Origin of the sequence: Bradyrhizobium sp. 197 (assembly GCF_023073375.1) — a bacterium.
GTDB lineage: Bacteria > Pseudomonadota > Alphaproteobacteria > Rhizobiales > Xanthobacteraceae > Bradyrhizobium.
Genome location: NZ_JADPJJ010000180.1, coordinates 1 through 90,136, shown reverse-complemented (window position 1 = coordinate 90,136; position 90,136 = coordinate 1). Strand labels below are relative to the sequence as shown.

Annotated in this window: 89 protein-coding genes, 1 tRNA gene and 15 pseudogenes; 51 read left to right on the top strand and 54 right to left on the bottom strand. The window is 61.6% G+C overall.

From position 1 onward, the window contains the following. Nucleotides 1–139 precede the first annotated feature (139 nt). A complete protein-coding gene (locus tag IVB27_RS43465; protein ID WP_247447996.1) occupies nucleotides 140–340 on the bottom strand; it encodes a hypothetical protein in 201 nt (66 codons plus the stop codon). A gap of 148 nt (nucleotides 341–488) precedes the next feature. On the opposite strand from IVB27_RS43465, the gene IVB27_RS39805 reads away from it, so the two are divergent. From IVB27_RS39805 to IVB27_RS39795, 3 genes are all read left to right on the top strand, one after another. Then, complete coding sequence (locus IVB27_RS39805; RefSeq protein ID WP_247447995.1) at nucleotides 489–671, top strand: hypothetical protein; 183 nt, start codon at nucleotides 489–491, stop codon at nucleotides 669–671. Nucleotides 672–1,377: 706 nt separating this feature from the next. Continuing rightward, nucleotides 1,378–1,689, top strand: coding sequence for a DUF736 domain-containing protein (locus IVB27_RS39800; protein ID WP_018273795.1), 312 nt, complete (start codon nucleotides 1,378–1,380; stop codon nucleotides 1,687–1,689). Nucleotides 1,690–1,751: 62 nt separating this feature from the next. Beyond that, nucleotides 1,752–1,895 carry a hypothetical protein gene (locus tag IVB27_RS39795; RefSeq protein WP_247447994.1) on the top strand — a complete coding sequence of 48 codons (144 nt, stop codon included), beginning with the start codon at nucleotides 1,752–1,754 and terminating at the stop codon, nucleotides 1,893–1,895. An 18-nt stretch (nucleotides 1,896–1,913) separates the two neighbouring features. Here IVB27_RS39795 and IVB27_RS39790 read toward each other — a convergent pair whose 3' ends face one another. Then, nucleotides 1,914–2,219, bottom strand: coding sequence for an HU family DNA-binding protein (locus tag IVB27_RS39790; protein ID WP_247447993.1), 306 nt, complete (start codon nucleotides 2,217–2,219; stop codon nucleotides 1,914–1,916). A 40-nt stretch (nucleotides 2,220–2,259) separates the two neighbouring features. After that, on the bottom strand, nucleotides 2,260–2,586 hold the full coding sequence (locus tag IVB27_RS39785; RefSeq protein ID WP_524536555.1) for a WGR domain-containing protein: 327 nt from the start codon (nucleotides 2,584–2,586) through the stop codon (nucleotides 2,260–2,262). A 661-nt stretch (nucleotides 2,587–3,247) separates the two neighbouring features. Between IVB27_RS39785 and IVB27_RS39780 the strand changes: the two genes are divergently transcribed. From IVB27_RS39780 to IVB27_RS39765, 4 genes are all read left to right on the top strand, one after another. Continuing rightward, the gene (locus IVB27_RS39780) at nucleotides 3,248–4,009 is read left to right on the top strand and encodes a ParA family protein (RefSeq protein WP_247447992.1); all 762 of its coding nucleotides are present in this window, start codon (nucleotides 3,248–3,250) and stop codon (nucleotides 4,007–4,009) included. Continuing rightward, nucleotides 3,999–4,976 (top strand): ParB/RepB/Spo0J family partition protein, encoded by a 978-nt coding sequence (locus IVB27_RS39775; RefSeq protein WP_247447991.1) that lies wholly within the window; start codon nucleotides 3,999–4,001, stop codon nucleotides 4,974–4,976. Before IVB27_RS39780 ends, IVB27_RS39775 begins: the two co-directional genes overlap by 11 nt. A 424-nt stretch (nucleotides 4,977–5,400) precedes the next feature. After that, entirely contained in the window at nucleotides 5,401–5,919 is a 519-nt protein-coding gene (locus tag IVB27_RS39770; RefSeq protein WP_247447990.1) for a plasmid mobilization protein, read from the top strand. Between the two features lie 188 nt (nucleotides 5,920–6,107). After that, the gene (locus IVB27_RS39765) at nucleotides 6,108–6,992 is read left to right on the top strand and encodes a relaxase/mobilization nuclease domain-containing protein (protein ID WP_247447989.1); all 885 of its coding nucleotides are present in this window, start codon (nucleotides 6,108–6,110) and stop codon (nucleotides 6,990–6,992) included. A 102-nt stretch (nucleotides 6,993–7,094) separates the two neighbouring features. Here the strand turns inward: IVB27_RS39765 and IVB27_RS39760 are convergent. Further along, nucleotides 7,095–7,541: pseudogene (locus tag IVB27_RS39760) on the bottom strand (integrase core domain-containing protein); the annotation flags it as partial. A gap of 28 nt (nucleotides 7,542–7,569) precedes the next feature. Between IVB27_RS39760 and IVB27_RS39755 the strand changes: the two are divergent. Further along, nucleotides 7,570–7,746: pseudogene (locus IVB27_RS39755) on the top strand (IS3 family transposase); the annotation flags it as partial. Between the two features lie 470 nt (nucleotides 7,747–8,216). Here IVB27_RS39755 and IVB27_RS39750 read toward each other — a convergent pair. Next, nucleotides 8,217–8,459, bottom strand: a complete 243-nt coding sequence (locus IVB27_RS39750; RefSeq protein WP_247447988.1) for a hypothetical protein — start codon at nucleotides 8,457–8,459, stop codon at nucleotides 8,217–8,219. 1,342 nt (nucleotides 8,460–9,801) lie between these two features. Here IVB27_RS39750 and IVB27_RS43080 point away from each other — a divergent pair. The 3 genes from IVB27_RS43080 to IVB27_RS43965 all read left to right on the top strand — a co-directional run bounded on the left by IVB27_RS43080 (nucleotide 9,802) and on the right by IVB27_RS43965 (nucleotide 11,065). After that, the gene (locus IVB27_RS43080) at nucleotides 9,802–9,936 is read left to right on the top strand and encodes an Arc family DNA-binding protein (RefSeq protein ID WP_256468501.1); all 135 of its coding nucleotides are present in this window, start codon (nucleotides 9,802–9,804) and stop codon (nucleotides 9,934–9,936) included. A 138-nt stretch (nucleotides 9,937–10,074) separates the two neighbouring features. Further along, entirely contained in the window at nucleotides 10,075–10,974 is a 900-nt protein-coding gene (locus tag IVB27_RS39740) for an IS256 family transposase (protein WP_524536556.1), read from the top strand. Next, a complete protein-coding gene (locus tag IVB27_RS43965) occupies nucleotides 10,901–11,065 on the top strand; it encodes a transposase (protein ID WP_524536554.1) in 165 nt (54 codons plus the stop codon). The genes IVB27_RS39740 and IVB27_RS43965 overlap by 74 nt, the downstream gene beginning before the upstream one ends. A gap of 65 nt (nucleotides 11,066–11,130) precedes the next feature. Here IVB27_RS43965 and IVB27_RS39735 read toward each other — a convergent pair. The 5 genes and pseudogenes from IVB27_RS39735 to IVB27_RS39715 form a co-directional block, all read right to left on the bottom strand. Continuing rightward, nucleotides 11,131–11,346: pseudogene (locus IVB27_RS39735) on the bottom strand (helix-turn-helix domain-containing protein); the annotation flags it as partial. Nucleotides 11,347–11,484: 138 nt separating this feature from the next. Continuing rightward, the gene (locus tag IVB27_RS39730; protein WP_247447986.1) at nucleotides 11,485–12,249 is read right to left on the bottom strand and encodes a hypothetical protein; all 765 of its coding nucleotides are present in this window, start codon (nucleotides 12,247–12,249) and stop codon (nucleotides 11,485–11,487) included. A gap of 11 nt (nucleotides 12,250–12,260) precedes the next feature. Continuing rightward, complete coding sequence (locus IVB27_RS39725) at nucleotides 12,261–12,839, bottom strand: invasion associated locus B family protein (RefSeq protein ID WP_247447985.1); 579 nt, start codon at nucleotides 12,837–12,839, stop codon at nucleotides 12,261–12,263. Beyond that, nucleotides 12,836–17,179 carry a beta strand repeat-containing protein gene (locus IVB27_RS39720; protein WP_247447983.1) on the bottom strand — a complete coding sequence of 1,448 codons (4,344 nt, stop codon included), beginning with the start codon at nucleotides 17,177–17,179 and terminating at the stop codon, nucleotides 12,836–12,838. The genes IVB27_RS39725 and IVB27_RS39720 overlap by 4 nt, the downstream gene beginning before the upstream one ends. A 334-nt stretch (nucleotides 17,180–17,513) precedes the next feature. Continuing rightward, the gene (locus tag IVB27_RS39715; RefSeq protein WP_247447982.1) at nucleotides 17,514–18,563 is read right to left on the bottom strand and encodes a helix-turn-helix domain-containing protein; all 1,050 of its coding nucleotides are present in this window, start codon (nucleotides 18,561–18,563) and stop codon (nucleotides 17,514–17,516) included. A gap of 1,026 nt (nucleotides 18,564–19,589) precedes the next feature. Between IVB27_RS39715 and IVB27_RS39710 the strand changes: the two are divergent. Beyond that, a pseudogene (locus tag IVB27_RS39710) lies at nucleotides 19,590–20,293 on the top strand (aldehyde dehydrogenase family protein); the annotation flags it as partial. Between the two features lie 653 nt (nucleotides 20,294–20,946). Here IVB27_RS39710 and IVB27_RS39705 read toward each other — a convergent pair. Further along, complete coding sequence (locus tag IVB27_RS39705; RefSeq protein ID WP_247447981.1) at nucleotides 20,947–22,245, bottom strand: tetratricopeptide repeat protein; 1,299 nt, start codon at nucleotides 22,243–22,245, stop codon at nucleotides 20,947–20,949. Between the two features lie 319 nt (nucleotides 22,246–22,564). Between IVB27_RS39705 and IVB27_RS39700 the strand changes: the two genes are divergently transcribed. Both IVB27_RS39700 and IVB27_RS39695 read left to right on the top strand, forming a co-directional pair. Then, nucleotides 22,565–22,906, top strand: coding sequence for a hypothetical protein (locus IVB27_RS39700; protein WP_247447980.1), 342 nt, complete (start codon nucleotides 22,565–22,567; stop codon nucleotides 22,904–22,906). A gap of 57 nt (nucleotides 22,907–22,963) precedes the next feature. After that, on the top strand, nucleotides 22,964–23,449 hold the full coding sequence (locus tag IVB27_RS39695) for a hypothetical protein (protein WP_247447979.1): 486 nt from the start codon (nucleotides 22,964–22,966) through the stop codon (nucleotides 23,447–23,449). A 23-nt stretch (nucleotides 23,450–23,472) separates the two neighbouring features. Here the strand turns inward: IVB27_RS39695 and IVB27_RS39690 are convergent, their stop codons facing one another. Together IVB27_RS39690 and IVB27_RS39685 are read right to left on the bottom strand one after the other, a co-directional pair. After that, nucleotides 23,473–23,682, bottom strand: a complete 210-nt coding sequence (locus IVB27_RS39690) for a hypothetical protein (protein WP_247447978.1) — start codon at nucleotides 23,680–23,682, stop codon at nucleotides 23,473–23,475. A 433-nt stretch (nucleotides 23,683–24,115) separates the two neighbouring features. Beyond that, nucleotides 24,116–24,481 (bottom strand): PRC-barrel domain-containing protein, encoded by a 366-nt coding sequence (locus IVB27_RS39685; RefSeq protein ID WP_247447977.1) that lies wholly within the window; start codon nucleotides 24,479–24,481, stop codon nucleotides 24,116–24,118. Nucleotides 24,482–24,570: 89 nt separating this feature from the next. Between IVB27_RS39685 and IVB27_RS39680 the strand changes: the two genes are divergently transcribed. The 5 genes from IVB27_RS39680 to IVB27_RS39660 all read left to right on the top strand — a co-directional run bounded on the left by IVB27_RS39680 (nucleotide 24,571) and on the right by IVB27_RS39660 (nucleotide 27,725). After that, nucleotides 24,571–24,834 (top strand): hypothetical protein, encoded by a 264-nt coding sequence (locus IVB27_RS39680; protein WP_247447976.1) that lies wholly within the window; start codon nucleotides 24,571–24,573, stop codon nucleotides 24,832–24,834. A gap of 456 nt (nucleotides 24,835–25,290) precedes the next feature. Continuing rightward, complete coding sequence (locus IVB27_RS39675; protein WP_247447975.1) at nucleotides 25,291–25,887, top strand: glutathione S-transferase family protein; 597 nt, start codon at nucleotides 25,291–25,293, stop codon at nucleotides 25,885–25,887. Between the two features lie 105 nt (nucleotides 25,888–25,992). Next, nucleotides 25,993–26,346: a hypothetical protein gene (locus tag IVB27_RS39670; protein ID WP_247447974.1), complete on the top strand. Its 354-nt coding sequence runs from the start codon at nucleotides 25,993–25,995 to the stop codon at nucleotides 26,344–26,346. A 215-nt stretch (nucleotides 26,347–26,561) separates the two neighbouring features. After that, nucleotides 26,562–26,720 (top strand): hypothetical protein, encoded by a 159-nt coding sequence (locus tag IVB27_RS39665; protein WP_247447973.1) that lies wholly within the window; start codon nucleotides 26,562–26,564, stop codon nucleotides 26,718–26,720. A 102-nt stretch (nucleotides 26,721–26,822) separates the two neighbouring features. Further along, nucleotides 26,823–27,725: a GNAT family N-acetyltransferase gene (locus IVB27_RS39660; protein WP_247447972.1), complete on the top strand. Its 903-nt coding sequence runs from the start codon at nucleotides 26,823–26,825 to the stop codon at nucleotides 27,723–27,725. Nucleotides 27,726–28,095: 370 nt separating this feature from the next. Here the strand turns inward: IVB27_RS39660 and IVB27_RS39655 are convergent, their stop codons facing one another. Together IVB27_RS39655 and ligD (IVB27_RS43460) are read right to left on the bottom strand one after the other, a co-directional pair. Continuing rightward, the gene (locus IVB27_RS39655) at nucleotides 28,096–29,103 is read right to left on the bottom strand and encodes an MBL fold metallo-hydrolase (protein WP_247447971.1); all 1,008 of its coding nucleotides are present in this window, start codon (nucleotides 29,101–29,103) and stop codon (nucleotides 28,096–28,098) included. 1,430 nt (nucleotides 29,104–30,533) lie between these two features. Then, nucleotides 30,534–30,695, bottom strand: a pseudogene (gene ligD / locus IVB27_RS43460) (non-homologous end-joining DNA ligase LigD); the annotation flags it as partial. A 96-nt stretch (nucleotides 30,696–30,791) separates the two neighbouring features. Between ligD (IVB27_RS43460) and citF the strand changes: the two are divergent. The 4 genes from citF to IVB27_RS39630 all read left to right on the top strand — a co-directional run bounded on the left by citF (nucleotide 30,792) and on the right by IVB27_RS39630 (nucleotide 34,104). Continuing rightward, nucleotides 30,792–32,201 carry a citrate lyase subunit alpha gene (gene citF, locus IVB27_RS39645; RefSeq protein ID WP_247447969.1) on the top strand — a complete coding sequence of 470 codons (1,410 nt, stop codon included), beginning with the start codon at nucleotides 30,792–30,794 and terminating at the stop codon, nucleotides 32,199–32,201. Between the two features lie 2 nt (nucleotides 32,202–32,203). Beyond that, the gene (citX, locus tag IVB27_RS39640) at nucleotides 32,204–32,755 is read left to right on the top strand and encodes a citrate lyase holo-[acyl-carrier protein] synthase (protein ID WP_247347397.1); all 552 of its coding nucleotides are present in this window, start codon (nucleotides 32,204–32,206) and stop codon (nucleotides 32,753–32,755) included. After that, nucleotides 32,727–33,653: a triphosphoribosyl-dephospho-CoA synthase CitG gene (citG, locus tag IVB27_RS39635; RefSeq protein ID WP_247447968.1), complete on the top strand. Its 927-nt coding sequence runs from the start codon at nucleotides 32,727–32,729 to the stop codon at nucleotides 33,651–33,653. The genes citX and citG overlap by 29 nt, the downstream gene beginning before the upstream one ends. 73 nt (nucleotides 33,654–33,726) lie before the next feature. Continuing rightward, entirely contained in the window at nucleotides 33,727–34,104 is a 378-nt protein-coding gene (locus IVB27_RS39630; protein ID WP_247447967.1) for an MBL fold metallo-hydrolase, read from the top strand. 893 nt (nucleotides 34,105–34,997) lie between these two features. On the opposite strand, the gene IVB27_RS39625 is transcribed toward IVB27_RS39630, so the two are convergent. Continuing rightward, nucleotides 34,998–35,315, bottom strand: coding sequence for a hypothetical protein (locus tag IVB27_RS39625; RefSeq protein ID WP_247447966.1), 318 nt, complete (start codon nucleotides 35,313–35,315; stop codon nucleotides 34,998–35,000). A gap of 58 nt (nucleotides 35,316–35,373) precedes the next feature. Here IVB27_RS39625 and IVB27_RS43455 point away from each other — a divergent pair. Both IVB27_RS43455 and IVB27_RS39620 read left to right on the top strand, forming a co-directional pair. Continuing rightward, nucleotides 35,374–35,490, top strand: a pseudogene (locus IVB27_RS43455) (DUF1614 domain-containing protein); the annotation flags it as partial. Nucleotides 35,491–35,973: 483 nt separating this feature from the next. After that, entirely contained in the window at nucleotides 35,974–36,516 is a 543-nt protein-coding gene (locus IVB27_RS39620) for a cytochrome b (RefSeq protein ID WP_247447965.1), read from the top strand. Nucleotides 36,517–36,980: 464 nt separating this feature from the next. Here the strand turns inward: IVB27_RS39620 and IVB27_RS39615 are convergent, their stop codons facing one another. The 6 genes and pseudogenes from IVB27_RS39615 to IVB27_RS39590 form a co-directional block, all read right to left on the bottom strand. Continuing rightward, the gene (locus tag IVB27_RS39615) at nucleotides 36,981–37,685 is read right to left on the bottom strand and encodes an aldo/keto reductase (protein WP_345946994.1); all 705 of its coding nucleotides are present in this window, start codon (nucleotides 37,683–37,685) and stop codon (nucleotides 36,981–36,983) included. Nucleotides 37,686–37,891: 206 nt separating this feature from the next. After that, entirely contained in the window at nucleotides 37,892–38,932 is a 1,041-nt protein-coding gene (locus IVB27_RS39610) for an NAD(P)-dependent oxidoreductase (protein WP_247447964.1), read from the bottom strand. 271 nt (nucleotides 38,933–39,203) lie between these two features. After that, nucleotides 39,204–39,512 carry a hypothetical protein gene (locus tag IVB27_RS39605; RefSeq protein WP_247447963.1) on the bottom strand — a complete coding sequence of 103 codons (309 nt, stop codon included), beginning with the start codon at nucleotides 39,510–39,512 and terminating at the stop codon, nucleotides 39,204–39,206. A 103-nt stretch (nucleotides 39,513–39,615) separates the two neighbouring features. Further along, entirely contained in the window at nucleotides 39,616–39,867 is a 252-nt protein-coding gene (locus IVB27_RS39600; RefSeq protein ID WP_247347373.1) for a DUF3551 domain-containing protein, read from the bottom strand. Nucleotides 39,868–40,058: 191 nt separating this feature from the next. Beyond that, nucleotides 40,059–40,301, bottom strand: a complete 243-nt coding sequence (locus tag IVB27_RS39595) for a hypothetical protein (RefSeq protein WP_247347370.1) — start codon at nucleotides 40,299–40,301, stop codon at nucleotides 40,059–40,061. Nucleotides 40,302–40,436: 135 nt separating this feature from the next. Continuing rightward, a pseudogene (locus IVB27_RS39590) lies at nucleotides 40,437–41,236 on the bottom strand (Mu transposase domain-containing protein); the annotation flags it as partial. A 490-nt stretch (nucleotides 41,237–41,726) separates the two neighbouring features. On the opposite strand from IVB27_RS39590, the pseudogene IVB27_RS39585 reads away from it, so the two are divergent. Next, a pseudogene (locus tag IVB27_RS39585) lies at nucleotides 41,727–41,819 on the top strand (SOS response-associated peptidase); the annotation flags it as partial. An 18-nt stretch (nucleotides 41,820–41,837) separates the two neighbouring features. Here the strand turns inward: IVB27_RS39585 and IVB27_RS39580 are convergent. Continuing rightward, nucleotides 41,838–42,332, bottom strand: a complete 495-nt coding sequence (locus IVB27_RS39580; protein WP_247448000.1) for a hypothetical protein — start codon at nucleotides 42,330–42,332, stop codon at nucleotides 41,838–41,840. A 186-nt stretch (nucleotides 42,333–42,518) separates the two neighbouring features. On the opposite strand from IVB27_RS39580, the gene IVB27_RS39575 reads away from it, so the two are divergent. Beyond that, a complete protein-coding gene (locus tag IVB27_RS39575) occupies nucleotides 42,519–42,788 on the top strand; it encodes a hypothetical protein (RefSeq protein WP_247447962.1) in 270 nt (89 codons plus the stop codon). Here the strand turns inward: IVB27_RS39575 and IVB27_RS39570 are convergent. The 7 genes from IVB27_RS39570 to IVB27_RS39540 form a co-directional block, all read right to left on the bottom strand. Further along, entirely contained in the window at nucleotides 42,785–42,943 is a 159-nt protein-coding gene (locus tag IVB27_RS39570) for a hypothetical protein (protein ID WP_247447961.1), read from the bottom strand. The two genes, IVB27_RS39575 and IVB27_RS39570, sit on opposite strands and share 4 nt — an antisense overlap. Nucleotides 42,944–43,043: 100 nt before the next feature. Then, nucleotides 43,044–43,532, bottom strand: coding sequence for a hypothetical protein (locus IVB27_RS39565; RefSeq protein WP_247447960.1), 489 nt, complete (start codon nucleotides 43,530–43,532; stop codon nucleotides 43,044–43,046). Between the two features lie 82 nt (nucleotides 43,533–43,614). Then, nucleotides 43,615–43,779, bottom strand: a complete 165-nt coding sequence (locus IVB27_RS39560; RefSeq protein ID WP_247447959.1) for a hypothetical protein — start codon at nucleotides 43,777–43,779, stop codon at nucleotides 43,615–43,617. 253 nt (nucleotides 43,780–44,032) lie between these two features. Then, a complete protein-coding gene (locus tag IVB27_RS39555; protein WP_247447958.1) occupies nucleotides 44,033–44,296 on the bottom strand; it encodes a GlsB/YeaQ/YmgE family stress response membrane protein in 264 nt (87 codons plus the stop codon). A 26-nt stretch (nucleotides 44,297–44,322) separates the two neighbouring features. Then, nucleotides 44,323–44,784 carry a YidB family protein gene (locus IVB27_RS39550; RefSeq protein ID WP_247447957.1) on the bottom strand — a complete coding sequence of 154 codons (462 nt, stop codon included), beginning with the start codon at nucleotides 44,782–44,784 and terminating at the stop codon, nucleotides 44,323–44,325. Between the two features lie 63 nt (nucleotides 44,785–44,847). Beyond that, a complete protein-coding gene (locus IVB27_RS39545) occupies nucleotides 44,848–45,468 on the bottom strand; it encodes a general stress protein (RefSeq protein ID WP_247447956.1) in 621 nt (206 codons plus the stop codon). A 37-nt stretch (nucleotides 45,469–45,505) separates the two neighbouring features. Further along, nucleotides 45,506–45,826, bottom strand: a complete 321-nt coding sequence (locus IVB27_RS39540; protein WP_247447955.1) for a PepSY domain-containing protein — start codon at nucleotides 45,824–45,826, stop codon at nucleotides 45,506–45,508. Between the two features lie 55 nt (nucleotides 45,827–45,881). Here IVB27_RS39540 and IVB27_RS39535 point away from each other — a divergent pair. The 5 genes and pseudogenes from IVB27_RS39535 to IVB27_RS39515 all read left to right on the top strand — a co-directional run. Further along, a pseudogene (locus IVB27_RS39535) lies at nucleotides 45,882–46,378 on the top strand (CE1 family esterase); the annotation flags it as partial. 105 nt (nucleotides 46,379–46,483) lie between these two features. Next, entirely contained in the window at nucleotides 46,484–46,624 is a 141-nt protein-coding gene (locus tag IVB27_RS39530; protein WP_247447954.1) for a hypothetical protein, read from the top strand. Between the two features lie 95 nt (nucleotides 46,625–46,719). After that, nucleotides 46,720–47,086 (top strand): annotated as a pseudogene (locus IVB27_RS39525) (response regulator). Nucleotides 47,087–47,267: 181 nt separating this feature from the next. Continuing rightward, nucleotides 47,268–47,726 carry a small heat shock protein HspD gene (gene hspD, locus IVB27_RS39520; protein WP_247447953.1) on the top strand — a complete coding sequence of 153 codons (459 nt, stop codon included), beginning with the start codon at nucleotides 47,268–47,270 and terminating at the stop codon, nucleotides 47,724–47,726. Between the two features lie 69 nt (nucleotides 47,727–47,795). Next, nucleotides 47,796–48,119 carry a hypothetical protein gene (locus IVB27_RS39515; RefSeq protein WP_247447952.1) on the top strand — a complete coding sequence of 108 codons (324 nt, stop codon included), beginning with the start codon at nucleotides 47,796–47,798 and terminating at the stop codon, nucleotides 48,117–48,119. A gap of 261 nt (nucleotides 48,120–48,380) precedes the next feature. Here the strand turns inward: IVB27_RS39515 and IVB27_RS39510 are convergent, their stop codons facing one another. From IVB27_RS39510 to ku, 3 genes are read right to left on the bottom strand one after another with little or no spacing between them, the layout of a single operon-like run. Continuing rightward, entirely contained in the window at nucleotides 48,381–49,043 is a 663-nt protein-coding gene (locus IVB27_RS39510; protein ID WP_256468500.1) for an HAD family hydrolase, read from the bottom strand. Nucleotides 49,044–49,091: 48 nt separating this feature from the next. Further along, on the bottom strand, nucleotides 49,092–49,316 hold the full coding sequence (locus IVB27_RS39505; protein WP_247447950.1) for a hypothetical protein: 225 nt from the start codon (nucleotides 49,314–49,316) through the stop codon (nucleotides 49,092–49,094). Between the two features lie 21 nt (nucleotides 49,317–49,337). Continuing rightward, nucleotides 49,338–50,264: a non-homologous end joining protein Ku gene (gene ku, locus IVB27_RS39500; protein WP_247447949.1), complete on the bottom strand. Its 927-nt coding sequence runs from the start codon at nucleotides 50,262–50,264 to the stop codon at nucleotides 49,338–49,340. A gap of 204 nt (nucleotides 50,265–50,468) precedes the next feature. On the opposite strand from ku, the gene IVB27_RS43960 reads away from it, so the two are divergent. Next, nucleotides 50,469–50,837, top strand: a complete 369-nt coding sequence (locus IVB27_RS43960) for an antitoxin VbhA family protein (RefSeq protein WP_524536553.1) — start codon at nucleotides 50,469–50,471, stop codon at nucleotides 50,835–50,837. Then, the gene (locus tag IVB27_RS39490) at nucleotides 50,830–51,078 is read left to right on the top strand and encodes a hypothetical protein (protein WP_247447948.1); all 249 of its coding nucleotides are present in this window, start codon (nucleotides 50,830–50,832) and stop codon (nucleotides 51,076–51,078) included. Before IVB27_RS43960 ends, IVB27_RS39490 begins: the two co-directional genes overlap by 8 nt. Before the next feature lie 240 nt (nucleotides 51,079–51,318). Here IVB27_RS39490 and IVB27_RS39485 read toward each other — a convergent pair whose 3' ends face one another. The 4 genes from IVB27_RS39485 to IVB27_RS39470 all read right to left on the bottom strand — a co-directional run bounded on the left by IVB27_RS39485 (nucleotide 51,319) and on the right by IVB27_RS39470 (nucleotide 54,470). Then, entirely contained in the window at nucleotides 51,319–51,954 is a 636-nt protein-coding gene (locus IVB27_RS39485) for a trimeric intracellular cation channel family protein (protein ID WP_247447947.1), read from the bottom strand. A 92-nt stretch (nucleotides 51,955–52,046) separates the two neighbouring features. Next, complete coding sequence (locus IVB27_RS39480) at nucleotides 52,047–53,315, bottom strand: M20 family metallopeptidase (protein WP_247447946.1); 1,269 nt, start codon at nucleotides 53,313–53,315, stop codon at nucleotides 52,047–52,049. A gap of 198 nt (nucleotides 53,316–53,513) precedes the next feature. Beyond that, entirely contained in the window at nucleotides 53,514–53,744 is a 231-nt protein-coding gene (locus tag IVB27_RS39475) for a hypothetical protein (protein ID WP_247447945.1), read from the bottom strand. A gap of 279 nt (nucleotides 53,745–54,023) precedes the next feature. Beyond that, nucleotides 54,024–54,470, bottom strand: coding sequence for a hypothetical protein (locus tag IVB27_RS39470; protein ID WP_247447944.1), 447 nt, complete (start codon nucleotides 54,468–54,470; stop codon nucleotides 54,024–54,026). Between the two features lie 255 nt (nucleotides 54,471–54,725). Here IVB27_RS39470 and IVB27_RS39465 point away from each other — a divergent pair. The 3 genes and pseudogenes from IVB27_RS39465 to IVB27_RS39455 all read left to right on the top strand — a co-directional run. Next, nucleotides 54,726–55,178, top strand: a pseudogene (locus tag IVB27_RS39465) (glycosyltransferase); the annotation flags it as partial. A gap of 264 nt (nucleotides 55,179–55,442) precedes the next feature. Next, nucleotides 55,443–55,886, top strand: coding sequence for a low affinity iron permease family protein (locus IVB27_RS39460; protein ID WP_247447943.1), 444 nt, complete (start codon nucleotides 55,443–55,445; stop codon nucleotides 55,884–55,886). A 2-nt stretch (nucleotides 55,887–55,888) separates the two neighbouring features. Further along, entirely contained in the window at nucleotides 55,889–56,404 is a 516-nt protein-coding gene (locus IVB27_RS39455) for a DUF1003 domain-containing protein (RefSeq protein ID WP_247447942.1), read from the top strand. Between the two features lie 119 nt (nucleotides 56,405–56,523). Here IVB27_RS39455 and IVB27_RS43450 read toward each other — a convergent pair. Then, a pseudogene (locus IVB27_RS43450) lies at nucleotides 56,524–57,641 on the bottom strand (carbohydrate porin). Between the two features lie 378 nt (nucleotides 57,642–58,019). Here IVB27_RS43450 and IVB27_RS39440 point away from each other — a divergent pair. Then, the gene (locus tag IVB27_RS39440; protein ID WP_247447940.1) at nucleotides 58,020–58,442 is read left to right on the top strand and encodes a hypothetical protein; all 423 of its coding nucleotides are present in this window, start codon (nucleotides 58,020–58,022) and stop codon (nucleotides 58,440–58,442) included. A 296-nt stretch (nucleotides 58,443–58,738) separates the two neighbouring features. Here IVB27_RS39440 and IVB27_RS39435 read toward each other — a convergent pair. Further along, a pseudogene (locus IVB27_RS39435) lies at nucleotides 58,739–59,503 on the bottom strand (YhjD/YihY/BrkB family envelope integrity protein); the annotation flags it as partial. Between IVB27_RS39435 and IVB27_RS39430 the strand changes: the two are divergent. Then, nucleotides 59,493–59,588: pseudogene (locus tag IVB27_RS39430) on the top strand (3'-5' exonuclease); the annotation flags it as partial. The pseudogenes IVB27_RS39435 and IVB27_RS39430 overlap by 11 nt on opposite strands. Nucleotides 59,589–59,625: 37 nt before the next feature. Here the strand turns inward: IVB27_RS39430 and IVB27_RS39425 are convergent. Next, a complete protein-coding gene (locus IVB27_RS39425) occupies nucleotides 59,626–59,811 on the bottom strand; it encodes a DUF3606 domain-containing protein (protein ID WP_247447997.1) in 186 nt (61 codons plus the stop codon). Between the two features lie 258 nt (nucleotides 59,812–60,069). Here IVB27_RS39425 and IVB27_RS43955 point away from each other — a divergent pair, with 258 nt between their 5' ends. The 6 genes from IVB27_RS43955 to IVB27_RS39400 all read left to right on the top strand — a co-directional run bounded on the left by IVB27_RS43955 (nucleotide 60,070) and on the right by IVB27_RS39400 (nucleotide 64,675). Continuing rightward, nucleotides 60,070–60,627, top strand: coding sequence for an ATP-dependent DNA ligase (locus IVB27_RS43955; RefSeq protein ID WP_524536552.1), 558 nt, complete (start codon nucleotides 60,070–60,072; stop codon nucleotides 60,625–60,627). After that, a complete protein-coding gene (locus IVB27_RS43950; protein WP_524536551.1) occupies nucleotides 60,560–60,817 on the top strand; it encodes an ATP dependent DNA ligase in 258 nt (85 codons plus the stop codon). The genes IVB27_RS43955 and IVB27_RS43950 overlap by 68 nt, the downstream gene beginning before the upstream one ends. Before the next feature lie 119 nt (nucleotides 60,818–60,936). After that, the gene (locus tag IVB27_RS39415) at nucleotides 60,937–61,800 is read left to right on the top strand and encodes a hypothetical protein (RefSeq protein WP_247447939.1); all 864 of its coding nucleotides are present in this window, start codon (nucleotides 60,937–60,939) and stop codon (nucleotides 61,798–61,800) included. A gap of 180 nt (nucleotides 61,801–61,980) precedes the next feature. Then, on the top strand, nucleotides 61,981–62,418 hold the full coding sequence (locus IVB27_RS39410) for a DUF2231 domain-containing protein (RefSeq protein WP_247447938.1): 438 nt from the start codon (nucleotides 61,981–61,983) through the stop codon (nucleotides 62,416–62,418). Beyond that, the gene (locus tag IVB27_RS39405; protein ID WP_247447937.1) at nucleotides 62,415–63,737 is read left to right on the top strand and encodes a PQQ-dependent sugar dehydrogenase; all 1,323 of its coding nucleotides are present in this window, start codon (nucleotides 62,415–62,417) and stop codon (nucleotides 63,735–63,737) included. The genes IVB27_RS39410 and IVB27_RS39405 overlap by 4 nt, the downstream gene beginning before the upstream one ends. Nucleotides 63,738–64,141: 404 nt before the next feature. After that, nucleotides 64,142–64,675, top strand: coding sequence for a cytochrome b (locus IVB27_RS39400; protein ID WP_247447936.1), 534 nt, complete (start codon nucleotides 64,142–64,144; stop codon nucleotides 64,673–64,675). 636 nt (nucleotides 64,676–65,311) lie between these two features. Here the strand turns inward: IVB27_RS39400 and IVB27_RS39390 are convergent. Further along, nucleotides 65,312–65,521: pseudogene (locus tag IVB27_RS39390) on the bottom strand (hypothetical protein); the annotation flags it as partial. A gap of 482 nt (nucleotides 65,522–66,003) precedes the next feature. Here IVB27_RS39390 and IVB27_RS39385 point away from each other — a divergent pair. From IVB27_RS39385 to IVB27_RS39365, 5 genes are all read left to right on the top strand, one after another. Beyond that, complete coding sequence (locus tag IVB27_RS39385) at nucleotides 66,004–66,210, top strand: PF20097 family protein (RefSeq protein ID WP_256468499.1); 207 nt, start codon at nucleotides 66,004–66,006, stop codon at nucleotides 66,208–66,210. Between the two features lie 25 nt (nucleotides 66,211–66,235). Next, nucleotides 66,236–66,538 (top strand): hypothetical protein, encoded by a 303-nt coding sequence (locus IVB27_RS39380; RefSeq protein ID WP_247447934.1) that lies wholly within the window; start codon nucleotides 66,236–66,238, stop codon nucleotides 66,536–66,538. A gap of 124 nt (nucleotides 66,539–66,662) precedes the next feature. Further along, nucleotides 66,663–68,486, top strand: a complete 1,824-nt coding sequence (gene ligD / locus IVB27_RS39375) for a DNA ligase D (RefSeq protein ID WP_247447933.1) — start codon at nucleotides 66,663–66,665, stop codon at nucleotides 68,484–68,486. Beyond that, nucleotides 68,483–68,977, top strand: a complete 495-nt coding sequence (locus IVB27_RS39370; protein ID WP_247447932.1) for a hypothetical protein — start codon at nucleotides 68,483–68,485, stop codon at nucleotides 68,975–68,977. The genes ligD (IVB27_RS39375) and IVB27_RS39370 overlap by 4 nt, the downstream gene beginning before the upstream one ends. A 3-nt stretch (nucleotides 68,978–68,980) precedes the next feature. Then, a complete protein-coding gene (locus tag IVB27_RS39365; RefSeq protein WP_247447931.1) occupies nucleotides 68,981–69,739 on the top strand; it encodes a PIN domain-containing protein in 759 nt (252 codons plus the stop codon). Between the two features lie 59 nt (nucleotides 69,740–69,798). Here the strand turns inward: IVB27_RS39365 and IVB27_RS39360 are convergent, their stop codons facing one another. Further along, on the bottom strand, nucleotides 69,799–69,999 hold the full coding sequence (locus IVB27_RS39360; RefSeq protein WP_247447930.1) for a hypothetical protein: 201 nt from the start codon (nucleotides 69,997–69,999) through the stop codon (nucleotides 69,799–69,801). Nucleotides 70,000–70,573: 574 nt separating this feature from the next. Between IVB27_RS39360 and IVB27_RS39355 the strand changes: the two genes are divergently transcribed. Continuing rightward, nucleotides 70,574–70,783 carry a hypothetical protein gene (locus tag IVB27_RS39355; RefSeq protein WP_247447929.1) on the top strand — a complete coding sequence of 70 codons (210 nt, stop codon included), beginning with the start codon at nucleotides 70,574–70,576 and terminating at the stop codon, nucleotides 70,781–70,783. Between the two features lie 624 nt (nucleotides 70,784–71,407). On the opposite strand, the gene IVB27_RS39350 is transcribed toward IVB27_RS39355, so the two are convergent. From IVB27_RS39350 to IVB27_RS39295, 12 genes are all read right to left on the bottom strand, one after another. Beyond that, the gene (locus tag IVB27_RS39350; RefSeq protein WP_247447928.1) at nucleotides 71,408–72,202 is read right to left on the bottom strand and encodes an ABC transporter permease; all 795 of its coding nucleotides are present in this window, start codon (nucleotides 72,200–72,202) and stop codon (nucleotides 71,408–71,410) included. Further along, on the bottom strand, nucleotides 72,199–72,795 hold the full coding sequence (locus IVB27_RS39345) for an ABC transporter ATP-binding protein (RefSeq protein WP_247447927.1): 597 nt from the start codon (nucleotides 72,793–72,795) through the stop codon (nucleotides 72,199–72,201). The genes IVB27_RS39350 and IVB27_RS39345 overlap by 4 nt, the downstream gene beginning before the upstream one ends. A 3-nt stretch (nucleotides 72,796–72,798) precedes the next feature. Beyond that, a complete protein-coding gene (locus IVB27_RS39340; RefSeq protein ID WP_256468498.1) occupies nucleotides 72,799–73,467 on the bottom strand; it encodes a Cj0069 family protein in 669 nt (222 codons plus the stop codon). A gap of 278 nt (nucleotides 73,468–73,745) precedes the next feature. Then, nucleotides 73,746–74,954 carry a restriction endonuclease gene (locus tag IVB27_RS39335; RefSeq protein WP_247447925.1) on the bottom strand — a complete coding sequence of 403 codons (1,209 nt, stop codon included), beginning with the start codon at nucleotides 74,952–74,954 and terminating at the stop codon, nucleotides 73,746–73,748. Nucleotides 74,955–75,072: 118 nt separating this feature from the next. Then, complete coding sequence (locus tag IVB27_RS39330; protein WP_247447924.1) at nucleotides 75,073–76,149, bottom strand: DNA cytosine methyltransferase; 1,077 nt, start codon at nucleotides 76,147–76,149, stop codon at nucleotides 75,073–75,075. Between the two features lie 107 nt (nucleotides 76,150–76,256). Continuing rightward, the gene (locus tag IVB27_RS39325; RefSeq protein WP_247447923.1) at nucleotides 76,257–76,718 is read right to left on the bottom strand and encodes a hypothetical protein; all 462 of its coding nucleotides are present in this window, start codon (nucleotides 76,716–76,718) and stop codon (nucleotides 76,257–76,259) included. Between the two features lie 145 nt (nucleotides 76,719–76,863). Continuing rightward, nucleotides 76,864–77,256, bottom strand: coding sequence for a very short patch repair endonuclease (locus IVB27_RS39320; protein ID WP_247447922.1), 393 nt, complete (start codon nucleotides 77,254–77,256; stop codon nucleotides 76,864–76,866). 37 nt (nucleotides 77,257–77,293) lie between these two features. Further along, nucleotides 77,294–79,156: an MrfA Zn-binding domain-containing protein gene (drmB, locus tag IVB27_RS39315; RefSeq protein WP_247447921.1), complete on the bottom strand. Its 1,863-nt coding sequence runs from the start codon at nucleotides 79,154–79,156 to the stop codon at nucleotides 77,294–77,296. After that, entirely contained in the window at nucleotides 79,153–82,572 is a 3,420-nt protein-coding gene (locus IVB27_RS39310) for a helicase-related protein (RefSeq protein WP_247447920.1), read from the bottom strand. The genes drmB and IVB27_RS39310 overlap by 4 nt, the downstream gene beginning before the upstream one ends. Next, on the bottom strand, nucleotides 82,569–84,254 hold the full coding sequence (locus tag IVB27_RS39305) for a nuclease-related domain-containing DEAD/DEAH box helicase (protein ID WP_247447919.1): 1,686 nt from the start codon (nucleotides 84,252–84,254) through the stop codon (nucleotides 82,569–82,571). Before IVB27_RS39305 ends, IVB27_RS39310 begins: the two co-directional genes overlap by 4 nt. 58 nt (nucleotides 84,255–84,312) lie before the next feature. Then, the gene (locus IVB27_RS39300) at nucleotides 84,313–89,631 is read right to left on the bottom strand and encodes a DrmE family protein (RefSeq protein ID WP_247447918.1); all 5,319 of its coding nucleotides are present in this window, start codon (nucleotides 89,629–89,631) and stop codon (nucleotides 84,313–84,315) included. 407 nt (nucleotides 89,632–90,038) lie between these two features. Then, nucleotides 90,039–90,114, bottom strand: a tRNA-Ile gene (locus tag IVB27_RS39295). Nucleotides 90,115–90,136 lie beyond the last annotated feature (22 nt).

Below are 90,136 nucleotides of genomic sequence, written 5' to 3'. Positions count from 1 at the left end.
TTCGTTGGCAGATGCGGCTCTATCTGAGCCCACTGCTTGTCGTTGAGCCAGAACAGTCCTTTGCGCATCGAAGTCCCCCGTGCCGAATCAACTTGGCACCAGGGAATCAGAACTCGCTAATCAGGTACAGACCCTAGTCTTAAGCTTCGCCGGAGCCGGAAAACAGCCCCGTCGGTGGCGTCGCGCGCGGCGGCGGGAGGGTCCGACCGCCCGGAGCTCCCGGTCTGCTCTTGAGATCGTATCGCTGGGCTAGGTCGAGTAGCCGCCGCTTGATGAACGGGTCCGCGTTCTCCGCCAGATCGCGCGCCCGCTGCGCGAAGCCCCTGTAAAATTCTTCCACAACGCCACCCCCGCAACATCACTGAAAATCGGATTTCAGTGTGAGACGCGCTCCGCGTCAAGGGGTCTGGTGCATGCGGACGATTTTCGTCGATTGACTTGTGCTCGCGGCGCACGGGGAACTAAGCTGGTCCCGGCAGGCAAAAACCATGACTCCGCTCTACTTCAGCCGGAAACTGTGCCCGAAGTGCGGTAAGCCGATGACGGTCGTGCCCGACGACGTCGCGCCTGGCCGGCCGCGCCACGTCTGCCTGGTCTGCGAGGACGATCCGTTGCGCGATCCCGCCGCCCGGAAGTGGGCGGAAAGCCCACTGCGACCGCCGGCCAAATAACGTTCGAGTTGAAATCGAGCCCGGCAGCCGGATTGCTGAGAGGCTGATTGTGCTCACAACTCTTTCCAACGCTGTGGCGTTGCAACCCGAACGCCCAGCTTCGTTCCATCGCGCGTGCCGGCGGATAGTCCCGGACTCGGAGGCCGAGCATGTCCAGCGACGCTAGCATCTGTTTCACGCCTCGCAGGGCGGTCGGTCGCATGGATGCGGAGGGCGGCGTTTGCATCCACATGGCGAGTACGTCGCCAGCCTCGTTATCGATCTTGCGATGGCAAGTTCGACAGTGCGCCAGCGTTACTGACAGCGACGGTTTCCATTGCGTGTGATGACGCGGCGTTTAGGTGGTCTGCTTAAGGTGAACGACGTTCCGCTGCTACGCCCGTTGCCTTGACATCCGAATGGCCGATAGGGCCGCCTGTCTTCTCCCGTGTGTTTTCGCGACGGGCGCACCCATCTGCGTCCTCGATAGAGGCTGGTCTGACCGAAGGCCGATCCCGCTTCGCGGGCTCTCGATCTTGTCCCCGCAACGTCCGTCCTCGACTTTCTTCCCCTGGCGCTGCGCACCATTCCTCGCGGTCCAAGAAAGTCGCTGCCGGCCGCCCTCCATTTCATTTCGGCCCTTTGGGTGCAGGTCGATCGCCTTCGGTCTCACGACCGCCATCGAGGTCGCGATAGGCGCGGCCCGAGAAACCAAGGGAATGAGACAATGGCTACCATCGGCACCTTCACTTCCACGGGCAATGGCTTCTCCGGCGCAATCAAGACGCTCAACCTCAACGTCAAGGCCAAGCTGATCCGCGTCGAGAATCCTTCCGACAAGGGACCGCACTTCCGCATCTACTCGGGCAACGTCGAGCTGGGTGCTGCCTGGCAGAAGACCGCCAAGGACACCGAGCGCGACTACCTCTCCGTCAAGCTGGACGATCCGAGCTTCCCCGCTCCGATCTACGCCACCCTGACCGAGGTCGAAGGTGCGGAAGGTCTCCAGCTGATCTGGTCCCGGCCAAATCGGGACTGAGGCTCAGCCAGTGGGCTCCGCCGCAAGGCGGGGCCTGCTTGCCTTCGATCGGAGATGCGATCATGACCATCGACACCATCGAAGAATTGCGCGCCGAGTTGCGCGAATGCGTATTCACGCCGGCGGAGCGCAAGGCGCTCGAAGTCGAACTGGCCGAACTCATCCGCCAACGCGACGAAGCTTTCGCAGCCGAGGAGGGGGCATGAGCCCCCTCGTCTTGCGCCTTACGATGCACCGTCGTTAGGGGCCGCTCCTCCGTTCAGAACATCCTTGATAGCTTTGGCAGGCGTAAACTTCAGCTTCTTGGAAGCTGCGATCGCAATCGTTGCGCCGGTTGACGGATTGCGGCCCTCACGAGCGGGGCTATCCTTGACCTTGAACTTGCCGAACCCAGGAAGGCTCGTCTCGGCTCCGCTTACGGCCGCATCAGTGATCGCCTTGAACACGCTATCGACGATGGTTTTCGCCTGAGCCTTTGTCAGCTCGTTCTCGGCTGCAATCTTTTCGGCAATCTCATTGGCAGTCGCCATGGGACGAGCTCCGTCTTGTTTCGATTTTGCTCGTCTGACATCAAGACCGCGGAACAGATAGTGCCGGCATCGCGGGCGGAGCCGTCATCCCCGAGAAATTGCCTGACTGCGACAGCTTTTTGTCGACTCCAGCGCAACCGCGCCTTCGCTTGGCGCGGTCCAGACGTCCGAACGCTTCGATCGCGTCCGCACTGCCATCGAAGGTCTGCACCATCGTCTTGCCGTTCGTGCCGATCCGGCCCCAATTGCGCATCAGCGACATTTCTCCGAACAAGGTCGGCTGCGCGGACAGCACATAAAACCGCCGCATATTGCGCGCGGCATCGATGCGGCGCAGATGAAGCGGTTCTGGTTCGGATTTCGGCACCGCCAGATTCTCGCTTCCGAGGGAAGCGGCATCCAATGAGTTTTATGAATCGACTGGGCAGATCGATTCATACTATCGATGGGTCAATTGCGCCGGAAATTGCCGCTCACCTTACGGGCTAAACCTTTCCTCAACAGTGACTTCGCTGTCGGGACGCGCGCGTCGCAATGCTTGGCTTGTAATTGCGGCCGTCTTTATCGCAACAGGAGGCCTTGAGCCGGCGGCACGACTCTCGCTAGCGATAGGTAGATTGTATTCTCATCGATGCAGATAGCCGTCGCATAGAAGCATTCGTGTCCGGTAGGTCACTCTTGCAGCAGTGAAGGCTTGGGCGAGCCCCTTCGGGGGACGGCTCTACTCGCGCCGGGCTGCGGCGCTCCCGCAGCCCGCAAGCGGTCTCCGCGCTTCGCGTGACGATCCTCTCGCGACCGTGTCGACAGCAGTGGTCCAGCAACCAGCACGATTTCCAGTCTCGCTTCCCGGAATTTGCTCCCCTCGATAGCTATGACCTGACTCTTCTGGCAGGGGATTCGCGGGACGAATTTCGGGATCGTTCCGGGGATCGGATTCGCAATCGTTTGTTGGTTCAAACCAACATCTCCCACGACATGATGGACGAGGATATGAGCTCAACGCCGCTAGACCCATTCCGGATTTTGAGATGAAGACCATTGTCATCAACAATCAAAAGGGCGGGGTCGGCAAGACAACTCTTGCTGTCCATTTGGCTTGGTTCATGGCGGAAGCGAATCTCCGCGTTCTCGTGATCGACGTTGATGCGCAAAGCAATGCGTCGGACACGTTGAGGCACTACGCCGCCTCAACGTTAGCCGCGGATTTGTTCAAGCCGGGGGCGCGGATAGTGCCCAGGGAAGATGAAGGCCTAACGCTCGCGCCGGCCGATAGCTCGCTGACGGATCTCGATCGCAGCAGTGCGACCGCCATAACGACTCTGCAAGAGAACATCGCTGTCGCGTCGGATCAGTTCGACGCTTGCGTGATCGATACCCCGCCATCGCTTGGACTACGCAGTGTCGGTTGTTTGGTTGCGGCGTCGCACGTCCTGGCTCCCATCTATCTGGAAGACTATTCGATCAAGGGCGTCAAAGGTCTGATGCAGACCGTGATCGGCGTGCAGAGGCGTTATGGCCGTCAGGATACGAGGTTCCTCGGGTTGCTGCCCTCGAACTTCAACACGAAATCGCCCCGTCAAAGGACCCATCTTGAGCAACTCTTGCGCGAGGCTGGCAAATATGTGTTCCCGGGCCAGATCGTTGCAAGGGACGGCTACGCCGAGGCTGTTGCGGAACGCCTGCCGGTCTGGAAGCTGAAGCGCCGCTCTGCGCAGGAGGCGGGTCGGGAAATCCGCGATGTTCTCGCCAAGATCGTCGCGCAAATGGACGAGCCGGCGCATGGCGCTTGATCTCAGCTTTAAGCAGCTCATCGACGCCGCGGAAGATGGCGCTGCAAACGGGCAACCGATTTGCATTTCCATCGGCCGTATTGACGAAGATCCGGACCAGCCCCGTCGCAGCTTCGACGAACAGAAGCTCGAGGAGCTTGCGGAATCGGTCCTTCAGCATGGTGTGCTGCAACCGATCGTGCTGCGGCAAGCGAGGGAGGAAGGCCGGTACGTGATCGTCATGGGAGCAAGGCGGTATCGTGCTGCTAAGCGCGCCGGGCTCCGTGACATCCCGGCTTTCATCCATGCCGTTGGTTCTGCGGATCGTTATGTTCAGATGATCGAGAATATCCAGCGCGATGACCTCAATGCCCCCGAAATTGCCGCGTTCATCGCGGATCGTTTGGAGCTAGGCGATAGCCAAGCCGATATCTCTCGCAAGCTCGGCAAGCCCAGGGACTGGGTGTCTCGCTACGCGTCGGTCCAGAGCATGCCGGAGTTCCTCCGGTCGAAGCTTGCCGGCTCCTCAATCCGTGCTGTGTATGAACTCTACCAGGCTTGGCGTGATCAGCCCAACGCCGTCGAGACCATATGCGCAACAGAGGAGAGCTTCACCGACGCGCACGCCCGTCAACTGGCTCGCAAAGTTCGCAGCGAAGCCCGCGGCTCCCCTGCTGATGGCGAAGGGCCCCCTGGAGCTCAACCCGCACGAAGCTCGATCGCACCGCAAGTGGCATTGCGACCCACGAAGAGAGACCGTGTAACGGCGATCGCGGAAAAGCCCCGCAGCTCTTCGGTCGATCGGAACGAGCGAATGAGCTCATTACTGACGATCAGAGTGCGTCACCAAGATCGTACTGGCTGTCTTCTGGTCGATCGACTCGCGTCTCAAGGCTCACGACACGCAGTGCTGTTGGTCGACGGCGCGGAAGAAGCGGAAGAGGTTCCAGCATCGACCATCACAATCGAAGAGATCCTTTTCGCATGAAGCTGGTCTTAGACAGCCTCCTCAGAAACGCTGCCACAGTTGGTGGGCCAGCGGAGCGGATTTCCCATCCGAAGGATGGCGCGTTAGCGCAGCAGCCGGAGGCCGAACGCGCCCCCCACAGCGCTGTAGAGAGGCCGGAGGCTGCTGGAAAGCCGCGGTCCACATATTCGGTGCCAATGTTGCCGATCTGCGCGCACGGCGTTCGTGGAGTACAAGGAGTAGGGGCGGCGGCTGCGTCATTCCAAGAGCAATTCTCCGCATCGATCGCCGGCTGGGTTGGATCTCACCTGCAGCGACTGCCGAGCTTTGAATGCCGAGCCCGTTGGTTTGAACCAACATGGAGGGGATGGATAGAGTCGCTTTTTCTAGTGCAGGATAGGCTTCGCGCCAGCGATGTATTACATCGCGATTGGGATCGGAGTGCATGGCTCTGATCTCGCTTCGCGTTCCCGACGAAGTCGCGGCGCAGTTCTCCGCTTTTGCAGCTACGCAAGGCGGCAAGTCTGCGCTGCTGCGGCGTCTCATTGCTGATGCCCTAGCTGCACCAGCGCCGCACATCTTGGCGTTGCCGGTCGGACGGCCGGAGAAGGTGACTGTGCGGTTTCGCGAGAGCGAGATGCGGCAGCTCGCCGAAGTTTCACATCAGCGCGGCATGACCCGCACCGGCTGGATTGTCGCGCTAGTGCGCTCGCGATTGGCATCGCCCGTGCAGCATTCCCCGAACGAGCATGACGCGCTCCGCGCGATCGTTCGCGAGCTCAACCGGATCGGCGGCAACATCAACCAGATCGCGCGCGCCGCAAACACGAGTGTACTGCAGGGCAGGGCGGTTGAGCCCGATCTGTCCGCAATTCAGGAGGCCAAATTGGTCATTGAAGCAGAGCTCGCGAAACTTCGTAATGCGCTGCACGGCAACGCCGACTATTGGGATGGACGGCGATGACTCGGCGCCATTCGCCGCGGCCGACCGACCTGGCTTCCGAACTTCCGCCGATCTCGTATGTCTGGGAAACTCCCAATCGGCGCCCACGGCGGGCCGAGTGGGATATCCCCGATCCGGCCGCTCCCAGACGCCTTACGCCGGCGATGCGTGCAAAGCTCGAACGCATCGTGCGCCGAGCACCAGAGGTGATGGTCAAGATCACCGGTCGCACCAAGAGCGTGGCGCATCTCAAGTCGCACCTTGCATACATCACGCGAAACGGCGAGCTCGATGCGGAAACAGAGCAGGGCGCGACGCTGGCGGGTCGTTCCGGATTGAAAGACCTGCAGCAACGCTGGCAGGATGATGCCGGTCTCGACGAAAAGCGCCGCCGCGATGGGTCGCTCTCGATCAACATCATTCTGTCGATGCCGGCTGGCACTGATGCCGTCGCCGTCAAGGATTCAGCCCGGGCATTTGCCATCGAGACGTTCGGGGGCAATCACGACTACGTCTTCGTCCAGCATCTCGACGACAAACATCCTCACGTGCACCTGACCGTTCGGTCGCTGGGCCATGACGGCAAGCGCCTCAACCCTCGCAAGGCGGATCTTCAGGCCTGGCGGGAGCGGTTTGCTGGCGAACTCCGGCTTCGCGGGATTGCGGCAGAGGCAACGCCGCGGCGAACACGCGGACGGGTTCGAAAGGCTGATCGCGGGCCGGTGCTCGCTTTGCGCAAGCGAAAGATCACGCCCGATGTCGATCGGTTCGCCCGCACGGATGTGCTTTCGGAGGTGAGGGGCGGCAAGGCTGTGAAACATCCATGGGACGAAAAGATTAAGTCACGTCAGGATGCGATCCGGCAGCGATATCTCGACTATGCCGCCGAGCTACAGCGCTCTGGCGTGGCGGCAGATCACGAGCTAGCGCGCCAGGTTCGCCAATTCGTCAACGACATGCCTGCTGTCGAAACCCGTCGGCATGCGCTGAAGAATGAGCTTTCGGAGCTTGCCAATACCCGCCGCCGCGGCGCGGAGCAGGGCGTCGATGCAGAGGGGCGCCACCAAACAAGAGACAATGACCGGACCAGATGAGCGAGCGTAGGACTCATAATCCTGGGGTCGGGGGTTCGAGTCCCTCTCCCGCTACCAACGTTCCCCTGTGTCCAGCCCGGAGACATCGGTAACAGGTGGTACCTAAGACATGGGTGACAACCTCGTGCCGAACGGGTTGTCGAGGGGTTGCAGGGTTTTCTGCTCCAGGTCGAAGTATCCCAGATCATAGTGCATGAAGCTTGCGAGCCAAATACCGTCGTCAACTTCCTTGATGCCGAGTTTCTGGCCGGCCAGCACGGTAGAGACGTTGATCCGCTTGCGGTGCAGGCAGAGACGCCCGCAGGCGGTGACCAGCAGCTCGCGATCGTGGAACGGATAGGTCGGCTCGGGCAAGCCGACGTAAGAGCGTGGTGAGGCCAGATAGAGTTCGGCGGGGCATTTCATATCGAGTGCCTCATGCGGCCGTTCGGTATTGAACTCGCGGACGAAGACGTCGAAGCGTTCCTGCTGCATCAGGCTGTTGGAGCCCGGCGGACGGGTTGTTTCCTTCTTGAGGGTGAGGTGCATGCGCTCGTGGCGGCCATTTTTGTGAATCGGCGCCGAACCAAGCCACTCGAACGACCAGCTGGCCACCGGCCGCAAACTCCGCGTGCTGACGATTGTCGACATCTTCAGCCGCTTCTCGCCGGGGGTCGATCCGCGGTTCAGCTATCGAGGCGAGGACGTTGTGCTGACTCTGGAGCGCATCTGCAAAACCGTCGGTTACCCGAAGAGCATTCGTGTGGATCAGGGAGGGCTGGGCCGTTAACGTCAAACGGGTCTATCGCCTGTACCGGCCGCCGGCATGAGCTAAACCCCGGAAAATTCCAGCATCAGCTGGCCTAGTTTTGGGGAGCACTTCAACATCCGCTGAGGCTCTAATCGCCACTGGATGAAACTTCGGAGGCAGGTCAGGGGCATTGTAGGCGACTGCCGGCAAATGAAGGTGGATGTAGACAGCTATAACGATGCTCATCCTGACGCGGAACCGATCCAGATTGTATTTGATTTTAGTATGGACTTGGCCGAGCTGGAAGCTGCAGACGAGGCAGCTTAGTCTGACTGCACTCTACTATATGCGTTTTGCCGATGGCGTGTCCGCAATAGCTGGCGGCAAAGCGGACTGTGCTTACAGCGGTGGATTGACACCATTGAGCCTTTGACCCAACCGGTTCAAATCTTCTGCTTTGGAAGGTGGTCGTCGCCGAAGAGTCGCCCTCTTAGCTAGATGGCTCCGATCTTTACGCAGATTGCATGGACGACCATGAATATCGGGAGCGCGATCAGGAACCATACAATGGCGTCTGCGTCGCGATCTGGCGCAAACTCCCGGTTCGCATCTGTCTCACGGGTATGAGGAATTACAGAAAAGACCTGGCTTGATCGGGTGCGCTTGGTCGCGCGCCGCAAGAGCTGTTTGACGGCGGTCTCGTGCTCGATTGTCGGGGCCTCTTCTCGATCGGACATCCGTGCTCCTTCGCCTTCAGCCCGATCTCGACCAGCCGTCACTGCTTCTCTGCGGGGGGCATGTTAGGGGGTGGTGGCGGTGCTGGCTGTGGGGTTTCCGCTGCAGGCTCCGCAGCAATGCAGTCGCCCGCCCAGATCTTGGTACCTCGGACTGTGCCGACGAGTTTGCATCCCAATGGCGCCTGCGGCTTGGCCTGAACGGGCGGCTTTTTAGCGGGTTTCGGGGGAGATTGAGCAAGGGCGGCAGTTGTAAAGAGCAGCACGACGAGTCCGATTAGCGGCTTCATGTTTCTTCCCCTCAGCACTTCATTTCCCCTTCGCCTTTGGCTTAAACCATTTCGTGCATCCTGGACTGGCGCAAGCCCGACGAGGAAATGGATTGGCGCGAGCTTATGGCGCGCCGGTTGTTAGCTGATCTCGTCGGGGCGAGGCGCAATTGTTCCGCGAGATCTACGCCTAGCGCAATGAGCTGATGGGAGGCGAGGCCGGCGCGTCCCTGCGCGATCAGTTCGCTTAAGCGGCCCGCGCCATCGAAGGCCCTTTCGCAGAGGCCCGCCGATTTGCGCTGGCGGGCCTTGTTCTCGTTGCCAGAACGTTCCTATGCTCGGGGACGACCCCTTGGCATAGATCAAGGAATTCAGTCACATCGAACAGGTTGCGAACGCGAACATATTCATAATCGGAACACCTCAACTTGCGTGGAACCCGCTCGGAGGATTTGCAGTTAAATCGCCGGTTCAATCGTCGTGGAGAAGGCCATGGGATCGCGCCTCAGGGTTAGCCAATCTTCCACTCTCGAAGAGCGACTTGCAGAGGAAGCGAAACGCCTCCGTGAACAAGCCAAAAATCTCCCGCATGGAGCACAGCGAGAAGCCTTACTGCGAAGGGCCCAACAAGATGAGATCGGCGCTCATATGACCGCGTGGCTTACGTCTCCGGGGTTGCAGCCGCCGGAGTAAGGCGTAAGATTCAGGTGATTTGCGAAACCAAGGGGGGCAGCGTGACCGCGCCAGACCTCGTTTTCATAATCACCATCGTTGGATTGGGCGCTCTATCCACGATCCTCGCGTATATGCTGGTGCTGGGCGTCTAAGGCGCCCTTAAATCTCCGAATAGACAAAGAGTAAGGCGCCTCAGTTGGCGGCCTCTTATGAGGGTTCACGCTGGCGGGCCTCCGTATTTTCCCGGCGTGCTCATGACTCCGGTGTGATTGCCGCGTTAAATTTTTTCCAATGCCTCAGTGGCCAATCACCGCTATTGTCACGATACCGGCGCGAGTTCGTTGGCGAATGACTTTAATACCGGAGATTAGTCGCATGTCTCAGCTAGAGTTCGAACGACAATGGTTCGGCTGCCCGCGGACGTGAAACAATTCATACGTGAGCAGGCGGCGCACAATTGTAGCAGTCAAAATTCTGAAATTGTGCGCGCTGTTCGCGCCCGGATGGAAGCAGAGCAGGAAAAGGCGGTGCGGTAATGTCCCTCGGCACTGGCGCACTGTCTCCGCGGGCGGCTTCCGCCCCGCGCTTCGCTATGAGGCGGGACGAGGCTGCGGCATCAGTGGCTGGCCCAGCGTAACGGTTACCGCGACCGAATCTGGGAGACCCGTGCCGGCGTGGTGGAACTGCGCATTCCCAAGCTGCGCAAGGGCTCCTACTTCCCGGGTTTCCTGGAGCCGCGCCGGATGGCCGAGAAGGCGCTCACCGCCGTGGTGCAGCAAGCCTACGTGCAGGGCGTCTCGACCCGTTCGGTGGACGATCTGGTGCAGGCGATGGGCATGACCGGCATCTCCAAGAACCAGGTCAGCCGGCTGTGCGGCGAGATCGACGACAAGGTGAAGGCGTTCCTTGGCCGTCCGATCGAGGGCGACTGGCCCTATCTGTGGATCGACGCCACCTATGTGAAGGTGCGCCAGAATGGCCGCATCGTGTCGGTCGCGGTGATCGTCGCGGTCGGCGTCAACAGCGACGGCCGCCGCGAAGTTCTCGGCATGGATATCGGCCCGTCAGAGGCCGAGACGTTCTGGACGGCGTTCCTGCGCAAGCTCGCCCGCCGCGGCCTGCGCGGCGTCAAGCTGGTCGTGTCCGACGCCCACGAGGGCATCAAGGCCACCGTGGCCAAGGTACTCAACGCCAGTTGGCAGCGCTGCCGCGTTCACTTCATGCGTAATGCGCTGGCGCATGCCGGCAAGAGTGGCCGCCGTGTCGTCTCCGCCTTCATCGCCACCGCGTTCGCCCAGGACGATGCGGACGCCGCACGAACGCAATGGCGCAAGGTCTCCGATCAGCTCCGCCCCAAGCTGCCGAAGTTGGCATGCTTCCTCGACGAAGCCGAGACCGACGTCCTCTCCTATATGACCTTCCCGCCGCAGCACCGGACCCAAGCTGCACTCCACCAACCCGATCGAGCGCCTCAATGGCGAGATCAAGCGACGAACCGAGGTGGTCGGCATCTTCCCCAACGAGGATGCCATCGTCCGCCTCATCGGCGCGATCCTCCTCGAGCAAAACGATGAATGGGCGGTCCAACGCGCTCGCTACATGACACTGGAAACCATCGCGCCGTTGAGCGATGATCCGAGCGTCAGCCTCAATATCGCCAGCTGACCGGCCCGGCCCTTGCCGGCGAACGCGGTGATCCACCGCCAGCTACACCACGCCAAGGGACACGATCCATGATCGGCATAGCGGTGCCGCCAAAGGCTGACAATGCGCGGCTGGACTCCCACTTCTTTGGCGATCGAGCGGGTGCTGCGCCCGTCCGCCGCCAACAGAACTATCCGCGCCCGCTTCAAATCGCGCTGCAACGTCACCGGCGAGCGACAACACGCCTCAAGCACCCTGCGATCTTTCCGCGAAAGGTGGACTTCTCTTGCTTCGGGGATCATCCCGATGTTGAATCACGACTCACGCTTTATGAAAAGTGGGTACTAGCGCGCCCTAAAGCATGATCCGGAAAAGGTGTGAAACGGTTTTCTGAGATCATGCTTGAACAAGAAGTTGATCAACCGCGCTGAACGGCGGCGTCAGCCGGCGACCCGCAGCGCGGTTACCGCGACGCAGGCGTTGCCGAACGGAATCAGCACCACCTGTGCGCCGTTCGGCAGGGCTACGGTTGCGAGTTCACCGAGCGCGCCGTTCTGCCCATTGAGCTTGGCGAGTTCGGCCGCAACGGTTGAGCAGCTCTCCGTCCGCGGCGTTACCCGCACCAAATTGCCCTCGCAGGACGATCCAACCGGTGCGGCAAACACGATACCGGCGGCCTGTTGAGCATTGCCCTGCGGGACTTGGCCCGGGCTGGCCTGATTAGGTGCGAGCGCGACCAGCGACTGCACCGAATGCGAGTTGCCGGCCTTGGCGTCCCACTGCGACTGCGCGGTGTAGTTGGAGTTCATCGCCAGACCGCGGCCGAGCGTCCCGAACAAATTGGCGCAGGTCACGATGTTGCCTTGCCGCGCATGCTCGTCGAACACAGTCGGTTGCTGCCCCGCCCGCTGCGGCGGAACGGATGCCGCGGCAGAAGGCGGCGTCTGCGCCTCCGGCGGACGCTTGTGCGGCTGCGGCTTCGCGGCGGCGGCGGGCTTCTTCGCCGGCGCAGGCGTCGCGGGCTGCAGCGGCATCGGCTGCGCCTGGGCAGGCTGCATTTGCTGGGCATAGCCCACCACGCCGGCCGCACTGAGCGCCGCCACGACGACCGCCGCGAAAATCAGGATGGGGGTTTTCAGTCGCATCGGCGTATTCATTTTCTTGTCCTGCACCTCGATGCGGCGCTCCGAATTCCGTGTCCGCATGCCGCTCCCTGTCATTTCAGTTTCGCCAGCACGCCGGACAATCCATCCAGCGGCGCCTCCAGCACGATCGGCCCTGCCTGCGGCAGCTGATAGGACACACGGCACGGCGTTGCCGCGCGGATATGCCGCCTGAGCACATTGCCGATCGCAATCGTGGCGAAGCAGAAATTGGCATCGCAGCGATCGGTCTGCGCGACGATGCGATCCGGGCCGTCACCCATGGCGAGCTCGATCTGCGCACCGACGCCCGCGGCTGCGGGAATGCGCATCGCCATCAGCGGCTTGCCGTCGGCGGTCGCAATCAGCGACCAGTTGAAGGCGACCGCGCCCTGCGCGTTGACGATCGACTGCGTGACGTTGCAGACGCGGCGCTTCGACTTGAGGCTTTCGTCGCAAATCAGGGTCCAGTTCCTGAACGGCTGGATCATCCGCCTGAACTCGCCGAGCGGCTCGCCCTCCGGCACCACGACGTCCGATGGCTTCACGGCGTAAGCGGACGACGGCACGCTCTGCGCAGCCGCGCTCGCCGCCGCGCAGAGCCAGATCGCCAAAGCCAGACACGCCAGCCGCCTCGTCGACGCTAGGGTCAATTGAGCGTGAGGCTCACGCCGGCGCTGACGCCCCAGTCGCTGCCGGCGGTGGTCGCCGCCAGGTTGCTGCGCAGCCGGCTGTTCTCGCTGGTGTAGCCAATGCCGAAGGCGAGTGCGCCCTGGCTGCGCCAGACGCCGCCGCCGGCCGATGCGCTGATCTTGCCGGGCCGATCGTCATAACGCAGCGATGCCGCGGCCATGCCGATCGCCGCCGCACGCCAGGCGTCCTGCCGCACCTCGCCGATCTGGCCGTTGAGCTGCTGGAACGCACTGTTGAGCTGGTTGACGTTGACCGCGTCGGTGCCCGCGACGCCCGCCGCCACGTTGCTGATAGTCACCGGCCCGCTATTGCCGCTGTTCAGCGTCACCTTGTTGGTGGTGTTGCCGGAGGCATCGGTGTCGTAGCGGATCGAGCCGCTCGCAACTGCCTGGAGCTGGCTGACATTGACCGCGTCGGTCGCGGCCGAGCCTGCGGCGACGTTGGTGACGCGTCGCTCGGCGCCGGACGAGCCGACCGAGACTTCGCCGGTGGCGACGCCCGCGACGGTCTTGCCGACCACCGGCGTATAGGCCGCGTCGCTCAGATTGGCCGTGGTGGTCGAGTTCGCGCCGAGCGCCAGCGAGTTGGCCTGCGTCGCCTTGGCGCCTGCGCCGATTGCGACTGAGTTGTCGGCCGACGCGGCGGAGCCGTTGCCCATCGAAATCGCGTTCGCCCCGCTCGCGACCGATTGCGGGCCGATCGCGACGCTCTCCGCGCCGGTGGCGGAGGAATCCGCCGCGGTCGAATTGGCGTGGAAATACTTGATGCCGCCGCTGCCGGTGCTGATGTTGTTGACCGTGGTATAGAGAGCGTCGAGCGAGGTGTTGGTGGCCCAGAGCTGCGAGCCGTTGATCGCGTCCGTCGAGGTCGCGCTGATCTGGCCCGCGGCCAGGTTGGTGAGGGTGCGCTCCGCACCCGCGCTGCCGACGCTGACGGTCGAGGTCGGCGCCGTGCCGGCGAAGTTGTAGGTGGTGCCGCCGATCGAGGTGCTTGTTGTCGCGACCACCGTCGAGGTGGTCGAATTGGCGCCGAGCGCGACGTCTCCGGCCTGCGCCGTGGCCTTGGCATTCGGACCGAGCGCGACACTGGTGGGGTTGCTGGTGACCGCCCCCGCACCAATCGACACCGACTGGATGCCGTTCGCCTGCGAACTGGTTCCGAACGCAATCGCATCCTGGAAGCTGGACAGCGAATTCTGGCCGATCGCGATGCCGCCGGGCGCGGTCTGCTGCACGGTTGCGCCGAACCCCATGCCGATGCCGTTGTCGCCATTGACCACGGTCTGTGGCCCCACCGCGACGGAATTGTTGCCGACTGCCAGCGAGTCGGCGAGCGTCGAGTTGGCGTGGAAGTACATCGAGGTCGTGGTCGCGAACGATTGCAGCGCACCGGTCAGCTGCCGCACGGTGACGGCGTCGCTCGACTCGGTGCCGTCGGCCACGTTGGTGATCTGGCGATAGCTCGTCGCGTTGCCGACCGACACCGCGCCGAGCAGCGCAAGATCGTTGGTGTTGTAGGGAATGATGGTGCCGCCGATGGTGCCCGACGCCGGCGCGATCGCGCGGCTGGATACCGAGCCCGAGCCGATCGCAACGCCGTCGGCGACCGTGGCCTGGGTGTTGAAGCCCAGCGCGGTGGCATTCGTGGCCGTTGCCGACGCGGCAACGCCGGCGGCCATCGAGTTGGTCCCGGTCGCGCCGTTATTGGTGTAGTTGGCCTGCTGGGTGCCGCCGTCGTTGACGCCATAATAATGCGTCAGGCCGTTGCTGACGACGGTCGAAAGGCTGTCGATCGCCGAAGTAGCGGCCCAAAGCTGCGAGCCGTTGATCGCATCGGTCGAACCGTTGCTGATCCGTCCCGCCGCCACATTGGTGATGGTGCGCTCGTTGCCGACCGAGCCGACGCTGACCGTCGAGAGTGGATTGGTGCCGGCGAAGGCGTAGTTGGTGGTGCCGATGGTGATGCCTGATGTGCCGACCGCCGTGGTGGTCTGGCTGCCCGAGCCGAGCGCGATATCGTTGGCGTTGGCAGCGGTCGCGCCGTTGCCGATCGACACCGAGCCGCGGCCGGTCGCGGTCGACACCGGTCCGATCGCAACCGCATCGGTGCCAACCGCGTTGGAATCGGCCAGCGTCGAACTGGCGTGGAAATATTTAATGCCGCCGCCGGTGCTGATGTTGTTGACGGTGGTCGCGAGGCCGTCGACGGCCTGGTTGGTGGCCCAGAGCTGGGAGCCGTTGATCGCATCGGTCGAAGCGTTGCTGATCCGGCCCGCCGCGACATTGGTGATGGTGCGCTCGGCGCCAAGCGCACCGACGCTGACGGTCGAGGTCGGCGTCGTGCCGGCGAAGCTGTAAGTGGTGCCGTTGATCACCGTGTTTGGCGTGCCGACTGCCACAGCCGTGACGCTGCCGGACCCGAGCGCGACGTCGCCGGATTTTGCCGCCGCCGTTGCGCCATCACCCAGCGCGACATTGCCGGCGAGACCGGCCGCGCCCGCGGTGGAGCCGTTGCCCAGCGCCACGGAGCCCTGACCGATCGCCTTGTTGTTGTTGCCGATCGCGACGGCGCCGGCGGCCTGATTGGCGGCGGTGGCGCTTGCAGTGCCGTCGTTGTTGGCGATGTTGTTTGCGCCGCCGGTGAAGGCGCCGGTGCCGCTGGCATAGCTCGGATCGCCGATCGCCACGGCGCCGTTGCCATAGGCGACGTTGTTCGCGCCGATGGAGACCGCCTGGCCGCCGGTCGCCACCGAGTTGGTGCCCAGGGCGACCGCATTGGCGGAACTGGCCGCGGCGTTGTTGCCGACGGCGATGGCGCTGGTGGCGCTGGCAGCCGACTGGAAGCCGACGGCAATGGCGTTGTTCGCCGTCGCCTGGGCGCCGCTGACCGAGGCATTTCCGGAGCCGATGGCGATGGCGTTGGTCGCGCTGGCGTTGGACCCCGTGCCGGTCGCGATGGAATAAGCGCCGTTGGATGCCGCGTTGTTGCCGAGCGCGACACCGCCGGTCGCCGCACTGGCGACGATTGCGCCAGATCCGATTGCGACCGTGCCCCCGGACGCGAGCGCCTGCGCCTGGTTGCCCAGGGCAACGCCGAAATCACCCGATGCCACGGAGGTCGAGCCAATGGCAATCGCGCTTTGTCCCTGCGCCTTCGCGAAGAAACCTTGCGCGATCCCGAATTGGCCCGCCGCCTGAGCCGAGTTACCAAGGGCCATGGAGCTTCCAGCCGACGCGACGGTGTTGACGCCCAGCGCCAGCGTGTTGGTGCCGGAGGCGTTGGCAAGGTATCCCACGGCTGCCGTCCCGACATTGGAAGCGGTCGCCCCGTTGCCAACTGCCGTCGACTGGTTTCCCGTCGCGGCAGCGGACGTGCCGAAGGCGCTGGCGCCCGTGCCGGTCGACCGGCTTGCGCGTCCGATTGCAATGGCGTCGGCCTGAGACGCCGTCACATCCGTGCCGATGGCGATGGCGCTCTGTGCGAGAGCGCCGGTTCCCGCAGCCGTGCGGGAGCCGAGATAGAGAGAGTTCAACGCGGTCGCGTTCGCCTGGAAGCCGACTGCGATGGCGTTCTGCTGGCTGGCGACCGTGCTGGTGCCTTGGGCAACCGCATCCAATCCTGACGCCCCTGCAAACTGTCCAAGCGCAATGCTGCGCAATCCGCTGGCTACGGATCCGTAGCCAGTGGCGAACGCATAATTGTTGCTGGCCGTGGCGCCGGCACCAACTGCGGTGGAGTTTCCACCCGTAGCCTGAGTGTTGGTGCCCAGCGCGCTGGCCCCGGCCCCGGTGGCATTGGACTGAACGCCGAGTGCAACCGTATTGATGTTGTTCGAGATCGCGCCGCCGCCGATCGCCACCGCGCCTCCGGTGCCCGTGGCCTGCGCATCCTGGCCGATTGCCACGCCATATTGTGTCGACGAAGTGGAGCGGGTCCCTATCGCAATGGCGTTGAGCACAGATGCCGCCGCAGTCGTGCCGACGGCGATGGAGCCGGCGGCTGTCGCCGAACCGCCGCCAGCCTGATATTGCGCATGTGCCGGCGCTGAGAGGCCGAGCGCCATGATCGCGGCCAGGCCGCCGATCGCGCTGGCCGAACGCAGCCCGCCGCCGGCCGCCAGCGTCCCGAGCAGCAGCTTCTTGCGGCTGACGCCGAGCACCTGATGGGCCCTGCGCAGGACCGCCATCAGCCGGCGAAGTTGCGAATGGCCGCGTACATCGCCCGACGCGACCCAGTTCCGCACGAAGCCGCTGCGGCCCTGACGCTTCAGCGATGCGGTTGGAATCTGTGCGACAGCCATGGTGTGCCCCCTTTTGTGACATCTTGCCGAGACGTCGGAGGCACCGTGCCGTTGCAGACCGAATGCGGGCCGGCCAAGCACGCACATTGAGAAATCGAGAGGGTGCGATGCGCGCCCGTCTTCCGGTCTTGGTTGATGATCTGTCGAGTTCAACGCGCGCGCCTTGCCACCCAGCGCTCGCCCGACTGCCCGATCACCGTTGCCCCGAGTCGTCATATCAGAACAATAGAGACAAATTCGCCAACGTCACTGAGCAGCCCGTCCAAATAGATGGCAGATCGTCTCACAAGTTGAAGGATTTACCCGACACACGGCGAGATGCTCGCCGCGCGATTCAACCGATAGTTGATTTGCCGCGCACATGGTCGCGCATCTCGCGTGGGCTGACGCCGAATTCGCGGCGAAACGCGCGGGTGAAATCCGACGCCAGCCTGAAGCCGTGGCGATAGGCGATCTCCTGAACCTGCCTGTCGGGACTGCCGACAAGTTCTGCACGCGCCGCGCGCAGCCGCTGGCGCTGGATGTATCCGGCGACCCCGCCGACGCTCTCGAATGCGCGGTAGAGGTTGGAGCGCGAGATCCGCAATTGCTGCGCTATGCGATCCGGCGTCAGGTCGAACTCGCCGAGATGCGTCTCTATATGAAGACGCGCACGCTCGAACAGCACCGATTCGATAGCGCCGCGCGCCTGTTCCAGCCGATCCGGCAGCAGCTGGATACACGCGCCGATCATATTCGCGGTCGCCGCTCCCGCCTGTCGCAGTTCGTCGGAAGACATATGGATCAGGCGCATTTCCAGCCGGTCCAGGTAATCTGCCAGCAGGTCGATCAAGTTGCCGGTGAGCAGGGTGTTGCGGACGCTGTCGAGCCGGTCGGCCACCTCGGCGAATGCGCTGCGCCGCAAGCCCAGCACCAGGCCGTCATAGTCCGTGATCCGGCCATGAAAGGCGTCATCGAGCGAGATCAGGAACATCGCGCCAGGCCGGGCGTGAATTTGCCGCTCGCCCGTCTCGAACCAGGCTTCGCCCGCCCGCACGCGAAACAACCACCAGATATCACGCGTCGAGCGCTGCGGCGACCTGATACGCGCGAACGTTTGCGCGGCAAAACGACCGGATGTGAAGACGACATCGGCCATGTTGCAGGTCAGGTACTCCATCTCGAAGCCCAGCGCAGGGTCGCGGCCCTCCGGCGGCGCGACGTCGATCAGGGAAGCCATCCGCGTCTTCCACACCTCGAACTGCTCCGACGGCGGATAAGGCCGTGTCGAGAAGAGCCGCGGTGGCGAGGGGGCGATATCCCTGATGTTCCGGGGCTCGCGCGGCAGCGGAACATGTTCCAGGAGCTTCGCCACGCGCGCCGGTGTATTGTCGTCTTCTTGCATCTTCTTTCGTCGCCCCGTGTCGCAAACGACGAACGTCGGCTCAACGGGAGGCATTCCCAAGGTTGCGTGGCCAGCCCGCGACGGGCCAACGAATTTCAGACGGACAGCGAAGGGCATTTCAGGAAGCGGATAGTCACTCGCTTACGCCGGCCGCCCCTGATAGGGTCGATTCAGGTTCCTGGGCCAGTCGCGCTTACTCATGGCATTCATCACTGTCGCGTCATTGCCGGATTCGGCTTGGAAGCTCCGTCACGGAACAGCTTGACTGATCTAGAGAACAATCGGTGCAAGAACCAGAGGGGTGGCAACGCGGATCGTGAAGAAAACCAAAATTGCTTGCGTGCGATGCGATCGGGCAACGCATCATCGCAGAGTCTTCAGAAAATTTTCCCGATCTCCGCGAGAATCCCGCCACGGGTTTCTCGGCGGCCGCGGGCAAGGACGCTTGCCTATTCAAGTAGCAATCCGCCACGTGCGAATGCAATCCATGCGAACGGAACCCGCGAGCTGCACGAGCTGCACATATTATCTTGTCGCACGTTGCGGCATTCTCATCCGAACATCGAGATGACGAACGTCATACAGCTCATCGAAGTTGCTCGGCAGACACACCGCACCGCGCCGGCGGCGCGTGCATACACTCCCATCGTCGCGCGATCGATCCTGGCAACTGATCCGCTCCGTCACGGGACGCGTGGATCACTGATTTGCCCGACCGGGTCAGGCCCCTGCGGCACACTTGCACTCTAGGAAAAAATGCGGATGACCGTCGCGCATCGGGTGAGGGTCGTAAGTACATGAAAATGTGCCTGAATTGCGGGCCGGTTTGATTCGACCCCGTTTGTCTGATTTTCCTGCGCCCAACGGGTTCATGAATTGCACAACGAAGGGCCGCGCTTCTCTCACGCGCCATGTCCACTAAGTCCCGCGACTACCTGTTCGATGGTGTACTCAATTATGAGCTTTCGACCCTGCGAAATCGGCCATTGAGTGCACTGTCTTCGCAATCGAAAATTGATTGTCCACGCGGTCGATGCGCTGATGGGCGCCCCTTATGGCTCCGCCGGTAAGCGCTGCATGGCGATCTCGGTTGCCGTACCGGTCGGCGAGGACACGGCGAACAGGCTGGTCTCGGCTCTCGAGCTCAAGGTTCGAGGCCTGAAGGTTGGGCAGGGTACCGATCGCGAAGCGGAGATGGGTCCCCTTGTCACGAAGCAGCATCTTGAAGAGGTCCGAGGCTACATCGATACAGGTGTTGCCGAAGGCGCAAATTGCTCGTCGACGGACGCAAGTTCAAGATGCAGGGCTATGAGAATGGTTTCTTCGTGGATGGAACTCTGTTCGATCATGTCAAGCCGAACATGAAGATCTACAAGGAGGAGATCTTCGGGCCTGTGCTGTCGGTCGTTCGTGCGCCGGACTACCAGACCGCCGCGCGCATGATCAACGACCACGAATTCGGCAATGGTACCTCCATCTTCACACGCGACGGCGATGCTGCCCGTGAATTTGCTCACCAGATCAAGGTCGGCATGGTCGGCATCAACGTGCCCATCCCGGTCCCGATGGCTTTCCATTCGTTTGGCGGTTGGAAAGCGTCTATCTTTGGCGATCACCACATGCACGGTCCGGAAGGCGTTCGCTTCACTATGCGGATGAAAACGGTCACCACTCGCTGGCCGACCGGGATACGAGCTGGCGCTGAATTCGTCATGCCGACGATGTCGTGATCGCCGCGGCCGATCTAGCCTTTTTATTCGATGAGGCCGCCAAATCTACGATTGAATAAAGAGGCCGTGGCCGGATCGAATGTGAAGCAGTAGTTTGCCGTTTCCTGAAGCATGGCTGCGAGCCACGAAGCGAGGCGCTTCTGGTGCGATAACTCGGCGTGGTTCCCTTGCTCGCTTCGCGAGTGTGGGGCCACTTTGAAAACGACTCGGCTATCCCATTGATTTTCCACGACCCCGTGTTTTGAAAACGACTCGATCTTGACTTTGAAAACGACTCGATCACCCCGTTTTTCGCTTTGAAAACGACTCGGCCGGGTAACAGCTTGCATCTGCGCAGTAATTTGGCGCGAATTTTTGCGACATCGAAGCACTGGAGGTGATCGAAGGCGGGTCTCGATAAGGATGATAGGAGGCGGCTGACGGCAGCGCGAATGGCAGGCGCAAAAAACGACCGTAGCGGATGGTGCTATCGTCAACTTCACCTCGGTTTTGCGCAAAGTCCACGTTTTTCGCGATGGCTGGCGAGATCGTATCCGAGTCGTACTGCCGCAGTGCGGGGGCGGGAGGGAGCGTCGTTTATAGATCGGAAAGAGTTCTATTCAGTGCTTCCATTGTACAGAAGTAATTTTCTTCCTTGCTCTTCGGTGGCTCGGTTAGACATCTGTCACCTTCTGACCGTTCGTTTGTCGCGAGGTCAGCAATGAATAAATGGCAGCCGGCGGATCCCATGATCGTGGGCTAAGGCCGAGAATTTCGTTTCCCGATTTCCATCTGATGTGTTTCTCTGCGCGATCCGGAGGTCCAACTCCATAGCGTGTCTGTGCGTCGCTCACCAAGCTTTCGCATGATTGCCCGGGGTAATTGTAGGAAATCTTCCAGATCTTCGGTTCGGGGCCGGCGGAATAGTAAAAGACGAAGCCGGTATTGCCTCCATATCCGAACTCTTTGCTGTAGCCTCGGCACATGAACATCCGAAGCTGCCCTTCGTCGTGGCAATTTTCCCAGCGCTTCTCAAGCTCCTCGAGTGTCATTCCGAGCCGCCATCCTCGGATGTCAAGACGTGGCGTCGCCTTCGAGATGGTCGTCGGTTCGGGCTTCGTGTTACTTACAGCGTCACCAACGTGGTTTTCGGTCCGGACCGCGTCGCGAGGTAAAGCGGGTTCATCCAGATCATCCTTGTGTAGATCGCTTGGAATGTCGTCATCGTCGCTTAATGACGAAATGTCTGAGACCTTTGGGGCCGCAAAGCCCGCTGGGACAACCACGAGGAAGATGCCGATGGCGGCTCTTTGCCACACGATGTTGTATGCCGGTCGGGCAAGGTGATTTTTGCTCTTCCGAGGCGATGCAGGACCACCGACAAAGAAGGCGCCACCAATAGCTAGAAGCGACGCCACGATGAGAATGGATGCTATTGGATGATTCACGGCTCCTTGCGCCATCCCAACTGCGACAGCGACCAGTAGCAAGATTGTCGCGTTCCCGGCGAGCATGTTGAGAAACTCGCTCGCTAGGTTCACGATCATCATGGGGAAGCTCCCCACCACGGGGACCGCCTCGTCGCCGCTACTTGCCTTGTCGCGAACGGCGGCTTCTCGTGCCTGGACGGCTTTTACGTAGTCCGGCTTCAATTTGATGGCCTGGTCAAAGTCGGCGACCGCGCCTTCCGGATCCTTGCTGAGGTGCCGGGCTCGACCGCGCACGTAGTAGGCGACGGCGTCCTTCGGGGCCAACCTGATCGCCTGGTCGAGATCTGCGATGGAGCTGAGGTAGGCGCGTTTCCGAAGGTGAGCTGAGCCGCGCAGCCGGTAGGCCGCTGCCCTGCCGGGCTCGGCTTCGATCACACGGGAGAAGTTCGCGATCGCGGCGTCGACGTCTCCGGATTCAAGCAGGCGCAGCCCTTCCTTCAGTGAGGGGGGGCCATCATTTGAATCGTTGGTCTGCGCGGCCATGGCCGTCCTGTCCTGCGAATGTTGCCTTTTCCACGAATCCATTCCGACGTCACGACGCGGTACAAGCGAAACCGCCGAATTCGCGGGAGCCATCGCCGGAGCTCCGCGGGAGAATTCTGTAGGATCTGAAAAACAGATATCAACCCCCAAGAGCGTCTTCGGGTTCGCTCTACGCAGATTTCTTACGTCGATGGGAAGTTAAGGATTCTTCGCGCGCCTTCTGGTCAACAAATGTTGCCGCAGCGCCTGCGAATGAGACCCATGTGAAACCTTCGCCGGCTACTCCGTCCCCGTACCTTCATCGAACGGAGACATCGCCATGACACCCCGACGTACCGAATTCGCCGCCTTCGTCTTCGACCTCCTGGACTTCATTGAGGAGAAGATCGGCGAGGCTCTCGAGAACGAGACTTCGCGCATCGGCGCCCTCGGCGAGGCCGCCGGCGCAATCCCTGTCCTGCGCGACCGGTTGCGCGAGAACGAACTGGTGCAGGCGCAGTTCATGTTGGTTTTCGACGTGCAGCTTTACGAACCGCAGGCGGCGCGGTGGTGGGGCGAGTTCGCTTGCATGGACCGTCCGGAATTCGAGATCCGCGCCGCCGACCTGAAGGGATTGCTCGGAACGCTGCGCAAGGTCGTCGGGCTCGCCGCCGAATCCTAGCGCGTTTCTAACATCCGGCCGACTCGGTTAGCCTCGCCGCGGGGAGGCGGCGTGGCGATGGTCGCTGCATCGAAGCCAAAGGCAGCCGGAAAGGCCAAGCGCCGGCGCAAACCGCGCGAGCCGGACGTCGCCTACATCGTGGCGATCGAGGACTGGGACTGGGGCTACTCGTTCTCGCTCAACGCGGAGCGGCAGCCCATCGATCCCTATCACGAATTCCGTCACCTCCAGATCAGGGGCCGGCTGCTGCAGCCGGCCGGGCCGAAGTCGGATCAGGCGGAGATTTCGCTGCTGGCTGCGCCCGATCTCATCGAGGAGCGTCGGAAGTCCTTCGAGCCCGTCGCGCTAGGATCCCTCAGCATCCTGACGGATCGGGTCTCCGGCAACATCGGAATTCCTTGGGACGCCCTGACGCCGATCCTGCAGATGCTGATCGCCGGCAAATTCAAGTTCGTCCTGTTGCGCGGTACTCGGTTTCGGCACCGCAGCGCCAGGCTGAACAGCCTGCGGATCGAGACGAAGCTCACCGAAGACGACGTGTAGACGGGGCCGGGCGGGTGGACCGATCAGGCCTCGCCCGGTCCGGAGAAGATCGACGCCGGCGGCGTCGTGCGCGGCACGGGCAGCGGGCGCTCGACCGGTCCGGATCGCGAGGTGCCGCCCTTGGCGTCGTACCGCTTGGCCAGGTCCAGCAGACGACGTCGGGTGAACGGATCGGCCTGCTCGGCGATGGCCCGGACCCGCTGCGCGAGACCCTGATAGAATTCCTGCTCCATGACGCACCCCGCAACATCACTGCCCGGAGTTGAGTAGCCGGCGGTCGCGGAGTCGAGAGGGCGCGCCCGCAGGACAACTTTCCGCGACGGGCTTGAGTCCATGATGCCGGCGGACCTAAAGTGTCATAGCAGGGGAAGTCAGATGTCAGTGCCCTATCCCATCCGGAAGGCGTGCCCGGCATGCGGCAGGCCCATGAAGGTTGTGCCCGACGAATCTCTGGGAGGGCGACTGCGGTACGTTTGCACCAATTGCGACGATGACCCGCTGCACGACCCGACCGCCCGGAAGTGGGCGGACAGCCCGCTACGCCCGCCGGCGAAATGAGCGAATGCCTTCTGCCGCGGGCGCGGCGTACCTGCTTGCGGAGCTCCGTCGCCGTGCCGAGCGGCGGCCGTGCGACCGGCGACCGCCTCGACCTTGGCCCATTCGGGCTCACGGAGCCGGAATGCCCGCGTAGTAATCGTCCACCGAGCGGGCGACCGAAGGGTCTGACCAATTCCAGCTACTCTCGTCGCTGTACTTTGGCGCCCCTCTGAGCTGACTGTCGCTGATGCCCGTCACGTAGCCACCGAGGTTGGTGTCGTATTTCAGGGATTGCCACGGAAGCGGGTAATGGTCGTCTCCGATCCCGAGGAAGCCGCCAAAGCCCAGCACCGCGTAGGCGACTTTGCCGCTGATCTTCTCGATCATCACCCGTTCGATCGAACCGATGCGCTGACTGTCGGCACCATAGACCGCCGTCCCTTCGACCTTGTCGCTGCCGATCAGATTTCCTGTTTCCCGTTCCTCATAGGCCATGCGATGTCTCCTCCCATGAGTGGGATCAACCTGGGGCAGTCTCGCTCGTTCCTGTCTGAAGATGTGGAGGAGGAGCCTGTCCGCGGGTGATGCCGCATGATGCCGGCAGCATCGCCGGCTCACTGGCGCAGCGACCAGGACACTCGCTCTGCGCCTGCCTCCTCGAACGATTTGGCCAGCCGTTCCTCGCCCGGTGCTCCGAATTTCCGGGTGCATTCTGCGAAGTGCCGCAGGAACTGTCCGGCCATCAATGGGATCGCAATTTGGGCGCCTTCGAGATCATCCGCAAAAGCGGCCTTTCATGGCGTATGCGGAGTCGACACTCTGAATCCGCGGCCATGCTTGACGGCTGATCGTCCGGACTCCTCACTATGGCGTTGCTTGTTGTTGCTTGTTTACGTGTCCATGGCGGCACGTGCGCGAGCTGGCAACCAAGTGATTGATCAAAGCGCGCCCGTTGTCCAGGAGGTCTTCGACAACCATCTGGACACTCGCGCAACAGGGCGGGGTGGAACAGGACATCAATCGGAACTTTTCCGGGAGCTCCATCGTTCCGGCTTGCGGAGATGCTGCAGCGGGAAATCCCAGGCGCGGAATATCGGTGCATCAACAAGTTGGTTTCGCGCTGCTCGAATGGGCCGCCGACTGCGGCGCGGTCGCGCTGCAGGATGGCGAGGTTTCCTTGACGGCAAGATGGTCGCGCAGACGATCCGCTACACACTGAGCGTGCACGACAAAGCTCGACAAGGCTCTCGGCCGAAGATCGCGAACGCTTAAGCGTGACGGAAACACAGTTGAGGAGAACGCCAATGCCGACGCTCTATACGATGCCCGAGACCTGTTCGCTTTCCCCGAACATCGCCGTAGCTTGGCTGGGCGCATCGGTGAAGATCCACAATATTGCTTATGGCGACCAGAAGAAGGACGATTACCTCGCCATCAACCCGAAGGGCCAGGTGCCGGCGCTGCGCTTCGACGACGGCGACGTGCTGACCGAGGCGTCAGCGATCCTCGCTTGGCTCGGCGCGGCCCATGGCAAGGAAGGCTACGCCCGCGATACGCGGATCGGCCGCAAGGAAGCCGAGGCGCTGTCCTACATGACCTCGGGAGTGCATGCCACCTATGGCGGTCACTTCAACACCCAGAAATTCGCTGAGAGCGCAGCGGCGCAGGAAGAGGTCAAGCGCAAGACCTACGAGAATCTCGCCGATCACTACCGGCGGATGGATGGCACAGTGAGCCAGAACGGGGGCGAATGGTATCTGGGACGGCGCTCCTTCGCCGATACCTTTCTCTATGTGCTGACGCGCTGGATCGAAAAGACACCGCTGTCGATCGAAGATTACCCGGCATTGAAGGCGCACCGCACGCGCATGGAAGCGGACGAGGGCGCCGTCTTGCCCTGAAGCGCCAGGACATGGAGCCGGTCGGATGAGCGACGAACGGACGATCAGAACGGCTGGCCTGCCATGAGCGATGGAGTGCGCCAGGCCATTCATCGGACGCCGCGGATGCTCGCCCTATACCTCGTCCTCGGCGGATCCTGCCTGGGCCTCCAAAGCCAGGCGTTCGCAGGCTCCCGCTTCGACGGGACGTGGAATCTGGTCTTCGTCACCCAGCGCGGCGCTTGCGATCCGACCTACACTTTTACGGTCGACGTCGTGAACGGCAACGTCAGCCACCCGAACATCCTGACCTTCAGGGGCCGCGTGGCGCCGTCCGGGGCCGTTCGCGCCTCGGTCAGAGTCGGACAGAAGTACGCATCGGGATCGGGCAGGCTGTCCGGAGCGTCTGGCAGAGGCGTCTGGAGCGGTCGCGCGGACGGATCGCGGTGTGCAGGCACTTGGACCGCGCAGAGGAATTGATCCGCCGGCCGGGCCAGCCGGGAGCTCGACGACGAGCGCGTTTTTTAGTTCAAAGCGAACGACAGCCGGCCGCGAGTGCTCCCCCGCCGGGCCGCCGGATCGACCGCACGTCGCAGGTCGCGAAGCCATTTCCTGAACCGCACGAAGTCATTCTGAAACGAACGCCTGCTCTTGTGGTGAGCGTTGGGTCTTGGCCGTCTTCCACGGAGAGCGACATGAACGCTGCGATTGCATGGTTGCTGCCCCGCGCGTCCGCGAAATCGGTCAAGGACATCGACACCGCTCTTTCGGTGGCGATTTTCAGCGGCCTCGGGCTGCTGCTGTCGCTCTCGGTGCTGATCATCGACAAATATACCCCGGGCGAATGGTTCTGAGTCGAACGCTCCGACGTCGGTGTCTGGAGCGCTGTTGAGGCTGATCCGTCGGCAGTAGGTGTCGAGGCCCTTTCGGGATCCTCGCGGTCCTGGAGTTGTTCGATGACGGTGGTTTGCCGGCCCGCCCGCGCGGAAGACCTGGAGCTTGCCGACGCGCTGGTCGTGTCCAGCATCAACGATCTCACGGTCCGCCATGGATTCGGGCAAATGGCCTCCCCAAGCCCGCCGAACTTTCAGTTGTTCTCGCTGGCGGACGATCCCGACGGACTCTGGATCGCGGAAGACGACGGCAGGATCCTCGGCTTCGCCTGGAGCTGGGTCTGCGGCGACATCTGGTTTTTGGCGCAGCTTTTCATATCGCCCGACCGTCAGGGTGGGAGCATCGGCAGAGAGCTGATCGAACGGACCCTGGATCATGCCGCGAAGTCCGGCGCTTCCAACAGGGTTCTGATCACGTTCGCCTTCAACGCCGTGTCGCAGGGGCTCTATATCCGCCACGGGCTGTTCCCGCGATTTCCGATCTACAGCGTCAGCGTGCCCCGGGAGCATTTGATCGGTCGCCTGAATGGGCCGCAATTCGAATGCGCTCCGCTCGACGAAGATGCTTCTACCCTGGCTCGCCTCGTGCAGGCGGACCAGCGGGTGCTTGGGGTGTCCCGCGAGAAGCACCACCGCTATCTCATCAATGACAGCCGGACGAGAGGTTTCAGCCTCTACCACGGAGCTGATTGGGTGGGCTACGCTTACGTCGATGCCGGCGGCCACGTCGGACCGGTCGCGGTGCTGCAGGCCGGCGCCATCGCCTCCGCCTTCAGGACGGCGCTGCGCCTGGCGACCGAGAGTGGCGCCTCGCAGGTATCGGCATTCTTGCCCGGCGCGAGCGAGGCGGCCCTCTCGGTGGCGCTGGAGTACGGCATACGGATCAAATTTCCGATGCTTCTCATGTCGTCACGCGATTTCGGCAGCTGGGCCCAGTATCTGCCTCGCAATCCGGGCTTCATGTGACACCGTGTGACGCTGGGACCTGGCGTCGCGAACTTGCAGAGGCGGGCATGTCTATTTCGGAATGTGCGACGTCGACGGACTGCGAGGGGGCCGTCCGTGTTTAGCCGGCGCGTTCGCCCGCGGGGCGGAGGACGTCCTCACTCCACTCCACCAGGGCGACTGGTCCGCGGCACATGCGTTTAGCCGAAATTGCGGAAGCCGACAAAGAGCGAGCTAATCATCAACAGAACGGTCGCACCTGACCCAGCGACCACCAGCAAATCGGCTATGGGTCAACAGGGCCGGTTTGCCTGGCGCTATCTCGAACTGCAGACCCACATCTGAGGCGACCGAACTTCGCCACGGGCCAACAGCGGCTATCACCCGAGCCTCACCAAGGAGGTTGCGCTGAGTGATGGACGGTCACTGTTTCGCCGATCTCGAAGGAGGTTAGGTCCTCGCCGATCTCGAGTGGTCCACTATAGGTTTCTCGCGTCTGCGCTAACACGTCGTCCAAGGTTGCTTCCGCAACCTTCTCATTGCTGAGGAACACGAGGTGAGTGTAGGCGGCTAGTTTCGGCTTGGCCTGCGCGAACACCCGCCCGGCATCGTGCGGACTGGTGTGGTGCGCAATTATGGCCTGTGCGAATTGATTGGACATTAGTTCCGGCCTTGCAATCGCAACCTCATGAATCAAAAGATCTGCCCCCGTGCCGTATTTGATCACGTTCTGGTTGTAGCGAGTATCGCCCGAGATCACAGCAGCGTGCCCGTTGTATTCGATGCGATAGCCGTAGGCGGGCTTGATGGCGTCGCCATGGTCGACTTCAAACGCGATCACTTTCACGCCGTCCTTTTCGTAAACGACGCCGTCTTTGGCGAACTCCTCAACGTCAACTGCGATGGCCTCATGCGGCAGTTTCTCGTCCACCTCGCGGATGCTGATATCGAGCGCGTACGCCTTTTCCAGATTGCTCATCAAATTCTTAGCACCGGTTGGCCCGATGACGTGAAACGGAGTCTTTCGTCGGGTTGCAGGGCTACCAAGCCAGCCGGTCAACCAAACATCTGGAATGCCGGAGACGTGATCGGAGTGATAGTGCGTGATGAACAGGACGTCGATTTTACCGAGCGGAATTTTGAGCTGACCCATTCGAGTGGGAACGCCCCGACCAGCATCGAACAGTAGGGTCTTTCCCCCGGCCTCCACCAAAGTGCTCGGCCCGAGTCGTGTGGGGCGAACTTGTGGAGACGCCGTTCCAAGGAGCGTGACCTTGAAGCCGCCTTCGGCGGCCCAGGTCACGCTCGATATTGTTGAAAAGAACATGAAACATAAAAAAGCGAACGCTAAACACCGTTTCATAATTTCACTCCCTCCAACCAATTCCTCGAAAAACATGACCCAAAGACCCTATAGTCTAGCCCGTTTGTCTCGGCCCTGGTCATGAAAAATAGGTGTACTGCGACAGAAAATTCCCCATCCGGTTTGGGTCACGAGCCGCCGATCAAGCTCAAGTGGGGTGACTTCCGCTTTGGCCTGTCGAGCCGACGTTTATGAGCACACACCCTTAGCCGACGCTATCCCAGAAGCTGTTGTAGTAGCTTCGCCTCCAAGTGCACCTGATCGACACATCTTTGCACGCGTCCCGGATAGTCTCGCTCGATCCAGGGCTCATCGGCTAAGCGAACCTGCTCGATCTTCGACAACCGAAGGCAGATCCACTTGGCTTGCGCCGGACGCTTCGTGCTCGAACTTACCTCTAGGAGGAGGGCGAATGCGCGCTCCTCCCCGGCGGCGTGTCCCAGCATGTAGGGGCAGACCGTCTGGCGGTCGCCGTCTTGGCTCACGTGAACGGGCCGGCGTTCAAGGAGCGCTTGTCGGAGCGCCACGAAGACCTCGCTGTGGCCTTCGCTAAGGATCTGGAAGGGCCGCTTGCGACCGCGGCGGGGTCGGTACGCTGCGAAGCCCGGGTTGAAGGTCGCTGCTCGCGTGATCCCCATGCGCTCCATCAGGGCAAAACTCGTCCGGTCGACGAAGGAAAACCTCTCGTCCGGGAAGCGCGCCCCTATCTCCGAAGCCGCATCCAGATCGGCGCAGACGATGGGTTCGGTCCGAACTCCGCTGTCGCGCAGCCGCTCCCAGAAGACTTCCGGCCACGCCGCGGCCAAATCGGGCTTTTAAAAGCTGGCACGTCTCGACCAGCACCAAGTCCGTCGTGAGGTATTGGTCGATGCTCTGAAGGATCGACTTGGCGCGCTCATTCTGAGCATCCCGCTTGGCGGCCGCAGCGAACCAGACGGAGCTGTCAACGAATGCATGCCCGTCACTCCTGAACCGGGTACTGCCAAATGTCGCGCTTTGGCTCGTTGTCCTCAAGCCATTTTTGCGCGCGCGCTCTTTCGAGGCAAAGAGCTTGATCCAATCGGGCTCACCGATGGCTCTCGACGCCGGATCGGGCAAGCAGAGCCACACCGATGCCTCGACTGGACCGCCTTCGACTTCGTATTCCCAGGCTACGCCTTCGGGGTCGTTGTCCTGGAGCCAAGCGTCGGCGGCACCGCCAGATGCAAATACCTTCACCCATTCGGGATCGCCCATCGTTCGCGACTCGCCGTTCTCGTAGTCATCAAGGTAGAGCCATGCGGTCCTGCCCTCGCGGCGAGCCGTGTCATGGCTGCGAACCGCCTCGTTTACCCTCTGCCGGTCCGAGCGATCGGCTTCAGGCAGCGACGACACCGCGGCGTAGAGTTCGGCGGGAATGCTGCGCCTGTCGCCGGGAAGCTTGTAGCGCCATTCTACCCATTGATCGAATGCGTCCGACATATGGCTCACCTCCTTGGTTTGGCGCGGAACGGACTGTCGATAGTGAAGGCGTCGGGCGCGATCCCGCTCTCGATGCGCTTCCAGGTCACGGGCGCTGCGATCGGAAATCCCTCTCGGGCTCGCGGGGAATAGGTGCCGATCGCGGTGGTGCCGCGGCCATTGCGCAGCGCTCAAGTTGGTTTTCGCCTGCTCGATGGCGCCCTCATCGGACTTCACCATCGCCGAACGCCGAGACGCCATATCTCGCTGCGGCTGGCACAAAGTTGCACCGCAAACTCTGCGGATCGCTCGAGGAGGCCATCCGGCGATCTGGATTGAAGGACGGGATGACCATCTCGTTTCACCACGCCTTCCGGGAAGGCGACAAGGTGGTCAACAAGGTTGTGAATACCCTGGCCAGGCTTGGCTTCAAGAACCTGACGCTCGCCTCGAGCTCGCTCCTGAACTGCCACGATCCGCTGGTGGAGCACATCAAGAGCGACGTGATTACGCAGATCTACACTTCCGGCATGCGCGGCAGGCTCGCCGAGGCTGTTTCCAACGGATTGATGAAGAAACCGGTGCAGATTCATTCGCACGGCGGCCGGGTACATCTCCTGCAAACCGGAGAGCTCAAGATTGATGTCGCATTCCTCGGAGTCTCATGCTGTGACGAATTCGGCAACGCCAATGGATCGCGCGGCAAGTTGAACTGTGGCTCGCTCGGTTACGCGAAAGTCGATGCTGAATACGCCCGCCAGGTCGTGCTGCTGACCGAGCAGTTGGTGGGGTTTCCGAACTATCCCGCGAGCATTTCGCAGGATCGCGTAGACCTGGTCGTCAAGCTCGATCAGGTCGGTGATCCCTCGCTCATCAGCGTAGGGGCCGCCCGTGTCACAAACAATCCGCGGGAGCTGCAGATCGCACGTCACGCCGCGGATGTTATCGAGCACTCCGGCTATTTCAACGATGGCTTCTCGATCCAGACCGGGTCTGGAGCGGCGGCCACGGCCGCCACCCGTTTCCTTGAACAGCGCATGAATTGCAAAGGTATCAAGGCGAGTTTCGCGCTCGGCGGCATCACAGGGGGCATCGCCGATTTGCACAGTAAGGGCCTGATCAAGGCCATTGTTGATGTGCAGTCGTTCGACAATGATGCCGCGGCATCGCTGCGAACCTCCAACGCGCATATCGAGATCTCGGCCAACGAGTACGCCAATCCGACATCGAAAGCAGCCTATGTCGATCGCGTCAATGTGGTGATCTTGAGCGCGCTGGAGGTCGATCTGGACTTCAACGTCAACGTGATCACCGGCTCCGACGGCGTCATGCGCGGCGCATCCGGTGGACATTGTGATGTCGCGGCCGCTGCGGACTTAACCATCGTTGTTGCTCCATTGGTACGTAGCCGCATTCCGACGGTCGTCCGGCATGTCACGACTCTACTCACCCCTGGCGAGTCGGTCGGTGTCCTGGTGACAGACCACGGGATCGCCGTGAATCCCAAGCGCCCGGAAATCGAGCAGCGACTGCGCGACGCACGTCTGCCTGTTATGACCGTCGAAGAGTTGTACCGGAAGGCGGTGGCGTTGATGGGCGAGCCTGAGCCCCTCGAATTCACCGATCGGTTTGTCGGCATAGTCCGTTACCGCGACGGCAGCGTGATCGATGTCGTGCGGCAGGTGAAGAACTGATCATGTCTGCGCCGGTCCGGACGGCCATTGGGGCCGAAGTCAGTCTTGATCAGATGCTGGCGGCTCGGGAGCAACGGGCCGCGCGTCAAGCCTCCGCCCTGGCGTGCTTTAACAAACCGATCGTGTCCATGACGGTGGTTATGCCCGGCCCGGTGAAGGATGGCTGGTTGTCCCGACGGGTACTGAGCGAGGCGCTCAAGCAGTTGGAGGCCATGTCAGATAAGCGCAGCTGGCGCGTATTGTCGCGCGAGGTCTTGTGGCGGGAGACCGGGCCGGAGGCGCTCTACGTTATTGATGCGGAAGCGCGGATGCTCAAGTCGGCTACCGTCGCTCTGGAAGAAAATCAACCCATAGGACGCCTTTGGGATCTTGATGTCCTCACTCCCGGACGGGGCCTTCTGTCACGTCAGGAGCTCGGCTTTCGCCCGCGGCGCTGCCTCGTTTGTGGGCAACCGGCCCATGCCTGCGGTCGCTCGCGCCTGCATCCGCTCGAAGAACTACTGAGCACGATAGCGAGGATTGTTCATGACCATGTTCCGCGCTCAGTCAATTAGCCCGCTGCCATCCTCGGCGGGGAACGAGGCTCAGGAGAGGATGGCCGGCGCGCTCGCCGCGTATGCGGACCGGGCGTTGCTCACAGAGTTGATGCTCACGCCCAAACCCGGACTGGTGGATCGGCGAAATTGCGGCGCTCACCATGACATGGACATGCACACGTTCCTGGCCAGCGCACGCGCGATTGCGCCCTGGTGGCCGCGTTTTGTGGAGATCGGATTTTCTTCTGCGCCTATCACCGCGGGCGGATCGCTCTCGGCGGTGCGTCCTGTCGGCGTGCTCTGCGAACAAGCGATGCTGCGGGCGACGAAGGGCATCAACACGCACAAGGGCGGCATCTTTTCGCTTGGCTTGCTCTGTTTCGCGGCTGGTCGTCTTTTGGGGCGCGGTATCTCCCTAACGCGCGAGCATCTGTGTGGTGAGGTTGCCAGGATCTGCGTCGGGCTTGTGGATCGGGAGCTCAGGGCCAGGGGAGAGACGCTTACGGCGGGCGAGCGCGTCTTCCGGCGCTATGGGGTCGCCGGCGCAAGGGGCGAGGCCGCTTCGGGATATTCGACGGTGCGCACGGCAGCCCTGCCGGTCTACGACCAATTGCGGTTGAACGGAATCAACGAGGAACTGACGCTGCTCCAAGTGCTGTTGAATCTGCTCGCCGTCAATGATGACACCAATCTTCTGTCACGCGGCGGTCGCGCAGGCCGGGACTATGTCCGAGCTTACGCCAAAACTCTCGTGGGGGAGGGCGGCGTCCTAGCGCCGGACGGGCTACGCAAGATGGCGGCATTCGATGATGCATTGATCGCGCGCCACTTAAGTCCGGGTGGGACGGCAGACTTGCTGGGCATCACCTGGTTCTTAGCGCAGTTTCTTACCCATGAAGCGGTGGAAGCACAATGATACAGAACGAAACAGAAGCCACGTCAAATCACATCGTACAATTTTTAAATTAACACGGAGAGCAGAAGCAGCCATGCGTATTCATGCAATCCAAACCGGCTTCGTTAAAATAAAAAGTGCGCAGGTCGAGGGACACGGACACGGGTTGGCACGACGGCTTGCCATTTTCACCGACCGGAACTGGACCGAGTGGTTGCCGACGTACGCTTGGGCGATCGAGCACAAGGAAGGTGTCATCGTAGTTGACACCGGCCAGGGAGCGCATTTGCTCGAAACCGGGACGTCGTATCATCCCTTTGTCCGATGGGAAGTCGTTTTTCGAATCGAGAGAGAAGAAGAAATCGGTCAGCAATTGCGCGCGCTAGGCATTGGACCGCGCGATGTGAAAAAGGTCGTGCTCACCCATTTGCACATGGATCATGATGGCGGCCTAGCACATTTCCCTATGTGAAATCCTTGTTGCTTCCGGCGAACTTCGCACGGCAAGTGGATGGGCAGGGCGTATACGCGGTTACCTTCCTAATCGCTGGCCCTCCTGGTTCGATCCAACTGCGCTTGAACTCGCAGCGGAACCGTTTGGGCCCTTCGCTCGCAGCCGACGATTGACCGATGCTGGGGACATTGTCGCGGTGGCCACACCAGGTCACACCGCGGATCATGTCTCCCTCCTAGTACAGCAAGAGGACGGCACAATGCATTTTCTTGCTGGCGATACCTCCTACAATGAGCGCATGATGCTCGCCGGCAGGGTGGACGGCGTCAGTGCTGACGAGGGCATTTCCAGCGCAACGTTGGACTCGATCAGAGCCTTCGCCCAAGTCCATCCGACGGTGTATCTGCCGACGCACGACCCTCAATCCGCTGTTCGCCTCGCAAACAGACAGCTGGTAGGCCTATCGTAAGCATCAGGCCGCACGGAACGACTGAACTCGGGGAGAGGCCGCGCAAGATGTTGCGCTGAGCGTGATCAACTCGCGGTCGTTTGTTCTACTGCACGCAACGCCAGCGGATGAAGCCTAACAAATTTCAGCCCAAAAACTCCGGCGCGAAATCGTTCGGGCCGTCGCGCATTTTGGCAGGTGACAGCAGTGACCGGTGATGGGGCAGAAGGGGACATTGCTTCGGCGCGCTTCGGTCGTGCCGAACACGCCAAGGAAAACGCAAGGAAAGCGCAGGGAAAGCGGCTGAATCGGTCGCGACGAACTCGCCACTGTGCTTTCATCTGCGAGTTAGCGCGCTTAAGCAGTTGACGTAGATTTCCTATGCCGAAGTGCCAGAGGGACGACGGATCCCTCAAGCACCGACTTTCGAAACTGCACCGTCAAAGCCGGCTGCACCAGAGGCTCAATCGCAGTAGGGCGGCCGGTAATATGGCGGATACCGGTAGTTGGGATTGTAACAGTCCAGGCTATCGTCAAACAGGCCACCGTAGCCAGGCCAGATACCTCCGAAACGGTGCGTTGCGTAGTGACGGAGGCCTAAGCCGTAGGCCATGCGGTTACCGAGGTTGACGCGGCCCCCACCGAAGCCGCCGATGCGACCACCTCCGAACGCACCAATGTGGGCACGGCCAAAGCTGCCGACGTCGCCGCTGCCACCAAGCGCTTCTGCTGTAGCTGCAAGCAAGCTTGGGGCGAGCATGGTCGTCACCAGCATTGTCATGATTCGTCTCATCGCGACGTTCGCAAGTTCACGGTAATCGATGGTAGGGCTTTAACGCGCGCCGATCGCTTCCATCGGTGGCGCAGGGACATTCGACGGCATATTTCTGACCGGCATTTTGGCGGTGCTGCTCGCAGGCCTTGCCTCGCCGTCGCGGCTGCAGCCGACGCCATAGGCGAACGAGCATGTGAAAATGGCAGCTCAATTCCGACACAGGAGCGCGCCCCTTTTGCAGGTCAGGTCAGCCGGCGCGGGTTCCGAGGCGCGGGACTCAGCCGGCAGTGATGGGATCGTGAACCTCGCCTGAGCGGGATGTGGTGAACTTCCATCGCGGATCGAGCCAGCGCCGGGATCACGTCGACCCGGCGGCCAAAGGGCAAAGACCGTTGACATGCTCGGTCCCGATGTCCGGTAGCGTGGTTTCACGCGCCAGTCACTTCCGGTCTATCCCAGGGAGCAGACATTTTCAGCGGGGCCGGCATGTCTAAAAACGTGCCAGTAGGCGACCAACTGGAGCGCAACAAGCAACTCATTTCTGAACTCAAGTTTAGATTTTGAATTCCTGAATTTAGTCGGTGCATTGGTCCAGGCTGCACACATGGTGTGATCGCGATGGCAGCAGCCGCTACACACCCGCCTGTTAGGAGTTGAGAGAGCCATGACGTCGAAAGACGAGCGCATGCTGGATCCTACCGCGCGTTACGATCCGATCACGATTTGGCTGCACTGGATCACGGCATCACTTGTTCTGGCGCTGTGGGCTATTGGACAGACCGCCGATTGGTTTCCAAGACCGGATCGCGCGGCGATGTGGTCAATACATGTTCTGCTCGGAGCCGTGCTCCTTTGTGTGTTGCCGACGAGAATTGTCTGGCGCATTCGGTTCGGCCGCACCCTGCCGCCGGCTAATGGCGGGCTGGTTCATTTCATAGCCCAACTCACGCATTGGAGCCTTTACCTCCTTGTCTCTGTAGTGTTGTTGTTCGGTATACTCGATGCATCTTATAGGGGCATCACCCTATTCGGGATCTGGTCTGTCCCACAATTCGGCGCGCACCATCCTGCGGTTCTTCGCGCCATCGGTGCCTTGCATGGAGTTGGAGCCAATACGACGATTGCGGTCGCCTCAATGCATGCAGCTGCCGCGCTCCTACATCAGTATGGCTTCCGGGATCGGCTGCTGAGCCGCATGAAGCCCTGACTACTCTCATGCAAAGCGTGGCGGGGCTTGAAGGCAGCCGCCTTCCGCACCGCTGCGTGGGGACCTGCCGGCCCCGAGGAAAGCTGGCTCGCGGGCCTGGGCGCAGTGATGGCCGCACATCTTGTCGCGACCGGCCGCACCATCACGCTGACCGCGCGTTACTTTCATGATGGAAGCGCGAAAACGCCGGAGCAGGCCTGGTCCCTCGCACCACTTGTTACAATCGCTCCGTGCGCTGGCGGCGGGCTGGGGTCTGAGCCCAGGCCCTAAAAAGGCACCTAGCAAAAGCCGGTGCGTCGCGCACGGATCGTGTTATCGCATGTTATCTTGCTTCTCTCCCGCCCGCTTTTGCGCAGCACATTGTTGATGCGACGGAAAGCGGGAGGGTGCGCGTCGATGAAGGTTTGTTCAACTACGCTGCCAAGCTGCGCGCCGGCAGTGCCATAAATTCGGGTCCGATCGGATCACTGATGGCGGCCTCGAGGATGCGATCGACTCAGCCTGCGCTGGCGCGTCGAGCGCCCAGCTGCTGATACCGTCGACCGGTTGAACTGACCCGGGTGGCGGGCGCCCCATAGCGCGGTTGTGATTCCCTGGTCCAGCATCCATCCGATCGCAAGATGAATAACACGCCTTCCGAACCGCTTCTGCGCCAATTCGTCGAGCTGCTTCACGGCCGATAGATAGCGCGCGAAACGCGGCTGCAAGAATTTTGGGCCGGCGCCGCGGAGGTCGTCACCTTTGAACACCGTGTCATTCCGCATGCGGCCCGACAATAGGCCGCGGCACAGCGCACCATAACCGAAGGTCGCGATATCGTTCCGGCGGCAGTAGGGCAGGATGTCGGCCTCGATGCCGCGCTCGAACAGATTGTAAGGCGGCTGCAGTACATGCAACGGCGCAACCGGACGAAAGCGTTCCATCTGCAGGATCGAGAAATTGCTGACGCCATTCGCGCGGATCTTGCCCTGCTGGTGCAAGCTGTGCATCACCTCGGCAGTCTCTTCGATCTCCACCAGGGGATCCGGCCAGTGCACCTGGTAGATGTCGATGTAGTCGGTTCGAAGCCGCCGCAACGAGTCCTCGAACTCCCTCAGGATCCGCGCGCGAGAAGCATTGCGGATAACGCGTCCCTCGCTCCATTCAAGGCCGACTTTGGTCGCGATCACATCCAGCCGCCGATTGCCCATGTACCAAGTGCGACGCGCGATACGTTGATGTCAGTACCGGGAATGTCGGTATGTTCCAGTTCCAATGAATCTGGCATCGCTTGATCGGACATCAATGAGCTCCTGCGTGTAGAACAACCAGGTTGTGCGCTTCCGCTCGAGCGTTTTGCGACGAAATGGTCACCACGACACGTGAACGCCGGCTTTCAAGTAATCGGCCCGGCGGAGGCCGCCGGGGAGCCGTTCAGTTCACGATGCTCATCATGAGTCGCACCCCGCGTTGCACCAGATTTCACGGACTCGATGTTCAGCCCGGCTTCCTCTGAGGCCAGAAGGCCAAGCGCGGACCAATCGAGCTCCGAATATCCACGCGCTATCCCTGTGAGGAAGCGGTCGCGCACGACGCTGAGCGTTGGCATGGGGACTCCGGCCATCTCGCCTTCCTGCAACACCAGCCGCACGTCCTTGAGTGCGAGCGGGAAAACCAGGCCACCAGTCCGGTATTCCTGGTCGGCGATCTTGCCGCCATAGATTCGGTGGAAGCGGCTGCCGAACATTGTTGCGGTCAGAATCGCGAGCAATTCCCTGGTATCGAGCCCGCGCTTTTGTGCGAGCGCACAAATCTCCCCCAGGATTTCAAGATTGGCCGCGATCATGGCATTGCCGACCAGCTTGATCAGATTCGCTGTCGCCGGGGTATCGCCCACCGCAAACGTCTGCTGGCCGAGCGCATCGAAGATCGGCTGGCAACGCTCGAGATCCGGCTGCGGACCAGCTGCGATGACGTACAACTGGTGGGCTTTGGCTGCGTCCGGGTTTCCGAACACCGGTGCTGCGACGTAGCTTTGCCCATTTCGCGCATGTTCGCTGGCCAATTGGGATGCTATGGCAGGGCTGATCGTGCTCATCGAAAGATGGATCGCACCGGGCATCAAGCCCATGAGGAGACCGGCGATGCTGAGATCCTTGCGGCCGAACGTGACCTGTTGAACGGCAGCATCGTCGGGCAGCATGCTGACAACGACCGCGCAGTCGAACAGGTCGCTAAATGTGGTTGTCGGCTTCAATCCGAGCGGCAAGAGTTTTGTTACTTGCTCCGGCCGCCGGACATAGGCGAGCACATCTTTTCCGGCGGCCGCGAGGTTAGCGGCCATCGCTGTCCCCATTCGGCCGAGACCGATAAATCCGATCCGACCTTGCTGCGGCGCGTGCTCGAGATCAGCCTTCGAATTCGCTTTTGAACTCATCGTTATGACCTTCTTGACGGTATTACTGCTGAAAGCCGCATGCCTGGAGGATCGATTGCTCGAGAGCCCAGTTAGTGACGGACGAACGCAAATCCGACTAAAAAAGAATTTAGGCCACGACGCCGGAAGTTCGCGCAGGCGTAAGGCGTTGCCTTGAATTCGACGCTTCCTACTCGGGCATTTGCGTGATGAAACTTGCGGTGCGGAGTGGAGGGACCGCACGGGAGCTGGTCCTTCTGTCCAATTTCGCGGTGCTGCAAAGTTGTCGGTATCAGCCGCAGTAGGGTGGCCAACTATAGGGTCGACGACCGTAGTAGAGATCATAGCAATCCAGGCTGTCGCCCAACAATGTACCGTATCTTGGCCAGACGCCGCCAAAATGGTGCATGGCGTCGTGGTGCAAGCCTGAACGGTAGGCGCCCCCATGGTTGCCAAAACCGATATGGCCGCCGCCAAAGCCTCCCATATGGCCTCCGCCGAAGCCGCTCATGTGACCGCCACCCCCGCGCGCTTCGGCCGTCACCGCAAGCAAGCTGGTGGCGAGCAGGGTCGTTACCAGCGCTGTCATGAGTCGTTTCATCGTCATTTCCTTTCCAATTGGGCGACGTGCCCGGTTGCGGCTTTCAAGCTTAGCGAAACAGGCGGATATCTTTGAATGAGGCGGTCCAGTGTTCGAATCATTACTAGTGAGGGACAAGGGCGCGGTCATGTTCGTCGTCGCGAGCGGTTTTGCCGTAGCACTCGGCGGCAATGCCCGAGGCAGTTTCGAGGCACTCTGCATAGCTTGTGAAGCTGCAATCGGTGCCGCCTTCGTCGTAGGACAAACAATAGCGTCCCGGGGGCACGATGGGCCCGGCCGTCGCGATGTATCCAGAAAGGGCAAGCACAGACAGCGCAGTCGCGTAAGACAGGAACGTTGTCTGCAGCAGTTTCATGGCGATCTCCTACATCAGTTCTCGTTATTGAGATGGGAGCTGATGCAGGCGAAATCGATTATAAAAAACTTCAAGATGTGCTCAGCGCTTGCTATGTCGTAAGCGAAGCAGATTCATCGGCATAAAGAGCGGGCCAGAAACATCGTTTCTGGCCCGTCGCCTTTGTGCTCATCACGCTTCGTCGCGGCGGATCAATAACCCGACGTGGGTTCGCAAGGGGGGCCGTTGGTCCAGGGCTGCGTCGCAAATGCGCCCACAGCCGGCGCCGGGGTGCAGACCCGCCCATCAACATATTGGGCGGTCGGACGTAAGCTCGCGTCGGCGGGGGCAGCGACGTGCCGCGAGGTCGAATGGTACTCGCGAGCCAGGACAGGGGTGACAGTCAGCATGGTCGCAGCGAGCAGCCCGGCCGACAAGAGCTTTACTTTGGTCATTCAGTTTCTCCGTTGGATAGGGGAAGCCAAGGATGTTCGGCTTCTCGATTGAGAGATGCGTATGCCCAAGGATTGGCAAAAGGAATATCTCTTCACGCTGCTTCAACACGGCGAGAGGTTTCGCTCGAATCACGCGAGGCACGCGGCACAGGCCGCCTTGACGGCCGGCAGACCATCGGTCAGAACCGCGTTGAGGATGTCGACCATCTGCCGATTGCCATCGTCGGTGCCCGCGAGCTTGCGCCGTACACGTTCAATAGCCGCCGGCAGTACCCAGTCCTTAAAGGGGGCGCCGTTGCGCAAGGCGCCGGGTTTGCGAGCCAGCACCGGCACGTAATGCCAGGGGTCGTAGGTCGTCTCGCCGCGACCGAATGAGCGTGGATGCTCGGCAACGATGCGTCCGTCCTGGCGGATTACGATGCGGCCGGCATAGGCGTGAACCTCGACCGGCCGCCCGACCGCGCTGGCCGTAACCGAGTATTTGTTGTTGTCGAAGCGCACCAGGCAGGTCTTCGAGACCGATGCCGGCACCGCGTGGAATCCGTCGAACCGGCCGGCATAGGGAACGAGCTTTGGCCGTTCCCCCCTCGAAGACCTCCCAGACCGTCTGTTCGGCCAGTTCCGGGTGGCGATGGGCTTTGGCGTAGGCGATGCACTTGTCCAGCAGCCAGGCGTTCAACTCGTCGAGGGTTTTGAACCGCAGCCGTGGCATGAAGAAGCGCTCCCGGACAAGCCCAACCTGGTTCTCGACCTGCCCAGCCTGATGCCGGCGTGCATGCGACCGGATCGACGAGATAGTGGCTGCACATCTGCATGAAGTGGCGATTGTAGAGACGCCGTTTGCCGACGAAGATCGTCTCCACTGCGGTCTTCATGTTGTCGTAGATGCCGCGCACGCAGGTGCCCTCGAACAGAGCGAATGCCCGGTCGTGGGCGCTTGGAGAACTCGCCGCCCATCGCTTCGCGCGCCGCAGCCCGCAACTGCTCGAGCTCAGGCGACCGGATTCGGATCGCGACACCGGAGCCCAGCAGGAAGGGCGCATCGAGCAGGATGGGTAGGGGAGCGCCTGGGAGGTCGAAATCGTCCAGGCGAGCCGTTTGCGCCGACGACAGGCGGTGAACATCGTGAGGTGCGCAGGCAGCAGGTTGCGCTTGGGCGGGAAATGCGAGACTACCGGGATCCAGTTCAGCCGTCAGGATGCGGGGGCGGTCGGCCTGGTGTGCAAGGGAGTCGTGAGTTGCCATCATTGGCCTCGTAACCTGATGACGCCCAACGCGAATTTCTTTCTCCACATGTAGGAAGCCTCATTTTGAGGGTTTTCGTTGCCCGCGAAGCTTTGGGATCCGATATTTGGATCGGACGGCGTCTCGCACGACGCCCACTCTCGCAGTATCAGACGAATGGCTAAACTCGAACTCGACCCGATGCGCGCTCCCTGGAGCGAGGCTCAAGCGCTGCAGCGTCCGCTTCCGGACGGCGCGCTGAAGATCGTGGCGACCGGGGAGAAGGAAGACCCGCGCTCGCAGCCTGAGCCGTCAGCCTTCGCAGTTCTTCAGCTTCTCCACCACCGCCGAACTGTCGACCACCCTGCCGTCGCGGCTGAGCGGCACGTAGGCGGCCTTCCGCCCCTCGGGGTCAGTCACCTCGATCACCTGCGGCATGGTGTCGGGATGTTCGCCGGCGTGCTCCCTGGTCTCGATCCTGTAGCCTTCGAGGCGAAGGTCGCTTCCTTCCATTCCCGGATCCTGCGGCCGTTTCTCCGGCGGCATCGGCGGCAGGTCGGGCTCCGCGGAGTTCACCGGCGGAGAGCTCCATCGGGGCGCACCTCGCTCGAGAAGGCGCCGGAGCTCGTCGACGGCCTCTCCGCGCGCTTCGAGTTCTTCGACCGCTGCCACCACCTCGTCCCGGTCGAGAACGTCGAGAAGATCGTTGACGGTCCGCTCGCAGTCCCGCTCACCCGGTTCCACATAGCTCGCCAGGATGGCTTGAACCCGCTCAACGGCTTGCAGCACCTGCTTCTCCGCTGTCATCGACAAACTCCACGCAACGCGCACTCACCGATCCAATCGGAGCACGGACGCCTTGTTCCAGGACTAGGACAGCGGGCAAAAGAGGGAAAAGCCAGCCTCCGCAGTTTCGGAATCCCTGCCCTGTGGTAGCAGCGCGGAACGCACGGCGGCCGCGAGGATTCGCTGAGGGCACCAGGAGCGACCGCGATGTTGATGACGAAGGAAAGACGACCGGCGATCCGGACGCTACGCGGCTGGGCCATCGGCGTGCTGCAGGAAGCCGGCGCGATCCGCGAATGCGAGGAGCACGGCTGGGAGCAGGAACGGGCCGACCCACACGCCCGCGAACGCGCTCTCGAACTCGCCCGTCGGGATACACCGCCCGGCATCTCTCCGGATGAAGCCGTCGCCGAAGTCCGCGACGTCCTGGATTCCATCGGCGACAGCTGTCCGGAGTGTCCACAATATCCGGACTAGCTCGACTGCGAGCCCGCCGGCTCCAGCCGCGTCCGTGCGAGTTCTAGCCAGGCCTGCGCGATCCGAAGCCATCGCTGCCGTTCGAAGCCGCCGACGACCACGGCCTCCTGGATCGCCGCTTGCGCCTGCTGCTGAGGATCGAAATCACTGCCCATGACGCGGAATATCGTAGCGGTGGGAAGTAAACGGCAAGTATCCCGCAAGCCCGTAAGAGTCCGGAAGCGGCCACTTGGTGTTACGCGTCCTGAGGCTCGCCTATCGGCCGCGGAGCGACAAGCTGATGCGAGTGACGATGCCGTCCCAATCGTGCTCTTCGCTGGCGGGATAGTTGATCAGCACGCAATGAACTATCCGAGCCGAAAAGTTGCACCGGTCATAGAAGACCTTGTCGCCCTTGTAGCTCGACACCGCGAAAAAGCGGGACGTCACGCGCTTGTACTGGATGCGCGAAGGCGGCTCCTTCTTCGCGAGAAAAACAGCCGGTGAATCGTTGGAGACGTTCGGTACAGCCTGAAGCGTGAAATCGGCTCGGCCGTCGGACGTCCTGAAGCGCTGTCCCCGGCCGTCGGGCAGGCCCGCTTCTTCGGTGAAGATCGAGGCGGGAAAATCGACGGAAGTGCCGGTCGCCGGGATGGTATATTTCGTCCATCTCACCGGCTGTGCCAGCGTGGCCGAGGTCGAGAGCGCGAGAGCGAGAGCCAACGAAACCCGCGCCAGCACCGGCTTGACCGCATCACTGCTCATCTTCGTCGCCTCCGCCAAACTTTTGATGCGGGGAAAAGCGGCAAGACGAATTACGTTCCTGGAGCGTTCGAGTCCCTGGGGATCAATCTGTCCCTTCAACAGGGTCGTTGGGAGAGAGCCACGACAGAGCGGTTTCGACCTTGGCAAGAAGACGCTCTATTTCCTCGCGTTCGTTGGGACCAGGATCCTCCGCAAGCTGGTCCACGAGGTTCTGCTTTTGAGTTAAAAGCTTCGCTATGGTCGACATGGCACGCCTCAAGTCTAGACGGACGTCAGCCGGACTGCAGGACCGGCCATGGCAACACAACCTGCGCCGGCGCGGACGTCTATTGCAGGAAGGTCTGCAGCCGCTTGTCCACTATCGGCCGTCGGCGCTCGTCGCCCACCTCATCCTGAGGCTTCTCGCCTTGAACTTGAGATCGGCCGCCTTTCCGACCAACGCGGCTCCCAACTCTTGAGGCTCTCGACTACGCGCTCACACGGGTTCGTCCGTCGACGTGCTAGATGGCCCGACGGCTGCGACCGGCCACCATACCGTAGACGAACAGCACGATGATGGCGCCCACGACGGCTCCGATCAGTCCGGCACCTTCTCCGGGCCGGTACCAGCCGAGAGCCTGGCCAAGGTAGGTCGCCACGAACGCCCCCACTATTCCGAGAATTGTGGTGAGCATGAACCCGGATGGCTCGTTGTCGCCGGGCATGATGAACTTCGCGATCACCCCTGCGACGAAGCCGATGATGATCGTCCAAATGATTCCCATATCGCTCCTCCAAGCTTGCGCTGCTGCTATCCTGCCGCCGGTGCAGGAAGGCGTCCGTCGGGCGTGTATTTGTCCACGGCTGAAGGAAGCTCGCGAGACAATCTCTCGAGGATCTCCTGCTGCGCCAGCCCGGTTTGCTGCTCAAGTTTTTGCAGGACGTCCGGACCGATCGCCTGCTGAAGTTCGGGCGGGGTGACCTCCCGGTTCGGCCCCTGATTGATCCAGGATTGGGCGGCTTCTCCCTGACCGTTCTGCTTGAAATGCTCGAGCAACTCGCCGATCCCGCCGTTGAGGAGCGAGCCCACGCCGCCGCCACCGACCAGACCGCCCAGATTGCCGAGCATGCCGCTTAGCGAATCCTTAGCGCCGCCCGCCGACTGACCGGAGGTAGCGTTGCGGAACATATCCGCCAACTTGTCCCGGTTTTGGTAACCGGCGAGGGCGAGCATACCCAAGAGGGCAGTCATCGATGGCATTCCGCGGCTCATGTTCGGCTCCTAGCTTGTGTCGCGCGCAAAAAGGCGACCCGCCTGGGCGGGCCGCCGAATGATTTACCTCACGCCGGTGCCATAGAGCTGACGCTCCCTGCGCACCTCGTCCGCGCCGTAAGGCTGGGCGGAGGGATCGTAGCTCTTCCACCCGGCCTTCTGCCAAGCCGCGCTCCGGTCGCGCAGATTGACGGCGGACTGGTTCAGGATCGCTTCGTACCGCGCACGATCAGCATCCGGGACGCGAGCCGAAACCAGCGTGCCGCCGCGCCTGATGCCTTCGGCGTAGAGCGGAGCTTCCTCTTCGGATACACCCGCCTGCGTCAACGCCCCGACGACGCCGCCCGTAGCACCGCCGGCAACGGCACCCAGCGCGGTCGACGCGAGCCAACCGGCCGCAACAACCGGGCCCAAGCCCGGGATCGCCAAGAGGCCGAGGCCGGCGAGCAGCCCGGCGGCGCCGCCGAGGCCCGCGCCGATGCCCGCTCCCGTAGCCGCACCTTCCGCACGATCATCGACCCCATCGCGATCGCGGTCGACCTTCTTGTCGGCGCCGTACCAGTTGTCCGAGTTGTTGGCGACGATGCTCAAATCCGCATGCGGCACGCCGGCCGCCTCCAGGCTTGTCACGGCGCGTTGCGCGTCGGAATAGTTGTCGTAGAGACGTGAAATCGTAACGGTCATGTCGAATCCTTCTCTGTGTTCGGCGCTGCGCGCTCGGTCACCTTGTCGCGTTCACGTTGCCCTGGAAGTCCAGGCTGACCTCGCTTGAGGAGCCGCCTTTGCTGGCCTTACCGCGCCACACGCCCTTGTCGTCCTTCTGCAGGGAGGTGACGTTGGAATAGCCCGCTTCCTCGATCTTCGATTTGGCCTGGCCCTCGGTGAAGCTGTTGGCGCCCGAAACCGGCTTGTCGGAATTGTTCTGGCCGGAGCTGTTGACCGCGTTGTTGTTCGGCCGGTCCGTCGCCGGCGGATTTTGCGCGAAAGACGGTGCGGCCAGAAGCGACGCGGCCGTCAGCATCAGAAGAAATGTCTTGTTCATATCGTCCTCCAATCGTGGCCCATCACAACATGCTTCCGGCGTCGATGTTCCTGTTCAGCGCGGCGGCGGCGAACCCTCACTCATCACCGGCATCACCCGCCAGATCATGCAGGACTATTCGGTCGAGCCTCGGCGCGTCTATGTCGGCGGACTGTCGGCCGGCGCCGCCGCCGCCATCATGGGATCGACCTACGGCGATCTGTAGCCGCGATCGGGGATACATTCCGGACTGGCCTGCGGGGCCGCCACGGACCTTCCCTCCGCGCTGCTCGCCATGAAGCAAGGCGGCGGGCCCGAGGCAGTGCCGAGCGATGGGCCGGCTATTCCGACCAAGGTGCATCGAGGGCGGGTGCAGGACACGCCTATACCCGCACGGTCCATACCGACGCCGCCGGACGCGGAATCCTCGAGCATTGGGAAATCCACGGAGCCGGACACGCATGGTCGGGAGGCAGTCCCGCCGGCTCCTAGACCGATCCGGACGGTCCGGATGCGACGAGGGAGATGCTGCGCTTCTTCCTCGAGCATTCGCTTCCCGACAAGCGAAACTAGAAAGGGTCCGCTTTCCGTCCTGTCGATGGGAAGCGCCCTTCTCGAGATCGCGGGCGAGTTCGACCAGGTCTAGGCGGACTCCCTGCCTCTCGCATCGCTCGACAGGTGCTTCTCCTCGTTTTCGCCTGCGGTACGTTCGTGCTGTTTCTCAGCCGCCGCGAGATCGCCGAGCAGCTTGCGGATCTCCTCGCCGTGTTTGATCCGATCGGCGATACCCGTCCGGAGCGCGGCCGAGTAGGCGACTAGTGGGCGGCCGCACCAAGCTGAATCTGCGCTAATCCTAAGTCCTTAATCCTCCGGAACGAATCCTTCCTAAACCGCTTGGGCCGGTGGAGGATGAAATGGCGCGTTCGGGTCCCGTGATCTTGATTGTCGAAGACGACTTTTTTGTTGCGGATGGACTCCGCCGAGATGCTCGAAAGCGCCGGCTTCGAAGTGATCCAGGCAGCGAATGCCGACGAAGCCATTGCAATCCTCACGGCTCGGTCGGACGTCCATGTCGTCTTCACGGACATCCAGATGCCGGGCTCGATAGACGGCCTGAAGCTCGCCCACTTTGTTCGCCACCGTTGGCCGCCGATCAAGATCGTCGCGACGTCCGGTCATGCGCGGATCGGTGATGACGATTTGCCGGCGGGTAGCGTCTTCCTGCCGAAGCCGTACCGTGGGGCCGAAGTGGTCGCGGCGCTGCGGGGTCTGACCGCCTGATCCGCACTTGATCGGCATCAAAAGTTTTCGCATCCCCCTTGAAACCAAAACCGGGTTTGCTAATTTTTTCGTCGCCACCTGCGGGTGGCTTCCGAAGGTGCCTCCCGGGGCCTCGGAATCGAGACGGGCACCGGTCGTGTCCGGTGCCTCATACCCATCTTGCTCTTTGGAGGATTTGGCTATGCGCACTTACGACTTCTCTCCCCTGTTCCGATCGACCATCGGCTTCGACCGTCTGTTCGACCTTGCCGAGACGGCCCAGCGGGCCGCGGACGAAGGTTATCCGCCCTACAACATCGAACGGCTTAGCGAAGACCGATACCAGATCACGCTGGCGGTCGCCGGTTTCTCGCCCGAAGAAGTCTCGATCACGGCAGAGCAGAACGTCGTCACGATCGAAGGCGGCAAGACCGAAAAGGCCGAGCGCGAGTTCCTCTACCGGGGCATCTCGACCCGGCATTTCAAGCGCCAGTTCAACCTGGCTGACTACGTCCAGGTGAAGGGCGCGACCTTCGACAACGGTCTGCTGAAGATCGAGCTTGTCCGGGAAATCCCGGAGGCCATGAAGCCGCGGCGCATCGCCGTCAACGGCGCAACGCCTTCGGACAACGTCCATCAGATCGAGGCCAAGGCGGCCTAATCGATCCACTGCAGGAAGGCCGCGCGTCCTTCGACGCGCGGCACCGTTCGTCTAAGAATGGAGGAGACCATGCGGCCGACGACCGCTTGCGACGACAACGTTTTCGACCTCAACGCGCTGCTGCACCCCGGGACGGTGTTCGAACATCCCAGGGACGTGCTATCGGACCCTTCTCTGTCGACCTCCGAGAAACGCGCCATTCTAGCGTCCTGGGCATCGGACGCGTCGGCAATCGCGTCCTGCCCGTCGTTGCGGGCGCCGGCCGGATTGAAGGCTCCGGTCACGATCGACGAGATCCTCGAGGCATTGTGCGATCTGGACGGCGGGCCACGCAATCCGCCCGGCGGCAAGCCATTCCGTCTTCGCTCGACGTCTAGAGCTGTGGCCGCTTAGGAGGACGGCACCATGAACGACATCAGTTTGCCTCGGCGCGTCCTGAGCAGGTTCGAACGTCGATGGGAGGCTAGGCTTCCGCAAACCCTCGGCGCCCAATTTCTTCGACATGGCTCGACGATCCGTTCAAATCGCCGCAAGTACGGCGCTTGCTGGAATCTCTAAGGCCGCCGACGCGACGTTGGCGCTTCGGCCTTGCAACAGGCGATGCTATTGACGGCGGCCCTTAAACTTGACGTTCTCTTCGAGAAAGCGCTCGATCTATCTTGCGAGCAAGGTATCCTCGAACTTGGCGAACAGCGCGGCCGGCCCGGGATAGACCTCAGCACACCCGGCCTGGCGGAGCCGATCCTCCGTGAAGCCCCCGCAGAGCACCCCGATGGTTTGGACCTTCGCTCTGCCGGCGGCCTGCGCGTCGTAAGGCGAGTCGCCGACGGCAACCGCGCTGCTTCCGTCGATAGCCAGCTTCTTCAGAACGGCCTCGAATATGTCCGGCGCCGGCTTCGATTCCTCGACGTCGTCGGACGACGTCACCGCGTCGACCAGCTTCGCGATGCGTGCAATATCGAGATACTTTTCGAGCTCGTCCTTCTTGGCAGACGAGGCGATGGCGATCTGGAGGCCCGCGACCCGCGCACGCATGAGGAGGTCGGGCACAGCGGAGAACGGTCGGACCAGCGGTAGATACTTGGCCTTGAAACGTTCGCTCCGCCAGGCAGCGAGCTCCTTGCCATGGTCCCGCTGTGCCTCATCGGACAGAAAGAAGGGAATGAGCTTGTCGCCGCCCTTGCCGATCTGGCTTCGTGCGCGTTCGAAGCTGACATCGTGGCCGAACTTCACCATGGCTTCGTGCCACGCGATTGCGTGCAGGTCCACGGAGTCCAGCAACGTCCCGTCCAGGTCAAAAATCGCAGCGCGTGGCAAATCGAACTTCCTTTCTCTCCGGAAGGAGCGACGTACGTTCCAAATTCCCTAGCGCCGGCGCGCGATCCAAATACCAAGCAAGAACGCGACGAATATCGACTGCAACGGCGCCTTTACCGTCACCTTGCGCAGCTGCTCCGCCCAGCGGATCGCGGCATCTGGCGATGGCGACTGCAGCGGCCGCCGACGCGCACTGGAAGTCTGCTCGATGCCGTCCTGCTCGTTCGTCAGGCCGGAGGCTTCCGTCATGGCCGAGGCTTCTTTCATATCCATGTGGCTCTCCCTACTCCGACGTCAGGCGGACTTCCGCTGCGGCTTGGCCGTGGACTTCTTCGCCGCCGCCTCCTTGGCCGCCTTCTTGCCGGCAATCGGCATCAGCATTTCCTTCTGGCCCGCGGCCGCCTTCTTCGTCTTCTTCGCGGGCTTGGCAGCGGTGGTTTCGGCAGCTGCGCCGCCCACGCTCTTGCGCAACGCGTCCATCAGGTCGACGACGTTCTCGCCGCGCGGGCGCGCCTTCGGCGTGATGGGTTTGCCGGCGCGCTTCTGATTGATGAGGTCGATCAACGCGGTCTCGTACTGATCCTCAAACTTTTCCGGTTCGAACCGCCCGGCCTTCTGGTTCACGATGTGCCTGGCGAGATCCAGCATGTCCTTGGTGACCTTGTCGTCCTGGATCTCGTCGAAATACTCCGCCGGATCGCGGACCTCGTAGGGGTACCGCAGCAGCGTGCCGATCAGCCCCTTGTCGCGCGGCTCGAGGGCGATGATGTGCTCGCGGCTGGTCAGCACCACCCGCCCTATCGCGACCTTGTCCATCTCCCGGATGGTCTCGCGGATCACGGCGAAGGCGTCATGGCCGATCTTGCCGTCCGGACGCAGGTAATAGGGCCGGATCAGGTAGCGGGGGTCGATGTCGGTCCTGTCGACGAACTCGTCGATCTCGATGGTGCGGGTGGACTCGAGCGCGATCTCTTCGAGCTCTGCCTTGCTGACCTCGATGTACTGGCCCTTCTCGAGTTCGTAGCCCTTGACGATGTCCTCGTTGGGCACCTCGTCGCCAGTGTCCGCGTCGACTTTCAGGTATTTGATCCGGTGACCGGTGGCTCGGTTCAGCTGGTTGAAGCTGATCTTCTCGGACTCGGACGTCGCCGGGTAAAGCGCCACCGGGCACGTGACCAGTGACAGCCGAAGGAAGCCTTTCCAGTTGGCGCGGGGGGCCATGATACGCAGAACTCCTGTTCGGGGTGGCTCGGATTCAAGACGAATGGCAGGCGCCGGTTCCGACAGGTCAGCCGCCATCCCCTGAAATCCGTCGGCCTCGGCCGCTGCGCCTTAATCCGGAAAGGTGCCCTTGACTCTTTAGAACGAAGAGGAACATCACCGGATGAACGCGAATCTGAGCAGACCGCCTCCGAGCCCGACGACTTGGATGCCGCTGCCGACCAGGCCATTGCGGCCTGTGGCGGCGACGCCCGGGAGGCGGTGAAGGCGCTGCTCGTGGCCAACGACTTCCTCGAAGCCCGGTTCGAGCAGCTCCGGACGAAGGTATCGACCGGCTGCGCACGAGGAGGCTTTCGCCGGCGCGCCGGCGCAGGGAGCAGGCGGATGAGTGATGACGGTCTCAAGGGTCGCGCCAACGCGGTAAAGAATGCCATCGCGATCACGCGGATGGAGGGCGGCGAGCCATCCGCGTTCGTCCGCGAGCAGCTCGCTCGCTATGTCGCCGGTGACATTTCGCCGGACGAGATGCGCGAGGCCGTGCTCCGACACCACGGAGTGAAGACGCATGTCTGAAGTGACCTACTACGTCGCGCTTCCGTTCGTCATGGCCGATGACGGCCTCGCGCCCGGCGAAGCCGCGGAGTGCACGAGCGCCAACGCCGCCGTCATGCGCGCGGAGGTCCTGTCGCGCAAGCCGGGCTGCGCCGGCGCGCTCGCCTTCAGCCGGACCGGCGACCCTGCCACCGGCGAATTCGGCGATGCCACGGTGATCCGGAAGTTCGGCGACGTGCCCGAGGATCTGAGCACGCTGTGAAATTGCACTGGGTCCACAACGAGATCACCCGCATGCGCGGGCAGATCAGCGCTCAGGAAAGAGAGATCCGGATGCTGCAGCGGGCCGGCCTGGCGACCGCCTCGGCCGAGCTCCTGCTTGCCCGCATGCGAGGGAAGGTCAACGACCTCTGCCGGGAGCGCCAGGCCTTGCGGGCGGTCGCGTCCTCTCCGGATCGGCCCTCCTCGCGTCGCTCTGGATGACCCAGCGGGACGACGAAGGTCATCTGGATGTCTTGTCTTGATCGGAGCCCAGAGCGGCGACCGGCAATCTCCATCCGCGCTGCATCGCCACGACCCGAAGACCGAAGCATAGCGCCGCTCCGACCAGCACGGCCGGGCCGGAAGGCAATTGAAGCCTGTCGGCGATCACGACGATAGCGGCGCCCAGCAGCGCCGCCACGGCATACAAGTCCGCGCGCAGTACGACCGGGATGTCGGCGAGCAGAACATCCCGCGCCATGCCACCACCGATGCCGGTCAGCATGCCGAGCAGAGTTGCCATAACCGGGTTCAGTCCGTGCGCCAGCGCCTTATGCGCGCCGGACACGGCGAACAGAGCCAGCCCCGCCGCATCGAACACCAGCACGGGATTCCAGCGCCGCACCAGGATCGACGGAAACAGGAAGGTGAGTACGCCGGCAGCGAGGGACACGGCCAGATAGCGCCAGTCGTCGATGGCTCCGGGCGGAACGACCCCGATCAGAACGTCGCGCGTGATGCCGCCCGTGTTCGCGGCCACGAACGACAGCACCAGAACTCCGAAAAGATCCAGCTTGCGTTTGACGCCCGCCATCGCACCGCTCAATGCGAAGACGAACGTGCCCGCGAGATCCAGCAGATACGGAAGCGCTTCCAAAACCTCTCCTCCGAGACATCAGCTAGTCCGACCTGGGCGTTGGCCCTGCGGCTGTTGCCTTGGCCGGACAACGTTCGTCAAGCCGGATGGCATCACGCCGCCAACCAGGCCCGCGTTGCGACCACCAGCGTTTCCACGCCCGTGCGCAAGGTCGGGTGGAGAACAGGTGCAAACTTCGGACTGTGGTTGACGGGAAGCTCGTTCAGCCGATTGGCCGCCCTGGCTTTGGCGTACACTTCCGGATCCGTGCCGCCGACGAACCAGAACACCGAGGGCGAATGCCATTCGGTCCCGAACGAGCCGAAGTCCTCGCTCGCCGGCGCCGGCCCCGTCTCGCGCACCCGCTCGCTGCCGAAATGTCTGCGGAAGGCGTCGACGACCCGCTTGCTCGCCTCGCGATCGTTCACGTTCAGCGGATAGTGGTCCAGGGTGGTGATCTCGGGTTTGCGCGGCGCGCCCGAAGCCTCGGCCTCGGCGTTGACGATGCGCTCGATCGCGGCCAGCACGCGCGTACGCACACCTGCGTCGAACGTCCTGACGTTGAGCTTGATGATGGCTTCATCCGGAATGACGTTCTCCTTGGTGCCGGCCTGCAGCGCGCCGATCGTCACGACCGCGGCCTCCGCCGCCGCCACTTCGCGCGAAACGATGGTCTGCAGCCGCATCACCGTCGAGGCCGCCATGATGACGGGATCGATGCTCGCCTGCGGCATGGATCCGTGGGCGCCACGGCCGAAGAGACGGATCTGCAGGCTGTCCGCGGCCGAAGTGATCGCGCCGTGACGTCCCGCGACGGTCCCCGACGGCCCGACCATCACGTGCTGTCCGAGGATCACGTCCGGCTTGGAGAACCTCTTGAACAGGCCATCGTCGATCATGGCCTGCGCCCCTTCCGCCGTCTCTTCCCCGGGCTGGAAAACGGCCATCAAGGTGCCGTGCCAAGTCGATCGCGCCTCGGCCAACAGCCTGGCGGCTCCCGCAAGCCAGGTGACGTGCATGTCGTGACCGCACATGTGGGAGACCGGCACCGTCTCGCCCTCCCGATTGGCTGCCGTCGCCGTGCTCTGATAGGGCAAGCCGGTCGCCTCCTGGATGGGCAGTGCATCCATGTCGGCCCGCAGCATGACTGTCGGCCCGTCGCCGTTGCGCAGGATTCCGACGACCCCGGTCTTGCCGACGCCCGTGGTCACCTCGTAGCCGGCGGCGCGAAGCCGGTCGGCCGCGAGACCTGCCGTGCGGGTCTCCAGCATCGAGAGCTCCGGATGGGAGTGCACGTCCTTGTAGAGGACCTCAAGATCCGGAAGCAGGCCATCGAGGTTTTGCAGGGTTAGATCGGAGCAAATTCCGTCATCGGTACTCATGGGTCGCCATCCCACGCGTCAGAGGACAAAGTCTTCGCCGCTATTGCCGGGTGCGCAAGTAACTTCCGGCAAGTAAAGCTGGGGCACACATGCTAGGGATGCCCGACCGGTCTTCACCACCCTGTTCGGCTTCCCGATCCTAGCTTCGGTGGGACGCGCTCGCGAACGCGGACAAGGCTGCGATCCCCACAGAAACCGTCACTTCTGACCGGACAGCGCCTGGGCGTTCGAATTGTTCGGCTTGTTTTGCTTGTTGGCCTCGTGGTGGCCGATCGCGCAGCCCGCCGCAGCGCCGAGCTTGCCATGACCGGCCATGTGACCGGCGACGCCGCCGACGATGGCGCCCTTGATGCAGCCCTTGGCGTCCGTGCCGGAGGTCGACGCCAGCGCCATCGCTGCCACGCATGCCGCTGTCAGGATCCATTTCATGAGCTTTCTCCAGGGTTCGTTTTCCGGGGGATCAATTCCAACCGGAGGCGGTCGTTCCTGCTGCGAGCACAGTTGGACTGTAGCTCCGCGATCGCTCATCGTCAGCAAAGTCGGCACCAGCCTCGGGATCGGTCTCCAGTCCCTCGGTCCCCTGCCAACTCGCAGCGCTGCCCCGGAGTGCCTCTTGGGTTCCTAAGCGCAACGGCACCTGCACGCGAGCGACGGGGAGGGACATCCAACTGCGGTCGAACGGCGCTCTCGGCGCCGTAGGTCGCGAAGTCAGCGCCGGCCGCGTAGCATCCGCCATGTGCTGGCGATGCCAAACAGCACGATCCGCAACCCGACAACAATCAAGGTGATCTGCAGCCAGATGAACCCGCCGATCTCTCGAAAGACGAATTCAATTCGAGGTCCCCAAGGCGGAGGAATGTTGTCGCCGAGACCTTCGATGCCACGCTGTACCAAGCGCTGGATGCCCGTCAACAATTCAGGCTTTTCGTAGAACGCGGCGACGATGAGCCCCCACGCCAGGAGGACCGTGAAGGCGCGAAATGAATGCACCCTCAAATGATGCCGGATGCCAGTGTAACGATCGTTGCGTGGGGGGACAGCATGGTTTTGACCTCGCCGGGGCCGGAAGCGACCCTCCAAGCGGCCGGACTGAAACTCATCGGGACGCTTACCAAGACTGTGTCGGCGAAGGAAAAGATCGCCGGCCACGATCATGCTGTCAATCGGCTTGCAACGTGGCCAGGCCTCCTCAACGGGCGCTGCCGCTGCTTCGTTTCTGCACGGCCGAACCGACCCCAATAGCCCGGAAAAGGCCGTGAATCGCACGTTTTTCCGATACCTCGTGGCCGGCGCCATCGGTATTGTGCGACGTCACTGGATCACTGATCCTGCAACCGACGAGAGGCGATGTTTCAGGACACGACGGACTTGGCGGCGATGGCCGAAGCCCTCAGCCGCTCGACGGACTACCGGGTGCTGCGCCGCCTAGCCGCCAAGATTCCTCGCGCCGAGACGGCCTACTTCAAGAACAAGCTCGAGCCAAACATCGATGGCCAGACGGTTCAGCTCGTCGGCGAGGTCGACGACGCGAAGAAGCAGCCTTTCCTCGCGAACGCAGCGGGCCTGCTGTTTCCGATCAATTGGCCCGAGCCGTTCGGTCTGGTCATGATCGAGGCGATGGCGTGCGGGACGCCCGTAATCGCCTATCGATCAGGCTCGGTGCCGGAGGTGGTTGAGGACGGAGTGACCGGCTTCATCGTCGATGGTGAGGAACAGGCGATCAGGGCAGTGAAAGAACTGGGCCGGCTGGACAGACGAGTGGTCCGCGCGCGGTTCGAGGAGTGCTTCGCCGCAAGCCGGATGGCGAAGGAGTACGAGGCCCGATATCGCAACCTGATCGCTCGTGGAGGACCCTTCGCGTAAGAGATTTTATCCGCGGCTGACTTATGAGCCGGCAGGAATCGAATCCTTGGCCATCCGTTCCGAGTCAGGGGCAAAGTGGAATTCTAGGGTTGAGGTCGGCTCCAAAGAGGCGCGGCTTGGGACGTACTCCGCGATCGCTCGTAATACCTTCTCTCGGGAGCGCCCGCGAAAAGCATTTCACAGAGTATGCCGCAGACCATGGTTCCTAACGCGGAACTTTTTGCCCCAACACAACATTGGTGGTTGGTGGTAGAGGCTAAGATCATGAGACACGAACCGTCGCCGATTTCAAAATTCTTCGGTGACTTGGCGAACAAGACTTCGGTTGCGGCGGGGCGCGCCTCAACCTTCCTGTTAGCCGCGGGTGTGGTGGTAGGATGGGGCATAAGCGGCCCGCTCTTCCACTTCTCAGACACTTGGCAGTTGGTCATTAATACTGGCACCACAATCGTAACTTTCCTTATGGTATTTCTGATTCAGAATTCGCAAAACCGGGACAGCGCCGCCATTCAGGTAAAGCTGGACGAACTCATTCGCGTGAGCGCAGCGCGCAATAGTCTCGTGGGAATCGAGCACCTCACAGACGATGAGATCGAGGAGCTTCGCTCGAAATGTGAAGCGCGTGCCAAGGCCGAAAAAGCCGGAGATGAGACACTCGACCGGACCCGACAGTCAGCGCGGCGAGCCGCCGAGCAGATCGCCAGCTGACCATGTCAGCGTCGGCATCATCGAAAAGACCGGTAGAAAATATCGACGCCATCCTGCGGCTTGAAAAGCAGGATGAGGAAAAGATCGCTCTTCATCATCGTGTTTTTCATGCAATCGGATCGTTTGCGGGAACTCCGCAGTTCGTTGTGCTGCAGTGCGGGGCGGTGGTGTGTTGGATTGCGTTCGGCGGGGTATTCCCCGATCGCGCGCTTGATCCATTCCCGTTCCCGCTGCTCGGGACATTCCTCGCGCTGGAGGCGGTACTTCTCACCTCCTGTGTCCTCATTCGCCAAAATGCGACCGACCGCATCTTGGAGAAGCGGGATCGTCTAGAACTTCAGATTAATCTGCTCTCTGAACGGGAGGCGACGCGATCTTTGAGAATATTGCAGAAGCTTGCCACGCGGCTGAATGTCGATGACGAGGATTGCCAACAAGACGAATTGGCGCAGGAGACGTCTGTTGATCAACTTGCCCGAGGCTTGCGCGAGCGCGAGCAGGCTGAAAAGGCTCAATGAGATGTTGGCCCCAAGTAAGCCGACATGCCGGTCGCCCTGATGCCATCTGCGCGGTCGTCATCATCTACACGAGCTAAGCCTGAACTTCGTCGAACAGAGTCCGTGCGATGCGCACGGTGCTAGAATTTGAGCGTAGTCCGGAGCCCGAACACCGAGGTGTTTTTGAGGACCTTTCCGGCGGATGACGTCGCCGGCCCCGTGGCGCCGCCGCCCGGATGGATGATGTATTGGAAGTTTGGCTGCAACGACCAGCCGTCCTTTATCTGGTATTGGTAGACCGTCGTCAGCAACCCCTCGAAGTTTCGCAAGGGCCAATTTGGATTCACCAACGTGCGGTAGTCGGCGTCGAGCGCCTGCGCCCGTTTGGACACATGGGCGTAGCCCGCGGCGATCCCGAACTTGTCATCTGGCCGATCATCACGAAGCCCGATGAACTCGACGCCGGCATCAGCGTAGAGATCAATCAGGTTGCGATCAGCGGGCGCGCCGGCGGCCCTTGCGAACACACCGATCCCGCGATCGTCGCTGTGAGGCACGCGGTAAATCTGTTGCTCGAAGACCGCCCAACCACCGATGTCTCCTGCCAGCAACAAGGGCTGGCCGGTGCTACCGGAAGCGGCGAGCGAGCTGCCGTTCGACGCGAGCTGTTGATCCGCGAAAGAGCCAAAGTGCCGCCAGCCGCCGAACTTGATCTGGCCGGTCAGGTTGGGATCGCCCTTCTTGTTGTTCCAGGCGTACTGGATCTGCCCAGTAACAACGGCGGATCGTTGACGCGGAAATTGACGCCGTAGCGGTTGCGCTCCTGCGGATCGCCCGGTCCGGGCCCGGCTTGGTCGCCGTCGAAGATCCCACCCAGAACGGAAAGCTGGTCGGTCACGTTGACCAGTAGCCTTGCGCCCATGGCCGCCAAAGGTGGCGAAGGTCCCCCGCTGGGCAGATTGAGCGACGTGATCGCGGGCCAACCCATTGAGGCGTTGGTGAACACGTCTGTATATTTGGTGTTGAAGAATTCGCTGTCGGCGGCAAGCTGACCCACCTTGAGCGAGATCCTCTTCGCGCCCCACTGCTTCTCGAAATAGGCTTCGTAGAGACGCGTTGAGGGCAAAGCCTCGATTCCGCTGACGACAAAGAAGTTCTGAAGATTGCTCCGGGACAGGCCGTCGCCATGGATCTGGAACATGTTGGCGTGAAAAGTGAGCTTGTCGATGCCGACGAGTTTCTGCAGATCGACATCCACCGCAAGGTTGAGACGGCCTTCGTAGATAGCGCCCTGCTTCAGGCCGCCGGAAGCGTTACGGGTCAGACCAGCTGGATTGGCCGTCGCGATCGAAACTTTGTTGGGTCGCGCCGTGCGAATGTTGGCTATAGTGGGACTTTCGCTTTCTGGGGACCATTGATGTTCGATGCGGCGACCACCGCGCAATCGAGCGCTGTATTAGACGAGGTCTGCGAGAGCGTTTCGCAGCGCGAGATCGGACCGCGTAGCCATGTCGCCTCAAAGATACTGGAGGCGGTGACTAGAGGCGAGGTATCGCAGGACGAACTCACGCAGGCCGGCCGTGACGGCCTTTGGCGGGCGCCCGCGATGATGTGGCGCTGATCGGTCGAGGCGGGCGTGAATTTCCAGGTCACGGTGATGAAGATCCTGGTGAGCTATCCGGACGGCTTCGCCGTCATGGATGACCTCAAGCACGACATGGCCATTCTGGCGACCAGCGGCCGCGATTGGACGGACCGGACCAAGCACCTCGCTGCGCAGGTCCCCGACCTCGACATCTTTTCTCAAGGCTTAGTCGAACGCTTCAGCGGGGGCTGGAAGATCACGGCAAAGCGTCGGGTAGTGCTTGAATTGATGGAAGTCCGCCCGGAGGCATCCGAGCCGGCCCAACAGGCCGCAGCCGATGAGGCTCCCAAATTGCTATCCGAGACAGCGCCGGTTCCTCCGCTGCGGCAACCTGCCGACCGTGCCAAGCGGCGGCGCGAACGCCGCCAACGTCGTCGCGAAGCGCGCGAACGCTCGAGGTTGAACGCCTCTTGAGGCGAGATCGAGGACGAGAAAGAAGCTCCCGACAAGGTCCGGCGACTTAGATTCGCGCCGATGAGTCCCGAGCCCGAAGCGTACCTAACGCGATGGCGCCTGAGCTCTAAGCCGCGCCTGAAGTGGCAGATGGGCCAACAACACCCAATTCATTGAAGGCGCCTAACGTCCTTTACGTTTCGCCGAAGTTAGAAAGCGCGAAGGCGGCAAGCAAGCCGAGAACCACGAGCACGCCGGCCAGCTTCTGTTCGCCTTAGGGCGACAGGCTGCTTCTTCCAGGTGCTCACGGCGGCGCGTTAGCTGCGCGCCGGGCCGACCGTGTCGGCCATTCTGGCGCCTCGCGCCCCCATCGGCTTCGGCGAGCCGGTCGTGGTATCGTGGGCGGTCTGATGCTCCATCTCCGCATCCAGTTCGGCGCCGATCAGAATGACGATTGCCGAGATCCAGAGCCAGGTCATGAAGCCGATCACCGCGCCGAGCGAGCCATAGGTCTCGTTGAATTTCCCGAAACTGGCCGCATACCAGGAGAACAGCGCGGACGCTCCGAGCCAGAGCACCGCGGCCACGGCGCTGCCCCAGGTGATCCAGCGCCAGCGCGGCGCCTCGCGGCTCGGCCCGTAGCGGTAGATCAGCGCCAGCGCGAGCGCGACCGCGACGAACATCGCCGGCCACCGGGCGATGCGCAGCATGAGATCGGCGAAATTCGACAATCCTCGCTTCTCCCGCTCGCCGTAGACGATGTTCAGGGTATCGAACAGCGACTTCATCGCGGCGTTGGCGCTCCAAAGGGAAATCCCGAAACCGATGACGAAGGTCGCGCCGAGCGTCCCGCCGCCCTTCGAGGCGACCCTCGTGAGCTGGTCACTGGCGACGTCCACCGCGCCGCCGGGCAGGAATCCGGAGAGCTGGTCCAGATGTCGGGCGATGGCTGTCGGATCGGAGAACAGGCCGTAGATCGCGACCAGGGCGGCGAGCGCGGGAAAGATCGCCAGCAGGCTGTAGAAGGTTAAGCCCGCGGCCGGTGCCAGCACGCGGTGCTCGGAGATCGACGAGATCGCTTTTCTGCGGGCGGAAATCTACCTGCGCGACATCGAACCTCGCCTGCAGACGCTGACCGCCTTCACACGTTTCTCCTGCAGGATTTGACGGTACCAGCGGCCGGGCGGGGTGCGCCGGCAAGCAGTCAGCGGCCGAGACGCTTCTCGACCCGCTTGCGGGAGTTGCCGACCTTCTTGACCGCCTTCTTGACGGCGGAAGCCGAGCGGCCGGTCTTCTTGGCTTCGTAGCCGACTTCGTACTTCTGCCCGCCGGCGACGCGCGCCCGGTACTGCTTGCGTCCTCGGGCGGTCTTCTTTTTTGCTGCAGCTATGGCTGAATCCTCTTCGATAGAAAAAATGACGTTGAAGCAACGTCGCAAGGATTCGCCGGTTCCGGAACGAATCCTCCTGTGCCAGTTTGAGTCACCTGTTGCGTGGAGTTCGTTCGTGGCGTTTGAGCGTAGGAGCCGGCCGATATCGGCGTCAAGGCGCCGTTCCCGGAATTCGCGGAGCCGGCCCTGGCATCCTCGATCGATAGGGTGCCGTCCGGATCCCGATGGATTCACGAAATCAAATTCGACGGCTATCGGGTGCAGGTCCATCTCCACAACGAGGCTGTCAAGATCTTCACCCGGCGCGGTCACGACTGGACCAACCGATTCAAGAAGGCCGCTCACGACGCCTGGCACATCAAGGCGAGCTCCGCGGTCGTCGACGGCGAAATCGTCGTGCCCGCCGCCGACGGCACTACCGACTTCTCCGTGCTGCAGAACGAGTTGAGGGGGAGTTCGAAGCGCATCGTGCTGGTCGCATTCGACCTGCTCTACCTGAATGGCCGCGACCTTAGGAAGCTTCCGCTTTACCAGCGGAAGGCGGAGCTCAAGAAGATCATCGTCGGCACAGACGTGCAGTTCAGCGACGGCTTCGAGATCGAGGGGCGCGAGATGTTCGCCCACGCCTGCAAGGTCGGCCTGGAAGGCGTGGTCTCGAAGGTTCGCGACAGCGTGTACGCCAGTGGCCGGGGCAACAACTGGGTCAAGAAGACCTGCGCGCAGCGAGAGACGATGACTATAGCCGGCTTTGCTCTGGACGGCGCGAAGTGGGACGGCCTCTACGTCGGTCGCCGCAAAGGCGACGATCTCGTCTAGGCGGGCAAGGTCGACCACGGCTTCGACAAGGCCTCTACCGCGGAACTCCGGAGACGGCTGGAGCCGCTCGTCCGGAAACGAGGGCGTCTGGGTCGAGCCAAAGCTGCTGGCCGAGATCGAGTACCGGGCGAAGTCTGCCGCGGGGCAAGTCCGGCACCCGTTCTTCAAGGGGCTGCGCAAGGACCTCTGATTGTGCGGCGGGCTCGACCCGATCGGGGGAAATACAGCCCGCTCCCAAGTTTCATTCTAGGAACTTACCGACGACCTGCGCATTTCTTGGGCAGAACGAGGAGCAAACTGGAGATCGCGATGGCTGAAGGATTGGAACGTGCTCCGGCCGAGGATGTCGAGCCGACGGTAGTCGGTGTTTCTTGGGCGGCGGTGCTGGCGGGCGCGGCAGCCTCCATGGCCTTGACCCTCGTTCTGCTGTCCTTCGGCGCCGGCATGGGCTTCACGGTCGTGTCGCCGTGGGGCAATTCCGGCGTTTCGGCGACGACATTCAAGATCGGTACGGGGCTTTACTTCATCGTGATGGCGATGCTGTCCTCCTCGATCGGCGGCTATCTCGGCGGGCGTCTCCGGACGAAGTGGGTCGGCGTCCACACGACCGAGGTTCAGTTCCGGGACACGGCCCACGGCTTCCTGGCCTGGGCTGTCGCGTCCGTGCTCGGAGCGGTGCTGTTGGCCTCGCCCGCCAGCACACTTCTCGGCCACGCCCTCGGCGGCGCCACTCAGGGCGCGGCAAGCGCGGCGAACTCCGGGCCTATGGCGGGTTACGTCGACACGCTGCTGCGTCCCAACGATCCGTCCGCACAGGCACAGGGCCAATCTGATCCGCGGCCAGAGATGGTTCGTCTGCTGACCACCGACTTCCGTGCCGGAAGCGATGTGAACGCGAACGACAAGGCCTACATCGCCAAGGTGGTGGCCGCGCGCACCGGCCTCAGCCAGGCCGATGCCGAGAAGCGCGTGAACGACGTCGTCACTCAGGCCAAGTCGGATTTGGATGCCGCTCGAAAGGCAGCGATGCAGTTGGCAATCTGGCTGGCGCTGTCGCTGTTCATCGGGGCGTTCTCCGCGACCCTGGCCGCCATGGAAGGCGGCGGAGTTCGGGACGGGACATGGGGCAAGAAGCGCTACGCAACCGTTCAATCATCACTGGCAAGAAACTAAGGAGATATAACCATGCCCATTCTGCTTTGGCTCGTCGGAATTCCGATCCCGCTCATCATCCTGATCATGCTTCTGCGCTGAACGGGATTCGCCACGGGGTCTTCAGCACGTGGCGACCACCTGTTCCGAGGAGCGCCGCACGTCGCTCGGCGCGAGCCGTCAATCCAATTCGGAGGGTACATGGCAAGACCGGGGCCCGAAGCCTGTCCGAGATCACTGCTGCACCCAAGCTTCATCGGCGCCGGGGCAACGCTGCTGATCGCCGGGCTGGCCACCGATATCATGTACTGGGACACATCGAATTGGCAGTGGGCCAACTCGTCAGCGTGGCTGATTGCTGCCGGTCTGGTTCTGGCTTTCATCGCCACGATGGCGCTGATCATCGATTTACTGACGGGCCGGGCGAAACGCATCAATTGGATCTCCTTCTTACTCGTCGCGGCGGCTGCCCTTCTCTCTCTTCTGAACGTTTTCATCCATAGCCGCGACGCCTGGACCTCGGTCGTGCCGCAGGGGATCTTGCTCTCCGTGATCGTGACGATTCTGCTGCTTATGGCCGCCGTCCGCGGTTGGAAGGTGACCGCGGTTCGTACCTTCGCGACCGGAGACAGGCCGTGACTCATGCATTGCTCAGAGCCTTGCCGGCCCTTTGCGCCTTGGTCGCGCTGACCGCCTGCGGCGATCAAGGCGGTGATCCCATGCGGCAGTACGGGGCAGATCCCTATCTCCCTGAGCCTCAGAACTATCTGTTGCCGCCCATGAGCGTTCCCAAGGAGGTGGGCTGGAAGCCAGGGGAGACGCCGACCGTCTCCGGTGGATTGAAAATTCAGGCGATGGCAACAGGGCTGTTGCATCCCCGCATCGTCTACCCTCTGCCGAACGGTGATATCCTGGTCGTCGAAGGTAACAGTCCCGGCACCACACCTTTCCGGCCCAAGGACTTCATCCAAGGCAAAGTGAAGGCGAGAGCCGGAACTGCCGGCAAGGGCGGCAATCGCATCACCCTGCTTCGCGATGCCGACGGCGACGGAAAGCCGGAGGAGCAAACGATTCTCGTCGACCACCTTCACTCACCTTACGGCGTGACTTACGTGGACGGTACCCTCTACGTCGCCAACACGGACGCGATCATCGCGTTCAAATACTCGCTGGGGCAGACTCAGATCAAGGAGCCAGGTATTAAGCTTGCTGACCTTCCGGCGGGACCGATCGACCACCACTGGACCAAATCGATGGTCGCCAGCGCGGATGGATCCAAACTCTATGTCGGCGTCGGATCCAACAGCAACATTACCGAAAACGGCCTCGACGTCGAAGAAGGTCGGGCTGCGATCTACGAGGTCGACCGCCTGACCGGTGCCAAGCGCGTTTATGCCTCGGGCACGCGTAACCCAACCAATCTCGCAATCGATCCGGAGACAGGCCGGCTGTTCGCGGTCGTGAACGAGCGGGACGAGATCGGCCCCGACCTGGTCCCGGACTACCTTACCATGGTGCAGGAGGGAGCCTTCTATGGCTGGCCTTACAGCTACTGGGCCGAGAACGTTGATGTCAGAGTCCATCCGCAGAGGCCCGACCTGGTGGCCAAAGCGGTCAAGCCCGACTACGGCCTGAGTTCGCATGTGGCTGCGCTTGGCCTTGTGTTCAGCCAGGGCGAGAAGCTCTCCCCCAAATTCAGCAACGGTATCTTCGTCGGGGAGCACGGCAGCTGGGATCGCAGCCCGGTCAACGGCTATCAGGTCATTTTCGTGCCCTTGGTGAACGGTCGACCTGAAGGCAAACCCGTCCCGGTCGTCACCGGATTTCTCGGCGACGACAACGGAACGGTGCGAGGGCGACCCGTGGGCGTAGGGCTTGACCGCACGGGCGCACTGTTGGTCGCCGACGATACTGGCAACGCGGTGTGGCGCATCAGTTCGGAGAAGTCGGCGCAGTAGCCAGCGGAGTCTCTCATGCAGCGAGATCCGCGTGGCGACGCTAAGGGATCTTTTTCGCCGATTGATCTTCTTTCGCGCCGTAACCTAACCCTTCAAGACCGCGTCGTTGACACCTCGTTGTTACGACGGCGTTGGTGAAGGTTTCGCCTTCCTGCAATGTGATCGAAGTGCAGGTTGACGAGCGACAACCCCAAGACGGTGTCGATGGCCATGGCCACGAACCGTGCATCGATCGCTTCGCGCGAGAATGAGCGCCGGAATGAATAGTTGATCGTGCGGCCGCGCGCGCCATCATGGCTATTGGGAACGACAGATGGCGGTATCTGTTGTGCCGGGCGCCGTACCGTCCTACGTCCTGGAGAGACAGCACGCAGCGCGGCTTCCAGATATCGAGATAGGGCCTTATGACTGATCGGCTGCGCTACGGTACCCCGGCCAAAGTGCTCCATTGGCTCGTCGTGGCCCTGCTGGCCGTTCAGTTTTCGCTTGGTTGGCTTATGCCGGACGTTCATGCGGGTCCGCCGGGCAGGGCCATGACGCTCCATATCTCATTGGGTCTGACCATCCTCGCGTTGATCTTGTTACGGCTTGTCTGGCGTATCACCCATCCGGTGGCGCCGGAGAGTTCACTTCCGCCGTGGCAGCGAGTGTCCTCAGAGGCAGTGCATTGGCTGCTTTATGTCCTGGTTCTCGCTGCAACCATGACAGGGTGGCTGTTCGCATCGTTCCGGGGCTGGTCGGTCTCCTATTTCAATCTCATCCCGCTGCCGATGCTGGCCGGGAAAAACCCGGTCGCGATCCATCAGATCGACGGCTGGCATCAAATTGCGGAGTGGGCGTTGCTGATCGCAATCGGCGTTCATGTGGCCGCAGCCTTCGCCCACATTTTCATTTACCGAGACGGCGTCATGCAACGAATGCTGCCAAGTCGTCGGTGACCTCTCTTGTTGGCCCTTGGCTGACCTCAGCCGGGCGCGTTGCGAGGTCTCCTTTCGAGAGGTGAGCTGACACCGTCGTGCTGGTTATTGGGCAGCTCTCGACCCAAACGCGCCCCGCTTCCGCTGCCCAGGTCCGACGTCGCAACCGCCTCAGCCGAGCTGCTGCTCTCGAGGATGCGGGCGGGTGGACGATCTTTGCCGAGAGCGGGACGTGCTCCGGGTAGCGTCGACCGCGTGACCGACGCCGCGCTCGGGGCATCTTCCGGCGCCTTGACTCGCCGGCGCCGGACGTACTCAATTCCTGTGATCGGTGATGTTGCTGGGGTGCGTCATGGAGCAACAATTCTATCCGGGTCTCGCCCATCGGGTCTTGACCCTCGCCGAGAAGGCCGACTCGTTCACCATGCGGCGCCTGCTGGAGCTCGAAACGGTACGATGACAAGGGTCCCTCTGGATCCGGAGCGACCGACCGACCGCTGCCTGCGCCACGCACGCCGCCGCCATCGACCTTCTCCCGACCAGGCGAGAGATGCGACCCGAGCTGGTCGTGGATAGTGCCGCCGGTAGGCTCGCGCTCGCCGAGGGCCGAAGGAGCCCCGGCGGCAACCTGGATAGATTACTTCTGCCGGACGGAGCTTGCGCGTTCGAGTTGTTCGGGTTGTTGCCGTTCTGCTTGTTAGCCTCATGATGGCCCACCGCGCAGCCCGCCACCGCGCCGAGCTTGCCATGGCCCGCCATGTGGCCGGCAACACCACCGACGATCGCGCCCTTGATGCACCCCTTCGCTTGCACCGGCGAGGCCAACACCAGTGACAGCAGGCAGACAGCCGCAAATATGGTCTTCATGATCTCTCCTCCGAAAATTCGACGCTCGCGATGGTGAAGTCGCGAAGTGAATGGCCGTTCCGCGGCCATTGTTCGTGTAGATCCATTTTGCTGCTGGTCTCACGTCACCCGCTCGGCTGGGCCTGATGAGCTCGGACGCCGTAAACGCCCGAGCTCATGCTGAGCGCACCGCGAGCATCTGAACTGGAGCTCGACACCGGGTGAAAGGTTTTTCGGCAGGTTTGCGGCCATCGGCCAGGCGCCGCAGTTCGGGCACTTAACCAGCAAGGTATCGGTTTCAAGCATCGTCACCGTTCTCGGCCGCCCGCTTGGCAAGCGCGCCAAATCGGAGACGTTCCTGCGTGCTGCCAGATCTAGGAAAAGCTGCCGCGAAGAGCACGGAGCGATGTTGCCCCGGCTCACTGAACGGTGGCGGCGTTCAGACGAGAGGAGCGCGCTCCTCAGGACCTTGTAACGTTCGGTAGTCCGTCTACGATCCCGAAATGACAGAGCAGAAAGCTTGCCCGAAATGCGAGAGGACCATGGAGCAGGGCTTCATTCCCAGCCTGGGGCGTGGGCAGTTGCTCTGGTTTGCGGGAGTGCCGCCCGCCACGTACCGCGAGTCGTTCATGTTCGGCAGGAAGGCGCTTACCATGACGACCTATCGGTGCTCGGCATGCGGCTATCTGGAATCGTATGCGGAGGGATGATCGCCCGACGCTAAGAGAGTGCTTCATGGAAACGTTTGGTGGATCTACCGCCCTTGTGCTGGCGATGCTCATGGCGCTGGCGTTCTATTTTCGCTTGAAAGTAGCAGTCCTGCAGCGGCGACTGGTCTCGCTGGAAAGAGTTGAAGCAAAGCTCGATTTGCTGCTGAAGCATGGGGGTCTGAGCTATGAGCCGCTGGGTGGTTCGACGGAAATAGAGGACGCGCTCGAAGCCGGCGAGAAGGTCCGCGCAGTTTCACTTTTCCGTGCCGCGAACGGCTGCACCTTGGCAGAAGCAAAGGCAGCGATTGAAAGGGCGCAGCGGCCGTAGCCAGCGTCCCGTCATCTGCCTCTGAAGCGCTTCGGCGCGCAGCGCCGAGACCGGAACTGCACTTCGCGCCCGCGGTAGCGGACTCCGTGGACGGAACGAATCAGCGTGGCGACGTTGAATCGGCATGTGTGCCGTGGCGTTGCGTCAGTCTCGTTCGGGAGTATCGCGTGTCCACGGCGCCGTCAAAGCCGCTATTCCTGGTTACATCGAGCCGTGTGATCCTACGCTGCGCGAGAAGCCGCCGCGCGGCGAAGACTGGGTCTACGAGATCAAGGCCGACGGCTACCGCGCGCAGCTGCACCTGCGAGACGGGGACGCCAAGGTCTATTCACGCACAGGCCTGGACTGGACCGAACAATTCTCCTCGATCGCGGCGAGCGCCGACAAGCTCAAGGCAAACAGTGCGATCATCGACGGTGAGGCCGTGGTGGACGGCAGTGGCGGCCTGCCGGACTTCCAGCAGCTCAGGCGGGAGCTCGGCCCCAAGCGCAGCGAGCGTGTGCGCTACCACGCGTTCGATCTCCTGTATCTCGACGGCTATGACTTGCGTCACGCGGCGTATGAGGATCGCAAGCGCCTGCTGCAGCGGCTTCTGAAGGACGCGCCAGAAACCTTCATCTATGTCGAGGCGCTTGCGGCCGACGGCAACGAGGTCTTCGAGAAAGGGTGTAAGCTGGGGCTAGAAGGCTTGGTCGCCAAGCGGCTGGGCCAGCCGTACCGCTCGGGTCGGCAGGAGAGCTGGATCAAGCTCAAGTGCAAGAAGAGCGAGACCTTTCCGATCGTCGCCTTCGTGGAGAAGCTTGGGGCGCGCCCGCGCAAGGTCGCCTCGCTCTACGTCGGCCGACGCCAGAATGGCAAGCTGCTCTACGCCGGCAAGGTGCGTACCGGTTACACCGAGACGACCGCGCGCGAATTGCGCGAGCGGCTGGATCCGTTGATCCGCAACACTTCTCCGCTCGATACGGCGGTCAAAAAGCCGAAGGCGACCTGGGTCGAGCCGACCCTTGCAATCGAAGTCCAATATGGCGCGCTGACCGATGATGGCCTGCTGCGCGAAGCTGTGTTCAAGGGCTTTCGGGACGATCTCGCGGTGCGCAAGGTCAAGGCGCCGCGGCTGGTGCCATCCGTGACGGGCCGGTCGAAGCTGGGCGTTCCCCGAGAGAACATCCTGCAGCTTCTGCCCGAAGCCGTTGCTCCGTCCAAAGAAGAGCTCGCCGACTATTGGACGCGGGTCTGGAAGAAGGCGCTGCCGCACCTCGGGCATCGTCCGCTGAAGCTCGTGCGTCACGTGCACGGCACGACCTTCTATCACAAGGGGCCGCTGCCGAAGGACATTCCGGCCGCCGTGCACCAGCTTCGTATTCAGAAGCGCGAGGGCGGCGAGGGAACGCGCCTGTGGGTCGACAGCCTGGATGGTTTCCTTGGGCTCGTGGAGATCGGGGCTGTCGAGCTGCACCCGTGGAATGCGACCGTCGAGGACTTCGAACATGCCGACCGCATCGTGATCGATCTCGATCCCGGAGAGGGCGTCGACTGGGATGCCGTCGTGGAGACCGCGCTCGATCTGCGCGCGCTGATGAAACGCGAAGGCTTCGAGACCTGGCCCAAGCTCACCGGCGGCAAAGGAATTCATCTGATGGCGCCACTGGATCAGCCGGTGCTGCACGACAAGGCGCATCGGGTCGCGCATCAGCTGGTCTCCGCCCTCGCAGCGGGCCATCCAGACCGCTATCTCCTGTCTGCCCAGGCAACGCGTCGCGATCGCATCTTCCTCGACTATCTGCGCAATGGGCGCGGCACAACCGCGATTGGCACCTATTCCCCACGAGCACGCGAGCGATTTCCGATCGCAGCGCCCGTGACGTGGAAGCGCATCGAGAGCGGTATCCGTCCGGATGCATTCACCATCGAGAACCCGTTTCGGGTGAAGAGGAGACAGCCGTCATGAACGACGCATTCGACCAGTGGAGCGAATGGATCCACAAGCCGCCGGGCGACCGGACCGGGCTTTCGTCCGACGTGCACGCGAGCGTGATGCTCCTGCCGGAAGAGGACCGCACCGACCGACAAAAGGTCAACGCTGCGGTTTCGCATTGGGCCAAGTTACGCAGGACGGGACGGACTGTCTGGATCTATCTTGACGACTTCAATGAGGGAGAGCGGCGGAACGTCGGCGATCCCGAGTGGCTGAAAGTGTTCGCATCCGCGGATGCCGCCGACAGATGGTTCGACAAGCACGATCCCGAAGGGGTTGCCTGGGAGTACGAAATCGAAGGCGGTCCGCGGCAACAGTCCGCCTGGATTCTGGTGGCGGACGAGGACTCCAGAGCGATCGGAGACCCCGGGATCATGCTGTTCGCTTCCAAGCGGGCCGCGGAGCAATGGCTTGAGCAGAATGCCCAGAATGGCAAGATCGCGGAATATCCGATCGAGGAATGAGACGTGAGCACATTCGTCGACAGCACCGTCTGGTTCGCGGCAGCAGCGCAGCGCGACTGCAACAACGAGCTCGCCAAGTCAATCCTCTCAAGCACCGAGGGCTGGGTCCTCACCGATCAGGTGCTGGCGGAAATCTGGCAATTGCTCAGAGCGCACTTCGGCGCGAAGGTTGCCGACAAATTCTGGGACGGACTGCGCGACACGGGCGCTCGCGTTGCAACCCTCACGGCAGATGACCTCAAGGCCGCTTGGCAGATCGGAACCAGCCAAGAGCTTTCCTTTGTCGATCGCACCAGCATCGCCTTCATGGAGCGAAGCAAGATCACCCGCGCCGCAACTTCAATCCGAAGTTCGCCGGAACATCGATACGGGCGCGATCTCAAGAATGGATTTCACATCATTCGGACAGGTCACAGCCCAGCCTTCCGCACGTTGAGGGAAGCGGTACTGCAGCGCAGACCGGTTCGATTGAGCTACGGCGGAAGGCAGCAAACCGTCTGTCCCTCTATCCTGGGCCACGCCGGCGGCGAGGAGCGAGCATTTGCGCTGGCACTGGATGGCGCTCGGCAGCGAAGCAAATCCGAACAGCGCGGATGGATCTGCCTGCGAGTCGCCGATGTGCAGGAGATCGAAATCCTGGATCAGCCGTGGACGGAGCAAGCCTACCCTGGGCGTGTTCAACGATGCGTGGACCAAGGTCCACCTGGACGCGACGCGCCTCCCGGGTGTGTACTCATAACATCGTTTGCCCGAGTTCATTGACGATGATGCCGAGGGCAAGCGCCTGCTGCTTCGGCAGATCCGCAATCTCGCAATCGACCTCAATTCCGCAGGATCGGCGCCTCGCTGAGGGCTCTCCGGCCGACCTGCTTCAGCCCGTCTACCGAGGTCTCGCCGTTGCTGGCGGCCTCAAGGATCATGGAGGCGACGTGCGTGCGTGCCGAGGTCTCGTACCGAGATACGGCTTCGCACACCTCATCGAGGACAGCGCGCAAGAGCGCGGTGGTCTGAGCATCGAACATTGGAGGTTTCCCAGCTACGGCGCCATTCTGCCTGAACCCACTCAATCTGGGATTCACGCAAGTTACGCAGGATGAAAAATTCTGCGGAATGGCGGCAAGGAAGGAGCGTGGCCCCGCCTTTTTGGGGCTGGGGGGTTTGAGGGCGGAGCCACGCAGGCCGTGCATTTGCGCGCGGTTCACCAGGTCAACCTGATCCGGCCGCGCCCGTTCCATGCTCGGGAGGCGGCCACTGCCGGCGCGAAAGACCTAAGGCTCCGGGGGGCTTCAGCGGGCTGTCTGCCCACTTGCGTGCCGTTGGGTCGCGCAGCGGGTCGTCGCCGCAAGCGGTACAAACGTAGCGCAACGGCCGCTCGTCGTCCGCGCCCGGCACGACCACCATCGGCTTGCCGCAACCCGGGCACGCCTTCCGGATGGAAAAACGCACTGCCAGGGATCTCCCCCGCAGCCGCAACTCTAATTCCGTCGAGAGAGCGGACTCAAGCGGATGCGAGAAATTTTTCCGGGCGGCACCGCGTCTTGACTGCCGGGGTGAGGACGTACTCAACTCTGGGCAGTGATGTGGTGGGAGTGCGTCATGGAGCAGGAGTTTTATCGGGGTCTCGCCCAGAGGGTCCGGGCCCTCGCCGACAAGGCCGACCCGTTCACCCGGCGTCGTCTGCTGGACCTAGCCAAGCGGTACGACGCCAAGAGCGGCACCTCGCGACCCGGAGCCGCCGAGCGTCCGCTGCCGGTGCCGCGCACGACGCCGCCTGCATCGAGCTTCTCCGAATCCGGCGAGGCCTGACGCCCACGCCCCTGGTCGTTCTTGGCGCAGCGCCCCCCCCCGATCGAGCGTGGCCGGCTTCCCGCAGTGCGCCAAGAGAGCCGCCGACGGACGCCTCCCGAGGACCAAGCTCGCCTACCCAGCCGGTGGTTCTGGCCTCACCAGCGAGGATTTGAGGTCGTAAGCGGGTGCCGCATCGCATTTCGCCCGAACGCGATCCTAGCGGCTTGGAACGGGGTTGGGGGAGGCGCTGCGCCTTGCACCGGTGACGAGCTGCCGCGTAGGCCAGCCTTCCGGCACGTTGTGCTCGGCAGCCCAGCGTAGACGAGTGAGTTCCGACCATGCCAGCGCGGCGGAGATCCATCTCTGCCGCTCTGGCCCATCGGCTTCGGCGGCACCAAGCAGCTAACGCGCTTAGCTTGCCATCTTTTCCGAAAGGGACTCGAGGATCGATTTTTTGGTCGAAACGCACCATTTCCCACCTTTTTAGTTAAGGGGTCTAGGGCCACCTCGGCAGGCCGACCCCAGGATAGTCTGCAGCCTGCTACGACGCTTGCGTGCACCCCGATCGGCCCGTCCGACTGTTTTCGCCGATCATCATGCATCAAATTGGCTTTGAGCCAGAGCGGAGTCATGACGGACTTGTCAGCGGGAAATCCGATCGAGGCGTAGTCGGTGTCGATGATCGGTCAGCAGGCGTGCGCCGCCGAGCACGGCGGCCAAGGTTCCGAGCCCGGTCCCGCCCGCGATCAGGAACATGATCAGCAGTTGATATTTTACTGCATCGACCGGCTCGACGCCCGCGAGGATCTGGCCAGTCATCATCCCGGGCAGCGAAACGAGGCCGATCGCCGCCATGCTGTTCATGATCGGCATGAAGCCGCTTCTCAAGGCGTCCCGGATGATTGGCAGCAGCGCTTCGTGCCGGGTGCCGCCGAGCGCAAGACAAGCTTCCACGGCGGCTCGTTCGCGCACCACGCTGTTTGTCAACACGTCCAGGCCCAAGCCTATCCCGGTCATGGTGTTGCCCAGGATCATGCCCAGCAAAGGCAGCGCATAGCGCGGGTGATACCAAGGATCGGGGCGTAGCTCCGTCAGGAGCGCGAACATTGTGATGGTACCGGCGGCGAGCAGTGTGCATGCCGCCCCTAGGCCGTACCGCCAAACTCCCGTCAGGCGCCGCTTCTGCCGCGCGACGATTTCTCGCGAGGCGAAGAGAACCATGATGAAGGCAGCGAGCGCGGTCCAAAGCGGCGATACTGCGGCAAACAGGTACGTCAGCACGTATCCAACGAGGACGAGCTGAACCACCATGCGCACAGTCGCGATGGCCAGTTGCCTTTCGAGCTTGAGGCGGAGAACAAGCGAGAGAAGGCCATCCATAACGACAAGGAGCGCGGGCAGGGCAAGATCACTGTACGAAAGCTGGATGTAGATCACGGCCGCCTTTCCTCGATGCCACCATTGGTGCCTATCAGGAATATCCTCGATCCGACACGGCGGGCTTGAGCGTTGTCGTGGGTACTCCAGATGACGCTCGTTCCATTCGCGATGCGCTCGGCGATCAGGGATTCGACGGCGGCGGCGGATGCCGAGTCGAGCGCCGAGGTTGGTTCGTCCAGCAGCAGCACGCGCGACCGCAGCATGAGCGCCCGCACAAGCCCCAATCGTTGTCTCTCGCCCGTGGAGAGTCTCTGAATCGGCCAAGGTCCACAGTCGGTCGGAAGCCCCAGGCGCTCGACGAGCGGCAAGGCATCATCCCAGTTCGTGAAGTGCTCTTGCACGATGTCGGACCACCAGCCGGGCTCGGCGGCGAGATAGGTGACCCGCTTTCGCCAGGCGGGGGCCGGCATCGCCTCCCTAAGCGTTCCGTCAAGCTTGACCGTTCCTTCGTTGGGGTCGAGGTCCGCGATGGAGCGAAGCAGCAAGGTCTTCCCGACACCGGACGGCCCCTGCAGGGCGACGCATTCGCCGTCCTGCAAGTCGAATGACACGGAGAGGTGCAAGCGCTTGAGCCGGCTGACGGTCAGCATGCGTCAACGCTTGAGCTGCAGCCGATCGGCAACCCATCGGGCAATCTTCACCGGCGCCTCGGCTGGGTACGGATGCACCGAGCTGACGTTGATCTCGCCGAGCACGTAGCTGTCGCTCCCGTCGGCCTGGACGCGTCCCAGCATGAAGTCGGCGTCCCAGATCGCGGGCAGGTCGCCTCGCGCGATATCCAGCAACGAGGTTAGCTGCGGCGTCCACTCGTCTTCCATCAACCGACGCAGCCGCTGGAAGCACGGGTCGGCGTTGGACGTGTAGAGCCGCGGTCCAGCCTCGGCTCTTTCGGCCGGCGAGTCGACCAGGGCCTTGACCTTGTGGTGGCCGAAGCCGGCGCAGCGGTCGCCTGCCATATAGCAACGCAACACGCCCTCGCTCAGGCGAGGCTGGAATGCCTGGTCGATCACGCTGCCGTTCTCGAAATACTCCGCACAGAGACGGAGAAAATCATCCAGCGTCAGTTCCTCGGGGGTGTCCTTGGTCGCGTCCAGCACCCTGATCAACGGGGAAGTCGGCAACCTTTCGACCTTCCAGACGCCCTGGCCACCGTTACCGCGGTTGCGCTTGATCACGCGCGGTCCGGCGGCGAGCCGCGTCGGCAACTCGGCGCGCATCGCTGCGGCGGTTTGATACAGCGCTGTGTCGCTTCCCCACGCCATCGAGTGTACATCGGCGGGATGGAATGACCCCGCCTAGATCAACGGTGTCAATGACTTGTCGTGCCGATCGGCTCGGGACCCCACGCCGATTCACAGACGAGCACCAGCCCTCTGGGCTGCTCGCGATTGGCTGATGCGGCGCAAGGCGAAGCGCGGCGTCCCAAGGGGATCACTGAAAGACGACGGGGTCAGCCGATCTAAGCCATCACAGTGAGGCGAGCGTCATCCCCGAGAGCATCCGACGAAGTTAACGGTTCGCCGCTGTCCTGATCCAAGACCTAAAGAGTTGGCAGCACGCTCGTTAAGGCTGCGCGTGAGAATTCGAGGTTCAACCAGATCTCGACGGCTGATGGACCCGCATGTCCGTGCGAGCGCAGAATTCCAACGATATCCGCTGCGGAGATCACCACAATCGGATGTTGGTCCTCCTTGATTTCCCGATAGGCTTGGCTGTCGACGTAGCTAGTGGTGACTAGCACCCCAAATTGGCGATGTCTTAGCCTAGAGATCAACCTAGACATCTCACGGACGCCCACCGAATTCCCGTCGCCGTAGCATTTTGCTTCAAGGGCAAAGTCGACGAGGACCGCGCTCGGGCCGCGGCCGATGTTCAGCTTTCCAATTCCGTCGCGTCCGCCGTCGCGGGATGGGCGGGTGAGATCCATGGTCACGATGTCCGGCAGCATCATTCTCGCCAACGCCGCCGCACATCGCTCGAAATCGTGGGGTCGGTCCGCGAAGAACGCATGAATTCTCGAGATCATCGCGCGATCTTCGACACCTACCGGCAATTGCTCTGCCTTGGACCGATGTTCGATGGATCGAACGGATTTCAGGGCCCGATACCTTCCCTTTTCCTGCCACTCCACCCACGGTGCCGGTGCTAGGTCGTGGGATTTGGTGCCCGCTGCGAGGCTATCAAGCCAGGCGCGCGAAACGCGCGGAACGTCGAGTACCGTGAACCGGGCCCTGTAATTCTGAAAGCGCAAACCCTTGCTAGTCCGCCATATCGCCACGAGGTCGTCGTAGTTCTCGATATCGGCGCCGCCTGGCACCGCGAGCCCTATGAAGCGCACGTCCCGCCATTCGCCGGTCTTGGCGAACACGAAGATCGGAGGAACCTTATTTCGGTCGGTGGACTCCGAATGAGCATGTTCGAAGAACCGGCGCAGCAGTTCGTTCCCGAACCGCAGCGTCTCATGCAGGCCGCGGCCGGGACGCTTGTTGTCGCCAAAATAGATGAACGTGCCAGACTCGCGATCGATCGTGTCTGGCCAATCCGGATCGTTCAGCGAGGAAACGAGGGCTACGAGGTCAAGCGAGCCGAGGCTACCGCGGTACCTGAACCCGCCTTGATTGGACACCTTGACGATGTGGGATATCGGATCGTCGCTATGGTTGCCTTTGCGGCCACTCTGATAGACGGCATCGACCACCAGATCTGCGCTTGAAAGCTCGTCGAAAGGAACGACTTTGCCGGACGACATGGATTTCTTCCATAGACAGGAAAATATCTCCCGCGAGGCGGTGAGACTGCCTCGATTCGCGATGTCCCGGAAACCTTTTCGGAGGCAGGAAGCTTAAGCCGCCTGCCGGCGGGCAGCTTCAGTACGACAGGGTACGCGCCGCGCTGATCTGGTTACCGGCGCGACGTCCGGCAAGCGGGGAGCGGAGCCGCGCAGCAACCAGTTCCTCGTCAAGGACGTCGCGGCTGCCGGCACCCAACAGAGAGCCAACGACGGCCCTCATCACCGGGGCGCAAACGCCGTTGCCGAGCACCTTGACCTTGTCCCTGCGGGTGCCCTGGTTAAGCATGAACTGCACACCGTCGCCGTGTTCATCCTTCAGGTGGGTGAGGCCCATTGCGCGCTTGAGCTCCGGCACCTGCAGCATCCGGAGCGTAGGTTGGCCATCGATCCACTGCACAAGCCCGAAGCGATCCAAGGTCGTGAGCGTCCGGAGCGGACGATCGAGGCGTTGCCAGCCACCCGCCTTGTCGGAACCATAGTAGACGATCAGGAAGTCCTTGCCGCGTCCCAATTCGGCGATGCCACGTTCGACCCGTGCGATGGTCGACGCAGCGCGCTTCCCGTTATAGACGGGCTCGGCAGCGTACTTGCCTTTGGGCTCAAGGATGCATGTTGCATTGCGTGTCGCCTTAAGGCCTGGCAGCGAAATGGTCGGGGTCACCAACTGGTCACCGACGATAAACAGGCGACGGCGACTCTGGGGAGTGCCGAAGTCGGAGGCATCTAGAGGCCCGATCCGGAGCTTGTAGGTCTTCTTCAGCGATATGATCAGGTCATCGAAGCCCGGCCAATTCCGCATCGGCGTTACGTTCTCGAGGACGATCCAGCGCGGATCAAGCTCCTTGATGAATTTCATGACGTACCAGCCGGACCGCTGACTCTCCTGATCGACCGGCCTGTTACCGCGTGCGATTGAGTGGTGGGTACATTCCGGAGAGGCTATCATCATATCGACCTTGCCGATGCGGCCGAAGATCTCGGGGCCGCTCCGGTCGGTCAGCTTCGTGTTGATCACATTGGCGGTGGGGAAGTTGTCGCGATAGGTGTCCGCGGCGATATCCCATGCATCGACGGCGCCAACCATTGTCAGGCCAGCGTGGCGGGCGCCGGCGCTTCCACAGCCGCCGCCAGAGAACAAGTCGATGCCCTTCATTGATCCCTCAGTCCCAATTGCGAACCTCAAGCGGTGCCAGGGCTCGAGCCTGGCGTCGACAGCTGTCGCCCGTTAACCTTAAAATTGCATCCGGCGCTGACCGGCGCTTACGGAACATCGACAGGTCCATTGAGCGCTTCCCGCAGCGGTTTGGGCAGCAACTCGTCGGTCGCGAGGTTCATCTTGAGGTGCATCGCGCTGATGTTGAAATCTTCTGCGACGTCACAGATTTCACCGAGGGCCCTGGCACGGGCCATGGCAAAAGTCGTGTCGAGAAAGAATTGCTTGGCCAACTCGTCAGCAGTTACGTCGGAATCGACGTTCGGCGCCTTGCAACACAGAATGACGTCGGCGAATTCGTGCCCCTTCTGAACAGCCGCTTTCTTGGCAATCAGCATCTGTCCATCGAGGTGTTCGGCCACTTCGGCCTCTAGGAGAGGCTGCCCGTCTGCCGTCCTCAGGGTCGAAAACGAGGCTTGATCGCAAACGTCGATGCCGTCATCGAGAAGGGACCACGTCCACTCCACGTAGTTCCGTCCGTCGGGCTCCAGGTTCTCCGGAACATCCATGATCGGCTCCCACCCCGCGGCAGATGCATTTGTTTCCGGTGTTGAGTGTGTCTGCATTCGCCTTACTCTCTCCCTTACGTCTGGCACGCTTGGGTCCAGTCGAGGTAGTCTCACCATGCCAGGCTTGCCCGCAAGAGACCAGGCCCTACCTGCGCTTTACTGAAAGAATTCGAGCGAGGCAGCCGGCGGGGTTTTTCTTGACCTGGTGCTCCCAGAGACGGATCACCTTCCATCCAGCGCGGCGGAGGGTCCGGAAGTTCCGGACGTCACGATCCCTGTTGGCCTGGATCTTCTGTTCCCACTTCTCTGAAAGCTTCAAACGCCACGCCGGGAATCGCCAACCGTGCCAGAAATCGCCATCGACAAAAATCGCGACCCGGCGATCGCGCAACACGAAGTCAGGTCGGCCGGGGAGATCCCTTGCGTGCTCTTCCCAGTTCAGTCCGGCCTCCGCGAGCAGGCCAGCGACAACCAATTCTGGTTTGGTGCCTTTGCCGCGGATGCGCGACATCAGGGCACTGCGTTTCTCGACGCTCATGATATCGCCGCGGTGGAGTCTGACCTCAAGCCGTCGGTCAGATGATCGGCGCGCCATCGAAAAATCCCAATGCGGGGTCCGCGATTGATCCGACAATAAGCCCACGATCCAGAAGCCTGTTTCCTTCCTCGCAGCTTGTCTCAGGTAAAAGGGCGCAACCATGACACGCGGCGAGATTGAATGTGGACGCCCCGTCACCCGGACTTTCCATGCATACCGGATCGTTTGAGCACCAGCGTGCGCGGCGGAGGGCCTCCTCGAAGAGGCGCTCGAAACGGCCGGGCTCTGCCTGGGCGACCAGTCCACCAAGTGTGCCCTCGGAGTCTCCGGAGGCGGTGTAGATGAGAAGGCCGTTCATGGGCTGGTTGACGCTCTTGATGTTGCAATAGAGCCGTTCCCGAAGCGAGGCCGATCCATATCCGCACGAAAAGGTCAACTCCTTGATCAGGGTGTGCGCGAGCGTATGGATCATCATGAAGCGCGCGTCGACGTTTCGCTCCGGGATTTTCCTGGCTGTTCGCTGGGAATTGTAGCCGCGGAGAAGATTGGTGATTCGGCCCGGCGAGTTCGTCCGCTCCAGCCAATCCTGCACGGCGACTATATCGAATTCGATGAAAATCCCTTCTCCGCGAACTTCCAGGCCAGGAAGCCATCGAATGGTCTTGTCGATTGCAAGTTGTTGGACAGCCGGATCGCTCAGGTCGGATTTCGGCATGAGCCGGGAGAAACCCGTAAGAACCCGCGTCTCGCGAAGCTTCCGGACGAGCCCCACCTGCCGAACGTACTTTCCAAGCCAGGCGTATTTGCTCCCGCTGATCCTCTCGACGAAGAGTTCGTCCGACGGATTGCTCGCTCCGGAGCAGAGGACGTCGTATTCCTGGCGCCTGAAGTCTTCCTCGGACACGGCGACGTTCGGAACGCCGGAATTATCGATCCTCGACTGGGCGGCAGCGATCAAGGCCGCGGGGTCGACATCGGCCATCGAGGCGATCGTTTGTCCAGCCACCGGGTGTATTTTCCCGTCCACCAAACCGGAGGAAATTATCTTCCAATACCTTGGCTCGTCGAGCACACGCCGAATGTCGTCCGTCTCGGAGTTCTGGGCAGGCGGTATGTAGATCGAGCTCTGGACTGCTGGAAAATAGATGTTTGAGCTTCCGCGTTGGACGGTCTGCAGCAGGGCGGGGCACGACTGATTCCCGGTTTCGCGTCCCAGCCAGGGCTGCGCACCGGAGCAGGGCACATTCATCGAAGCCAGGGCGCCTTCCTCGAAGGCTCCCGCTAATGATCGTTTCTGATCGCATTTGGCGCATTCGATCTTGATGCCGGCAAGACTCGCAGCACTGCGCCCCGCCTTGAAGAACATCTCGCAGTCGTCGTTGCTGGCGCACTTGCAGCCAATCCATTGCCGGAACGGGAAATCCTCGATGTGCCCGTTCTCGCAGACAGTGACGATACGAACCGGAATCATCCTGCGGCCGAATTTCGATTTGGAGCAGGTCGGCTCCATGCACTTCGGCTGCCCACCGAACAGCGTCGTCTTCTTCATTCGGAAGCAACGGGCACAGTAGTGCCAGAGTGGAAATCTAAGATGCGGAATCTTGTACTTCGGGCCACTTTCAGAATCCGAGTATTCCGGAGGTTTTACGAAAAAATCCCGATTGAGGCGGGCGGCAAGTCTTTCCTCCTGGATCTGCAGCGAGACTTCAGGGGGGCTACGAAACCAGTCGTCGAGCCCCGCGCACATCAATGCTTCGTCGTTCCGGAAGTCGTTCATTGAGCCGACGCCGAAGGGGGCGATGAGCTGGGTTCGTCTGATGGGACGGTTCTTGAAGGTTGCCTTGGCGCGGCCGCCGCCCGCCTTTTTCTTCGAGCTCCACTGTTTCTTGCCCGGTTTCATGGCGAGCCCTCCGAGCCATAGGTGGGAGCGGGCACCGCCTCGCACTCGGCGTCCACGTTCCGCATCGAGGAAGGTGTTTGTTTGAGCACGTTTCGGAGAAACGCGATTTCCGGCCGGATCGGCTTTCCAGCGGGCCACATTAGTGGATCGTCCTGCTGCCCTCCCATATCTCCGTAGAACTGCGGTCGCCGCCTTTCCCAGTCGTCAAGAAACGTGTTCAGAATGGTTGTTGCGCGCTGGATCTCGTCAGGTGCGATCAATGTCACTCGATCGGTGATGATCTTGACCACAGCGGCTCGCCTGTTCGCGATGCCGCGGCTGGGACTATTCCTGAGTTCGTCAAACAGGAACCGGGCAACCGAAACGGCGAGTGCATGGATAGCCCGCTCGCACACAGGAATCGAGAAAGGTGTCACGCTGGTAGGTTCCACGTGCCGATACGCGTTCTCGTGGAAAGACCGGAAGCTCTCGAAGTGTGACCGGTCCCGCGGCTTGAACGGATTGTAGTTCGTGATGACAAGTCCCGGTTTTCCCGCGCCTCGGCCGACTCGGCTCGACGCCTGGATATACTCGGAGGCGCCTTTTGGTTGTCCCACTATTGTCATGAGGCTTAGCCTTGGAACGTCCAGTCCCACCTGGATCATGTTGGTGGCGTAGCAGAGATCGACCGCGTCTCTTGAGGGTTTTTCGGTGAAAAGCTTTTGAAGAACGGCGGGGATGTCCGAGCTTCGCAGTCGACTTGTGAGTTCGTCGAAATTGTTGATGAAGCGGCGCATCGTCTTTGCCTGGCCCGGAAGTATGCCCTCCATCAATCCGATGCGGTCCCAAAGCGAATTCAGGTATTCCCTGATGTCCGCCTGCACGAGCGTGGACGCCCGCCCAAGCTCCCGAAGACTGTTGAAGTAGACCATGAGCGTCCAGTAGGGGTCCACGGAGGCGTCGGCGCCATCGGCTAGTGCGACGGACTGCAGCAGTGTGGCGAGCACGACCTTCTGAGCCGTGACGTGCGATGAGAGCGCCGTGGCAAGGACGCCGACATAGGTTCGGCCCGCGGTTTCCTTTCCTTCTCGCGCAAAGAACGATTCACCCGCTACCAGCCCTTGAGGGGGAAAAAGTATCGATGAGCGTGCATAGACGTTCTGAATCTGCTCGGCAGCTCGCGCGATTGTAGCTGTCGATGCGACAATCTTGGCCGGCACTCGCGTTGCCCGGTTCGTGGAAAATTCATCGACAATAGTCTCATAGTGTCCGACCATCGAACCGAGCGGGCCCGATATCAGGTGAAGTTCGTCCTGAATTATGAGTGAGGGCGGCTCTTTGGCTTCGGGATTGTCAATGCCGAACAGGAAGCGGGATCTCGGCTCCCAGGGCATCATGGCGAACTTGTCGACCGTCCCGATGATCAGGGTAGGCGGTCTTTCATAGATCCCGTCGTCAACGACCTCCAAAGGTAGCCCGTCGCTTGTGGAAAATTCACAGTCGGGATCCTCGCACCGGAACTGGATGCAATCGTCGGCGCCGTCTCGCTTATCGAGCTTGTAGCCGAAGACGCGTGAGTTGTTGCCGTATGCGCGAGGGCCCATTGCAACGCCGCACCATGGGCAGGCAAGAACAATGAAGGGATTTGCCCCGCCTTCCCGACCGAGCCGGCTGTATTCCTGAATGGCCTCCGAGTGTCGGTTCGGCGTCACGGCTCCGCCAACCCACAGGCCGATCGAGACCGGGACTGACCCGAACCTGCCTGGATCGTTGCGACGGATGCATTCGAGGGCACAGATGAGTGAGGCTGCCCGCTGAAACTGCTGCGTGGTGAGCAGGCGCAGCGTGTATCGCATCAGCACGGTTGCACCGGCATTTTCGGTGTCACTCAAGCGCCGGAGCAATATGACGAACGCCGCCAGTCCCAGGTATGCTTCCGTCTTGCCGCCGCCTGTCGGGAACCATATGACGTCGACCGTCTTGCGATCTGCGTGCTTCGGGTCAACGAACGCGCAGATATTCATAAGAATGAATGCCAACTGGAACGGCCGCCATTTTGTGTCTGAATAGACCGGCGCCACATAAGGTCGTTCGGGCACATGGGAACCTGAGGGGCCTTCCATCCAGCCTCGATCGCCTACCGAAAGGGCATAGTGGTCGCGTTGCTGAACCATCGCTCGATTCATCAGGCGAAAAGCCTCCATCGCATCCGCGTTGGTCTGCAGAATACCGGCACCTTGCTCGATGCGACCAAGGCACTCTCGACAGGACTGCATGTGACCGTCGGCGGCTTCCTTGAGCTCGGCCCCCAGCGAGGAATCTGATGAGGCCTCCTTCTCCCGCTCTTCGATCCAGGTCCGGTAAGCCGCGGCAAGCGCCTTGCATGCGTCGATGACCTCGGACTCCGGGCGCTCCGAAAGCATCTTCATGGAAAGCTGCACTCCCTCGATAGTCTCGCGAGGAAGAATTGGCCCCTGTTCGAAGACTGGCAGGACTTCCGTTCTGACCTGCTTGACGAAGCCGTCCTCAATCGTCCAGTCCGCCGAACAGCCATGGCCGACGGCGTAGTTCGGCCGGTGCCTGTACAGGAGTGAAAGCGAGCGTTCTTCAGGATCCTGCAACGACTCCGGACGACCTGGGTAGGGATCGATGCGTGATCCGATCTCGGGGCACACGGCGAAACTGCATTGGAAAAAACACTTCTCGTTGATCGGCTTGGACTTCTCGCTTAGGTTCATGAGCGTGATCGTGACGAGCCGCTTTCCGCCCCATGCCCGGCTGACGATGTCGAGAGACAGGACGCTATTCGAGCCGGAGGCGGTAAGTTCTTTTCGCCATCTGGGCGTTTCAAGCTCCTTGCGCGTCAGCGTGAGCGAAGCCTTCCCCGGCGAGCGGAACCAGGGTTCTGCTTTCCATTGTTTCTTGGAGGAATCCTGTTGGCCCAGAAGGCCTGGGTAGCCGTCGATTTCCCGCTTCTGGTATGTGCCCCAAGATACCTCGATCCGGAGGCCGCCGGAGACGTCGGCAAGAAAGCTGATCCCCATCGTGCTCGGAACGAACATCGAGGTTGCGTCGGGTTCGGTATCGATGTCGGGCGTCGAATCCGCTGATGCGTCGGTCACCGAAATGTCTTCATCGCTAGTATCGATCGGTTCGTCGGTTTCGCCAAGCTCCACATTTGAAGACACGGCGTCGGCGGCGTCTATTCCTGCCTCATCTTCTTTCGCATCCAGGGATCCGGAGTAGGTGACGCCACGGGGGAAAAGGATGCCACAAGCATAACGATAGCGTGGCGGATCTTGCGGCCTCAGGATCTCCTCGCCGTTCAACTGCACGAAAGGATAACCAGGCGATGGTCCGACGAGTTCAGTACGAAGCGACTCGATCATGTGATCCCGGACTTCGGCCGGGCTCTTTACTTTCTGTCCGATGATCATGAAGGACCTGCCATTGCTAGTATGCCGTCCATCATGCGTTGCTCGATGGTGGAGCGTGCTTCTTCGGGACAAACCACGAATAGCCTAAGGCGAGCCCTGGTCATCGCAACGTAAAGCAGGGAGTCCGTCTCATCCGAGTTGCCAGACGCTGCGTCGACGACGATCACGACGGGTCGTTCAAGCCCCTTGAACGAGTGAATGGTCGAATAGGAAAGATCGTCCGTATCGGCGTGAAACATGTCCTTGATACGCCATCCGCCGATCATGCTCGTATTGCCCAGGATAGAATATTCGCGCCGCCGAGGTCCGAGTATCACCACGTCGGCTGGGCGAAAGCCGGCACCGCGCAGGGCCGTGATGATCTGTGCCAGTCTGGCAAGCACGTCTGCTTGTTTGGCCGCGAAGAACACCTCGACAGGGTCGCCCTCGGCCTGCTTTTCGCTTACCTTGGTTCCTGTGAATCCGCACATGAGGTCAGTCTGGGTCGCGATACGCTTGGTGTTGCGGCAATTGACACTGAGATTGAAGACGGCGGCACCAGGAAATGCAGTGCGTACCTCCGGGTGCTCGCGGCCGGTCGTTCCGTAAAGAGCCTGTCGTGTGAAATCTCCGAAGAGGATCGTCTTCGGATCGCTGGCTCCCAGCGTCCACGCCTGCACCACGTCCGATAGCCGCGGAGCCTCGAAGTCCTGTGTCTCGTCGATGATTATTGCGTCGAAACGCTCGTCGAGCTCTTCGATGGCCAGCGCGCCCAGAGCGAAATACAGGCGGCCATATAAATCGTCGCTTTCTACCTCGCCGTCTCTCGGGAGATCGCCGGCCAGTGAGGAGCGCGAGATCCGTTCCCGCAGCAGTCCGTGGACGTGACCTGCAACGACGGTCGTCAGTCCCTGGTCGTCCAGGCTTTTACGCAACCACGCCCCTAACTGTCTATTGAAGCAGGCGAGCAGCACACGCTTTCCAGACAGCGAAAGCCTCCGTGCAGCCTCGATAGCGATGTTAGTCTTGCCGGTGCCCGCCGGGCCTTTTACCAGGCAGACAGCGTTTTCGGCCACCGCATCCAGGACATCATATTGTTCCTCAGTCAGCGATTTGATGCGTCGCTCCGCGTCCCAAGTCGATGCCGAAGCCATCTCGACCCGGTCGAAATCCGGTCGGAGGAAGTTGAGAATTCGCTTGCATGTACCGATCGTGGGTGCACAGAGGTCGCTTCGGCCCGCCAATTGAACAAGTGACGGTGCCTTCTGAACTCGAGCGGAAACATTATGCTGCATGTCGGCTTGATCGATAACCTCCGGTCTTGTGAACTCCGTTGTTACGGGAGGGCAATCGACGTCAGGAAGAACCGCAATCCAGCCGATCGGGCACTTTGCTTCGAAGGATCCGTGCCCGAACTTGGTGGCAAGCGCACTCTTAAGCTTCCACATTCCTCCCTGCGCCTGGAGAAACGGACTTCGTTTTAACCGGTCCGGCTCCGCCGCGCCGTGCCTCCGCGTGTACCAGGTGCCGTTCTTGTGGCTGACCGTTCCCCCTTTGACCTCGACGCACACAATGCCGAGGCGTGGAATTATGACGACAAAGTCGATCTCGCCGAACCCACCCGTGTATGCGCTTGAAATTCCCAACGAGTGAAGGATCGTCCAGTCGTCTGTGGTTGCTCCGGATTTGAGAGCCTCAAACACGCGTCGCTCCGAACCTGGAGTGTCCGACGAGACAATGGGCGGAATCATGGTTGCCATTCTATGCGGCCATGATCTTCAAGCGCTCGCCGTATCGGCGGGCCTGCCAGGCGTTATTCAGCCACTGGAGCCGGTTGATAAGGCCGCTCGGGGCGCTGCGTGTCGCGGGTTCGACGTCCGCGACCTCGAGAATCCAGACGGTGCCAAGCTGAAATTCGACTGCCGTTTCGGTTTCCGTGGGTTCAAGCAGCATTCGTCCGCAGCGCGTGACGAGATGGTCGGCAAGTCTGGTCCCGGCTGAAAGGTGCAGGCCACGCAACTCGCTGATGGCCTCGCAGCAACCCTTCCAATCCGCCGAGGATTGTCCTTCGATCGGAAATGCCTTGGCGATAGCAAGAACGTCGTCGTCTGATCGCGGCCCGATCAGGGAAGGGTTTGTCACCCATGAACGCAAGGTGACAATATGACGGCGTACACCGCTGTCTTGCAGCCGCCTCGCCACGCGGGAAGGGTCGGAATCCCCGGATTTTAGAGCATCGCGCCAGAGAGAGGCACGTTTCCAGAGACGATCGTATTTCTCATCGCCGCAGATGTCCTGCGCGACAGCCTTGATGACATCCTTCTCGCCGCCCTCACGAACGATGATCCGCATTCCGGGCCGCAAATCCGAAATTTCGATATGCTCGACTCCGGATTTCCGTCCTTCAGATCCACCCTGGACCAGGCAGACCGGGCGATAGTCGACCGCCATTGGCATCCAGGACTGACCGACGAAACGCACGATGTGTGCATCTTCGGTCTGCTCGTTCGAAGATACGTCGATGCGGATTGGTCGAGGTGCATCCGACTTGCCCAGCCGTGAGAACTGCTCGAACGGTTCTGACTGCTGGTCGAGAATTGCATCAGGAAGAAGGTCTGCGTCGGTGGCCGGTGTGGGAGAGCCAAAGGAGGTGGCTGGCAACGACGTCAATGAGGTTCGAACGTCCGGATTGAGTTCTAGGCGTTTCTTCTGGGAACCGCGCGCGCGAAGGCGTCGTTTGTACAGCTCGACTTCGAAGTCGTACCCGGCCAGGACGATTTCCTTGGACGGCCACGGATCGATGAACTTCTCGAACATGTCTCGCCGCAGGATCGAGAATGAAATGGCGCTGAGAAATTCGTCGCCATCGGTAAGCTCAGTTGCCAACTTGCACTGGAGGTCGATATTGTTTGTGGCGAGGAATGCGTCCGCCTCTTCGCGGCTTTGCCTCGATCCGGTGACAAGAACCTGTTTCAGCGTTGGGTTCAGCGCGGCGTTTCTGGCAAGCTCCAGCAGCGCATCACCCTTTGGAGTGATGCCGCCCCTTCGTGGGGATGTCACGAAGCTCTCGATGGCATCGGCAAACGCTCCTACTGCCGATCCCGCATCCGGGCCGAGATATCGTGCCACGTAGGTCTGCTCTCCGCGGAGATGTTGCAGTGATGCCGAGCATTCAGCCAACTGGGCGGACGGTGGCACGGAGAGCCAATTCGCTACGCTGAAGAAGATCTCCCGCACGGTTTCCATGCTCGCCTGCATCCGCAAGTCATCGACCGCAGATTCTGCGCCGAGAATCTCGCCTAGTTTACCGAGCAATTCGTAGGCGGACGAGAGAGCGCGCGCGCTTTTGGGCAGATAGGCAAGGCTCGGACGTCTTTCCGCGGAAGCGCTGTGCTGGATTCGGTCGAAACCGAGCAGGCCAGTCTTCGTCGGATCCGCCACTTCCACGGGGGAGAGGAGCTCCCAAGGCTGTGGTTCCCAAACCTTCCAACCATTTTTCCGTAGGTTCAACGCGTCGGCCCGTTTCCGGCCGTCGGCGAAGAGGATGAGACGCTGGCGTTCACCCACTCGGTTGGCGAGATCAAGGTTCTTCAAGACGTGCTCAAGGCGGTCCGTGAGAACTATTTGTGAGCCAGCTTCGACGTCCGCATGGAGGCTCGCCCGTTCCAATTCGGCGAGATCGCGAGCAATGGCGACGAGGGGAGCGCCGCCGGATCCCTCGGGGTAGAGCGCGAACGGCTGCCCGTTCTCGTCGAAATTGCCCCAAGCAAATTTATCGGCGAGGGGTTTACGGACCTGGTTCGGATCCTGGGAAACAAGCGAAAGACCGTCCAGGACTCTTCCAAATTCCTTTTGCGATCCGACAAGAATGATCCGATTCTTGTTGAGGCCGCTATTTCCGAAGGTTCGCACGCCGGCAAGCTCGTCAACCTTTGTACGTTCCGGATCGTTGAACTTAATGGACCGCTTGCTTTTTGGAAGTTGCCTGGTTGTCGGTTCGTAACGAAAGAGTTCCCCGTTTGACGTTAACCGTCGCCCGTCACCAATTAGAGTTTCTTTTTCCGTGAACCCAAGGAATATGCCGTCTATCCCCAGTCCGGTACTCTTTTCACCGACCACGAATACGTTTCCATCGGGCAATATCCGGACGCTTGAGCCGGGTTTGAAATAACGGTCTACGAAATGTTTCTGGTTGTCAGAGAAGTCTGATGCCAGGCACTGCAGAGATGTCAATATGGCGGTGAACTGTGCAACATGCTCCGTGGATGGCAGAATAATACAGATTGGATCGGTGGCCTTTGTCTGTAGTGCAGTGGAAACAACGAGCCTTGCGATATGCGGTATGGGTAGGTGCTGGCCACCATTCTCAATGAATACGCTGTCCAGTAATGTCGGATCGATCCGGAGCTTGGTGTGTTTGCCTGCATCACCTCGCATAGCAACAGCGGGAGCGATTGCGGTCTCGTTGTCCGCGTGCAGAAGTGTCTGAGCTATTGGTCCAACGTAAGGTAACAGGGTCGTGCGATCGTTGGCCGCGAGACGCGGGACGAGGGGAACGATCTCCGCTGTCGGAGCAACGCGGCGGTCATCATCCGGGTTCTTGTTCGTCGCCTGAGCTTCGTTAGACGTGCGCAGCGCACTGTCGCCGGACAAACGTTGTGGCAAGCCTGGGTCAGATGTGGCTTCACGCACTGGCAGTGTCGTGATGGGCGGAACTGGACCTGCGGTCGGTGCGCTGTGAACGTCGGCACTGCTCCCTGGGGTGGAGTTGATGTCACCTCCTGGTGGAATCGGGGATCTCAGGTCAAATGTCTCAGCGATCGTTTGGTACCGACGATTAACGGCGACAGCCCTGTCATTCAGTAACTTGCCGAACTCCTCGGATGTTCGCGGTGACGCTCGCCAAGATACGATTGGCTGCCACCCAATTGCACCAAGTCGCTGAGCTACGTCTGCAACGGTTTCATCTCGCCCGTCCATCGCGATGGTCTCGTTGACCAATACGGCTGCGCGCCCGCCTTTTTCAAGGAGTGCGCCGTCGGCAGTCTCCACGACAAGCTTCCATCCCAGTGATTGCGCGAGCAGGACGTCCGGTGAATGTGCCGACGCTACGGTTGTTTTGGCCGAGCGTCGATCGGATCTGCAAAGAATTGCGAGACCTTTGCGCGCGCGTGCTGCGATTGCCGCCAGATCCGCGTCGTGCAGTTCATCCAGGTTGGCTACGATGAAATCTGCTGCGGTATCCGAGTTTGCAAAATCAGCGTTGCAGCCGGCGTTCTTAAGCTTCGTCAGCAATCGGCCAGCGGCGGAAAGTAGCTGCTCGCTCGTCAAGTCAGGAGCGGTGCGTACGATCAAGCCGATCCCGTCCGGCGCTCCGAGCCAACGGTTCGGTTGACCAGAGGCTGCGCTCGCGACCTCGGCGTCCTGCTGGCGATGCGGTACTTCCAAAAGAATAGCATCTTCATCCAAGACGCCAATCCGATGCACAACAGCGCCATTTGTGGCAAAGGCGTCCAGGAGTTGTGCGGCGACATCTGGGGCATCATCTGCAACTACGACATCGAACTGGCGCCCGCTTTGCGCGATTTCGACGAGTTCTTCCTTGCTCCTGGCGCGGACGATTGAAGGCGGCCAATCAATCAGATTGCCGTATTCCTTGTACGTAGTGAGATCGAGCAGCAGGTCGAGCACCTCTGCATTGTAGGCGGACGTGGCGACCTTTGTGGGAGCCACGGGCGCGCGGGCCTTCTCGATTCTGCTTTCGAAGTCTGGCGGAGCGCTGAAGGGATCTCCGAAGCCTGTCTGCGTGAACAGTGCCCGCAATTGCCGGAGTTCACTAGCTGCTCTTTGACGGGGATCGTTGTGGTTTACTGCTTCGAGTACGGCGCCGGCGTCCTCGATCGCTACCGACTCAAAGCGTTGACCCAGGGACCTGGGGAGCGAGGCGCGGATTCGTTCAAGCAGGCCAGGCAATTGACGCGCGGCGTAGCGTGCTGAGCGAATTCGCTGAATGAATGAGCCTGGGTTGGCTTCCACTTGCTGGCCACCATCCTCGCTCGGACGAGCGAAACTGCCGAGAGGCCGGCTGCCGTATTGGTTGAGTTGCGGATCAAGTGCCGCGCTATCATGCTGATAGTCGCGCAATGCCGAATCGAAGGCGCGGACCGCGGACGCCGAACCCTGGTCTGGCCGCATACGAATGAAGTGGCCGATTGCCTTGGCGCCGTCGGAATCCGGATTTGCGGCCAGAGCGGCCTTCAGGCCTCCGTGCTTCCGAACCAGAGCGATAGCATCATTCAACACTCTAGACATCCAGACCGCATGCTGATGGCAGTCGGCGAGGCTCTTGTCTGCCGAACGCGGTCGTCGCAACTGACTTACGACCGCCGCGATAGCCTGTTCGTCCTTTTGTTCGCTGCGCCTGGACAGGAGTTTCAAGAGCGCCGCCTCGAAGGCGGTGTCGTCACATACAATGAGCTTTAGGGTGTGCTCATTAGCGGGAATTTCGACGTTGGCGCCTGCAAGCAGTTCCTTCAGGTCTCCGAAGGTTCGTCCGGCCCTCGCATTGCCAGACCACAACTCATCGGCAAGCTTCGCCGCGTCGTCAGCCGCCAAGAATGCCAAGTCGAGGGTTTCGGACGGGAGCGCCTGATTGGAGGCGACGCTCTCCTCCACTTCGTCGGCGTCGAACTTGAATTGTTGGATGAGTTCGCGTGCCCGCCGTAACAGGCTTAGGGCAGCCTTCGCGGCGATCGGATCCACTTTAGCGCGTGCTTCGATTGGATCAAAAAGGAGGACGGACCGCTGGACGATCTCGGGCCGCGAGACGCCTGTTTGACTATTAAATTGGGACCTTTCCGACAGAACTTGGTGGAAATGGTCCACCGTCCGGAACGCGATTGGTTGGTCAAGCGATGGATCCCGCCCGATCAGGAGACAGGATAGGCTGTTGCGAGCCGATTGTGCCGCTATTGCGTTTGCCAGGGTCGACTTGCCGGCGCCATCGCGGCCTGAAGCCTGAATCGCTTCGCTCTCAGACTTGTGCAGCGCGTATAACTGAGCGGGATCCAGGGTGATCATAGTTCACCAGGACGTCCCGTAAATTGTGCTGAATCTAACAAATTGCCCCCTGCGACGGCATCTCAAGCGTACCGGTTGTAATCCAGTCTACACGCTCGTTCTAAAACGCCAAGACGCGGGTGCCACTCTCCCTACATCATTAGTCTAGCAGATGCAGTCGCTTAGAAACAGGGACCCTGACTGCTCCAACTGAAACGGGCTAAATTTCTCCTCGTAACAGCCGCTCTGGTCGTAAAAAACCGGCTCGAATTTCAGAACCGAAAAATTCTAGGAAAACAAAATCGGTCGAAATTGTCGCTTTTTTTCAGCCAGATGACAAAATCGAGTCGTTCTTAAAGAGGAAAATCGAGTCGTTCTTAAACGGTAATCGAGTCGTTCTTTCGTAGTCCGCACATGCCCGATTTTATTGGTGGGCCCGGCAGGACTCGAACCTGCAACCAGACCGTTATGAGCGGCCGGCTCTAACCATTGAGCTACAGGCCCGTTCCCAATCGTCATGCTGACG

Bases quoted from the DNA above. Each gene is read 5' to 3' on its own strand.
- IVB27_RS39540 (WP_247447955.1), bottom strand. From the start codon at position 45,826: ATGAACAAGACATTTCTTCTGATGCTGACGGCCGCGTCGCTTCTGGCC.
- IVB27_RS39775 (WP_247447991.1), top strand. From the start codon at position 3,999: ATGGCGCTTGATCTCAGCTTTAAGCAGCTCATCGACGCCGCGGAAGAT.
- IVB27_RS39770 (WP_247447990.1), top strand. From the start codon at position 5,401: ATGGCTCTGATCTCGCTTCGCGTTCCCGACGAAGTCGCGGCGCAGTTC.
- IVB27_RS39675 (WP_247447975.1), top strand. From the start codon at position 25,291: ATGCCGACGCTCTATACGATGCCCGAGACCTGTTCGCTTTCCCCGAAC.
- IVB27_RS39700 (WP_247447980.1), top strand. From the start codon at position 22,565: ATGACACCCCGACGTACCGAATTCGCCGCCTTCGTCTTCGACCTCCTG.
- IVB27_RS39625 (WP_247447966.1), bottom strand. From the start codon at position 35,315: ATGACAATGCTGGTGACGACCATGCTCGCCCCAAGCTTGCTTGCAGCT.
- IVB27_RS39460 (WP_247447943.1), top strand. From the start codon at position 55,443: ATGAGACACGAACCGTCGCCGATTTCAAAATTCTTCGGTGACTTGGCG.
- IVB27_RS39595 (WP_247347370.1), bottom strand. From the start codon at position 40,301: ATGACCAAAGTAAAGCTCTTGTCGGCCGGGCTGCTCGCTGCGACCATG.
- IVB27_RS39480 (WP_247447946.1), bottom strand. From the start codon at position 53,315: ATGAGTACCGATGACGGAATTTGCTCCGATCTAACCCTGCAAAACCTC.
- IVB27_RS39370 (WP_247447932.1), top strand. From the start codon at position 68,483: ATGAACGACGCATTCGACCAGTGGAGCGAATGGATCCACAAGCCGCCG.
- IVB27_RS39800 (WP_018273795.1), top strand. From the start codon at position 1,378: ATGGCTACCATCGGCACCTTCACTTCCACGGGCAATGGCTTCTCCGGC.
- IVB27_RS39720 (WP_247447983.1), bottom strand. From the start codon at position 17,179: ATGGCTGTCGCACAGATTCCAACCGCATCGCTGAAGCGTCAGGGCCGC.
- IVB27_RS39360 (WP_247447930.1), bottom strand. From the start codon at position 69,999: ATGTTCGATGCTCAGACCACCGCGCTCTTGCGCGCTGTCCTCGATGAG.
- ligD (WP_247447933.1), top strand. From the start codon at position 66,663: ATGTGTGCCGTGGCGTTGCGTCAGTCTCGTTCGGGAGTATCGCGTGTC.
- IVB27_RS39695 (WP_247447979.1), top strand. From the start codon at position 22,964: ATGGTCGCTGCATCGAAGCCAAAGGCAGCCGGAAAGGCCAAGCGCCGG.
- IVB27_RS39505 (WP_247447950.1), bottom strand. From the start codon at position 49,316: ATGGATATGAAAGAAGCCTCGGCCATGACGGAAGCCTCCGGCCTGACG.
- IVB27_RS39780 (WP_247447992.1), top strand. From the start codon at position 3,248: ATGAAGACCATTGTCATCAACAATCAAAAGGGCGGGGTCGGCAAGACA.
- IVB27_RS39685 (WP_247447977.1), bottom strand. From the start codon at position 24,481: ATGGCCTATGAGGAACGGGAAACAGGAAATCTGATCGGCAGCGACAAG.
- IVB27_RS39300 (WP_247447918.1), bottom strand. From the start codon at position 89,631: ATGATCACCCTGGATCCCGCTCAGTTATACGCGCTGCACAAGTCTGAG.
- IVB27_RS39415 (WP_247447939.1), top strand. From the start codon at position 60,937: ATGGCTGAAGGATTGGAACGTGCTCCGGCCGAGGATGTCGAGCCGACG.
- IVB27_RS39560 (WP_247447959.1), bottom strand. From the start codon at position 43,779: ATGTCGACCATAGCGAAGCTTTTAACTCAAAAGCAGAACCTCGTGGAC.
- IVB27_RS39345 (WP_247447927.1), bottom strand. From the start codon at position 72,795: ATGCTGACCGTCAGCCGGCTCAAGCGCTTGCACCTCTCCGTGTCATTC.
- IVB27_RS39765 (WP_247447989.1), top strand. From the start codon at position 6,108: ATGGTCAAGATCACCGGTCGCACCAAGAGCGTGGCGCATCTCAAGTCG.
- citG (WP_247447968.1), top strand. From the start codon at position 32,727: ATGACCATGTTCCGCGCTCAGTCAATTAGCCCGCTGCCATCCTCGGCG.
- IVB27_RS39655 (WP_247447971.1), bottom strand. From the start codon at position 29,103: ATGTTTTTCGAGGAATTGGTTGGAGGGAGTGAAATTATGAAACGGTGT.
- IVB27_RS39470 (WP_247447944.1), bottom strand. From the start codon at position 54,470: ATGATCGTGGCCGGCGATCTTTTCCTTCGCCGACACAGTCTTGGTAAG.
- IVB27_RS39340 (WP_256468498.1), bottom strand. From the start codon at position 73,467: ATGGCGTGGGGAAGCGACACAGCGCTGTATCAAACCGCCGCAGCGATG.
- IVB27_RS39335 (WP_247447925.1), bottom strand. From the start codon at position 74,954: ATGTCGTCCGGCAAAGTCGTTCCTTTCGACGAGCTTTCAAGCGCAGAT.
- drmB (WP_247447921.1), bottom strand. From the start codon at position 79,156: ATGAAACCGGGCAAGAAACAGTGGAGCTCGAAGAAAAAGGCGGGCGGC.
- IVB27_RS39790 (WP_247447993.1), bottom strand. From the start codon at position 2,219: ATGGCGACTGCCAATGAGATTGCCGAAAAGATTGCAGCCGAGAACGAG.
- IVB27_RS39330 (WP_247447924.1), bottom strand. From the start codon at position 76,149: ATGAAGGGCATCGACTTGTTCTCTGGCGGCGGCTGTGGAAGCGCCGGC.
- IVB27_RS39690 (WP_247447978.1), bottom strand. From the start codon at position 23,682: ATGGAGCAGGAATTCTATCAGGGTCTCGCGCAGCGGGTCCGGGCCATC.
- IVB27_RS39580 (WP_247448000.1), bottom strand. From the start codon at position 42,332: ATGACAGCGGAGAAGCAGGTGCTGCAAGCCGTTGAGCGGGTTCAAGCC.
- IVB27_RS39620 (WP_247447965.1), top strand. From the start codon at position 35,974: ATGACGTCGAAAGACGAGCGCATGCTGGATCCTACCGCGCGTTACGAT.
- IVB27_RS39490 (WP_247447948.1), top strand. From the start codon at position 50,830: ATGTCTGAAGTGACCTACTACGTCGCGCTTCCGTTCGTCATGGCCGAT.
- IVB27_RS39750 (WP_247447988.1), bottom strand. From the start codon at position 8,459: ATGTCCGATCGAGAAGAGGCCCCGACAATCGAGCACGAGACCGCCGTC.
- IVB27_RS39545 (WP_247447956.1), bottom strand. From the start codon at position 45,468: ATGACCGTTACGATTTCACGTCTCTACGACAACTATTCCGACGCGCAA.
- IVB27_RS39410 (WP_247447938.1), top strand. From the start codon at position 61,981: ATGGCAAGACCGGGGCCCGAAGCCTGTCCGAGATCACTGCTGCACCCA.
- IVB27_RS39555 (WP_247447958.1), bottom strand. From the start codon at position 44,296: ATGGGAATCATTTGGACGATCATCATCGGCTTCGTCGCAGGGGTGATC.
- IVB27_RS39455 (WP_247447942.1), top strand. From the start codon at position 55,889: ATGTCAGCGTCGGCATCATCGAAAAGACCGGTAGAAAATATCGACGCC.
- IVB27_RS39310 (WP_247447920.1), bottom strand. From the start codon at position 82,572: ATGATCATCGGACAGAAAGTAAAGAGCCCGGCCGAAGTCCGGGATCAC.
- IVB27_RS39570 (WP_247447961.1), bottom strand. From the start codon at position 42,943: ATGGGCAGTGATTTCGATCCTCAGCAGCAGGCGCAAGCGGCGATCCAG.
- IVB27_RS39665 (WP_247447973.1), top strand. From the start codon at position 26,562: ATGAACGCTGCGATTGCATGGTTGCTGCCCCGCGCGTCCGCGAAATCG.
- IVB27_RS39795 (WP_247447994.1), top strand. From the start codon at position 1,752: ATGACCATCGACACCATCGAAGAATTGCGCGCCGAGTTGCGCGAATGC.
- IVB27_RS39715 (WP_247447982.1), bottom strand. From the start codon at position 18,563: ATGCAAGAAGACGACAATACACCGGCGCGCGTGGCGAAGCTCCTGGAA.
- IVB27_RS39475 (WP_247447945.1), bottom strand. From the start codon at position 53,744: ATGAAATGGATCCTGACAGCGGCATGCGTGGCAGCGATGGCGCTGGCG.
- IVB27_RS39320 (WP_247447922.1), bottom strand. From the start codon at position 77,256: ATGAGCGTCGAGAAACGCAGTGCCCTGATGTCGCGCATCCGCGGCAAA.
- IVB27_RS39805 (WP_247447995.1), top strand. From the start codon at position 489: ATGACTCCGCTCTACTTCAGCCGGAAACTGTGCCCGAAGTGCGGTAAG.
- IVB27_RS39575 (WP_247447962.1), top strand. From the start codon at position 42,519: ATGTTGATGACGAAGGAAAGACGACCGGCGATCCGGACGCTACGCGGC.
- IVB27_RS39630 (WP_247447967.1), top strand. From the start codon at position 33,727: ATGCGTATTCATGCAATCCAAACCGGCTTCGTTAAAATAAAAAGTGCG.
- IVB27_RS39565 (WP_247447960.1), bottom strand. From the start codon at position 43,532: ATGAGCAGTGATGCGGTCAAGCCGGTGCTGGCGCGGGTTTCGTTGGCT.
- IVB27_RS39705 (WP_247447981.1), bottom strand. From the start codon at position 22,245: ATGGCCGCGCAGACCAACGATTCAAATGATGGCCCCCCCTCACTGAAG.
- citX (WP_247347397.1), top strand. From the start codon at position 32,204: ATGTCTGCGCCGGTCCGGACGGCCATTGGGGCCGAAGTCAGTCTTGAT.
- IVB27_RS39610 (WP_247447964.1), bottom strand. From the start codon at position 38,932: ATGAGTTCAAAAGCGAATTCGAAGGCTGATCTCGAGCACGCGCCGCAG.
- hspD (WP_247447953.1), top strand. From the start codon at position 47,268: ATGCGCACTTACGACTTCTCTCCCCTGTTCCGATCGACCATCGGCTTC.
- IVB27_RS39515 (WP_247447952.1), top strand. From the start codon at position 47,796: ATGCGGCCGACGACCGCTTGCGACGACAACGTTTTCGACCTCAACGCG.
- IVB27_RS39380 (WP_247447934.1), top strand. From the start codon at position 66,236: ATGGAAACGTTTGGTGGATCTACCGCCCTTGTGCTGGCGATGCTCATG.
- IVB27_RS39355 (WP_247447929.1), top strand. From the start codon at position 70,574: ATGGAGCAGGAGTTTTATCGGGGTCTCGCCCAGAGGGTCCGGGCCCTC.
- IVB27_RS39680 (WP_247447976.1), top strand. From the start codon at position 24,571: ATGCCGCATGATGCCGGCAGCATCGCCGGCTCACTGGCGCAGCGACCA.
- ku (WP_247447949.1), bottom strand. From the start codon at position 50,264: ATGGCCCCCCGCGCCAACTGGAAAGGCTTCCTTCGGCTGTCACTGGTC.
- IVB27_RS39605 (WP_247447963.1), bottom strand. From the start codon at position 39,512: ATGAAACGACTCATGACAGCGCTGGTAACGACCCTGCTCGCCACCAGC.
- IVB27_RS39550 (WP_247447957.1), bottom strand. From the start codon at position 44,784: ATGAGCCGCGGAATGCCATCGATGACTGCCCTCTTGGGTATGCTCGCC.
- IVB27_RS39670 (WP_247447974.1), top strand. From the start codon at position 25,993: ATGCTCGCCCTATACCTCGTCCTCGGCGGATCCTGCCTGGGCCTCCAA.
- IVB27_RS39660 (WP_247447972.1), top strand. From the start codon at position 26,823: ATGACGGTGGTTTGCCGGCCCGCCCGCGCGGAAGACCTGGAGCTTGCC.
- IVB27_RS39325 (WP_247447923.1), bottom strand. From the start codon at position 76,718: ATGGATGTTCCGGAGAACCTGGAGCCCGACGGACGGAACTACGTGGAG.
- IVB27_RS39385 (WP_256468499.1), top strand. From the start codon at position 66,004: ATGACAGAGCAGAAAGCTTGCCCGAAATGCGAGAGGACCATGGAGCAG.
- IVB27_RS39600 (WP_247347373.1), bottom strand. From the start codon at position 39,867: ATGAAACTGCTGCAGACAACGTTCCTGTCTTACGCGACTGCGCTGTCT.
- IVB27_RS39730 (WP_247447986.1), bottom strand. From the start codon at position 12,249: ATGCGGACACGGAATTCGGAGCGCCGCATCGAGGTGCAGGACAAGAAA.
- IVB27_RS39400 (WP_247447936.1), top strand. From the start codon at position 64,142: ATGACTGATCGGCTGCGCTACGGTACCCCGGCCAAAGTGCTCCATTGG.
- IVB27_RS43080 (WP_256468501.1), top strand. From the start codon at position 9,802: ATGGTTCGGCTGCCCGCGGACGTGAAACAATTCATACGTGAGCAGGCG.